At 63.4% G+C, this 115,343-nt stretch carries 100 protein-coding genes and 6 tRNA genes (2 of these 106 cut by a window edge); 64 read left to right on the forward strand and 42 right to left on the reverse strand.

Annotated elements, in window-relative coordinates; translation table 11 throughout:
- The 8 genes from whiA to AEQU_RS04980 form a co-directional block, all read left to right on the forward strand.
- Nucleotides 1-245, forward strand: partial view of a DNA-binding protein WhiA gene (gene whiA, locus AEQU_RS04945; protein ID WP_022739832.1) — the 3' end only. 694 nt of this gene lie to the left of the window's left edge; 245 of the gene's 939 nt are visible here — the last part of the coding sequence; the start codon falls outside the window, past its left edge; it ends in the stop codon at nucleotides 243-245.
- Nucleotides 246-510: 265 nt separating this feature from the next.
- Complete coding sequence (gene gap / locus AEQU_RS04950) at nucleotides 511-1,521, forward strand: type I glyceraldehyde-3-phosphate dehydrogenase (RefSeq protein WP_022739833.1); 1,011 nt, start codon at nucleotides 511-513, stop codon at nucleotides 1,519-1,521.
- Nucleotides 1,522-1,751: 230 nt separating this feature from the next.
- On the forward strand, nucleotides 1,752-2,939 hold the full coding sequence (locus AEQU_RS04955; protein ID WP_022739834.1) for a phosphoglycerate kinase: 1,188 nt from the start codon (nucleotides 1,752-1,754) through the stop codon (nucleotides 2,937-2,939).
- Nucleotides 2,940-2,951: 12 nt separating this feature from the next.
- Nucleotides 2,952-3,722 (forward strand): triose-phosphate isomerase, encoded by a 771-nt coding sequence (gene tpiA / locus AEQU_RS04960; RefSeq protein WP_022739835.1) that lies wholly within the window; start codon nucleotides 2,952-2,954, stop codon nucleotides 3,720-3,722.
- Complete coding sequence (gene gpmI, locus AEQU_RS04965; RefSeq protein ID WP_022739836.1) at nucleotides 3,723-5,303, forward strand: 2,3-bisphosphoglycerate-independent phosphoglycerate mutase; 1,581 nt, start codon at nucleotides 3,723-3,725, stop codon at nucleotides 5,301-5,303.
- Between the two features lie 106 nt (nucleotides 5,304-5,409).
- On the forward strand, nucleotides 5,410-5,664 hold the full coding sequence (gene secG / locus AEQU_RS04970) for a preprotein translocase subunit SecG (RefSeq protein WP_022739837.1): 255 nt from the start codon (nucleotides 5,410-5,412) through the stop codon (nucleotides 5,662-5,664).
- Between the two features lie 63 nt (nucleotides 5,665-5,727).
- Nucleotides 5,728-5,816, forward strand: a tRNA-Leu gene (locus AEQU_RS04975).
- Between the two features lie 214 nt (nucleotides 5,817-6,030).
- A complete protein-coding gene (locus AEQU_RS04980; protein WP_022739838.1) occupies nucleotides 6,031-6,930 on the forward strand; it encodes a cation diffusion facilitator family transporter in 900 nt (299 codons plus the stop codon).
- Nucleotides 6,931-7,004: 74 nt separating this feature from the next.
- On the opposite strand, the gene AEQU_RS04985 is transcribed toward AEQU_RS04980, so the two are convergent.
- Entirely contained in the window at nucleotides 7,005-7,925 is a 921-nt protein-coding gene (locus AEQU_RS04985) for a hypothetical protein (protein ID WP_022739839.1), read from the reverse strand.
- A gap of 283 nt (nucleotides 7,926-8,208) precedes the next feature.
- Here AEQU_RS04985 and AEQU_RS04990 point away from each other — a divergent pair, with 283 nt between their 5' ends.
- From AEQU_RS04990 to AEQU_RS05015, 6 genes are all read left to right on the forward strand, one after another.
- A complete protein-coding gene (locus AEQU_RS04990; protein ID WP_022739840.1) occupies nucleotides 8,209-9,117 on the forward strand; it encodes a TerC family protein in 909 nt (302 codons plus the stop codon).
- A gap of 112 nt (nucleotides 9,118-9,229) precedes the next feature.
- Nucleotides 9,230-9,305: transfer RNA gene (locus tag AEQU_RS04995), tRNA-Gly, on the forward strand.
- Nucleotides 9,306-9,370: 65 nt separating this feature from the next.
- Nucleotides 9,371-9,444: transfer RNA gene (locus AEQU_RS05000), tRNA-Cys, on the forward strand.
- A gap of 15 nt (nucleotides 9,445-9,459) precedes the next feature.
- A tRNA-Gly gene (locus AEQU_RS05005) sits at nucleotides 9,460-9,535 on the forward strand.
- 208 nt (nucleotides 9,536-9,743) lie between these two features.
- Nucleotides 9,744-10,208: a hypothetical protein gene (locus tag AEQU_RS05010; protein ID WP_022739841.1), complete on the forward strand. Its 465-nt coding sequence runs from the start codon at nucleotides 9,744-9,746 to the stop codon at nucleotides 10,206-10,208.
- A 78-nt stretch (nucleotides 10,209-10,286) separates the two neighbouring features.
- Nucleotides 10,287-10,361: transfer RNA gene (locus AEQU_RS05015), tRNA-Val, on the forward strand.
- A gap of 98 nt (nucleotides 10,362-10,459) precedes the next feature.
- On the opposite strand, the gene AEQU_RS05020 is transcribed toward AEQU_RS05015, so the two are convergent.
- Nucleotides 10,460-11,662, reverse strand: a complete 1,203-nt coding sequence (locus AEQU_RS05020; protein ID WP_158318399.1) for a site-specific integrase — start codon at nucleotides 11,660-11,662, stop codon at nucleotides 10,460-10,462.
- A gap of 28 nt (nucleotides 11,663-11,690) precedes the next feature.
- Here AEQU_RS05020 and AEQU_RS05025 point away from each other — a divergent pair, with 28 nt between their 5' ends.
- Nucleotides 11,691-12,575: an LAPAL motif-containing putative phage structural protein gene (locus tag AEQU_RS05025; protein ID WP_022739843.1), complete on the forward strand. Its 885-nt coding sequence runs from the start codon at nucleotides 11,691-11,693 to the stop codon at nucleotides 12,573-12,575.
- A 244-nt stretch (nucleotides 12,576-12,819) separates the two neighbouring features.
- Here AEQU_RS05025 and AEQU_RS11850 read toward each other — a convergent pair whose 3' ends face one another.
- From AEQU_RS11850 to AEQU_RS05040, 3 genes are all read right to left on the reverse strand, one after another.
- Nucleotides 12,820-13,707: a DUF3800 domain-containing protein gene (locus AEQU_RS11850; protein ID WP_022739844.1), complete on the reverse strand. Its 888-nt coding sequence runs from the start codon at nucleotides 13,705-13,707 to the stop codon at nucleotides 12,820-12,822.
- Between the two features lie 131 nt (nucleotides 13,708-13,838).
- Nucleotides 13,839-14,711, reverse strand: a complete 873-nt coding sequence (locus tag AEQU_RS05035; RefSeq protein WP_084280472.1) for a DUF2806 domain-containing protein — start codon at nucleotides 14,709-14,711, stop codon at nucleotides 13,839-13,841.
- Nucleotides 14,712-15,383: a S24 family peptidase gene (locus AEQU_RS05040; protein WP_041714484.1), complete on the reverse strand. Its 672-nt coding sequence runs from the start codon at nucleotides 15,381-15,383 to the stop codon at nucleotides 14,712-14,714.
- Nucleotides 15,384-16,128: 745 nt separating this feature from the next.
- Between AEQU_RS05040 and AEQU_RS12285 the strand changes: the two genes are divergently transcribed.
- The 3 genes from AEQU_RS12285 (at nucleotide 16,129) to AEQU_RS05055 (ending at nucleotide 20,176) form a co-directional block, all read left to right on the forward strand.
- The gene (locus tag AEQU_RS12285; RefSeq protein ID WP_051353394.1) at nucleotides 16,129-18,054 is read left to right on the forward strand and encodes a hypothetical protein; all 1,926 of its coding nucleotides are present in this window, start codon (nucleotides 16,129-16,131) and stop codon (nucleotides 18,052-18,054) included.
- Nucleotides 18,047-18,433: a hypothetical protein gene (locus AEQU_RS05050; RefSeq protein WP_022739848.1), complete on the forward strand. Its 387-nt coding sequence runs from the start codon at nucleotides 18,047-18,049 to the stop codon at nucleotides 18,431-18,433. The genes AEQU_RS12285 and AEQU_RS05050 overlap by 8 nt, the downstream gene beginning before the upstream one ends.
- Before the next feature lie 258 nt (nucleotides 18,434-18,691).
- Nucleotides 18,692-20,176 (forward strand): basic amino acid/polyamine antiporter, encoded by a 1,485-nt coding sequence (locus AEQU_RS05055; protein WP_041714487.1) that lies wholly within the window; start codon nucleotides 18,692-18,694, stop codon nucleotides 20,174-20,176.
- 146 nt (nucleotides 20,177-20,322) lie between these two features.
- Here AEQU_RS05055 and AEQU_RS05060 read toward each other — a convergent pair whose 3' ends face one another.
- Nucleotides 20,323-21,261, reverse strand: coding sequence for a diacylglycerol/lipid kinase family protein (locus tag AEQU_RS05060; protein ID WP_022739850.1), 939 nt, complete (start codon nucleotides 21,259-21,261; stop codon nucleotides 20,323-20,325).
- 66 nt (nucleotides 21,262-21,327) lie between these two features.
- Between AEQU_RS05060 and rnd the strand changes: the two genes are divergently transcribed.
- The 5 genes from rnd to AEQU_RS05085 all read left to right on the forward strand — a co-directional run bounded on the left by rnd (nucleotide 21,328) and on the right by AEQU_RS05085 (nucleotide 26,503).
- The gene (rnd, locus tag AEQU_RS05065) at nucleotides 21,328-22,476 is read left to right on the forward strand and encodes a ribonuclease D (protein ID WP_022739851.1); all 1,149 of its coding nucleotides are present in this window, start codon (nucleotides 21,328-21,330) and stop codon (nucleotides 22,474-22,476) included.
- A gap of 105 nt (nucleotides 22,477-22,581) precedes the next feature.
- A complete protein-coding gene (locus AEQU_RS05070; RefSeq protein WP_022739852.1) occupies nucleotides 22,582-23,247 on the forward strand; it encodes a zinc metallopeptidase in 666 nt (221 codons plus the stop codon).
- Nucleotides 23,248-23,259: 12 nt separating this feature from the next.
- Nucleotides 23,260-24,711 carry an exodeoxyribonuclease VII large subunit gene (gene xseA, locus AEQU_RS05075; RefSeq protein WP_022739853.1) on the forward strand — a complete coding sequence of 484 codons (1,452 nt, stop codon included), beginning with the start codon at nucleotides 23,260-23,262 and terminating at the stop codon, nucleotides 24,709-24,711.
- A gap of 50 nt (nucleotides 24,712-24,761) precedes the next feature.
- Nucleotides 24,762-25,028 carry an exodeoxyribonuclease VII small subunit gene (gene xseB, locus AEQU_RS05080; RefSeq protein ID WP_022739854.1) on the forward strand — a complete coding sequence of 89 codons (267 nt, stop codon included), beginning with the start codon at nucleotides 24,762-24,764 and terminating at the stop codon, nucleotides 25,026-25,028.
- Nucleotides 25,029-25,279: 251 nt separating this feature from the next.
- Nucleotides 25,280-26,503: an acetate/propionate family kinase gene (locus AEQU_RS05085; RefSeq protein ID WP_022739855.1), complete on the forward strand. Its 1,224-nt coding sequence runs from the start codon at nucleotides 25,280-25,282 to the stop codon at nucleotides 26,501-26,503.
- Nucleotides 26,504-26,745: 242 nt separating this feature from the next.
- On the opposite strand, the gene AEQU_RS05090 is transcribed toward AEQU_RS05085, so the two are convergent.
- Nucleotides 26,746-28,704 (reverse strand): FAD-binding protein, encoded by a 1,959-nt coding sequence (locus AEQU_RS05090; RefSeq protein ID WP_022739856.1) that lies wholly within the window; start codon nucleotides 28,702-28,704, stop codon nucleotides 26,746-26,748.
- Nucleotides 28,705-28,999: 295 nt separating this feature from the next.
- On the opposite strand from AEQU_RS05090, the gene AEQU_RS05095 reads away from it, so the two are divergent.
- A complete protein-coding gene (locus AEQU_RS05095) occupies nucleotides 29,000-30,454 on the forward strand; it encodes a response regulator transcription factor (RefSeq protein ID WP_022739857.1) in 1,455 nt (484 codons plus the stop codon).
- Between the two features lie 215 nt (nucleotides 30,455-30,669).
- Here AEQU_RS05095 and pta read toward each other — a convergent pair whose 3' ends face one another.
- The gene (gene pta / locus AEQU_RS05100; RefSeq protein WP_022739858.1) at nucleotides 30,670-31,662 is read right to left on the reverse strand and encodes a phosphate acetyltransferase; all 993 of its coding nucleotides are present in this window, start codon (nucleotides 31,660-31,662) and stop codon (nucleotides 30,670-30,672) included.
- A 209-nt stretch (nucleotides 31,663-31,871) separates the two neighbouring features.
- On the opposite strand from pta, the gene glf reads away from it, so the two are divergent.
- Both glf and AEQU_RS05110 read left to right on the forward strand, forming a co-directional pair.
- Nucleotides 31,872-33,101: a UDP-galactopyranose mutase gene (gene glf / locus AEQU_RS05105; protein WP_022739859.1), complete on the forward strand. Its 1,230-nt coding sequence runs from the start codon at nucleotides 31,872-31,874 to the stop codon at nucleotides 33,099-33,101.
- A 55-nt stretch (nucleotides 33,102-33,156) separates the two neighbouring features.
- Nucleotides 33,157-34,176: a glycosyltransferase family 2 protein gene (locus AEQU_RS05110; RefSeq protein WP_022739860.1), complete on the forward strand. Its 1,020-nt coding sequence runs from the start codon at nucleotides 33,157-33,159 to the stop codon at nucleotides 34,174-34,176.
- On the opposite strand, the gene AEQU_RS05115 is transcribed toward AEQU_RS05110, so the two are convergent.
- From AEQU_RS05115 to AEQU_RS05125, 3 genes are all read right to left on the reverse strand, one after another.
- Nucleotides 34,173-35,000, reverse strand: a complete 828-nt coding sequence (locus AEQU_RS05115) for a type III pantothenate kinase (RefSeq protein WP_022739861.1) — start codon at nucleotides 34,998-35,000, stop codon at nucleotides 34,173-34,175. The two genes, AEQU_RS05110 and AEQU_RS05115, sit on opposite strands and share 4 nt — an antisense overlap.
- A gap of 275 nt (nucleotides 35,001-35,275) precedes the next feature.
- Complete coding sequence (dinB, locus tag AEQU_RS05120; protein ID WP_022739862.1) at nucleotides 35,276-36,574, reverse strand: DNA polymerase IV; 1,299 nt, start codon at nucleotides 36,572-36,574, stop codon at nucleotides 35,276-35,278.
- Nucleotides 36,564-37,436, reverse strand: coding sequence for a DegV family protein (locus AEQU_RS05125; RefSeq protein ID WP_022739863.1), 873 nt, complete (start codon nucleotides 37,434-37,436; stop codon nucleotides 36,564-36,566). Before AEQU_RS05125 ends, dinB begins: the two co-directional genes overlap by 11 nt.
- Nucleotides 37,437-37,681: 245 nt before the next feature.
- Between AEQU_RS05125 and ileS the strand changes: the two genes are divergently transcribed.
- The 6 genes from ileS to AEQU_RS05155 all read left to right on the forward strand — a co-directional run bounded on the left by ileS (nucleotide 37,682) and on the right by AEQU_RS05155 (nucleotide 46,052).
- Nucleotides 37,682-40,528, forward strand: a complete 2,847-nt coding sequence (ileS, locus tag AEQU_RS05130; protein ID WP_041714489.1) for an isoleucine--tRNA ligase — start codon at nucleotides 37,682-37,684, stop codon at nucleotides 40,526-40,528.
- Nucleotides 40,529-41,104, forward strand: coding sequence for a signal peptidase II (lspA, locus tag AEQU_RS05135; protein ID WP_022739865.1), 576 nt, complete (start codon nucleotides 40,529-40,531; stop codon nucleotides 41,102-41,104).
- Between the two features lie 48 nt (nucleotides 41,105-41,152).
- Nucleotides 41,153-42,211, forward strand: a complete 1,059-nt coding sequence (locus AEQU_RS05140) for an RluA family pseudouridine synthase (RefSeq protein WP_041715106.1) — start codon at nucleotides 41,153-41,155, stop codon at nucleotides 42,209-42,211.
- Nucleotides 42,204-43,388, forward strand: a complete 1,185-nt coding sequence (gene hemH, locus AEQU_RS05145; RefSeq protein WP_022739867.1) for a ferrochelatase — start codon at nucleotides 42,204-42,206, stop codon at nucleotides 43,386-43,388. Before AEQU_RS05140 ends, hemH begins: the two co-directional genes overlap by 8 nt.
- A gap of 32 nt (nucleotides 43,389-43,420) precedes the next feature.
- A complete protein-coding gene (locus AEQU_RS05150; RefSeq protein WP_022739868.1) occupies nucleotides 43,421-44,344 on the forward strand; it encodes a winged helix DNA-binding protein in 924 nt (307 codons plus the stop codon).
- Nucleotides 44,345-44,495: 151 nt separating this feature from the next.
- Nucleotides 44,496-46,052, forward strand: coding sequence for an FAD-dependent oxidoreductase (locus tag AEQU_RS05155; protein WP_022739869.1), 1,557 nt, complete (start codon nucleotides 44,496-44,498; stop codon nucleotides 46,050-46,052).
- A 274-nt stretch (nucleotides 46,053-46,326) separates the two neighbouring features.
- Here AEQU_RS05155 and AEQU_RS05160 read toward each other — a convergent pair whose 3' ends face one another.
- Complete coding sequence (locus AEQU_RS05160; RefSeq protein WP_022739870.1) at nucleotides 46,327-47,217, reverse strand: LysR family transcriptional regulator; 891 nt, start codon at nucleotides 47,215-47,217, stop codon at nucleotides 46,327-46,329.
- A 285-nt stretch (nucleotides 47,218-47,502) separates the two neighbouring features.
- Between AEQU_RS05160 and AEQU_RS05165 the strand changes: the two genes are divergently transcribed.
- Nucleotides 47,503-49,077: an FAD-dependent oxidoreductase gene (locus AEQU_RS05165; protein WP_022739871.1), complete on the forward strand. Its 1,575-nt coding sequence runs from the start codon at nucleotides 47,503-47,505 to the stop codon at nucleotides 49,075-49,077.
- A gap of 549 nt (nucleotides 49,078-49,626) precedes the next feature.
- Here the strand turns inward: AEQU_RS05165 and AEQU_RS05170 are convergent.
- Nucleotides 49,627-51,303, reverse strand: a complete 1,677-nt coding sequence (locus AEQU_RS05170) for an FAD-dependent oxidoreductase (RefSeq protein WP_022739872.1) — start codon at nucleotides 51,301-51,303, stop codon at nucleotides 49,627-49,629.
- Nucleotides 51,304-51,645: 342 nt separating this feature from the next.
- On the opposite strand from AEQU_RS05170, the gene AEQU_RS05175 reads away from it, so the two are divergent.
- Both AEQU_RS05175 and AEQU_RS05180 read left to right on the forward strand, forming a co-directional pair.
- Complete coding sequence (locus AEQU_RS05175; RefSeq protein WP_022739873.1) at nucleotides 51,646-53,058, forward strand: helix-turn-helix transcriptional regulator; 1,413 nt, start codon at nucleotides 51,646-51,648, stop codon at nucleotides 53,056-53,058.
- Nucleotides 53,059-53,238: 180 nt separating this feature from the next.
- Nucleotides 53,239-54,564, forward strand: coding sequence for a coproporphyrinogen III oxidase family protein (locus AEQU_RS05180; RefSeq protein ID WP_022739874.1), 1,326 nt, complete (start codon nucleotides 53,239-53,241; stop codon nucleotides 54,562-54,564).
- A 121-nt stretch (nucleotides 54,565-54,685) separates the two neighbouring features.
- Here the strand turns inward: AEQU_RS05180 and AEQU_RS05185 are convergent, their stop codons facing one another.
- Nucleotides 54,686-56,479 (reverse strand): FAD-dependent oxidoreductase, encoded by a 1,794-nt coding sequence (locus AEQU_RS05185; protein ID WP_022739875.1) that lies wholly within the window; start codon nucleotides 56,477-56,479, stop codon nucleotides 54,686-54,688.
- A 290-nt stretch (nucleotides 56,480-56,769) separates the two neighbouring features.
- Here AEQU_RS05185 and AEQU_RS05190 point away from each other — a divergent pair, with 290 nt between their 5' ends.
- The gene (locus AEQU_RS05190) at nucleotides 56,770-58,257 is read left to right on the forward strand and encodes a helix-turn-helix transcriptional regulator (RefSeq protein WP_022739876.1); all 1,488 of its coding nucleotides are present in this window, start codon (nucleotides 56,770-56,772) and stop codon (nucleotides 58,255-58,257) included.
- A 95-nt stretch (nucleotides 58,258-58,352) separates the two neighbouring features.
- On the opposite strand, the gene AEQU_RS05195 is transcribed toward AEQU_RS05190, so the two are convergent.
- Nucleotides 58,353-58,429, reverse strand: a tRNA-Pro gene (locus tag AEQU_RS05195).
- 261 nt (nucleotides 58,430-58,690) lie between these two features.
- Here AEQU_RS05195 and AEQU_RS05200 point away from each other — a divergent pair.
- The 19 genes from AEQU_RS05200 (at nucleotide 58,691) to gluQRS (ending at nucleotide 78,300) form a co-directional block, all read left to right on the forward strand.
- Nucleotides 58,691-59,131, forward strand: coding sequence for a hypothetical protein (locus tag AEQU_RS05200; protein ID WP_022739877.1), 441 nt, complete (start codon nucleotides 58,691-58,693; stop codon nucleotides 59,129-59,131).
- Between the two features lie 161 nt (nucleotides 59,132-59,292).
- Nucleotides 59,293-60,639: a branched-chain amino acid transport system II carrier protein gene (gene brnQ / locus AEQU_RS05205; protein ID WP_084280478.1), complete on the forward strand. Its 1,347-nt coding sequence runs from the start codon at nucleotides 59,293-59,295 to the stop codon at nucleotides 60,637-60,639.
- Nucleotides 60,640-60,834: 195 nt separating this feature from the next.
- On the forward strand, nucleotides 60,835-62,769 hold the full coding sequence (locus AEQU_RS05210) for an NADH-quinone oxidoreductase subunit 5 family protein (RefSeq protein ID WP_022739879.1): 1,935 nt from the start codon (nucleotides 60,835-60,837) through the stop codon (nucleotides 62,767-62,769).
- 15 nt (nucleotides 62,770-62,784) lie between these two features.
- Complete coding sequence (locus AEQU_RS05215; RefSeq protein WP_022739880.1) at nucleotides 62,785-63,654, forward strand: complex I subunit 1 family protein; 870 nt, start codon at nucleotides 62,785-62,787, stop codon at nucleotides 63,652-63,654.
- A gap of 12 nt (nucleotides 63,655-63,666) precedes the next feature.
- Nucleotides 63,667-64,110, forward strand: a complete 444-nt coding sequence (locus tag AEQU_RS05220) for an NADH-quinone oxidoreductase subunit B family protein (protein WP_022739881.1) — start codon at nucleotides 63,667-63,669, stop codon at nucleotides 64,108-64,110.
- A gap of 3 nt (nucleotides 64,111-64,113) precedes the next feature.
- Nucleotides 64,114-64,803, forward strand: a complete 690-nt coding sequence (locus AEQU_RS05225) for an NADH-quinone oxidoreductase subunit C (protein ID WP_022739882.1) — start codon at nucleotides 64,114-64,116, stop codon at nucleotides 64,801-64,803.
- 1 nt (nucleotide 64,804) lies between these two features.
- A complete protein-coding gene (locus AEQU_RS05230) occupies nucleotides 64,805-65,893 on the forward strand; it encodes a hydrogenase large subunit (protein ID WP_022739883.1) in 1,089 nt (362 codons plus the stop codon).
- Between the two features lie 6 nt (nucleotides 65,894-65,899).
- Nucleotides 65,900-66,265, forward strand: coding sequence for a 4Fe-4S binding protein (locus tag AEQU_RS05235; RefSeq protein WP_022739884.1), 366 nt, complete (start codon nucleotides 65,900-65,902; stop codon nucleotides 66,263-66,265).
- A 132-nt stretch (nucleotides 66,266-66,397) separates the two neighbouring features.
- Nucleotides 66,398-67,084: a CDP-alcohol phosphatidyltransferase family protein gene (locus AEQU_RS05240; RefSeq protein WP_022739885.1), complete on the forward strand. Its 687-nt coding sequence runs from the start codon at nucleotides 66,398-66,400 to the stop codon at nucleotides 67,082-67,084.
- Nucleotides 67,085-67,532: 448 nt separating this feature from the next.
- Nucleotides 67,533-69,425, forward strand: a complete 1,893-nt coding sequence (locus AEQU_RS05245) for a VanW family protein (protein ID WP_158318400.1) — start codon at nucleotides 67,533-67,535, stop codon at nucleotides 69,423-69,425.
- Nucleotides 69,403-70,710 carry a phenylacetate--CoA ligase family protein gene (locus AEQU_RS05250; protein ID WP_022739887.1) on the forward strand — a complete coding sequence of 436 codons (1,308 nt, stop codon included), beginning with the start codon at nucleotides 69,403-69,405 and terminating at the stop codon, nucleotides 70,708-70,710. The genes AEQU_RS05245 and AEQU_RS05250 overlap by 23 nt, the downstream gene beginning before the upstream one ends.
- Nucleotides 70,710-71,141, forward strand: a complete 432-nt coding sequence (locus AEQU_RS05255; RefSeq protein WP_022739888.1) for a hypothetical protein — start codon at nucleotides 70,710-70,712, stop codon at nucleotides 71,139-71,141. The genes AEQU_RS05250 and AEQU_RS05255 overlap by 1 nt, the downstream gene beginning before the upstream one ends.
- Complete coding sequence (locus AEQU_RS05260) at nucleotides 71,128-72,642, forward strand: D-alanyl-D-alanine carboxypeptidase family protein (RefSeq protein WP_022739889.1); 1,515 nt, start codon at nucleotides 71,128-71,130, stop codon at nucleotides 72,640-72,642. The genes AEQU_RS05255 and AEQU_RS05260 overlap by 14 nt, the downstream gene beginning before the upstream one ends.
- Nucleotides 72,643-72,653: 11 nt before the next feature.
- A complete protein-coding gene (locus tag AEQU_RS05265; RefSeq protein ID WP_022739890.1) occupies nucleotides 72,654-73,097 on the forward strand; it encodes an FHA domain-containing protein in 444 nt (147 codons plus the stop codon).
- A 45-nt stretch (nucleotides 73,098-73,142) separates the two neighbouring features.
- Nucleotides 73,143-74,867: a thiamine pyrophosphate-dependent enzyme gene (locus tag AEQU_RS05270; protein ID WP_022739891.1), complete on the forward strand. Its 1,725-nt coding sequence runs from the start codon at nucleotides 73,143-73,145 to the stop codon at nucleotides 74,865-74,867.
- A gap of 10 nt (nucleotides 74,868-74,877) precedes the next feature.
- Nucleotides 74,878-75,471, forward strand: coding sequence for an indolepyruvate oxidoreductase subunit beta (locus tag AEQU_RS05275; protein WP_022739892.1), 594 nt, complete (start codon nucleotides 74,878-74,880; stop codon nucleotides 75,469-75,471).
- A 1-nt stretch (nucleotide 75,472) separates the two neighbouring features.
- Nucleotides 75,473-75,916 (forward strand): hypothetical protein, encoded by a 444-nt coding sequence (locus AEQU_RS05280; protein WP_022739893.1) that lies wholly within the window; start codon nucleotides 75,473-75,475, stop codon nucleotides 75,914-75,916.
- A 6-nt stretch (nucleotides 75,917-75,922) separates the two neighbouring features.
- The gene (locus tag AEQU_RS05285; RefSeq protein ID WP_022739894.1) at nucleotides 75,923-77,308 is read left to right on the forward strand and encodes a phenylacetate--CoA ligase family protein; all 1,386 of its coding nucleotides are present in this window, start codon (nucleotides 75,923-75,925) and stop codon (nucleotides 77,306-77,308) included.
- Between the two features lie 38 nt (nucleotides 77,309-77,346).
- Nucleotides 77,347-78,300: a tRNA glutamyl-Q(34) synthetase GluQRS gene (gene gluQRS, locus AEQU_RS05290; RefSeq protein ID WP_022739895.1), complete on the forward strand. Its 954-nt coding sequence runs from the start codon at nucleotides 77,347-77,349 to the stop codon at nucleotides 78,298-78,300.
- Here gluQRS and AEQU_RS05295 read toward each other — a convergent pair.
- Both AEQU_RS05295 and AEQU_RS05300 read right to left on the reverse strand, forming a co-directional pair.
- Nucleotides 78,297-79,226, reverse strand: coding sequence for a prenyltransferase (locus AEQU_RS05295; RefSeq protein ID WP_022739896.1), 930 nt, complete (start codon nucleotides 79,224-79,226; stop codon nucleotides 78,297-78,299). The two genes, gluQRS and AEQU_RS05295, sit on opposite strands and share 4 nt — an antisense overlap.
- A 108-nt stretch (nucleotides 79,227-79,334) precedes the next feature.
- Nucleotides 79,335-79,886: a hypothetical protein gene (locus AEQU_RS05300; protein ID WP_022739897.1), complete on the reverse strand. Its 552-nt coding sequence runs from the start codon at nucleotides 79,884-79,886 to the stop codon at nucleotides 79,335-79,337.
- A gap of 126 nt (nucleotides 79,887-80,012) precedes the next feature.
- Between AEQU_RS05300 and AEQU_RS05305 the strand changes: the two genes are divergently transcribed.
- From AEQU_RS05305 to AEQU_RS05340, 8 genes are all read left to right on the forward strand, one after another.
- On the forward strand, nucleotides 80,013-80,255 hold the full coding sequence (locus tag AEQU_RS05305; protein ID WP_022739898.1) for a hypothetical protein: 243 nt from the start codon (nucleotides 80,013-80,015) through the stop codon (nucleotides 80,253-80,255).
- Between the two features lie 40 nt (nucleotides 80,256-80,295).
- On the forward strand, nucleotides 80,296-80,607 hold the full coding sequence (locus tag AEQU_RS05310) for a hypothetical protein (RefSeq protein WP_022739899.1): 312 nt from the start codon (nucleotides 80,296-80,298) through the stop codon (nucleotides 80,605-80,607).
- Between the two features lie 196 nt (nucleotides 80,608-80,803).
- The gene (locus tag AEQU_RS05315; RefSeq protein ID WP_022739901.1) at nucleotides 80,804-81,184 is read left to right on the forward strand and encodes a hypothetical protein; all 381 of its coding nucleotides are present in this window, start codon (nucleotides 80,804-80,806) and stop codon (nucleotides 81,182-81,184) included.
- Nucleotides 81,185-81,394: a hypothetical protein gene (locus tag AEQU_RS05320; RefSeq protein WP_022739902.1), complete on the forward strand. Its 210-nt coding sequence runs from the start codon at nucleotides 81,185-81,187 to the stop codon at nucleotides 81,392-81,394.
- 193 nt (nucleotides 81,395-81,587) lie between these two features.
- Complete coding sequence (locus AEQU_RS12610) at nucleotides 81,588-81,746, forward strand: hypothetical protein (protein WP_022739903.1); 159 nt, start codon at nucleotides 81,588-81,590, stop codon at nucleotides 81,744-81,746.
- Between the two features lie 161 nt (nucleotides 81,747-81,907).
- A complete protein-coding gene (locus AEQU_RS12470) occupies nucleotides 81,908-83,731 on the forward strand; it encodes a hypothetical protein (RefSeq protein ID WP_022739904.1) in 1,824 nt (607 codons plus the stop codon).
- 268 nt (nucleotides 83,732-83,999) lie between these two features.
- Nucleotides 84,000-84,629 carry a zonular occludens toxin domain-containing protein gene (locus AEQU_RS05335; protein WP_022739905.1) on the forward strand — a complete coding sequence of 210 codons (630 nt, stop codon included), beginning with the start codon at nucleotides 84,000-84,002 and terminating at the stop codon, nucleotides 84,627-84,629.
- A 97-nt stretch (nucleotides 84,630-84,726) separates the two neighbouring features.
- The gene (locus AEQU_RS05340) at nucleotides 84,727-85,290 is read left to right on the forward strand and encodes a Rep family protein (protein ID WP_022739906.1); all 564 of its coding nucleotides are present in this window, start codon (nucleotides 84,727-84,729) and stop codon (nucleotides 85,288-85,290) included.
- Nucleotides 85,291-85,459: 169 nt separating this feature from the next.
- On the opposite strand, the gene AEQU_RS11860 is transcribed toward AEQU_RS05340, so the two are convergent.
- From AEQU_RS11860 to nrdR, 3 genes are read right to left on the reverse strand one after another with little or no spacing between them, the layout of a single operon-like run.
- Nucleotides 85,460-85,969: a hypothetical protein gene (locus AEQU_RS11860; protein ID WP_051353397.1), complete on the reverse strand. Its 510-nt coding sequence runs from the start codon at nucleotides 85,967-85,969 to the stop codon at nucleotides 85,460-85,462.
- Between the two features lie 14 nt (nucleotides 85,970-85,983).
- A complete protein-coding gene (gene dut, locus AEQU_RS05350) occupies nucleotides 85,984-86,418 on the reverse strand; it encodes a dUTP diphosphatase (RefSeq protein WP_022739908.1) in 435 nt (144 codons plus the stop codon).
- A 3-nt stretch (nucleotides 86,419-86,421) separates the two neighbouring features.
- Nucleotides 86,422-86,868 (reverse strand): transcriptional regulator NrdR, encoded by a 447-nt coding sequence (nrdR, locus tag AEQU_RS05355; RefSeq protein WP_022739909.1) that lies wholly within the window; start codon nucleotides 86,866-86,868, stop codon nucleotides 86,422-86,424.
- A 295-nt stretch (nucleotides 86,869-87,163) separates the two neighbouring features.
- On the opposite strand from nrdR, the gene lexA reads away from it, so the two are divergent.
- A complete protein-coding gene (gene lexA, locus AEQU_RS05360; protein ID WP_022739910.1) occupies nucleotides 87,164-87,802 on the forward strand; it encodes a transcriptional repressor LexA in 639 nt (212 codons plus the stop codon).
- A gap of 120 nt (nucleotides 87,803-87,922) precedes the next feature.
- Here the strand turns inward: lexA and hflX are convergent, their stop codons facing one another.
- From hflX to era, 22 genes are all read right to left on the reverse strand, one after another.
- On the reverse strand, nucleotides 87,923-89,245 hold the full coding sequence (gene hflX, locus AEQU_RS05365; RefSeq protein ID WP_022739911.1) for a GTPase HflX: 1,323 nt from the start codon (nucleotides 89,243-89,245) through the stop codon (nucleotides 87,923-87,925).
- A 156-nt stretch (nucleotides 89,246-89,401) separates the two neighbouring features.
- Nucleotides 89,402-90,325: a diaminopimelate epimerase gene (gene dapF / locus AEQU_RS05370; protein WP_022739912.1), complete on the reverse strand. Its 924-nt coding sequence runs from the start codon at nucleotides 90,323-90,325 to the stop codon at nucleotides 89,402-89,404.
- 66 nt (nucleotides 90,326-90,391) lie between these two features.
- Nucleotides 90,392-91,342, reverse strand: a complete 951-nt coding sequence (miaA, locus tag AEQU_RS05375; RefSeq protein ID WP_022739913.1) for a tRNA (adenosine(37)-N6)-dimethylallyltransferase MiaA — start codon at nucleotides 91,340-91,342, stop codon at nucleotides 90,392-90,394.
- Complete coding sequence (gene miaB / locus AEQU_RS05380; protein WP_022739914.1) at nucleotides 91,335-92,693, reverse strand: tRNA (N6-isopentenyl adenosine(37)-C2)-methylthiotransferase MiaB; 1,359 nt, start codon at nucleotides 92,691-92,693, stop codon at nucleotides 91,335-91,337. The genes miaA and miaB overlap by 8 nt, the downstream gene beginning before the upstream one ends.
- An 11-nt stretch (nucleotides 92,694-92,704) precedes the next feature.
- The gene (locus tag AEQU_RS05385) at nucleotides 92,705-93,037 is read right to left on the reverse strand and encodes a stage V sporulation protein S (protein WP_022739915.1); all 333 of its coding nucleotides are present in this window, start codon (nucleotides 93,035-93,037) and stop codon (nucleotides 92,705-92,707) included.
- Between the two features lie 125 nt (nucleotides 93,038-93,162).
- A complete protein-coding gene (locus tag AEQU_RS05390; protein WP_022739916.1) occupies nucleotides 93,163-94,248 on the reverse strand; it encodes an ATP-binding protein in 1,086 nt (361 codons plus the stop codon).
- Between the two features lie 3 nt (nucleotides 94,249-94,251).
- A complete protein-coding gene (gene rny / locus AEQU_RS05395) occupies nucleotides 94,252-95,823 on the reverse strand; it encodes a ribonuclease Y (RefSeq protein WP_022739917.1) in 1,572 nt (523 codons plus the stop codon).
- Nucleotides 95,824-96,028: 205 nt separating this feature from the next.
- Nucleotides 96,029-96,736 (reverse strand): regulatory protein RecX, encoded by a 708-nt coding sequence (locus tag AEQU_RS05400; RefSeq protein WP_022739918.1) that lies wholly within the window; start codon nucleotides 96,734-96,736, stop codon nucleotides 96,029-96,031.
- Nucleotides 96,737-96,742: 6 nt separating this feature from the next.
- On the reverse strand, nucleotides 96,743-97,798 hold the full coding sequence (gene recA / locus AEQU_RS05405) for a recombinase RecA (RefSeq protein ID WP_022739919.1): 1,056 nt from the start codon (nucleotides 97,796-97,798) through the stop codon (nucleotides 96,743-96,745).
- A gap of 240 nt (nucleotides 97,799-98,038) precedes the next feature.
- Nucleotides 98,039-99,217: a CDP-diacylglycerol--glycerol-3-phosphate 3-phosphatidyltransferase gene (pgsA, locus tag AEQU_RS05410; protein ID WP_022739920.1), complete on the reverse strand. Its 1,179-nt coding sequence runs from the start codon at nucleotides 99,215-99,217 to the stop codon at nucleotides 98,039-98,041.
- Nucleotides 99,218-99,220: 3 nt separating this feature from the next.
- The gene (rimO, locus tag AEQU_RS05415; protein WP_022739921.1) at nucleotides 99,221-100,534 is read right to left on the reverse strand and encodes a 30S ribosomal protein S12 methylthiotransferase RimO; all 1,314 of its coding nucleotides are present in this window, start codon (nucleotides 100,532-100,534) and stop codon (nucleotides 99,221-99,223) included.
- Nucleotides 100,535-100,544: 10 nt separating this feature from the next.
- Nucleotides 100,545-101,042 carry a YajQ family cyclic di-GMP-binding protein gene (locus AEQU_RS05420; protein ID WP_022739922.1) on the reverse strand — a complete coding sequence of 166 codons (498 nt, stop codon included), beginning with the start codon at nucleotides 101,040-101,042 and terminating at the stop codon, nucleotides 100,545-100,547.
- Nucleotides 101,043-101,070: 28 nt separating this feature from the next.
- On the reverse strand, nucleotides 101,071-102,234 hold the full coding sequence (locus AEQU_RS05425; RefSeq protein ID WP_022739923.1) for a helix-turn-helix domain-containing protein: 1,164 nt from the start codon (nucleotides 102,232-102,234) through the stop codon (nucleotides 101,071-101,073).
- A gap of 53 nt (nucleotides 102,235-102,287) precedes the next feature.
- On the reverse strand, nucleotides 102,288-104,864 hold the full coding sequence (locus AEQU_RS05430) for an FtsK/SpoIIIE family DNA translocase (protein ID WP_022739924.1): 2,577 nt from the start codon (nucleotides 104,862-104,864) through the stop codon (nucleotides 102,288-102,290).
- Nucleotides 104,865-104,871: 7 nt separating this feature from the next.
- Nucleotides 104,872-106,749 carry a ribonuclease J gene (locus tag AEQU_RS05435; RefSeq protein ID WP_022739925.1) on the reverse strand — a complete coding sequence of 626 codons (1,878 nt, stop codon included), beginning with the start codon at nucleotides 106,747-106,749 and terminating at the stop codon, nucleotides 104,872-104,874.
- Nucleotides 106,750-106,836: 87 nt separating this feature from the next.
- Nucleotides 106,837-107,739 (reverse strand): 4-hydroxy-tetrahydrodipicolinate synthase, encoded by a 903-nt coding sequence (gene dapA, locus AEQU_RS05440; protein WP_022739926.1) that lies wholly within the window; start codon nucleotides 107,737-107,739, stop codon nucleotides 106,837-106,839.
- A 278-nt stretch (nucleotides 107,740-108,017) separates the two neighbouring features.
- Complete coding sequence (gene dapB, locus AEQU_RS05445) at nucleotides 108,018-108,785, reverse strand: 4-hydroxy-tetrahydrodipicolinate reductase (RefSeq protein WP_022739927.1); 768 nt, start codon at nucleotides 108,783-108,785, stop codon at nucleotides 108,018-108,020.
- A 391-nt stretch (nucleotides 108,786-109,176) separates the two neighbouring features.
- The gene (locus tag AEQU_RS05450; RefSeq protein WP_022739928.1) at nucleotides 109,177-111,396 is read right to left on the reverse strand and encodes a polyribonucleotide nucleotidyltransferase; all 2,220 of its coding nucleotides are present in this window, start codon (nucleotides 111,394-111,396) and stop codon (nucleotides 109,177-109,179) included.
- Between the two features lie 160 nt (nucleotides 111,397-111,556).
- Complete coding sequence (rpsO, locus tag AEQU_RS05455; RefSeq protein ID WP_022739929.1) at nucleotides 111,557-111,844, reverse strand: 30S ribosomal protein S15; 288 nt, start codon at nucleotides 111,842-111,844, stop codon at nucleotides 111,557-111,559.
- Between the two features lie 240 nt (nucleotides 111,845-112,084).
- The gene (gene recO / locus AEQU_RS05460) at nucleotides 112,085-112,852 is read right to left on the reverse strand and encodes a DNA repair protein RecO (protein WP_022739930.1); all 768 of its coding nucleotides are present in this window, start codon (nucleotides 112,850-112,852) and stop codon (nucleotides 112,085-112,087) included.
- 15 nt (nucleotides 112,853-112,867) lie between these two features.
- Nucleotides 112,868-115,147: a PASTA domain-containing protein gene (locus AEQU_RS11865; RefSeq protein ID WP_144079469.1), complete on the reverse strand. Its 2,280-nt coding sequence runs from the start codon at nucleotides 115,145-115,147 to the stop codon at nucleotides 112,868-112,870.
- 122 nt (nucleotides 115,148-115,269) lie between these two features.
- On the reverse strand, nucleotides 115,270-115,343 hold the 3' portion of the coding sequence (gene era, locus AEQU_RS05470) for a GTPase Era (protein ID WP_041715127.1). 847 nt of this gene lie beyond the right edge of the window; 74 of the gene's 921 nt are visible here — the last part of the coding sequence; the start codon falls outside the window, past its right edge; the stop codon is at nucleotides 115,270-115,272.

A 115,343-nucleotide genomic window follows, 5' to 3' on the forward strand; every position in this document is an offset into this window, starting at 1 on the left:
ACCAGCAGAAGGCCTCGAACGCCGCCGTTGAGCAGATCTACGCCATCAGGCGCGTGGTGGAGCATTACGGCATGGAAGACCTGCCCCCGGCCCTGCAGGACTTCATCCGCCTGCGCGTCACCTATCCCGAGGCATCGCTGAAGGAGCTCGGTGAGCGGGCGACGCCGCCCCTCTCCAAGAGCGCTGTCTACCACCGCGTCCGCCGTCTCGAGTCGATGGCCGCCGAGCTGGACGCGGGGGAGTAGAGCCGCCAACCCCATCGAGGTGGTAAACGGCTTCTCTAACTTCTCCCTTGTGCCGTATTTCCTCCAGTAAGTTGTGCCCGAGTCAATTTACTGGAGGAAATAGGCGGCAAGTTGTTGCGCTCGCTTTTGTGCAGGCGGGACGGTTTTCGGGGCCGTCGGCTTTATCGTGGTGGGAATCGCTTAGCTTCGTAGTAAACTTGTGAGAGGCCTAACAGCTGATACGTGCCCATCGGGCTTCGCGAGTATCTTGTGAAAGGAGATACGCATGACAACCAAGGTAGGCATCAACGGATTCGGTCGCATCGGACGCCTCGTCTTCCGCGCCATGGCCGACGATCCCGAGGTCGAGGTGATCGCCGTCAACGATCTGGGCGACAAAGCCACCGCTGCTCACCTGCTGAAGTACGACTCCATCCACGGCATCCGCAATTTCGATATCGAAGTGACGGATGACGGCTTGGTGGTGGATGGCAAGCACGTGACCATGCTTTCCGACCGCGATCCGGCGAACCTGCCCTGGGGCGAGCTGGGTGTGGATGTGGTCGTAGAGGCCACCGGCATCTTCAAGACCGGCGAGCTGGCGCAGAAGCACCTGGATGCCGGCGCGAAGAAGGTCGTCATCACCTGCCCGGCCAAGGACGAGGACATCACCATCGTCATGGGCGTCAACGACGACCAGTACGACCCCGAGGTGCACAACATCATCTCGAACGCCTCCTGCACCACCAACTGCCTGGCTCCCTTCGCCAAGGTGCTGCTGGAGAACTTCGGCATCAAGCGCGGCTACATGAACACCATTCACTCCTACACCAACGACCAGAAGATCCTCGATCTTCCCCATAAGGATCTGCGCCGCGCCCGCGCTGCCGCCGTGTCCATGATCCCCACCACCACCGGTGCCGCCCGCGCCGTGTCCCTCGTGCTCCCCGAGCTCAAGGGCCGTCTCGACGGCTTCGCCACCCGCGTTCCCACCCCCGACGGCTCCATGGTCGACCTTACGGTGGAGCTGGAGAAGTCGGTGACCGCCGAGGAGATCAACGCCGCCATGAAGGCCGCGGCCGAGGGCCCCTTGAAGGGCATCCTGGAGTACACCGAGGATCCCATCGTGTCCATCGACATCGTGGGCAACGACCACTCCTCCATCTTCGACTCGCAGCTGACCATGGTGCTCGGCGGCGAGGGCAACTTCGTGAAGTGCGTCTCCTGGTACGACAACGAGTGGGGCTATTCCAACCGCGTGAAGGATCTTGTTAAAATTCTTCTTCCGGAGGAATAAGAATTTTAATCAAGATCGCCGACGCTGCGGTTCCGACAGGCACCTGGCCTTGCCCCTTGTTTGGGGTACGGCGCGGCACGAAGGCCGCTTGGCCCCAAGGCGGGGCAATTCCAGGCACCTGTCGAAACCTCGCTGACTTCCTTGGGCGAACCAGTGAGGCAAAATAATTAGTATTTTGAGAATCCCGGTTCCCTTAATGAGCCGGGTTTTCTCTTTGGGAAAGGAATGACATGGCTGATATCAAGACCATTGACGATGAGAATTTCGTGGGCAAGAAGGTGCTCGTGCGCGTCGACTTCAACGCGCCGGTGGATGCCGATGGCAACGTGACCGACGACACGCGCATCCGCGCGGCGCTGCCCACCATCAACAAGCTCATCGGCGACGGCGCCCGGGTGATCCTCACGAGCCATCGCGGGCGCCCGGCGGGGGAGGGCTTCGAGGAGTCCTTCAGCCTGGATCCCATCGCGCGCAGGCTTCAGGAACTGCTCGGCCGCGACATCGTGCTCTCGCGCGAGCTTGTCGGACCTGCGGCTCAGGAAGCCGTCGACGCGCTGGAAGACGGTGACGTGCTGCTGCTGGAGAACATCCGCTTCGACAAGCGCGAGAAGAAGAACGACCCCGAGTTCGTCCGTGCCTTGGCAGACCTCGCCGATGCCTACGTGAACGACGCCTTCGGCACGGCTCATCGCGCCCATGCCTCCACAGCCGGTGTTGCGGCTTATCTGCCCTCCTATGCCGGCTACCTCATGGAGCGCGAGGTGGCCACGCTCACGGGCATGCTCGACGAGCCGCGCCGCCCCTTCGTCGCCATTCTCGGCGGCTCGAAGGTCTCCGACAAGATCAAGGTCATCGACGCGCTGCTGGAGAAGGCCGACACCCTCATCATCGGCGGCGGCATGTGCTTCACGTTCCTGGCGGCCCAGGGCAAATCCGTGGGTACCTCGCTCATGGAGGCCGATTGGGTCGAGCGCGCCGGCGACATGATGAAGAAGGCCGCCGACCGCGGCGTGTCGCTGCTGCTTCCCGTGGACGTCGTGTGCGCCGATGCCTTCGCGAACGACGCCAACCTCGCCACCGTCTCGGTGGACGAGATTCCCGACGACATGATGGGCCTCGATATCGGCCCGGAGACGGCCGAGCTGTACGCCGAGGCCATCGGCATGGCCAAGAGCGTCTTCTGGAACGGCCCCATGGGCGTCTTCGAGATGCCCTCCTTCGAGGCCGGCACCCGGGCGGTGGCCGAGGCCGTGGCCGCCAACGAGGAGGCTGACACCATCATCGGCGGCGGCGACTCGGTGGCCGCGGTGAACCAGTTCGACCTGGCTGACAAGATGACCTTCATCTCCACGGGCGGCGGTGCCTCCATGGAGCTCGTCCAGGGCGAGGCGCTCCCCGGCGTCGAGGCCCTTCGCTAGAAAGGAAGCAATATGCCCCGCAAGAACCTCATTGCCGGCAACTGGAAGATGAACAACACCATCCCCGAGGCCGTGGTGCTCGCTCAGGAGATCTCCAACCGCATGGAGCGCGACTGGCTCGAGCTGGTGGACGTGGCCGTCTGCCCGCCGTTTGTGGATCTCAAGCCTGTGAAGAGCGTCTTCGAGTTCGACCGCGTGGATATCGCCGTGGGCGCCCAGAACGTCTACTGGGAGCCCAAGGGCGCGTTTACCGGCGAGATTTCCATCGCCATGATCAAGAACATCGGCTGCGCCTTCTGCATCGTCGGCCATTCCGAGCGCCGCAATCTGTTCGGCGAGACCAACGAGGAAGTGAATTTGAAGGCCCGCGCGCTCATCGAGGCCGACATCACCCCCATCATCTGCGTGGGCGAGTCGCTGTCCGTGCGCGACGGGGGCACCTACCTCGATTTCGTCACGGCCCAGGTGCGCGCGGCCTATGCCGGCATGGACGCGGCCGACGCCGCCCGTACCGTTGTGGCCTACGAGCCGGTGTGGGCCATCGGCACGGGTCGCACGGCCACGCCCGAGCAGGCCGAGGAGGTCTGCGCCGCCATCCGCGCCACCGTGTCGGACATGTTCGGCGCTGAGGTGGCCGAGAACCTGCGCGTGCTCTACGGCGGCTCGATGAACGAGGGGAACGCGGCGCTGCTCCTCGCCGAGCCCGACATCGATGGCGGCCTTATCGGCGGTGCGGCGCTCAAGGCCGATTCGTTTATCCAGATCGTGAAGGAAGCCTGCTAAATGGAACGACCTGTTGTGGCGCCGGCCCGCGAAGAGCTGCGCCTTCCCGCCTGTCTCATCATCATGGACGGCTTCGGCCTGGCCGAGCCGGGCCCCGGCAACGCCATCTCGCTGGCCGCAACACCGGTGCTCGACCGCCTGTTCGCCGAGGCGCCCACCACGCGCCTGGCGGCCTCCGGCGAGGCCGTGGGCCTGCCCGAGGGGCAGATGGGCAACTCGGAGGTAGGGCATTTGAACATCGGTGCGGGGCGCGTGGTGTTCCAGGAGCTCACGCGCATCAACCGCGCCTGCCGCGACGGATCGATCGCCGTAAATCCGGAGATCGTCGCGGCCTTCGAGACGGCCAAGAAGCAGGGAGCCGCGCTGCATCTCATGGGATTGCTCTCCGACGGCGGCGTGCACTCCTCCAACGAGCACCTCTACGCGCTCGTGGACGCCGCCGTGGCGGCCGGGGTGCCGCGCATCATGGTGCACTGCTTCATGGACGGCCGCGACGTGCCGCCCGCCAGTGGGGCCGGTTATATGGCCGAGCTTGTAGATCATCTGGAGCGGGCTGCGTCGAAGGCCCCGGCTGGCGCGCCCTGCGAGATTTCCATCGCCTCCGTGGAGGGCCGCTACTACGCCATGGATCGCGATAATCGCTGGGAACGCGTGGAGCGAGCCTACGATGCCGTCGTCTGCGCCGAGCCCTTCCGCGACCTGGCTGCCGTGGCTGCCATGGAGGCCTCCTACGGAAGCGAGGTGACCGACGAGTTCGTCGAGCCGGTGGCCCTGGATGCCCGCGGTATGCGCGACGGGGATGCCGTCATCTTCTTCAACTTCCGCCCCGACCGCGCCCGCGAGATCACCCGCGCCATCACCGATCCGGCCTTCGCCGGCTTTGAACGCAAGAAGTGGCCGAGCGTGCATTTCGTGTGCCTCACGGAGTACGACCCGGACATTCCGGCGGCTGTGGCATTCCCCAAGGAGTTCCCGGAAAACGTGCTGGCCGATGTGCTGGCTGACGCGGGGCTTACCCAGTACCACATCGCCGAGACGGAGAAGTACGCCCATGTCACCTTCTTCTTGAATGGCGGTCGCGAGGCCGAGAAGGCGGGGGAGAGCCGATGCCTCATCGCGAGCCCCAAGGTGGCCACCTACGATCTGCAGCCGGAGATGAGCGAGCCCGAAGTGGCCGACACCCTGGCAGCGGCCATTGACGCCGATGAGGCCGATGTGTACATCGTGAACTTTGCCAATTGCGACATGGTGGGGCATACCGGCGTCGTGGACGCGGCCCGCGCGGCTGTAGAGGCGGTGGATGCCGGCGTGGGGCGCGTGCTCGCCGCCATCGAGCGCAAGGGCGGCGTGGCGCTGGTCACGGCCGACCACGGCAACGCCGACAAGATGATCGCCGAGGACGGCGGCGCGTTTACCGCGCACACCACCAACCCGGTGCCGCTCGTGCTCGTGGACGCGAGCGGGTCGGACCTCGCCCTTTCCGGCGCAGAAGGGTGCCTGGCCGACATCGCGCCCACGCTGCTGGCGATGATCGGCCTGCCGCAGCCGTCCGAGATGACCGGCGAGAGCCTTCTGGCTTGAAATCGTTTCGATGCCGCCGCGTGACCCTTGAAGGCGCCGGCGGCATCGGCTATACTAGTCAACTTGCGTACGCAAAACACTGGAAACGTAAAGGAAGCGTGACACGTTGAATCCCCTGGTAATCGTCTTCTTGGTTCTGCTGGTTCTGTCCGGCGTCGGCCTTATCATCTTCATTCTCATGCATTCGGGCAAGGGCACGGGCATCTCGGACATGATCGCGAGCTCCATGTATTCTACCCAGACGGGCACGAGCATCATCGAGAAGAACCTCGACCGCATCACCATCGGCTGCGCTATCGTGTTCCTGCTCTCGCTCGTGGTTCTCATGATCATTTACCCCCACGGAACCATTACCCAGTAATTGGAAATTTCTTCTTGCATCGCGCGGGAGTTCTGTTAGAATAATCGTCGCTGCAAAAAGCATGTCGGAGTGGTGGAACGGCAGACACGCTAGCTTGAGGTGCTAGTGCCCATATACCGGGTGTGCGGGTTCAAATCCCGCCTCCGACACCATCGAAATTAAAAGAGCCCGTAAGGGCTCTTTTCATTTCGCCGATGCTGCGGTTCCGACAGGCACCTGGCCTTGCCCCTTGTTTGGGGCGCGGCGTTGGCCTAAGCCAACTTGGCCCCAAGGCGGGGCAATTCCAGGCACCTGTCGCAACCTCGCTGACTTCCTCGGGCGCTTTCGGAACTCTTCTCCGGTTCTGAAAAGTAAGGAGTGATTTGCATGACGACAGACAGCAAGACAGCTCATGGGCGGCAGGTGGAGAGGGTTCTTTGGATCGTTCTCGTCTTGAACCTGGTGGTGGCCGCCTCCAAGTACTTCTACGGTCTGGCGTCGGGGTCGGCCTCCATGCAGGCCGATGGCATCCACTCGGTATTCGACTCGCTGGGCAACGTCATCGGGCTTGTCGGCATCAGCTTGGCGGCGCGTCCTGCCGACGCGGGGCACCCTTACGGCCATTCCAAGTTCGAGACCTACGGTTCGCTCGCCATCGGCGTGCTGCTCCTCTTCGCAGCCTTCGAAGTAGGCTCCTCGGCTGTGGAGAAGCTGGTCGCCGGCACCTACACGGCTCAGGTGACGCCCGTGTCCTTCATCGTCATGGTGGGAACCCTCGTGGTGAACCTGTTCGTGACCTTGTACGAGCGCCGTGCGGGCAAGCGGCTCAAGAGCGAGATCCTCGCGGCTGATGCGGCTCACACGCTCTCCGACGCTTTCGTCTCCATCGGCGTCATCGTCGGCCTCGGCTTCGTCGTGGCCGGGTTCCCCATGGCCGATCCCATCATGGCGCTGCTCGTGACCGTGGCCATCCTCGCCTCGGCAGTGGGCGTGTTCCGCACGGGGCTGCGCACCCTTTCCGACCACGCGCGCATTCCCGCCGCCGACATCGCCCGCGTGGCGGAGAAGGTGAATGGCGTGCGGTCGATCCATGCCGTGCGCACCCGGGGCACCGAGGCCGAGGTCTACTGCGATCTGCACGTGCTCGTCGATCCGCAGATGACGGTGCTTGCCGCCCATGACCTGGGAGACGAGGTGGAAGGTGTCGTGGCCGCGGCCTTCCCTCAAATCAAGGAAGTGCTCGTGCATATCGAGCCGGATACGGCCGCCGAGCGCGCCGAGGGCTAGCGCAAAAAAGCCGCCGTCCGATTTCGCGGGCGGCGGCTTTCGGTAATCTGCGGGGACAGCCGGGGACGGCTTTCCTAAGCTTGGGCGGTGAACCGGATGCCGACGTAGAAGGCGGTATTCGGCAGGCCCGAGATGTCGTAGACCTCGTCCAGCTCGATGACCGACACGCGCCAGTTGTAGGTGCCGTTGTCCGTGGACACGACGCCGGCCTGGTAGGTGTTGCCCGAGTCGTCCACGCCGCTGTCGGTGACCTCGGCATTTTCCAGCCCCTCCACCTGCATGGCCCCCTGGACGGCCTTCTCGATGGTGCCCGAGGCGAAATCAGCGTAGCGCAGGCGCATGTCGTCGCCCGCCTTGCGCGAGACGGTGAGCGTCCAGGCTCCCTTCAAAAGCTTCACGGCGTCGCCGGCCGACAGCTTGTCGATGCCCTGAACGTACATGAGCCCCGCTTCTTCCAGGGAGACGTCGGCGGGCAGCTTGATGACCTCGAAGCCGCCGTCGGGGTCGGTGCCCACGGGGGTGCGCTCGTACAAAGTGTAGCCGGCATCGGTAAGCGCGGTCATGATCTCCTCGTCGGAAAGCGGCATGAGCGAAGAGAGCAAAGGGAAGTCGTAGGAAACCTCGCGGGCCAAGTTGTCCTGCAGCGTCTGCTGCTGGCGGATGGGCTCGTTCATGATCTGGTCGAAGTAGCGCCCCAAGAAAAGGCAGCCGACAACGGCGGCCACGACCATGGCGGCCAGCATGATGGCCTTCACGCGCGGCGGCATCTCCAAGGGACGTGAGAGCTCGGCGCCGTCGTAGTAGCGAACGTCTCCGATCTGCACGGTGCTCTTCGGCTCGCGGGCCAGCGGATGGAAGCCTGCACGGCGGGCGGGAGGCATCTCGGCTTCGCCCGATCGGGCGTGGCTGGCCTTGCGGCGGCGCGCCTCCTCGGCGGGGCTTGTAGCGGCTTCGGTTGAATCTACGGAATCGCGCAGGTTCTCGTCTTGGGTCATGAATGGCGCTCCTGTACGTTACGGTGTTGCTGCCGATTATACCATTGCTTCCCCGTTGGCTCTCTGCTAGGATAAACGGACTCCATGGGGGAGTAGCTGGCGCCAACGGGCGCGGCTCGTCAACATCGTGGCCACGGTTGCGCACATGGGCGGCAACGGCGGACCTGGCGAGCCTCAATTAGCGAGACTCATGGTGCAGGATTGACCGCAGAGGTCCGTTCTGCACCATGAGTCTTTTTTTGTGGGCCGGATGGGCCGGCCCGCGCGGACCGAGGAGGAAGACGTGGATCTTTCGATTTTTGCGACCCCGGAGGCATGGATCAGCCTCCTCACGCTCATTTTCCTGGAGATAGTTTTGGGCGTGGACAACCTGGTGTTCATCTCCATCACCACCAACCGCCTTCCACCGGAGAAGCAGCATATCGGCCGCAAGCTGGGCCTGGCCGGCGCGCTGGTTATGCGTATCCTCTTCTTGTGCTTCGCCTCCTATCTGGTGCACATGACCGCATCGCTGTTCACCGTGAACCTCGGCGCCTACAGCCACGGCTTCTCGGTGCGCGACATCGTCATGCTCGTCGGCGGCGGCTACCTTATCTACAAGGGCATCAGCGAGCTTATCGACGTGCTCGCCCTCACCGAGATCAAGGCCGAGACCTCCGAGGAGCACAAGGCGCGCCATCTCATCGGGCTGCCCCAGGCCGTCGGCACCATCATGGTGATGGATCTCGTGTTCTCCATCGATTCGGTCATCACGGCCGTGGGCCTGGCCGAGCACCTCATCGTCATGATTCTGGCCGTCATGATCGCCGTGTTCATCATGATGATCTTCATCGATCCCATCTCCAATTTCATCAACAGTCATCCGGAGATGAAGATCTTGGCACTGGTGTTCATCTGCGCCATCGGCGTTCTGCTCGTCCTTGATTCCGCCGGCATCCACACCTCCATCGAGGTGCTCGACATGCACATGGAGAAGCTCATGGTGTACTTCGCCATGATCTTCGCGGTCGTCTTGGAGTTCATTCAAATGGCCTTCAATTCGCGGCTGAACGCGTGGAAGAAGCAGCTGGCCGACGAGGCCATCGAGGAGGCGGTGCGCGAGGCCGAGGGCGGCGAGGCGCCGGCGAAGGTGGGGGAGCAGGCCCGTGCCCGCGTGGACGCGGCCATCGAGAACGCCGAGCGGCTCAACTAGCGGCGCGGCTGCGGAAGGATGCCCCGGGCGCCCGTTTGCGGACGAGTCTTGAATTTCTTGAAATTAGGGCTTGCATCGTCTGGCTGCTTCCCTTATAGTATCTCCTCGCGATGCGGACATGGCTCAGCTGGTAGAGCATCACCTTGCCAAGGTGAGGGTCGCGGGTTCGAATCCCGTTGTCCGCTCCATTGTCATCAGAAGGCCGGTCAGGCTCTTGTTTGACCGGCCTTTGCAATGACAGCCGCCAGGGAATGGCGACGTGGCCAAGTGGTAAGGCAGAGGCCTGCAAAGCCTTCACCCCCAGTTCGAATCTGGGCGTCGCCTCCAACCTGGAACTTATATGCGGACATGGCTCAGCTGGTAGAGCATCACCTTGCCAAGGTGAGGGTCGCGGGTTCGAATCCCGTTGTCCGCTCCATGATTTCACGAATCGAGAGCCTGCGGGCTCTCGATTTTTTGCTGGAAGAGCCCTCTTTGCGTCGTGCTCGGTGCGGAAAGCTGCAGCGTTCGGTTTCCCGGCGAGCTGAGATGACTTTGCCTCGCTCGTTGATCGCGTGCACAAAATGAACGCCACCCTATGGTAGTATGGCAGCACGAAAAGATTCGGCCGTGAGAGGCGGTTGCCCATGGAGACGAGCAAAGTAAAATGCCGCGAGTGCAAGGCCCGCGCCACCCAGTACGAGGGGGCGTTGCCGACTCGGGGCGTTGCGAAGGTCCTCGTGGCAGGGTTCGCCATCTACATCCTCGGCCTGTGGGTGCTCGTGGCTCTGGCGGGTTTCACGATCGGCGATGCCGCCGAGGTGGGCATGATGGACATGCTCATCGTGCTGGCCGTCGTCGTCACCCTTGCCACGGCCGGGGTGGTGTGGTGGATGTTCCGCCCGAAGGCCGGCAAGGTCGTTATCTGCGAGAAGTGCGGCGCCCGCTATGCGGTGGTGCAGCCTCCCAAGTACACCAACGGTTGGAACTACGACAAGATTGCCCCGGCATCGGGCCGCGAGCTTCCCGAAGGGGAGCCGGTGATCGATGAGGGAAGCCAGGCTCCTGCCCCCGCATCCGCGCCATCTGCCGCCGATTCCAAGGAATCCTGAAAAACCCTTTGACAGGGAGCGGCGATCTGTTAAACTACTAACTCGCTGCTGAACGAAAGCGAGGCGACAACCCGGAATGCGCGATTAGCTCAGGGGGAGAGCACCACCTTGACACGGTGGGGGTCACAAGTTCAAATCTTGTATCGCGCACCATGAAATACCAGGTCAGAGGCTTGAAAGCTTCTGACCTTTTTCTTTTCACGAGTCCAAATGGAAGCAAAATGGACTCAGAATCCGCCCCCGTGACTTCATTACCAGTCCATCGCCTCCACCGCCTCGTGCTTCTGGGCCATGTCCACATGGGTGTAAATGTCCATGGTCGTGGAGTACTTCGCGTGGCCCGCGAGCACTTGGAGAACCTTCGGATCGGTCTTCTTGCGGGCCATGGCCGTGAGGTAGCTGTGCCTCATGTCGTGCAGCGTCATGCCCTGGCACCCGTAGCCGTCCCGGTGGCGCTCCCACCACCGGGTGACCGAGTGGGGCCGCATCCTCTCGCCCAGCTCGTTGCACATGAGCGGCGTGTCGTCGCCGAGGACGGGCCACGGTCGGCCCGTCTCCTCCCGCGTCTCCGCGAACATCTCCTCTATGGCGGCCATGCGCTCCCTCAAGTCCGCCTTGAGGCTCGCGGGCATAGGGAGCGCCCTCTTGGATGCGGCGGTCTTCGTGTCCTTCTGCCGCCCCAGGCTGTCGGTGCCGTGCGCCACGTGTATCTCGCCGGCCTCGAAGTCTATGTCCCGCACGTCGAGCCCCACGATCTCGCCGCGCCTCATGCCCGACCTGACCGCCGCCCTAAGGGCGAACTCCATGGGCTTCCTCGGATCGAGGGAATCGACGAGCGCCCTGATGCCGTCCACGGGGAGGGGAGTGCGCTCCTCCGTGTCTATGGCCGGCGGCTCTGCGTACTCGCACGGGTTGAAGTCCGCGTCGCCCTCCTTCACCGCGTCCTTGAACATCCTGTGGAGCGTCACGGAGATATCGCGCACGTAGGTTCCTGACAACGGTCTGCCAGAAGGGCTCTCGCCGTTTCTGAGGGCCTTGTGCATCGCATCCAGGTGCCCAGGCCGTATTTCCTCTATCCGGGCCTTAGAGAGGTGCATATTGGCGCACACGATGTGGCACCTGTTCTTCTGCAACGTGTCGTAGGCGACCTTCGCAGCCCGCTCGGACAGCCACGCCTCCGCGTAGGCGGGGAAGAGCATCCCCCTCTCGCGCCTCACCTCGCCGCGCTCGATGGCGGCCACGAACTCGTCCTTGGCGTCCTGAGCCTCGGAGTAGGTTCCATGGAACACCCTCGTCTTGACATAGCCCTCGTCGCCCTCGAACTCGCCCTCGATCTCCGCGCGAAGCTGCCACTTGCGGCACTTGGCGCGCGGCTTGCCCCGCTCCATCTTGTACACGGAGCCTTTGCCGCGAACCTTCACCTTGGCCATGGTACAATCACCTCTCCCTTCCATTACCGACAAGACCGACGAAGGAGGCGGCATGGACGCAGCCCAGCAAATCGTCACCGTGAAGTTCGACGGGCAGGCTCACCAGGTCGATGTTCACACATTCACGAACGTCGTGCTCGACTACTCCTCCGTCCTCCAGATGACCGCAAAGGAGATCGGCGTCGGCTCGCCCGTGAACGTGGCCATTGCCGCGACTGGCGAGGGAAGCCTCGACGTGATGCTCTCCGTGGCGGCCGAGCAGGCCGGCGGCATCCTCGCTCTCCTCAACGACAACCAGGGCGCCGTAGAGGCCGTCGGAGCGGTTGTGACAGCGTCGATCGGTCTCTATAAGTTCAAACAGAGTCTCGCTGGCAAACAGAAGGCCGAGAAGAAGTCGGAGACGCCAGAGACCGTCACGGTAAATGCGGACGGAGAGGACATCACCGTTGCAAAGAACGTTTACAACGTCTATATGAACTGCCCGAATGCAACAGATGCGATAGACAACACGTTCTCCACCCTCGACGAGAACCCAGCCGTTTCCGGGCTCCAGATGTCCACCAACGGCGATGTGTCGTTCAGAGCAGAGCGGGACGAGTTCTCCGCCATTGCGAGTTCCCCTAACTACGAAGGGGATACCACCAGGCACATCGAGGCACGAGACTGGTTGACGGTGGTCAAGCCGTTCCTCGCAAAATCCAAGACGAGGAAATGGGAGTTCATCTACCAGGGCAGCAAGATAACCGCCTGCGTGACCGATGATGGCTTTCTCGATTCCATAGAGGCCGTCCCGTTCAAAGTTGGCATGAAGATGCTCGTCGATCTCGACATAGTCCAAGAATACAGCGTGCCTTACGATACGTGGCTCAACAAGAAGTACACCGTGGTACGAGTTATCGACGAGGAGTACCCGACCAGGGACGAGCCTCTGTTCTGATGCCCCTGGGGGCACTTCTATCCGTAGCATGGTACAATTCACCTTGCCTTCCTATTCGTAGGATGGTATTTCTTCTGCGAGCCCCGCCAGTCCGCCAAGATCAAAGCGGGGCTCCCTTCTCTGAGGGCGTATTGCCCAAAACAAATCCCTGTGTTAAACTGCCAACCAGAAAGGTACCTACCGGTGAGAAGAAGCCCATGGGGCAAACTTCCTGAAAGGGATAGCCGGGATGGTCCAGGAGCCGTCAGTCACCTGGCGGCTCCTGCTTTTTCATGGGCGCCCAGAACTCCAGGCCCGATCTGATCGCCTTCAGCGACAGGACGTGCCCGTTATCGCCCTGCTCCCGGCTCCGCTGGATGGCCCAGCAGTAGTAGTCGGCAATTTGCAGGTTGTAGCTGCTCATAGACCTGTGGTGAGCGATGGTGAACCTTCCCGGAGCGTGCCTTTTCAGCACGGCCTTCAGCCTTTGCGTGTACTCCTTCTTCTTGATGTCGCTCGGCAGCTTGTCCGTCACGGCTATTATCTTCGACGCCGAGTCAAGCTCGAAATCCCGATTGATGGACTTGAACAGCGTGTCGAACAGGTTGCAGTAGATGTCCCCTGGCGTGCTGAACTCCGGGTCGCCGACGCTCTTCTCCACCGCCGCGTAGTACACGGCAAAGAACTGCTCGTAGAGCCTGATATGCTCGAAAACCTCGGCCCTTATGAACTTCCGGTCGTTGCAGGCATGGAAGTACTCCACGTCGTCGCCGCGCTCAAGCATGTCCCTCTTCAGCTCGGAAAGATCGTCGGCGCACCGGAACGGGCGTTGAGTCATGGCGCACGTGAGAATGAAGAACTTCGAGCCCTTCTCGCCGAGATCGAAGTCGCCGGCCTCGTCGAAGAACAGATAGAGGGGCTTGTTCCCAAACTTTGCCCTTGGGCCGAAGGACGCTCTCTTGCTCACAAAAGGGCCGCTGATCTTTATCTTCGCACCAGATTTGATGGCTCCTCTGACGGCGCACTCCCATATCTCCTTCTCGGAAGGCGGATAGGCCTCGTGGAGCAACTGGTGGGTCTCAGAAAAAACAATGGCCGAGGGATTTCCACTTGCATCGCTGCTAGAAGTGCCCTCGGCTCTGTCGTTACCCATCTTATCACCTCCAAATTTTTTTCAAATAAGGTTTAAAGAACATTTTCAAAAAAGGTTTCAACTGAAGTTCGCGCTGTCGCTACTCCATTTCTCGCGAAGGCTGATACCAGACGACGGCGCCCGTCAGCTCGCTAGTCGATTTCCTCGACGCATACTCCCGTCGATTCGAGCCATTGGATCACGGCGTCCCTGAAGCCGGGATAAGAGCCGGGTGCGCACAGCGCCGCGAGCTCGCGGCCGTACCTGGTGAGATCGGGGGTCACGACAGCAACTTGACGCTCCCTCCTGTCGAGCCGGTACGCCACGCCGTCTATCTTCGCGACAAGAATTCCCCGCTGATCGAAAGGAAGTGATCCGTATACATACACACCTTTGCTGTGGATCTTCGTCAGCCCGAGGGCGTCCAGCGACTCGGCCTCGTCCCTTGAGAGGGAGAACTCTTCCAGGCCCTTGCACTCTATCATCGGAAGAAGCTTCTTGCCGCCGTCCGGATCGACAGCCTCGATGCTGCACCCGCACAGCTTCTGGAAGGCACGGGCCTCCGACCGGGACATGTCGCCGAGTATGCTCATGGTCTTTTTCGATACCGATCCTGGCCTATCCAACTCGCCGGCGAGAACAGAGGCCCACGTGCGCTGGGCCTCTTCGTCAACCGCGCGCTCCGCGTGTCGTCGGAATGCCTCCACCCAAGCTGGATCCACCTCGTCGGCCCTCGAAACATCCGGTTCGAGCTCAGCGGCGAAGCTGACGACATTGGAAAGACGCTCGCATCCGACTCGCTCCTTGGCGATGGCGGAGCACAGCGCGTCGATGCTCTCTTGCGACATCTCCTTTTCAGCTCCGATGTTCTTGACGATCTCCATATCGCGCAGCGTCCTTTTTACGGAACGCGATTTGGCTCTGTCAACGCTGCCAAGGGGCACGCCCGGAAAAAGCCTCCCTATAGCGTCCATCGTGTTTGGGACGATGTTTCCGACTGCCGTTATTGCTCCTTCGAATGTCATCTATCCCATCTCCCTCGGGGCCTGGTACCAAGTGATCACGCCCGGAATCTCCAGGCTGTGCTCGCTGTCCCGCCTTATGATGATGTCCTCGTGGTCGGGGTTGTGGCTCTCCGGCGAGAGGATCATGGTGTTGGCCGTCATGCGCAGCCGGCGCACGATGTAGTCGCAGCCGTCAACCGACGCCATCACGATGGAGTTGTCGCGCGGCTGCTTCTTCCGCGATACAACCAGGTCGCTGCCGACGGAGAACACCTTGTCCATGCAATCGCTCTCGCTGGACACCACGAAGCAGTCGGGATCCTCGTCCACGAGAGACTGTGGGATGCTCACTATGGTGGTCTCGTCGTACACATCCGGCTGGGCGAGAACCCCCGCGTGCACCTTCCCCAGGCGCGGCGCTAGGCCCATGACCATGCCTACGGCGGGACGGGCGTTAGATATTCCTGGAAAGCCTCCATGCTCTTTTGCCGCTAGGCCGTAATTCTCGGAGAGAATATCGTCCTCGCTCAGATTGAAGTAATCGCATATGTTGCGCACGGCATCTTTGCGGGGGGTGGATCCCTTGCGCCAGCCAGTAACCGCTCCGGGTGTCACGTCTGCTATTCGTGCCAGATGGTCTTGATTAATGTTGAATTTGACCAGTAATGCATCAATGTTTTCAGGGACACCCATATCGCCTCTTTCAATGAAACTCAATTCCTATGAGCACTTTACCACCAATTAAAAAAATCTCAATTGTTTTTTAGCTTTACTAAAGTCTGTGATAAACCGTGCTGACGAAAGGAAGCAAAGGATGCGACTTTATAGTTTAACGCTCGCAACAGTTCGTGATACTCCAGGCATGAAGCTCGAAAAATCAAAGATACCTCAGGCGTGAAGGCTATTGCCACGTATGTTTCTTGTGAGGGCAAGCTGAGAGTTTTCTAGTTGTTGGAGATTGAAGAATCTACAATGCCATCGCTGAGCATGCGCGCATGCTGCTACGCAATACCGTGCATGAATTTAACCAATATGATTTAGAAAGATATAGCTCCGCCGGAAGGTGAATAAATGGGTCAGCAGGAAGTCAAAGATGGCGAGACCTTGCGCGAGGTGGTTGAGGTGGTATCGAAGGGATCAATATGCGGCCGACCGCAAATCCAGTTAAGTCGTTAGGTTGCAGGAACGTAATGTTTTGAAGCTGTGGTGGACGTACTACGCGCCGATTGCTGACCGCATGGTCAGACCTTGTATCGCTTGCCGTGAGTCTATAGGTGGGTGATCCTGTTTTTTCGCTTTTGTCTCAGGTAGCTGGAAGGCAATGCTCCTATAATGGCTAGCAACGAATGACATTCCTGATCAGAGACTAGGGTTGCCATATGAACCAACTGGAGAAAGTGAAGGCGACATGGCAATTCACTGAGGCATACAACAACTTATGACTACTTTCGTAGAAATACAGCAGGAGTTTGGGAGATGCTGTTGGGCTAACGATGGCATGTCCTGCATATTTGTTCGAACTCTAAATGATGACACAAGAAAGACGATTGCTAAACGGCTCAACCAATATGCGGTACAGCTTGATTGGAGTAGGGTTATCGGTCTCGTCGACGTGTCGAAGAGGCACGATGCGACTGCGGGCATTCTAGTGTGCGACAAAAAAGCTTATTTCTACGGCGGTCGCAAGAAGCCTCAGAAGGTTTGGTACGACGAGGTTAGCAGAATTGCGCTATTGAGAACTGAAGAGGGTTCCGATTACGGGATAAAGTTCGAGCTCGATAGTAACGTCGACTATTCGTGGAAATGCGATGCCGTAGACTGCGAGGCCGTCGCAAAGCTCATCAAAAGCATCAAGAGGATCAGCCGTGCCGCTGCGGAGGAATACAACCGAGTCAATCTGGAGTACGAGAACGAAGCAGCTGGAATAGAAGTAGGTGGCCTGACCGTCGGGAGCAGGGGCATCGTCAATAAGGTATACGACGAGGATAGATTCCATGTTCGGCAAGGCCACGGATTCGCCGCGGAAAGAGCGAACAATTTAGAGGATCGGCTGCATGGCAAGAAAGCTACCATCGAGGGTGACAACAACGTCAAAAATGGCCCCGATAGGGCGATCCGCCAACCGGATGGGCCAAAGGTTCTCATCCAATCGAAGTACTGTGCGACCGGAAGGAGGAGCATAAACGGTTGCTTCGAGAATGGCGGTAGCGGCGAGTTCCGCTACTTCGACAGCAACGGCAAGCCCATGGTCATCGAGGTGGCTTCAGATACCATTGAAGATGCGCGCAAGGCGATGGCCGGTAAAATCAAAAACGGGCAGCTCAAAGGAGTCACGGATCCTGAGAAGGCCAAGGAGATAGTGCAGCCGGGGCACTTCACCTACCAGCAGGCGAAAAACATCGCCAAAGCCGGGAACCTGAACTCCATCATCTATGACGTGAAGTCCGGGGCCGTCATCTCCCTCTCGGCCTTCGGGGTGAGCGCCTCTATAACCTTGGCCATTAGCATATGGAATAGCGAGGAGCCGACCGCTGCATTGAAGAACGCTGCATTCAGCGGCATCAAGATAGGCGGTACGACGTTGGTCACGACCGTCCTGGCGAGTCAGATTGCCAAGTCCAGCATCAATGGTGCGATGACGCCCAGCTTTCAGGCATTAGCGAAGGTGCTGAGCCCCAAGGCCTACGCGGCACTGGCGAACGCTTTCAGGAGCGGCGCCACGCTTACGGGAGGGGCTGCGATCAACAGCGCCGCCAAGTTGCTGAAGGGCAATGCCATCACAGCTGTGGTAACAACTGCGGTACTGACATCGTTCGACGTCAAGGATATAGTGCTCGGCAGGATCTCCGGGGCACAGTTGGCGGTCAACTTTGCCAGGACGACCACGACGGTTGCTGGGGGCACAGCGGGATGGCTCGGCGGCTCGGCCGTAGGCACGATGGTGCTGCCCGGCGTCGGCACGGTCGTGGGCGGCCTTGTGGGCTCTCTGGCTGCGGGCGGCGGCCTCGGCGTGCTGATTGATAAGGCGACCGGTAAATTCTTCGACTCCGATACTGACAAGATGCTTCGATTGGTGCAGGCAGCCTTCCGGGACATCAGCGAAGAGTATCTCCTGAGCCAAGACGAGGCTGAGAAGATATCGGACAAGCTCGTGACCAGGATCAATGAAAAGGCATTGAAGAAGATGCATGCGAGCAAGGACAGGTACTGGCATGCGAGAGGCATTATCGAGCCACTCGCGGAAGATCAAGTTAAAAGGCGTCCGCGTATTGCGGCGCCCAGTGAGGACTTGATGGAGGAGAGCATCGATTCCGTGGTCATGGACATCGCTTTGGAGCTGGAGGGTAATGGTTCAGATGAATGACGAGAAAGAGCTTGTGCAAAAGCTAAAAGACGCCTTGAGGCGCTACGGGGCGGATTACGGGTTCGTCGTTACTGACAAATCCGTGAGAAAGCTGGTTGACGACAGCATCTATGAGATGTTCGATTTGAAGGGCTGCTCGCCGAAGAAGCTTGTCGAAGCATTCATGGAAGTCGGCAAGGTCATCGAGCAATCGGATGATGGAACGGAATACGTGGCAGCAGTTTGTGCTGGTATAGCCCATATGAACATCGCGCTCGTTGTGGCAAAAACGCGCAAAGACAAAGTCGAGTTTGTGGCCACTGCAAATGAAGGACTAATTAAGCAAAATACTGCAAATCACGCGATTGATCGAGTCGAGAAACGCCTTTTTATCAGTTAGTCCTTACGAGGCGTGAGTTGCGGCTATTTCTGGTTGGCGAACGCTTTCGGTGCCCGCTTTGATGAGCATTGGTGCGTCTGGGCTTGGTTTTCGGGGGCTATGAATTGAGGTTTTCGCAGATGGTGGGATAGTGCGCTCTGTTTTCGTAACGCAGCCCTTACGTGGAAAAGTTGTGGAAGCGAAATAACCTCACCTGGGGTATCATTGTTCTCAATGTTCCCCTACCGAGGAGTTGGTCTTTCCATGAGCACAGAATCAATGACCACGACAGGGGCCGCCGTGCCCCAGGCCGCAGCGGACGGGGTGACCAACCCCAAGGGCATCGGCTTGTTTCGAATGGTCACCACGGTCATCACGCTCATCGTCGGCGCGGGCGTGTTCTCGCTGTCGGGCGATGCAGCGGCCGGCGGCGCGAGCGGCTGGGCGATACTGACCGCCTGGGGCATTTCCGCCATCGGCGTGTTCTGCCTCGTCATGACGTTCTTCGCGCTTTCCCGGGTTAAGCCCGACCTCAAGGGCGGCATCTACACCTACGCCGCCACGGGATTCGGCGACTTCCTCGGCTTCAACAGTGCCTGGGGCTACTGGATCTCGGCCCTTCTGTGCACGGTCAGCTTCTCGGCGCTTCTGTTCGGCGCGCTGTCGTACTTCTTCCCGATCTTCGGCAACGGCACGAACCTCTACGCCGTCATCGGCGCCTCCTGCATCATCTGGTTCTACGCCTTCCTCGTGAGCCGCGGCATCAGCGAGGTGACTCTCATCAACGCGGTCATCACCATCTCGAAGTTCGTGCCCCTGCTCATCGGCATCATCGCCATCATCTTCATCGGCGCCTTCAAGCCCGACATCTTCATCGCGAACCTCACCACCGGAGCCGACCCGTCGCTCGCCTTCGTCGACCAGGTGCAGACGGCCATGATGGTGACCATCTGGGTGTTCATCGGCATCGAGGGCGCGGTGGCCATCTCCGGCCGCGCCAAGAAGGCGAAGGACGTGGGCAAGGCCACCATCATCGCGTTCATCTGCGTGCTGACGCTGTACCTGACGGTGTCCATCCTCTCCATGGGCGTCATGCCGCTCTCCGAGCTGGCCAACCTCGAGAATCCGGCTCTGGCCTACGTGATGCAGGCCGCCGTGGGCGATTGGGGCGCCGTGCTCATCAACTTCGCCGTGTCGCTCTCGCTCATCGGCGCCATGCTCGGCTATACGGTGCTCGCCAGCGAGTCCCCCTTCGAGGCCGCCGAGGAGGGCGTGTTCATCAAGGCCTTCGCCAAGACAAACAAGAAGGGCGCGCCGGTGGTGACGCTGGTGGTCACGAACATCATCATCGAGCTGTTCCTCATCACCTGGCTGTTCACCGATTCCACCTACCAGTTCTTCTACACGCTGTCCGCCGGCATGATTCTTCTGCCGTACCTGCTGTCCGCCGCCTATTTCGCGAAAGTGGCCTTCAAAGAGCCCGAGGCCTTCAAGGGACACCTCAGCGGGCCGATTCTCTGGTGGCGTATCCTTGGCTGCGTGGGCGTCGTCTACAGCTTGTTCCTTTCGTGGGCCGCAGGCGTGCTCGGTGTCATCCTCATGTGCCTTTTGTACGTGCCCGGTATCATCATGTACATTTGGGGCAAGAAGGAGCGCGGCGAGAAGTACTTCCAGAGCACCCTGGACAAGGTGGTGCTCGTCGTTATCATCGCGGCAGCCTGCCTGTCTATCTACCTGTTGGTGACGACGCCCGGCCTCGTGTAGCGACGCTTCGGTCGAAACGAGAAAGCGACCCCGGCAATCGCGCCGGGGCCGCTTTTTTCACGGAAGGGGAGGGTGGTGGATCCGTGGAAGGGAAGGAGCGAGCCAGGGATCCTTGGGCGAGCGCGCTGGCCTCGTTGTGCGCGTCCCTAGTCGAGATTAAGCGGCGAAGCGCTCTCCTCGCCGAAGAGCTTCAGGCACTCCTCGCTCACGACGAAGCGCGCCGCCTCGGGCAGCATGCGCACGGTGAAGGGCGTGGTCGTCCCCGTCACCTCGCCGTCGTATTGCACATCCAGCGGCGGGTCGGCGACGACGGTGCATTCCCGGCAGCGGAAGACCTCCATCACATCGGGGCGCGCGGGGAACTCGCCGGCGCGGTCGAGCATGCAGCTTAAGATCGCCGGGATGAGGCCCACTGCGTCGTGGGTGTTCATGACCACGATGTCGAACATGCCGTCGCGCGGCAGGTTCTCGTGGACGAGCGAGATGTCGAACTGCAGCTTCGAGAAGTTGATGGCGAGCACTCCCACGCCCTGGGTCTCGACGGTCTTCCCGTCGATGGTGAGCGTGATGCGGGAGAACTGCGGCGCGAAGTTGGCGAAGGCCGCCGTGAAGTAGGCCATGGGGCCCAGAAGGCGCTTGGAGGGCTCCGCGCCCTCCATGATGGCGGCGTCGTAGCCGGCTCCGGCGATCATGGAGAATCCGAAGCGCTCGCCATTGGAGAGCTCGATCTCCCCGATGTCGAAATCCATGAGGCGCTGCTCGCGCATGAGATGGGCGAGCGCGTGGGGCTCGGCCGGCGAGGCGAGGTTCATGGCGAGCAGATTCGCGGTGCCAGCGGGGAAGGGGAGCAGCGGGATGCCCGTCTCGGCCAAAAGGTAGGCCACCGAGGCCACCGTGCCGTCGCCGCCAGCGGCTACCACGGCGTCGAAATTCTCGGCGTCGCGCAGAAAATCGGCGAGGTCGGTGTTACCGTCGGTGCAGCGCACGCAAATCTCGTCGCCGTCGGACGCAAAGGCGCGCATGAAGTCGTAAATGGCCCCGTCGCGGAAGCCGGAGGCCAGGTTGTTCACGATGAGGAGTTTCACATAATTCCTTTCCCTTGCTATTATAGGATGGTACTACAACCTCATCTCTTACAGACAAGGACCGTCGTGGAATACATTGCAAGCCAAGAAAACCTGGAGGCCTTCGTGCGCAGAGCGGCCTCGTCGTCGGTCTTGGCCATTGATACGGAGTTTCTGCGCGAGAAGACCTACTACGCGAACCTCTGCCTCATTCAGCTGGCCACGGATGCGGAAGTGGCCGTCGTGGATCCCTTCGCCATCGAGGACATGAAGGTGCTCGCCCCGCTGCTCACCGACTCTTCCATCGTGAAGCTCTTCCACGCCGGAGGCCAGGATTTGGAGATCCTCTATCGCGAGCTGGGCGTTTTGCCCGCGCCCCTGTTCGATACCCAGGTGGCGGCCACCCTTTTGGGCCACACCCAGCAGATCGGCTACGGGCCTTTGGTGCACAGCCTGTGCGGCGTGAACTTGAAGAAGAGCGACTCGTTCACCGACTGGTCGCGCCGACCCCTTTCCACCTCCCAGCTGGAATACGCCGCCGACGACGTGATCTATCTGCCGAAGATGTACCGCATCATGGTGGAGAAGTTGGAGGCGAAGGGGCGTCTGCACTGGCTCGACAACGACTTCGCCGCCATGAGCGACCCGGCCCATTACGAGAGCGACCCCTTCGAGCGCTACAAGCGGCTCAAGCGCGTGGGCCAGCTTACGCGCCGGCAGCTCTCGGCGGCGCGGGAGGTGGCGTGCTGGCGCGAGGTGACGGCTCAGGAGCGCGATATGCCGCGCAAGTGGGTGCTCACCGACGAGCAGATCGTTGAGGCCTGCCGTCGCGAGTCCCGCACCATCGACGATTTGTTCCTGATCCGCGGCGTGCGCGAGAAGCTGAACACTCGGGACGCCCGGGCCGTGGCCACCGTGCTCGTCCGGGGTCTCGATGCCGCGCCCGATACGTGGCCCGAGCTGGACAAGTCGCCGAAGAGCGAGCGCAACGTCGATGCCGAGCTCGATCTCATGGAGGCGCTCGTGCGGCTGCGCGCCAAGGAGAACGACATCGCCATGCAGACGCTGGCCTCCCGGACGGAGCTCGCCCGCGTCGCCCGGGGCTACACCGCCGACGTCGATGTGCTGCGCGGCTGGCGCCGCGCCATGGTGGGGGACGAGCTGCTGGAGCTTCTCGCCGGCCGGCTCGCCCTGTCCCTCGGCCCCGAAGGACTCGTGGTGACGCCGCGTTCCTGAGGCGGTTACGTATCTTTCACGCTTTCGGCGCCTCCCGGGCGACCGGGGCGCTCCCATGCCTATAATTGACTGCCAAAAATGCAAGGCATACGCAAGGAGAACCCTATGATTTCCAGCAGTTACCTCATGCTCATCGTCGCGACGCTCGTCATCGGCATGGGCGCCCAGTGGTACGTGAACCACAAACTGAAGACCTACTCCCATGTGGCGAACTCCACGGGGCTGACCGGCGCCGAGGCGGCGCGCCAGATGCTTTCCTACTACGGCATCTCGAATGTGCAGGTCTTCCGCGGCGGTCCGGGCCAGGACTACTTCGACCCGCGCAGCAACTCGGTGACGCTCTCGCCCGAGGCCTTCGACGGGCGCACCATCACCGCCACGGCCACGGCCTGCCACGAGGTGGGCCATGCCTGCCAGTACGCCCAGGACTACACGCCCATGAAGATCCGCGGGGCCATCGTGCCGGCGGTGAACCTGGCCTCGAACGCCTGGATCTTTCTGCTCATGGCTGGCATCGTCCTGAACATCGCCGGTCTTACCACCGCGGCCATCATCATGTACGCGGTGGTGGTGCTCTTCCAGCTGGTGACCCTGCCCGTCGAGTTCAACGCCTCCCAGCGCGCCATGGCCTACATGGGCCAGATCGGCCTGCCCGCCCAGGAGCGCAAGGGCGCCTTCGACGTTCTGCGCGCCTGCGCCTTCACCTATCTGGCCGCCGCCCTCACCTCCATTCTGCAGCTTCTGTGGCTGCTCGGCCAGCGCCAGGAGTAAACGGAGCCTGCTGTGGCGGTGGAAGAGCGCGAGACGACAACGGAAGAGGAGGCCGGCGCGGCCCTGTCGGTGTCGGCGGCCATGGGCCTGGCCAAGAATGCCCTGGAAGAGGTCGTGGTGCGCCTGGTAGGCGAGGTCTCCGAAGTGAACGACAAGCCCGGCTACAAGGCCGTGTACTTCACCGTGAAGGACGAGAAGGCCTCGCTTCCGTGCATGATGTGGATGAACCGCTACCAGGCCTCGGGCGTGGCGCTTTCCGTCGGCGCCCTGGTGGAGCTCACCGGGCGCTTCTCGCTGTACGCGGCCAAGGGGCGCATGAACTTCGACGTGTTCTCGGTGTCGTTGGCCGGCGAGGGGCAGCTGCGGCTGCAGGTGGCCAACTTGGCGCGGGAGCTCGAGGCCATGGGACTGATGGATCCGGCCCGCAAGCGTCCTTTGCCCGCCTATCCCGAGACCATAGGGCTCGTCACCTCGCCGCGCGGCGCCGCCGTCCACGACGTGCTGCGAACCCTGCGACGGCGGTATCCCTTGGCCCGCATTCTGTTCGCCGGCGTTCCCGTGGAGGGCCCCGGGGCGGCCGACGGGCTCGTGGACGGTCTGGCCAAGGTGGTCTTTGCCGGCGCTGAGGTGGTGCTCCTCGTGCGCGGCGGCGGATCCTTCGAGGATCTCATGCCCTTCAACGACCGTCGGCTGGCGCGCACCATTGCCGCCTGTCCCGTGCCCGTGGTGACGGGCATCGGGCATGAGCCGGACACCTCCATCGCCGATATGGTGGCCGACGTGCGGGCCTCGACGCCCACGGCGGCCGCTGAGGCCGTGGCGCCGGCTCAGGGCGAGATCGCCGCCCGCATCCAGGGGCTCGGCGCCGCCATGGGCCATGCCGAGAGCCGTCGTTTGGACGCGCTGTCGATCAAGATGGAACGGGTGGCTTCCCTGCCGCTGTTCCGCGAGCCGACGCGCCTGTTCGACGGCGAGGCGCTGGCCTTGGACGACCTGTCCGACCGCCTCGGCCGCGCGCTGCCGGAGGCGCTGCGCGAGGATCGCCACAGACTGGGGCTTATCGGCGAGGCGCTGGGCCGCATGCTGCCCGGGCTGCTCTCGGCGCCCAGAGGAGCGGTGGGCGCCGCTGCAGGGCGCCTCGGCTACCTCGGCGAGCACTTCGGCGAGCGCTCCCGGCAGCAGCTCGATGGGGCGCGGGGGCGCCTGATGCGCGCCGGCGCGGCGATGACCGACCCCTATCGCGCGTCGGTGGCCGTGAGCGCGGCGCGCCTGCACGATCTGTCGCCTCTGGCCATCATCGGCCGCGGTTACGCCATGGCCAAGGGGGAGGACGGCCGAGTGGTGAGCTCGGTGGACGGCGTCGCGGCGGGGGAGCGCCTCGTGGTGACCCTCTCCGACGGTGAGCTGGACTGCACGGTGGACGATATCCGCCGCATCCACAGCGCCGTCGAGGCTTGGGACTGATGATACGCGCAGCGACGAGTGATACACGCAACGATGAGAAAGGAAGCGCCATGAGCGATGCCGCGAACCTTGACGAGAAGAAGCCGGTGGAAGAGCTGACCTTCCGCGAGGCCTTGAGCGAGCTGGAGTCCATCGTCTCCGTGCTGGAGAGCAATACGCTGGAACTGGAGGAGTCCCTCGCCGCCTACGAGCGCGGCGTGGTGCTCTTGGGCTCGCTGCAGAAGCGCTTGGGCGCCGCCGAGCAGCAGGTGGAGGTGCTCATGGGCGAGCTGGTGGCCGCCCCCGACGACGAGACCCAGGACACGACCCTCTCCTAGGGCGGTGACGGCGCGACAGATTCCGTAGGGGCAGACCTTGGTCTGCCCACTCGACCGGAATGATGTCTTCAGTTGGAAGGGGGGGATCAAGGTCGCCCTCTACGGGGAGCCGCCTCCGCAATTCAACGGAAAAAATGACGGGGTGTCAATCGGTGAGCGGCGCTCCGCTTGCCGATAAGGACGCGAGCAGGTGCGACGCGCCCTGCGTGCACTCCTAAAATAGGGGAAACTATTGATTAGGAGGTAAGTCATTGAACGTCCTCGTCCTCAACGCCGGTTCTTCCTCTCTGAAGTATCAGCTCATCAATGTTGAAACCCATGAAGTGCTCGCCAAGGGCATCTGCGAGCGTGTCGGTTCCGCCGAGGCCTTCCACAAGCACGGCATCGACGAGAATGAGGTGGTCATCGACACCCCCATGCCCGATCACAACGCCGCCATGGCCCTCGTGCTGGAGGCGCTGACGAGCGGCCCCACCAAGGCCATCGACTCTTTGGACGACATCGACGCCGTGGGGCACCGCGTGGTGCAGGGCGGCAAGTACTTCGATCGCTCCGTGCTCATCGATGACGATGTCGTCGCCAAGATCGACGAGCTGGCGGAGCTCGCGCCTCTGCACAACAAGGCCGCGCTCATGGGCATCGAGGCCTGCCGCGAGCAGATGCCCGGCAAGCCCATGGTGGCCGTCTTCGACACCTCGTTCTTCCAGACCATTCCGCCGAAGGCCTACATGTACCCGTTGCCCTACGAGCTGTACGAGAAGCACGCCATCCGCAAGTACGGCGCCCACGGCACCTCGCATCGCTACATTGCCGAGCGCGCGGCCGCCTTCATGGACGAGCCCTTGGAGGACCTGAAGCTCATCACCTGCCATCTGGGCAACGGCTGCTCCATCTCCGCCATCGACCACGGCGTGGCCGTTGACACCTCCATGGGTCTCACGCCTCTTGATGGCCTTATGATGGGCACCCGCTGCGGCGCCATCGACCCGGCCATCGTCCCCTTCATCATGGAGAAGGAGAACCTCACGGCGGCCGAGGTGAACGACCTCATGAACAAGAAGAGCGGGCTTTTGGGCATCTCTGGCATCTCCAACGACCTGCGCAGCGTGCGCCAGGCCTCCGAGGAGGGCGACGAGCGCGCCCAGCTCGCCTACGACATGTACTCGAACTCCGCGAAGAAATACATCGGCCAGTACATCGCCGTCATGGGCGGCGTCGATGCCATCGTGCTCACGGCCGGCGTGGGCGAGAACTGCGACAAGATGCGCCGCATGATCTTCGCGGGTCTGCAGCCGCTCGGCATCAAGATCGACCTGGAGAAGAACCGCAAGGGCCTGCGCGGCGAGCGCGAGATCTCCACGGACGACTCCGAGGTGCGCATCGTTATCATTCCCACCGACGAGGAGTACATGATCGCCCGCGACACCTATCAGCTGGTGAAGGAGGGCACGCTCGAGATCACCGAGCTTGCGTAGGCGCTTTCGGCTCCGAAAAACTAGCCCCGGATTGACGGTTGTTCTGTAAAGATCGTCAATCCGGGGCTTCTTTTTCTTCGGATTAGGCTGTTTCGGGAAAATGCTAGCCACAAATCGACGGTCCTAACGGAACAATCGTCGATTCGCGGCTGGAAAAAACGAGATCGAGGCCCAGAGCGGGCCACGATCTCGTGGGGAGGGATTGCGGGGCGCTCGGGTGCGCCCCTATCGCATCAGGCGAGCTACTTCACCTGGGCGAGGGCGTTGTTCACGGCGTCTTTCAGAGCCGTGGAGGAGACGGTGGCGCCGGCTACGGCATCCACCTCGGTGGACTGGGCCTCGATGATCCGGGCCGGCAGGGCGTCGAGCGCCAAGCTGCCCACACCAGCGGTCTCCTGCTGCTGCACGATGTCGATGGCAGCGATCTTGCCGCCCTCCACCTTCACCTTCACCGCCAGCTCGTTGCCCATGCACAGGGTCGAGGTGCCGAGGTACTCGTTCTCGCCGAGCTTCGCGGACGCGGTCGGGTCAGGATCGACCTCGTGGCTGCCGCTGCCCTGGGTGTAGACGATCTCGGAGGCCACGCCCATGGGGAGCACCGGCAGCGGATCCTTCTCGGCCGCCGCGCCCACGCCGGCCAGCTGACCGAAAATGAGGCACTCGGCCATGTTGCCGCCGCCGTTGTACTGGTACGGGGTCATGCCGCCGAACTCGCCGGCGGAGTAGAGGTGCGGAATGGGCTCGCCGTCGGTGCCCACGACCTCGGCACGGGCGTTGCGGCGGGCGCCGCCCTGGGTGTTCAGGAAGGCCTGGATCATCTCGATGGCGTAGAAGGGGCCATCGCCGAAGGCGCGCATGGTCTCGGCGGCGCGGAAGAAGGCTGGGTCATAGCCATCGTTGGCCATCTTGTTGAAATCGGTCACGGTCTGCTCGAGCTTGCCGGCCGGAATGCCGAGGGCGCTCTCGAGTTCGGCGATGGTGGCGGCGGAGACGACCTGATCCTCGAACCCGGCCGGGATGCCGTGGTACTCGGCGATGGCCTCGTTCTGGGCGGCGTCCCACACCATGTAGGTGTTGCGCGGGCGCTTCACATTTACCCAGTCGCCGTTGCTCGGCACATGGCCGTGGCGGTTGTACACGTCCTCGCGCAGGTAGCGCTCGCCGCCGTTGCCCACGACGATGACGCTGCCGGAAAGGTTGCGCAGGTCGTTGAACGTCTTGGCGTGCTGATCCTCGTTCACCACGAAGGAGATGCCGCCGAGCGCGAAGCAATTGCCCTCGTAGGCCTCCATGTGCCACAGATCGGCGCCGACGCCCATGGCCATCTTCACGCCGTCGCCGGTATTGAACAGGGTGCCGGCCGGGGTGCTCTTGGTGAGGCCCAGGAAGTCCTCGACCATCTGCTTGTTGTTCTCGAAGCCGCCCATGGTCATGACGACGCCGTTCTTGGCGCGGATGTTCACCGTGTCGCCGGCCTTGTCGATCTCCACGCCGATGACGGCGCGGCTGACCGGATCCTGGAAGAGCTTCGTGGCCGGGGACATGTACCACACGTCGATGTTGTCGCTCATGGACATGACCTTGTTGCGGTAGGTCTTCCACAGCGCGGAGTTGCACACGTTGTCGCTCACGGTCAGCACGTGCAGCGCCTCGCCGCCCTCGAGCTCGGGGTACTCGGGGATGAACATGGCGATCATCGGCTGGGCGGAGGAGTCCTCCTTCCAATCGAGGAAGTTCTCCTCGGGGACGCCGAAGAAGTCGCGCAGCATGGTCTTCGTCTGGGTCAGGCCCTCGGCGTACACGTCCATGAGCTCGTCATCGACGGCGAAATCGCCGGCCATGGCCTTGTTGTAGGCGAGCATGGCCTCCTTGTCGTCGGAGTTCAGGATGATCTGGCCGCAGAAGCGCGTGTTGCCGCCCTCCATGCCCTGAGGGGCCTTATCGATGAGCAGCACCTTCGCGCCGGCGTCGGCGGCGTAGCAGGCGGACACGGCACCGGCGCCGCCGAAGCCGATGACGACGACGTCGTACTCGCCGTCCCAGGCGATGGTGTCGGCGAAGGTGGTTCCTCCGTTGCCCGTGTTGGCCATGGCCTTATCGGCCGGGGTCTGCGGCGCGCAGCCGGCAAGGCCGAGGCCGGCGACGGCGGCCATGCCGACACCAGCGCTGGTGATGAACTGTCGGCGGGTATATTTTCCCATTTTCCACTCCCTTGTGGTCGGTATCTTCGCGCCGGGTTGATGTCTGGCGAAGACGTCGCGTGACGTACTCGCTCCGGCGCTCCGGGGATCGCGGTGTCCCCGATCACGCTGGTCACTTTAGCGGCAGCATTGAGGTTAGCGTGAGAGATAACCTGTAGGTTAGCGATGGCGGAACTTGCTAACCTATCCCGCTAACCCACCTTTCTGGAAATGAGGAGAGACTGCCAATTTGCCGCTGGCGCTTATCTGCCTTTTGTGGTTTCATGGGTGGTAGCGAAAAGGGGAGGGGCAATCGATGAAACATCTGAGAGACACGATCGCGGGGCTGCGCCTCGGGTTCGAGGAGCATTTCAGAAGCGCTGGATCCATAAGTCTGTTCGTAGGTCTGGCCTGCAACTTGGCCTTCGTGGGCCAGGTGTACTTCTGGCCGGCCATGTGGCACACCTCGGCGTTCATGTTCTCCTATACCGATGCTTCCTATGTCGCCGAGGTCCTCTGCGCGCTGATGCTTGGGCGGAGGCTGCGGCAGAGCGGGCGCCTTGCCGTGGGCAGCCGATGGCTTTGGACTTTGGCCCTCCTCGTGCAGGCGAGCTTGGTGCTGTACTGCGTGCTGTTCGGGGCGGGCATCCACGTGCCCGAGCCCGTCAACTGGGTTTGCGGCGCTATCTTCGGCGTCTATCTGCCCGTGGCCATGACCTCGTGGTTCGCCGTGCACATCGATCGCCGCTCCTTTTCGGTGATTTGGAATATCGTGCTGGCGGGCGTGTTCGCCTCCTTCGTCATCTGGGTGTTCTCGGGCCTGGAGGCGGTAAAGCTGTGCGTGTGCATGGGGGTGCTCATGTTCCTGGGGACGTTCGTGCTCTCTCGCAAGCTGCGCACGGAGCAGGCCAAGGAGAGAGACGACGCGGCTGCGCCCGCGGCGGCCCCGGCGGATGCCTTCCGCTACCCGGCCTCGGCGACGTTTCTGTTCAGCTTCTCCTTCATCACGGCCATCGCCTTTGCCGGTATCGGGGGCGACAGCGCCTCCTATGCTTCGGGGGATTTCTTCGCCCCGATGCTGCTTATCTGCGCTGTGGTGCTCTTGGCAAATGCGGCGGTCCTCCCGCTGACGACCATCGCCGTGCCCGCTATCATCGTGGCCGTCATAGCCGCCTCCTATCTTCACCTCGAGCCTGCGCTTTCGTTCGATCTGGCAGCGCTTGGCATGTTCCTTTTCCTCGCCTATGCCGTCGTGCTCCTGTGCGCCAGCGCGCAGGGGAGTCGGCGGCGCATTCTTGCGGCCTTCACGAGCCTCATGGTGGCGTTTGCCGCCGGATGTCTCGTCGGCCGCCTGTGCATGGCGCTCTGCTTCGCATTCGCCGAGCAATTCGCGTCGAACATTATGGTTCTGCTGTCAATTCTGGCTGCCAACGCCGCCATGATCATCCTCGTGAGACGGGGTGTCACGCCGACTCGTTCGGCGGAGCTTTTCGAGGGCGAGCAGGCGACGGGAGATCTCGATGCGGCCCGTCGCGCCAAAGTGGATCGCGTGGCTGCCGTCTGCGGTTTGGGCGAGCGCGAGAAGGAGGTGCTCACGCTGCTCTTAGAGGGGTGCTCGGCCAGCGAGGTGGCCTCTGCCATGGTCGTGGCCAACGGCACGGCGAAGTCGCACATCCGCCACGTCTACAAGAAGCTCGGCGTCCACAGCCGCGACGAGCTCTTCGAGAAACTCGGCATCGAGAGAGAAGAGAAAAGCAAGCAATCAGTGTAGCAATCTGAAGCGAGCAGGGCCCGGGCAGGGCAGGGATCCTGCCCGCAGCCTCAAAAATGCAGGGCCCGAGGTGGGCGAGGGGGTGCCGCGCGCAGTTCATTGAAGTGCATAAGGTAATGTCGCGACCTTTGGCGAGTCTTGCACTTCAATGCTGTTTGAGCACGGCACCCCCTCGCCCACCTCGGGCCCGGAGGGATAGAGAAGCAAAAAAGACGTTATTTCCCCTGCGCCTGCACGGCGGTGATGGCCACCACGCCCACGATGTCGTCAGCCGAGCACCCTCGGGACAAGTCGTTCACCGGAGCGGCGATGCCCTGCAGGATGGGGCCGAGCGCCTCGGCCTTCGCCAGGCGCTGCACCAGCTTGTAGCCGATGTTGCCCGCATCGATATCCGGGAACACGAGCACGTTGGCGCGGCCCGCGACAGGGGAGGCCGGCGCCTTCGCCGCGCCGATCTCGGGGACGATGGCGGCGTCCAGCTGCAGCTCTCCGTCCACGGCGAGCTCGGGCGCGAGCTCCTTCACCTTGGCCGTCGCGCGCACCACCTTGTCGGAGTCGTCGTTTTTGGCCGAGCCGTAGGAGGAGTGCGACAGCATGGCGATGACCGGCTCGGCATCGGCGAACAGCGACCGCCACGCCGCCTCGGCGTTGATGGCGATCTGGGCCAGGCGATCGGCGTCGGGCTGCACTTCCAGGCCGCAGTCGGAGAAGAGGAAGGTGCCGTGGTGGCCCAAGTCGCAGTCGGGCACGTTCATGACGAAGAACGAGCTCACCATCTGCGCGCCGGGAGCGGTCTTCAGGATCTGCAGGGCCGGGCGCAGCACGTCGCCGGTGGAGTGGCAGGCGCCCGAGACGAGGCCGTCCGCTTCGCCCATCTTCACCATCATCATGCCGAAGTACAGCTCGTTGTCCATAAGCTCGAGGGCTTGCTCGAGCGTCATGCCCTTCGCCGCGCGCAGCTCGGCCAGCTTCTCGGCATAGGGCTCGCGCAGCTCGGAGGTGCGGAAGTCGACGATGCGGGCGCCCTCCAAGTTGCAGCCGGCAGCGGCGATGTCGTCGGCGTCGCCCAAGACGATGAGGTCGGCGATGCCCTCGGCGAGAATCGCCTCGGCGGCCTTGAGGGTGCGGATGTCGTTGCCCTCGGGAAGCACGATGGTCTTCTTGTCGGCCTTCGCGCGGGCGATCATGGAATCGAGGAACTGGCTCACGGGAACGTCCTTTCTCACGGGTATCCTGCCCTCATGATAGAGCACGGGCCGCCGCCCCGCACGGCGCGACCGCGCGGCAGGTTCATTTATTCGGTTTGTATGGGGTTTGGAGGCCATCGGATGCGGGCTGGGTACAATATCCTCCGAACGACGCCGCCCGAGCGCCGGCGCCCCATTCGCATCAACGAGTACGAGGGAGAGAACCCGTTATGGCCGTTAATTACGCCGATTTCCGCGATATCGCCATCGAAGACTACGACGCCGTCGTTGTCGGCTCCGGTTTTGCCGGGGCTGTCAGTGCCCGGCAGCTTGCCGAAGAGGGCGGTCTTCGCGTGCTCGTCATCGAGAAGCGCGCGCACATCGCCGGCAACATGTACGACGAGTACGACGAGGCCGGGGTGCTCGTGCACCGCTACGGGCCGCACATCTTCCATACCAACGATCAGCGCGCCTACGACTATCTTGCCCGCTTCACCGAGTGGTCGAGCTACCAGCACCGGGTGCTCGCCGATTGGTACGGCACCTACATGCCCGTGCCCTTCAACAAGAACTCTATGGAAATCGCCTTCGGCGACGAGAAGGCAGCCCGGCTCATCGAGAAGCTCGTCGACACCTTCGGCGACGAGCGCAAGGTCACCATCAACGAGCTGCGCGCCCAGGAGGATCCGGAGCTTCAGGAGGTGGCGGACTTCGTCTACCAGAACGTATTCCTCTACTACACCCAGAAGCAATGGGGCCTCACTCCCGAGGAAGTGGATCCCTCGGTGACCGCGCGCGTGCCCGTGTTCATCTCCCGGGACAACCGCTACTTCCAGGACGCCTTCCAGGGGATGCCGGTCGATGGCTACACGCGCCTGTTCGAGAACCTGCTCGGCCACGAGAAGATCACCGTCTGCCTGAGCACCGAGGCGGAGAGTGTGTTCGATCTCGTCTTCGCCGGCCGCGAGGAGGATGCCCCCCTGGAGGCCATCCACATCAAGGGCGTGCCGTTCGCAGGCCCCATCGTCTACACCGGTCCGCTTGACGAGCTGTTCCTGGGGCGCTTCGGCCGTTTGCCCTACCGCTCCCTCGATTTCGTCTACGAGACCTTCGACGAGACCTATCACCTGCCCTGCGGCACCGTGAACTACACGGTGACCGAGGACTACACTCGCGTCACGGAGTTCAAGTGGCTCACGGAGCAGACCGGCGACAAGACCACCATCATGCGCGAGTACTCCCGGGCCTACGAGGATCCGGCGACGCAGATTCCCTACTACGCCATCATCAACGACGACAACGACGCGCTCTATGCGCGCTACCGCCGCCTGACCGACGCGCTGCCGAACTTCCATCCGCTGGGTCGTTTGGCCGAGTACCGCTATTTCAACATGGACAAGGTGGTCGCCGACGCGCTGGCCGCGTCCGAGAAGATCCTGACGGAGACGGCCGACGCCTAGGCCGCCGCGCGAGGCAGCACGCCCGCGCACCGAGACCCCGACGAAGGAGGCGCTTTTGAAGACCATCACGTTCGCTGTGCCCTGCTACAACTCGGCAGCCTACATGGATCACTGCGTGGAGACGCTGCTCGCCTGCGGCGAGGACATCGAGATCCTGCTCGTGGACGACGGCTCGACCAAGGACGACACGGCGGCCATCTGCGACCGCTGGCAGAACGAGCACCCCGACATCGTCCGCGCCATCCATCAGCCCAACAAGGGCCACGGCGGCGCGGTGAACACGGGGCTCGCCCATGCGACGGGCTTCTACTTCAAAGTGGTCGACTCCGACGACTGGCTCGATCCGGCGGCCATGTTCCCGCTCATGGTGTACCTGCGCAGCCAGCTGGACGCGCCGGTGCCCTGCGACATGGTGGTGGCCAACTACGTCTACGACAAGGTGGACGAAGGCGAGCAGAAGGTCATGGGCTACGGCAACGTGCTGCCGGAGGGCTATGAGTTCGGCTGGGACGAGGTGGGCACCTTCCTGCCGAGCCAGTACCTGCTCATGCACTCGGTGTACTATCGCACCGAGATGCTGCGCAAGATGAAGCTGACCCTGCCCGAACACACCTTCTACGTGGACAACATCTTCGTCTACGAGCCTTTGGTCTACGTGCGCACCATGCGCTACTTCAACGTGGACGCCTACCATTACTTCATCGGCCGCGAGGACCAGTCGGTCAACGAGAAGGTCATGATGGGTCGCATGGACCAGCAGCTGCGCGTCACGCGGCAGATGATCGACAACGTGGATCCGCAGGCTGTGCGCAATCGTCATCTGCGCCACTATCTGCGAAACTATATTTCCATGATGATGTGCATCTGCTCGGTGTTTCTGCGCATGCGCGGGGGAGAGGCCGACGAGCGGGATCTGAAGGATATCTGGGCCTACCTGAAGGAGCAGAACCCGTCGCTCTACCGCCGGGTGCGCTCGAACGCGCTGAATCTGGCCACGAACCTGCCCACCGAGGCCGGTGAGAAGATCGGACTCAAGGGCTATCAGATCGCCCAGAAGATTTTCAAATTCAACTAACGTCGCGTATTGGCCGCGTAAAGCTCCAGAAGGCCGCGGAGGGCGAGGGTTTGGTCGACGGTGACGGCGTGGGTCATGAGGGCGGCTATGGCTTCGGCGTGCTGGCCCACGAGAACGACCGGCGTGGTATAGCCGCAATCGGCCCAGATCATGTCGATGAGTCCGTCGATGCGGGCCACCTCTCCCATGACGATGCCCGCCTGCATGGCCTCGGCCGTGGTGCGGCCGAGCAGCGATTTGGGGGCCCTAAGTTCCACGGCGGCCAGCTGGGCGGCTCCGCGGGCCAGCGCCTGGGCGCCGAGCTTCATGCCCGGGGCGATGATACCGCCGCGGAAGGCGCCCGCCTCGTCCAAAAGTTCGAAGGTGGTGGAGGTGCCCAGGTCGATGACGAGGGCCGGCGCGCCGTAGGTGCTCTTGGCGCCCACCATCTCGGCGACGCGGTCGGCGCCCACGGCCGTGGGATCGGAGAAGTTCATCTTCAGCCCCGTCTTAAGACCTGGGCCTACGGTGAGCGGGCGCGCGTCCGTGAGGCGCCGCGCCGCATCGGACCACACGCCGGTGAGGGCAGGGATGACCGAGGCGATGATGGCCCCGTCGGCCAAAGGAGCGCTCTCGGGCAGGTCGATGGCGTCGGGCGCGTCCTTTTCGATGGGCGCGAGATTGCGGGCGAGGGCGTCGAAGAAGCCGAGAACGCAGGCCACGGCGCCGTCGGCTGTCTCGGCGGAATCTGTGGGAACGGCCCACTGGGAGACGAGTCGTCCATCAACTGCCAGCCCGATCCGCGTCCGCGTGTTCCGTATGTCGATCGCCAAAACCAGCGCCATAATCGCTCCTCTTTTCACTTGTTCCGCTCGTGTACTTTCCGCCAGTGATGTCTCGCGTGGCCCTGTTTTAGCGGAAATTTTTCGTTTTGGGGATGAGTGAATGCCACTTCGACCCCGAAATGGTAATCCACCCATGGCCATTTCGGGCCTCAAATGGCATTTCGTGCCATTACGGGCTTCAACTGGCATCCCGGGGTGCCAAAACGGGCTCGAAGTGGCATTTGCTCGTGAGTTTTCGAAAAACTCGAGAACATGATGGGCCCGCTGGTAGGGAGCTACTTGTAGTCCTCGACGTTTTTCGAGGAGGAGCCGGTGGTGTTGCCGGATTGGCGCAGCTCGAAGCCGAAGCGCACGGTGCCGTCGCCGAAGCGCTCCTGCAAAGCGTCGGTGGCGGCCAAAAGGCTGCGGCGCTTCTCCTCGTCGCGGATGAGCGCCTCGCTTTCAACCGCGTCTGCGTTGTCATCGCCCCCAAGGACGGCAGCGTCGAAAAGCGCTTCCTGCACCGGGGCGCCGTCCTCCTCGAAATGGGTCACGGCCACACCGAGCAGGCGCACCTTCATGCCCGGAGCCCACAGCTCCTCCGCCAGGCGGTGCACCACCGGGGCGAACGCGATGTCATCGTCGGTGGGGGCGGCCAGCGAGCACTGGGCCGAGCGGGTCGTGCGGTTGTCGTAGCGCATCTTCACCGCTACCGTGCGGCCCTTGAGGCCCTTGCGGCGCAGGCGACGCCCCACCTTCGCCGAAATGGTGGAAAGCGCCGCCATAATGTCCTCGCGCGTCTCCAGATCATGGGCGTAGGTCACCTCGTTGGAGACCGACTTCACTTCGTCGTCCTCAGCCACCTCGGATCGGTCGCGCCCTAAGGCCCGATCGCGCATCATCTCGCCGTTCTTCCCGAAGATCTTCCGCAGAAGGGCGCCGTCGGCCCGGCCCATGGCTCCCAAGGTGCGCACACCGTGGGAAAGGAGCGTCCTCTCGGCGGCTGCCCCCACGCCGGAGAGCGTGCGCACGGGCAGCTTTTCCAGGAAGGCCGCCTCCGTGCCGGGGAAAACCACGGTAAGGCCCCGGGGCTTGTCGCGGTCCGAGGCGATTTTCGCCACGGACTTGGAGGTGCCCACGCCGATGGAGCAGGTGACGCCGAGGGCGGCCACGCGCTCCTGGATGCGCTGGGCCACGAGAACCGGGTGCTCGGTGTTCACGGCAGTGGGGGTGACGTCCATAAAGGCCTCGTCGATGGAGACCTGTTGCACGTGGGGCGTCTCGTCTCGCAGGATGGCCATGATGGCGGCGGACACCTCGCGGTAGCGGTGGAAATGGCCATGCGTCCAAATGGCTTCGGGACACAGCGCTCGTGCTAGCGACGAGGCCATGGCGCTGCGCACTCCGAAGGCGCGGGCCTCGTAGGAGCAGGTGGAGACGACCCCGTGGGCGTCCGCATCGCCGCCGACGATGACGGGCTTGCCCCGCCAGGCCGGGTGGTCAAGCTGCTCGACGGAGGCGAAGAAGGCGTCCAGATCCACCAACAGGATGGCCGGGCCCTCCCACGGCGGCAGGTAAGCGTCGCTATCGTTCACTGGCCAGGAAGAACAGGGCCATGGTGCCGGGGCCGGAATGGGCGCCGATGACCGGATCCACGTAGTTGATGAGGATGTCGGTGACGCCGAAGCGCTCCCTCACGAGGTCGGCCACGTACTCGGCGTCCTCGATGCAGTCGCCGTGGCTGATGAACACGGTCTGATCCGCCACGGGAGAGGTGGCCGTCTGCTCCATATGATCGACCAGCGCCTTCAGCGACTTCTTGCGCCCGCGCACCTTCTCTAGCGGAATGAGGTGGCCCTCGTCGTCCACGTGCATGACCGGCTTGATGTTCAGAAGGGTGCCGGCCCAGGCGCTCGTGCGGGAGACGCGGCCGCCGCGGAACAGGAACATGAGGTCGTCCACGGTGAACCAGTGGGCCAGATGCAGCTTGTTGGCCTCCAGCCAGTCGCGAACCTCGGTGATGGACGCACCCTCCTCGCGCATCTTGGCGGCGTACCAGACGAGCAGCCCTTCGCCCATGGAGGCGGCCAGGGTGTCCACCGCGAGCACCGTGCGGTCCGGGTAGGCGTCGGCAAGCTCGGCCAGCAGAAGGTCAATGGCCTGGTAGGTGCCGGAAAGCCCGCTGGAGAACCCGATGTAGAGCACATCCTGGCCCGAGGCAAGAAGCCCCTCCAGCAGCTCGCGGGAGTCCTTCAGATTCGGCAGTGACGTCGTGATGACCTTGCCCTCGCGCATCATGGTGTAGAACTGCTTAAGATCGGTCTTCTGTCCCTTGAGGTAACTGTGATGCTCCTCGCCATCCACCATGAACGTGAGCGGAAGGATATGCAGGTCGAACTGGTCGATAACCTCCTCAGTGAGATTGGAGGAGGAATCGGTGACGATGGCGAAGGCCATGGAGGGCTCCTTATCGGGTAGGGGGCTGCATTTTGCGGCACGCTGCTGCGCATCCGATATTCTAACGCAAATCGGGCCCATTGCACCTGCTGCGGCTAATGAAGCCTTTCCTGAGAAAAAGTTGTAACCATTGCCCGCGTCGCGCCCCCTTGCCGTATACTTTGCAAGATACGCTCACAGGCGCCGCCGTCGCACTTCGACGGCCGTGATATAGAGGAACCCGAGACGTGGAAGAGGGACGAACTGTGTCGAACAGCTACAAGGACACCATGAACCTGCCCGAGACCGATTTCCCCATGCGGGGGAACCTGCCGGCCCGCGAGCCCGAGCGGCTCGCCCAGTGGCAGGAAATGGACATCTACCGCCGTGTGCTGGAGAAGAACGCCGACGGCAAGCCCTTCGTGCTGCACGACGGCCCTCCTTATGCCAACGGCCCCATTCACATCGGTCACGCCTTCAACAAGATCCTCAAGGACTTCGTCGTTAAAAGCCACGCCCAGCGCGGGTACTTCACCCCCTACATCCCCGGTTGGGACTGCCACGGACAGCCCATCGAGCATATGGTGGAAGTGACGCTCGGGCCCGAGAAGATGGCCGAGATCTCCCAGGTAGAGCTGCGCCAGCGCTGCCGCGAGTGGGCGGAGAAGTACGTCGATATCCAGAGGAACGGCTTCAAGCGGCTTGGCGTGAACGCCGACTGGGAGCATCCCTACCTCACGTTCATTCCGAACTATGAGGCCGGCAACGTGGAGATCTTCAAGGATCTGTACCTGAAGGGCTCGGTCTACCGCGGCCGCAAGCCCATCCATTGGTGCACCCACTGCCACACGGCGCTCGCCGAGGCGGAGATCGAGTACGGCGACGAGGTGTCGCCCTCCATTTACGTGAAGTTCAAGCTGGATGCGATGCCCGGCGTGTTCGAGGCCTCCGGAGCCGAAGGCGCCGCCTATCTGCTCATCTGGACGACGACCCCCTGGACGCTTCCTGCGAACACGGCGGTGTCGCTGGCGCCTGACGCCGACTACGTCATGGTCACCGTCGGCGGCGACAACCTCATCATGGCCAAGGAGCTCGTGGAAACGGTGGCCGAGGTGGCCGGCTGGGAAGACTACGACTTCGTCCGCGGTGCCGACGGCGAGCCGGTGACGCTGACGGGCAAGCAGCTGTTCGGCCTCACCTACACCGCCCCCGTGCGCCGCGACATCAAGGGCACGGTCATCTACGGCGATCATGTCACCTTGGATACGGGCACCGGCGCCGTGCACACGGCCCCCGGCCACGGCCAGGACGACTACCTCGTCGCGCTCGAGTTCGACATTCCCATGCTCATGCCCGTGGACGACAACGGCGTGTTCACCGGCGAGGCGGGGCAGTTTGCCGGCCTTTCCACCGACGAGGCCAATCCCGTCATCATCGACTGGCTGCGCGAGCAGGGCACACTCGTGGCCGAGAAGAAGATCAACCACTCCTACCCGCACTGCTGGCGCTGCCGCGAGCCGGTCATCTTCCGCGCCACGGACCAGTGGTTCGTCTCCATGGACAAGAACGCCCTGCGCGAGGACGCCCTGCGCGCCATCAACTCGGAGGTGGAGTGGATTCCCGCCTGGGCCAAGAACCGCATCGGCGCCATGGTGGCCGACCGTCCCGACTGGTGCATCTCCCGCCAGCGAAGCTGGGGCGTGCCCATTCCCGTGTTCAAGTGCGCCAAGTGCGGCAACACGGTGGCCACGGCCGAGACCTTCGACGCGGTGATCGAGCTGTTCAACACCAAGGGCGCCGACGCCTGGTTCACCGAGGCGCCAAGCGATTATCTGCCGCGCGGCACCAAGTGCGAGGTGTGCGGGGGTACCGAGCTCATCCCCGAGAAGGACATCCTGGACGTGTGGTGGGAGTCCGGCGTCTCGCACACGAGCGTCTGCCGCCACCGTGCCGAAGCTGATGGGCTCACCTTCCCGGCCGACATGTACCTGGAGGGCTCCGACCAGCACCGCGGCTGGTTCCAGTCGTCGCTGCTCACCTCCATCGGCGCCTACGGCGTGCCGCCGTACAGGTCGGTCATGCACTGCGGGTTCACCGTGGACGAAGAGGGTCGCAAGATGTCGAAGTCGCTCGGCAACGGCATCGATCCGGAGGAGATGTGCAGCAAGTTCGGCGCCGATGTGCTGCGCCTCTGGGTGTCCTCCTGCGATTACTCCCAGGACGTGTCCATCTCCGAGAACATCCTGAAGCAGGTCTCCGACGCCTACCGTCGCTTCCGCAATACCTTCCGCTTCCTGCTCGGCAACCTGAACGACTTCACGCCGGACGACTTCGTGGGGGACTGGGACGCGCTGGAGCCGCTCGACCAGTGGGCGATGGTGCGCCTCTCGCAGCTGCTCGCCGACGTGGAGGCCGCTTACGAGTCCTACCGCTTCAACAGTGTCTACCGGGCCCTGTACGATTATGTGAACGACATCTCCGCCGTGTACATGGACGTCACCAAGGATCGCCTGTACGCTGAGGCGCCGGCCTCGCCGCGACGCCGGGCCGTGCAGACCGTGCTCATGAACATCCTGGAGGTGCTCGTGCGCGTCATGGCGCCCATCCTGTCGTTCACTACCGACGAGGTGTGGGAGTGCTACCCGCCGGCCTTCAGGGACATAGAGGGCCGCGAGGCCTCGGTGCAGCTGGCTGGCTGGCCCACCGCGCGCGACTTCGTGCCCGCCCTTCCCGCCGACGCCGGCGCGCAAGTGGCGACCATGGAGGAGATGATGGCCGTCCGCGAGGTGGTCACCAAGGCGCTGGAAGAGGCCCGAAACGAGAAGATCATCGGCAAGAGCCAGGAGGCATCGCTTATCGTGACGGCGCCGGCGGCCCTAGTGGCCACGGCCGGCTCCTTCGACCCGTCGGTCTTCGAGGAGCTGTTCATAGTGGCCTCGGTGCAGTTTGTGGAAGGCGACGGCGACGAGATCACGGCGGCGGTCGCGGTGGCCGAGGGCGAGAAGTGCCCGCGCTGCTGGAACATCTGCGAGCTCGGTGGCAACCCGCGTCATCCGGACGTGTGCGAGCGCTGCGGGGATGCGCTGGACGCCATCGAGGGCGGGACCGAGTAAGTGGCCGCTCCCGAGACGTTAACCATCGAGAAAGAGCCAGGGGAGGCCTCTGCCGTGGAGGAGAGGCTTCCCAGCCGGCGCAAGCGCAACGCCGCCATCTTCGTTCCTCTTGCCGCTCTGTGGCTTGTCCTCGACATCGCCACGAAAGCTTACTTCAACAGCTTCTCCGTGGGCCAGGTGGTGGCCGATCCCTTTCTTGGTCTGGTGCAGTTCCGCCTGGTGCACAACACCGGTGCCGCCTGGGGTATGTTCGATGAATCGACCTTCGCCCTCGGAGTGATGTCGGTGCTCGTCTGCGTCGCGCTCACGGTGTATTTGTTCACGGCCGGCAAGCGCGCCGGCGTTATGGAGACGGTGGGGATCGCGCTGATTGTGGCCGGCGGCTTGGGCAACGCGCTCGACCGCTTCACGTTGGGCTACGTGGTCGATTTCATCGACACGGTGTTTATCAGCTTCCCTACGTTCAACGTTGCCGACATCGGGGTTACCTGCGGGTTCGTGCTGTTCTTCGCGGGGATGCTTTGGTCCATGAGGAAGGATGCGCCCGCGAAGGAGGTCGCATCGGAGGAGAAGTAACCTGTTCGGGGGATGACCCTCTGGCAGGACGTCGATAGAATGGATGCCATGTCACGCTCGCTTTGCCATATCGTCGCCACCGAGGACGCTGGATGCCGCCTGGATGCCCTGTGCGCCGCCCGGGGGCTCTACGCTTCCCGCTCGGCCGCCGCGCGCGCCATCGAGGAAGGCCGCGTCTTCGTGAACGGCGCCACGGTTTCTAAAAAGCATGCCGTGGCGGCGGGGGACACCATCGTCTACGAGGTGGACGACGAGCCGGAGTCCGTGGTGGTCTACGGCGAGCCCATCGACTTGGATGTGCGCTTCGAAGACGAGGACATGCTCGTGCTCTCGAAGCAGATCGGGCTCGTCTGCCACCCCTCCGTCGATCATGCCCACGGCACGCTGGTCAATGCGCTTATCTGGCACTGCGGCGAGGACAACCTCTGCAACGTGCAGGGCGAGGAGGCCGACCGGCTCGGCATCGTGCACCGGCTCGACCGCGACACCTCGGGCCTCATGCTGGCGGCCAAGACCGATGAGGCCGGGCGCGAGCTCATGGCGCAAATTCAGGATCGCGCCGTCGACCGCCACTACATCGCGCTCGTTCACGGCATCATGGCCCACGACACCGGCATGATCGACGCGCCCATCGCGCGCTCCGCCGACGAGCGGTGCCGCATGGCCGTGCGCGACGTGCCGAGCGCCCGGGAGGCCATCACGACGTTTCGCGTGCTCGAGCGCTTCGAGGCAGGCCCCAAGGACGACGGCTACAGCCTCATCGAGTGCAAGCTTTTCACGGGCCGCACCCACCAGATCCGCGTGCACATGCAGTACACGCGCCATCCAATCGTGGGCGATCCGGTGTACAACGCCCACGGCCCCCGCGACGCCCGGGCCCAGCTGGGGCTGCGCCGCCAGTTCCTACACTCCTACAGCATCGCCTTCGAGCACCCGACGACCGGCGAGCCCATGGCCTTCGCCGACAATCTGCCGCGCGACCTGCAGGAAGCGCTCGATTCGCTGGCCGCGCGCTCGCTGGGCAAGACCGAGGCGGGGCGCGAGGTGGCCGAGCTCATGGCAACGTCGCCCGTCCCTTCCGTGGAAGGAGAGGTACCCGATGAGTAGGAAGCAGGCCGCCGCCCCGCGCAAGGTGGGCATCATCATTGCGAACACGGGAACGCCCGAGGCTCCCACGAGAAAGGCCGTGAAGAAGTACCTCTCGCAGTTCCTCATGGATCCGCGCATCTGCCCCATGCCGCGCCCGGTGTGGTGGACGCTGCTGCATACGACCATCCTGCGCAAGCGCTCGCGCGCCTCGGCGGTAAAATACGAGAGTATCTGGACAGCCGAAGGCTCGCCGCTCATCGCGACCACCGAGTCGCTCGAGCGCGGTCTGAACGAGTACTACGCTAGGGCGGGGCTGCCCGTGGTGGTGCGCACGGGCATGAGCTACGGCAAGCCCGGCATCAAGCATGCGGTAAAAGAGCTCAAGGAGGCAGGTTGCACGGAGCTTGTGGTGCTGCCCATGTACCCGCAGTCGGCCTTCTCCACCACCGGTTCGGTGAGCGACGCTGCGAAGAAGGCCGTGCGCCGGGCGCGCTTCAAGGGCCGCGTGCGGTTTATCGACGGCTACGGCGAGGACTCCGTCTACGTGCGCGCCATCGCCGCGTCCATCCGCAATGCGGGCTTCTCTGAAGAGGCCGGCGACCGTCTTTTGTTCTCGTTCCACTCCATCCCGTTGAAGGATATCGAGGCGGGGGATACCTACGAGCTGCAGACCGGGGCCACGAGTTTGGCCATAGCCGGAGAGTTAGGGCTTGACCGCCGGAGCTGGACCATCAGCTACCAGAGCCGCTTCGATAAGGGGCGCACGTGGCTTTCGCCCTTCACGCGCCCCACGCTCGTACGCTTGGCCCAGGCTGCCGAGCCGGGCAGCCGCCTGTACGTGGTGTGCCCGAATTTCGCGGTGGACTGCCTGGAGACGCTCTACGACGTGCCGCAGGAGCTGGAGCCCATCTACCGCGCGGCGCTCGCTGGCGAGCTGGTGGATGCCGACGAGGAGCCCGGCGCCTTGGAGAACACCGGCAAGCGGGCGGCTCACTGCGACGCGCACTTGGAAGCCCACCGCGACATCGCGAAGACCGTGCGCATGAAGCGCGCGGCGGAGGATTTTCGCCGCGGCGACCACCGCCAGCTTGAGGCCGACGAGCCTTTCGTGTACGTTCCCTGCCTGAACAAATCCCGGGCGCACCTCAAGGTGCTCACTCATATCCTCGCTCCCTACGTGGGAGATGAGGCTTGAGCGCTTTGTAAGTCATAGCAGGAGGGCAAAGCGTGGATGATTACAGCGCGGGCGAAACCATAGGCTTCTCCGCTCAGCTTGCCGCAATTTATACGGAGCTATCGAGGTACAGCAGTCTGTTCTGCCGGGCTCGTTTCGGTCTGTCGGTGACAGAATACGAGCTGCTCTTATGTCTGTGGGAGGCCGAGACGCCCCTTGGCTTCAATCAGCTCTCCGACTTCCTCATGCTGAAAACGAGCACACTTTGGCATATGGTCCCCCCGTTGATCGACCGGTCTCTTCTCGCGGCGGAAAGCAGCGATGAGGACAGGAGGCGGGCGAGACTCTCCCTTACCGAGAAGGGTCGCTTGCTGGCTGAGGAATGCTGCCGCGACCTCTTCGCCTTCTCGAAGGGGGTGGCGCAGGAGTCGTTGCCCGATGTCGAGTACAATCACTATCTCAGCACGGGCATAGGCGGCAACCTCGACATCCTGCGTGGGCATGAGACTGATGTCGAGTTGAGGCGCGTGCCGAAAGACGGTCAGGGCATTGAGTTCACTCTCTTCACGAGAGCCATATTGGAGCGGTGGCGGGCCTGCGTCAAAAAAGAGTGTGGCTTGGCGTTCAACGAGTTCCGCGTGCTCCATGTGCTTTCCGGGGTTCCCAGTTTGCGCATACAGGATATATCAGACAGGCTCCTGTCGCCGCGCAGCCATGTGTCGCTGAGCAAGCGGCGGCTTTGCGAGGCGCACCTGGCAAAAGAGATGCCCAATCCCTTCGACAGTCGCTCGGTGCTGGTCGGCCTTACGGCCAAAGGCCAGCGAACGCTCGATCGGGCCTTGCCCGCTTTGGATGCCATTACGATTCCCGCGCACAACCCTGGCACAGATGAGGCGGTGATGATTCTGAGGGCATGGCACTCGCGGATGTACTACAACCTCAAGCGCAATCACGCTACATTACTTGAGTCGTTTTAACAAAAACCGTCATTCTTAAAACCAAAAAATGTTTTTGAACAGCCATAACTATTGAGCAAATGAGTGTCTATATTGACATTGTTTTTCGTTTTCCTCCTTCCTAGAATGCAACGAGTCAACAGAAGTTGGCGCATCTCGAAAGGAGCGGGAAATGGAGAAGGTAACGAGAAGGGCTTTTATTGGCGGTATGGGAGCCATCCTTGCCACGGGCGCCGTGGCGATGAGCGGCTGCGCGCCGAAGGACGATGGGAAGCAAGCCGAGCTTTCCGCCACGGGAAGCGACCAGTCGGAAGCGCCGGTGCCGGACGAGACGCTCGAATTTGACATTGCCGTTGTAGGCGCTGGCTGCTCAGGCCTTGCCGCTTGTGTTCAGGCAGCCGAATCGGGCGCATCGGTTATCTGCATCGAGGCGAAGAGCATCGCCGGCGGCGCAGCGGGCGGCGTCGAGGGCCTGTTCGCCGTGAATTCCCAGATTCAGAAAGATCAAAACATCACAGTGTCCATGGGCGAGATGATTCGTACCGAGCTTGAGCAGAACCAGTACCGCAACAGCGGCTTGGTGCTCCGAGATTTGGTGAAGGCATCGGGTGAGGATATCGACTGGCTTGTGTCCAAGGGCGTGCGCTTCGGCAAGGTCGACAACTATGTGGGCTTCCAACCGATTTTCCACTGGTTCGAGACCGGCACGGGCGCCGAGAGCTATATCGTGCCCATGAACGAGACGGCCGTCGGCGAAGGGGTGGAGTTCCTCTTCGACACCCATGCCGACGAGCTCATCTGCGATGAGGGCGGCTCTGTTGTCGGTCTGTTCGCGACGAAGGCCGACGGAACCGTTGTCCAGGTCAATACGCGCGCGGTTATCTTGGCCACGGGCGGCTACGCCGAGCGTCTCGATTTGCTCGCCGAGTTCGGGTACACCGAGGAGAACTGCATCCCCACGACCATGGGCTGCGACGGCTCGGGCCATGATATGGCCATCGCCGTTGGAGGCGCCAGCAATACTTCGAATATGGGCATGCTCGGCGGCACGACGGTCCCCGATCTGCCCGCGTTCTTCGAGGGCGGCTATTTCTGCTCGGTCATGAACTCCCTGGCCAACATTCCCTGGGTGCTGTGGGTGAACGAGCGGGGAGAGCGCTTCGTCAACGAGGACTTGTCCCTGGCGAACCATATGATTACGGCCAACCCCATCCGCATGTGCAAGCAGGCATTCATCCTCATGGACGAAGCCATGATGAACGACTATGTTGCCGGCGACGCTCAGGGACTCAAGGAGCTGGAGGACGGCCAGGCCAAGGGAATCATCTTCAAGGCGTCGAACTGGAAAGACCTTGCCTCGTCGATTGGAGCCGATGCCGAGATTCTCAGCGAGACGCTTGAGAGCTACAACGGTTGCTGCGAGGCCGGCGACGACTCCGATTTCGGCAAAGCCTCGGAGTTCATGCGCCCGCTCTCGATGGAGGGCACGGTGTATGCCGTAGAGATCAAGAGCAGCCTGGGAAAGACCATGGGGTCTTTGAAGACCGACCGCAACTTCAATGTGGTCGACGAGCAGGCAGAACCCATCGCCGGCCTCTATGCTGTTGGCGTCGAAGGCGCGATGATCTGGGCGAACGTCTATACGATGAACATCTCTGGATCGTGCGGCGCCCACAATATCTACTCGGGTCGCACGGCCGTTCTGCACGCGGTGGAGACGCGGCTGTAATCGCGCTCGGCAAGGTACCCTCCCTCTGAGAGGCGCTCTGCGGAGCGCCTCTTTTTACGGGCGCATGCCGCCGGCATCGTAACTGACAGCGTACATGTTGGTGATGGGCGGGTCGTTCACGTCGAGAATCTGCGATTTGGCGTTCATTCTTAGGCTGTCGACAGTGGTGAAGAAGCGCCCACCGCCAGCGCTCCGACGACGAGGCCTTCATCTACGTCCCCTGCCTGAACCGCAGCAAGGCCCACCTGAAGGTCCTCACCGCCGTGCTCGCCCCTTACGTGGGCGATACGGAATAAGGGGCAGCGATTGCCCTCGCGACTTCCAAGGCCAACGGGCTTAGGTCGGGACGCAGGACGAGCACGGAACTCATTTCGAAGGGGACATTGACGAGCGGACGGCGGCACACCTCGTCGTTCACGAGGTCGGCGGCGTACTCGGCTTGGATGATAAAACAGTGATGTCGGGCTGATACCTGGGCCAGCATGAGGTTTCGGTCATGGAGGATAGGTTCACTTAGGATGCCATGGCTGCGAAAGACGGCCTCGTAGAGACGGCCCTTGTAGGGGCTTGTCTGCACCACGGTCTTGCCACGCAAATCTTGCGTGAAATCAACGGTTTGCTTTTGCGCTAGGGGATCATCGCGGCTCAGCAGCACCTCGATCGCCCCCTTGCCGAGGTCGACGCAGGGGATGCCGAGATGATCGGGCGGCCGGATGGTGACCGCGCACTCCATATTGCCAGCGGCTATGGCCTCCCAGAACACGTCGTGATCCCCGTCGACAATTTCGATGCGAAGTTCGCCGTTGCGCTCGAAACGGGAGAGGAGCCGGCGCTTCTGCTCGTAGCCCACGAACATGCTGAGAAGCCCCACGCGCACGAGTTCGGGTTCGCCCTCGATGACGCGGAGCGCGGTCATGCAGTTCTCCCAGGCACGATCCTCCTCTCGCAAATGGCGAAGCAGGATGCGGCCGGCGCTGGTAAGGGTCACGCCTCGTTTCCCGCGGACGAACAGTGAGGTTCCCAGGGATTTCTCAAGCTCGCGCATGCTGCGCGAGAGCCCCTGCCTCGAAAGAAAGAGACGCTGGGCGGCGCGCGTGATATTACCGTCCGAGCAGAGGGTGTAGAAGTAGCGTCGCTGCTCGTCGCTCAACCGAAACATGGTCATGGTCCTCCTCCCTTAGGCCATGGCGTGCAGCGCGGCTTTGGGCGCTGCGTTCCGAAGGGGCCACTATAGGCCCTGGAAGCGCGCCTTGCAAGCCCCCTCACCGACGATGCGAGTTATCTGTGGTGCTCAAGAAGGGTTTCACGAATTTGATCAGGGGTTACGCTATGCGCAACGCTTCTGTTTGCGGATGGACGGCTGGGATTGTTTCTTTTCAACGGATCGGGTCGGACTCTATAGTCGTGCCAACGACGGGCGGAGGGCCCGTTTCGAGAGAGAGGAAATATCATGTCCAATATGACCCGCAGACAGATGTTGAAGGGCTTCGCACTTGGTTCCATCGTGGCTGCCTCTAGCGGTCTGGCCACGGGGTGCGCGCCGTCTTCCCCATTGAGCGACGCCGGAAACGCCAATGGCACAGAAAAGGTTTATCAATTTGCCAAGCGCACAAGTGAGGTATCCGATCGAATTCCTGTCGAGACTGATGTGCTCGTCATCGGCGGCGGGGGAGCAGGGGTGTGCGCGGCTCTGGCCGCCGCTGAAGAGGGAGCGCGTGTGGCCATCTGCGAGAAAACGTCGATGTTTGGAGGAGCGACCGCCCTCTCAAGCGGCAAGATCCCGGCCGTAGGCACCGCGCAGCAGAAGGAAAAGGAAGACAGCGACAGCATCGGCGCCTGCGCCATGGACATCATGCGGCCGAGCAATTACAGCGTGCGGCCCGACTTGGTGTATACGGCTGTGGAGCACTCTCGCGACATCGTGGAATGGACTGAAGGCTTCGGTGCTGTCTGGACGGTGGATGATGCGCTGTACTTCGGTCAGACGGCCTATCGTATGCACACTACCGACGGCGAGGGAGAAGGTCTCATGGACGCGCTGATCGCGAGCCTTGAGGCCGAGGCTGCCATTGAGCCCATGCTCTCCTGCGAGATAATGGGCCTCATTCTTGAGGACGAGGCCGACGTCGTTGTCGGGGCCTGGGGCAAAAAGGGCTCAGAGGACATCGCAATCTTCGCCGGCAACACCGTCCTCGCCACGAGCGGCTTCGCCAACAACCCTGACATGCTCGAGCGCTACTGCCCGGAGGCGACGGGGGCGGTCAAGGTGGTGGCGCCGGGAGCGACGGGCGAGGGCATCCTGTGGGGCGAGGAGCTCGGCGCCAGCCTGCAGAACATGGGGGCTTACCAGGGCCACGCTTTTCACGGAGTCGACAACGACAAGACACTGGAACAGGGTGTCGCCAACAACGGCGGCATCATCGTCAATCGTGATGGCAATCGCTTCATGAACGAGTACGGCGGCTACTCCGAAATGTCGCCCCACGTGCTCGCCCAGCCAGACGGCATCGGCTACCTTGTGTTCACCGACGTCCAGCGCGAGCTGAGCCGAAAGTACCCCGAATGGGAGGAGGCGGGCATCGTCGCTGTCGCCCCATCCGCCGGCGAGCTGGCCGATCTCATCGGCATTAGCCGCGATAAATTCGAGCGCACGGTGACCGATTACCAGAAGGCCTTGGAGGTCGGCATGGACAAGTTCAACCGCGCCCATCTCCCCGCCACCTTCGAAGGACCCTATTATGCCGTGAAGCTTACCGGGGAGATTCGCCACACCCAAGGTGGCGTGGCCACGGACGTCGCCGGCCACGTCCTTCGCGAAGACGGCACGCTTATCGACGGGCTCTACGCGGCTGGAGGCTGCACCGAGGGTTTTTCCTCGCGAGGAGGTGCAGCCTATATGAGCGGCAACGGGCTCATCCAGGCTCTCGTGTTCGGCAAGATCGCTGGTATTGCGGCGGCCACCGAACAGCGAGGTGAGGCGCAGGTGGCTGTCTGGGAAAAGACTGGGATCGACGACTATTTATAGCGTTGGCCAGTGCCCTCTGTGACTCTATCGTGTGGGCGCTCCTCCTTGCTGCTATGTTGCCTTAGGAGGGAGGAGGAGCTGGCCGGTAGTGGTGCCCTCGTTTGGAAAATGTGCTTTTTTGGACTGAATTCTGCATGAGCCCGAGTCTTGCGTTCAGAAAAGCACATTTTCCAGATCGGCGTTTCCAGAAAAGCACATATTCCAGATTGAAGTGGATGGTTCTCGGCTCGCATTTTAATGTCGAGAGATTTCATAGGACGTTGACCTGGTGTTTTCTTGGAATACTCTTCAAGCTATCCCAGCAAAGGTCGAGAGTGACTTGGAAAATGTGCTTTTTTGAAAGGCCGCGTAGCTTCCCCGGAGCAGAGCTTCCAGAAAAGCACATTTTCCAAATGTAATACACTGTCGCTCACCCAGAATGCTGCATGGCAGGGCCGCTTGGGCAGAAACAAAGAGAAAGGCTCTCCGAAGAGAGCCTTTCTAGCTGGAATGCCGCAGCCGCAGGGAGGGGGAGGCCGCAGCGGAGTAAGCGGTTTCGCGCGCGGGCGCTTAGGCCTCGGCGAGTTCGTGGCCGAGCAGGTAACCGAAGGTGATGCAGCGGCCGTGGGAGTTGCCGGCGACGTTGATGGGGTAGTCCACCGCGGTGATGTCGCCCATGATGTTGCCGAGCACGTAGAGGCCCTCGATGACCTCGCCGTTCTCATCCAGGCACTGGAAGTCATTGTTGCACTTCAGGCCACCGCAGACGGCGAGCAGCGCCGGACCGACCTTCAGGGCGTAGAAGGGGCCCTGCTTCACGGGCGTGAGGAATACGGGCTTCTTGTAGTAGTCGGTGTCCTCGCCCGCCTCGCACATGCCGTTGTAGCGGTCCACCGTGGCCGTGAGCGTCGCGGCGTCGCAGCCGATCTTGTCGGCGAGCTCCTCGATGGTGTCGGCCTCATAGGCCATGCCCTGCTCGATGTACAGCGGAATCTGGGTCTTGAAGTACTCGGGGGCCAGCTCAAGATCGCTGCCGTAGGGACGGAAGGAGTCCCAGAACATGCCGCCGCCGTAGGGCAGGCCGTTCACGAGGTCCGTCGGCCAGTTGGCGTCGAAGACCGACCAGGCCTCGCCGTTGGGCTGCTTGTTGATGGCCAGCGACTTGCCCTGTACCCAGGTGTCCTCGCACATGAAGCGCTCGCCGTTGTCGTTCACGAACAGGAAGGGCCCGTGGAACCAGCAGAAGGCCTGGGGATGCATCATCGTGGGGAAGGGGAGATCCTGCAGCTGCGCGCCGACCCACATGCCCATCTTGTGGCCGTCGCCGGTGTTCACGCCGGCCGGGGTGTACTGGCTGCGGGGCTGGCCGTACTCGGCGCAGATGGGGGCGTAGGCTTCGCACATCTCCGGGCTGCCGCCGATGTCGCCGGTGGCGAGCACGACGCCCTTGGCAGCGTTGTACTGTACGTAGCCCTCGGAGGTCTCGCAGATGCAGCCGCACACCTTGCCGGAGTCGTCCTTCACGAGTTGCACGGCGGGGGAATCGAACACGAACTCGGCGCCGTCTTTCACGGCGTCCAGGTAGCACAGCTCGGCGCCGGCGAAGCCGGTGGAGGTGAGGCCGGCCTCTTCGGGGATCATGAACATATGGTATCCCGGCTGCTCCGCGTAGACGTCGTCGTGGCTGTAGAACGCGCCCACCATGGCGGAGCCACCCAGGGCCTCGCACTTGTCGATGAGCCAGTTGGAGGCCTCCTCGGAGTTGTTGAAGAACTTCACGATAAGATCCTCGTTGGTGCGGCTGGCGCACTGGGCGATCCAGTGCTGCTTCGCGTTCACCTTGTCCACGACGATGTTCTGGGCCTCCATGTAGCGCGAGTTGATGGCGCCGAAGCCGCCGCCGCGCCCATTGAAGCTACCCGTTTTCTCGACGACGGTCACCTTGCCGCCCTTCTCGGCCGCAGCGGCCGCGCAGGCGCAGCCGGAAAGCCCGGCGCCGATGACGAGGATGTCGGTGTCCACCGTGGAGGCGATGTCCGTGATGGGCTCGGGCGCGATCTCCCACTCGTAGGTCGCGGTGCCCGTAGCGGGCATGGTGGTGTCGCCGGTGGTTGCGGGCGCGGCGGCATCGCTCTGGGGCGCCGGGGAGCAGCCGGCCAGTCCGGCCACGGCGGCTCCTGCGGCGGCGGTGGCGCCCAGGCCGAAGAAGGCGCGGCGCGACAAACCCTTGGCATTGATTTCGGTCATAGGATCTCCCTTTCTTCTCAGCGCGAAGCCCTCCGCCTCGCGTCTGTCCTTAGGGGAACACCGATCGGAAACGGTTGCGTCTTCCCGTCTCGGCATTGCCCTCCCGCCCTATAGACTGACAAAATGTCAGGTGCCATTCATCTGCCGAAGGGGCTCATTTTCCCCGTTCAGGCAAAAATGAGCCGAAGTGGCCCATAGCCATTTTTGAGTACTTTGGTAGTTTTGGAAGAGAAGGAAACAGCTCGGCCCGCGAGAAGGCCGACTGTGCGCTATGCTGCAGGGCGCGGTTGCGGCCGCGGCTTTCGCGGAAGGTCTTGGGAGGGGCGCTCGATGAGGGAAGCGATGACGGATCGCGTCGCCGATTGGCGGCTTTTGGGGCTCGGCTTCTGGCAAGCGTGGCAGATCGTGGCTATGTGCACGGATATCGTGGCACCCACCTCGGGCAAACTCTTCGACCAAGGGAACGCCCTGTTGATCCTGCTCGTGCTTATGACGGCGGCCTATTTGGCCGTCGTTGTGGCCTCGCGCCGCTATGCCCCCTTCGCGGGACGCGATTCTTCCTACGTGCTCGCGGCGGCGCTTATGGCGGCCGGTACGCTCGCCATGCCTGTTGCCCTGTATTTTCTGGAGGGAATCGTCGGCATTGGTGTGTTCGTGATGGCTGCAGCGTCGGCCTCCCTCGGCAACGCCCTTCTCCTTATTATGTGGGGCGAGCTGTGGAGCGCGTTGGCCACTGGTCGCGTTGGCCGCCATCTCTACGCCTCCTACACGTTTGCGTTCGTGCTGTTTTTCCTGATCTACTTCATGCCCCAACCCGTAGCCGTGATGGCCACGACGTTGCTGCCGATCATCTCGACGGCGGTGCTCTACGCCTGTCGCCACGAGCCGCGTCGCGAGCCGTCGGTGGTGCCTCTTGATGTGCATACCATACCGGTGGCGCGCCTGCTCGTCTGCCTCTTCATCATCAGCGTTATCTGGGGTCTTACCCAGGGCATCGTGGGAACCTTCGCCGAGGGCGACGAGTTCCATATGGCGAAATCGCTTCTTTTGGCCGGCGGCGGCATCGGCGCCATCACGCTTTCCATGGCCGTGACCTCGTCCCCCTCCGAGGCCCTCACCCTGTACAAGCCCGTCATCCCCGCCATGGTGGCGGGGATCGTCCTTCTGCTCTTGCAGCCCGCGGTCTATCCCTTCCTGGGGTCGGGGCTCATCATCATGGGCGTCTACTGCCTTGATATGCTCCTCATGCTCGTCTCCACGGACATCGCCTTCAGGGGGCGCATCCCCGTGGCCCTCTCCTTCGGCGTGGCGATTTTGACGACCCGCGCCGGCACGCTCGTCGGTTCGGTGGTAGCGGACGGATTTCTGTTCGCACCGTTCTGGACGGCCCAGCTGCGTACCGATATCTGCCTGGTCGCGGTGCTTTTGCTTGCCATCATCGGCATGCTGTTCTTCACCATGGCCGACGTGCAGCGGCTCTACGTGACGCCCCGGGCCCAGCGCACCGACGAGTCCCTCGAGCAGAAGTGCGCGGCCGTGGCTGCCATGGGACATCTCACCAACCGGGAGTCCGAGGTGCTCGTGCTGCTGGCCCGGGGACGTTCCGTTCCCTACATCTGCGACGAGCTTTCCATCGCCCAGGGCACCGTGAAGCACCATGTGAGCAATATCTATCGCAAGCTGGGCGTTTACGATCGCCAGGGGCTGCTGGACGCCATCGAGCAGGGCGGCGTAGGAAGATCGGCGCTCGCGTGAACGTCCCACACCCTCTCTCGGGAATGCGTGCGACGCGGGAAGTGGGTGGCTGCAGTTCTAGCTTCGCGCGGCGGCAGGGCGAGTTTGTGCGTTCCGCATACCCTTAGGGCAAAGGTCGGTTATTGTCCCAAAGGGAGTGCTAAAATCCTCCTTACGCTTGAATAGACCCAGGAGGTATCGATGCTCTCGGAGCGCATGCTCACTACCGTCGTCCGCGCCATGACCGACAAGACCCTGACCTTGCATCCCGTGCCCGAGGGCGCGCTTCCCGACCCGGTGCCCGGCCGCCCCTACACGCTTTACGTGCACGTTCCCTTCTGCGAGCGGCTGTGCCCCTATTGCTCCTTCAACCGCTTCCCCTATCGCGAGCAGCGGGCCCGCGACTATTTCCAGGCCCTGTGCCAGGAGATGCGGATGCTGGCCGCGCAGGGCTACGACTTCGAGAGCGTGTACGTCGGCGGCGGCACGCCGACGGTGGACATCGACGAGCTGTGCGAGACCATCGATCTGGCCCGCGACCTCTTCCATGTGAAGGAGGTGAACTCGGAGACGAATCCGAACCACCTCATCCCGGAGTACCTTGACAAGCTGCACGGCCGCATCCAGCGCCTCTCCGTGGGCGTGCAGTCCTTCGACGACGGGCTTCTGCGCCAGATGGACCGCTACGAGAAGTACGGAAGCGGGGAGGAGATCTTCGAGCGCATCGGCGAGGCGGCTCCCTATTTCGAATCGCTCAACGTGGACATGATCTTCAACTTCCCCACGCAGACCGAGGACATCCTCCTCTCCGACTGTGAGAAGATCGCGCTGTGCGGCTGCCATCAGACGACGTTCTCGCCTTTGTACCAGTCCCACGCCACCACGCGCAAAATGGAGCAGGTGCTGGGGAGGATGGACTACGACAAGGAACGGCGCTTCTATCATATCTTGGACGAGATCCTCGCGGGGGGTGATGCGCCCTTCTTCGAGCGCCGTACTTTGTGGACCTTCAACCGGCTCGACGAGAACCTTAAGCGCAAGCAGCATTTGGAAGTGGACGAGTACGCCGTGTCTTACGAGGAGTGCGTGGGCATCGGAAGCGGCTCCATTACGCACTTGGGCGACAATTTGTTCGTGAACACGTTCAATTTGGAAGAATACGGCGAGTTGGTGCGCGCCGGCGTCACGCCACTACTCGGCAAGACCGACCTGCCCCGACGCGACCTCATGCGCTACAAGTTCCTCCTGCAGCTGTACAGCCTGCGCTTCGACAAGCACGAGTTCGAGCGCGACTTCGGCGTGTCGGTGGAGCGCGGGCTGCCCGTGGAGATGGCCTTCATGCGCGCCAACGGGGCGTTTGCCACCGACGACGCTGACGAGCTGACGCTCACGCCGGCGGGCCGCTACCTCACGGTGGTGCTGTACCGTCAGTATCTCGCCGGCCTGAACAACCTGCGCGAACAGGCCCGCGCCAAGCTCCCCGGCGACGAGCGCGACCTCCTGTTCGGCGACGGCACCGAGAAATAGCGCAGCGCACCGAAGACGTCTTCGACCGTTCGAGCAGACCGCTTCCAAAGGCAACGGTTCCGCAAAGCAAGAGAAGGCTCCCGTCATGGGAGCCTTCTCGTTGGGAGGGGAGGCAGTTGGGCTAGGCCTGGGTCGTTGCCTCGATGTCGGCGCCGGCGGCGTTCATGCCGGCCAAGCGACCGAAGGTGAGGGCGGTGCCCAGGGAGATGCCGGCCACGGTCACGGGGTACTCCACGAGGTAGCGGCCGCCCTGGACGTTGCCGGTGGCGTAAAGGCCCTCGATGGGGGCGCCCTCGGCGTTCAGGGGCTGCAGCTTCTTGTTCACCTCAAGGCCGCCCATGAGCACGAGCATGCCCGCGCTGCCGAACGGATAGGCGTAGAAGGGCGGTTCGCTGACGGGGAACAGGCGGCGCGGGTCCTTGCCGAAGTCGGCATCGTGGCCGGCGGCGCACATCTCGTTGTAGCGCTCGATAGAGGCCTTCACCGCGTCGACGGGAAGGTTGCACTTCTCGGCCAGCTCGTCCAGCGTGTTCGCCACGACGAGGCCCTCGGTGCCCTCGACCATCTCCTGGGTGGTGTAGCCCAAGCCGAAGCCTGCGAGCACAGTGCCGTAGTTCGCGACCTCCTCGGCGGGGATGAAGTGGTTCACATAACCGTGGCCGTCGGGCATCTTGTCGATCTCGGTGGGCCACTTGCTATCGAAGATCTGCCAGGAGCGCAGGTCGTTCGCGCCGCTTGCCGGGTTCGGGCCGGCGGGCACGCGGGAGAGTTGGTCGGCGATGTTCTGACCCGGGATGTCCTCGTTCATGAAGCGCTCGCCGTTGATGTTGAGCTGCAGGTAGCCGTCGACGCCGAGGGGGCCGCCCATGTGGTGGGTCATCGGCGCGTGAGGCCCGAGCTCCATGTGCGCGCCGGCCCAAAGCCCCATGAGGTGCCCGTCGCCGGTGTTGCCGACATTGCCGGCGGCGTCCATGGTGGTGTAGAAGCTCATGAACTCGTTGGCCCAAGGCACGAAGTAGTCGCGCATGTCCTGGTTGTTGCCCCAGTCGCCGGTGGCGAGCACCACGGCTTTGGCGTTGATCTGCGTGTAGGCGCCATCGGCGTCGTGCACGTAGGCGCCCGTCACGCGGCCGGCGTCGTCCACGATTAGCTGCTCGCCCCAGGTGCCGTAGATCATCTGCGCGCCCATGGACTCGGCGGCGGCCACGGCGGCCTCCAGCGTCCACTGCATGTTGGGGTTGGTGGTGATAGTGCCGTGGAAGTAGGGGTAGTACTCGGTCTTGTAGTCGTAGCCCTCAAGCGGCGGGAAGCACTTCGGACGGATGTAGCAGGGCTTGTCGGTCTCCTGATTGGCGGCGGTGCTCTTCAGCACCTCGAAGTCGGCGCCCTCGACGAACCAGTCGAAGTCCTCGCCGGAGTGATCGTACCAGTAGCCGAGGAAGTCGGGCGTGGGGCGGTAGCACATGTCCTTCATGAGCTGGTTGACGATGACGTCCTTGCCGGCCCACTCGATGCCGAGATCCTTCTGGATCTTCGAGCCGATGACGCCGAAGTCGCCGGCCATGGAGACGGCGGCTAGCTCCGGGGACTTCTCGACGGCGATGACCTTGGCACCCTGCTCGGCCGCAGCCTTGGCGGCAGCGCAGCCGGACAGGCCCAGTCCGATGACGAGCACGTCGGCCTCGAGGGTCTCGGCCACCTCGGCGGGAACCTCGGGCGCGACCATGAAGTTGGGCACGAACTCGCCCGGGGCGGTGCTGGCCGCAGGGGTCGGCGCATCGGTGCCGGTCGCAGCCATAGGCTCGCTCTCGGCGGGGGCGGCCGGCGCGCAGCCGGCGAGGCCGGCGGCTCCCGCGGCCACGGCGGCGGTGGCGCCCAGACCGAGGAACTGACGGCGGCTGAATTTCTTCTCCATGGTATCCCTCCCTTGGGAACGGATGGCGATCGCATCTTCTCGCGTCGCCTTTGACGAGGGCGACTTTACGGTCATTGGGCGGGGAAATCTTCACCAGATCGGTGGTGAAATCTCGGGATGCGGTCTTGCCGCCGCTTCACCTGAATCGGGTGAAGCCTGAGTTTTCCCAGGTGAAACGTGGCGACTGCTTGCGACTTCTGAAAAAAGAGATATCTGCGGCTTTTCGACTGCCCCGGCAATTTCCGTGAAAGCCGGGCGCACTTACCCTATACTGGGGTGGGGAGGGATCTATGGATCACGTAAGAAACATACTGAGCAGTTTGAAGGGCCGAGGCGCCGTCTTTTTCGGCGGCTATGCCCTCTACCTCGTATTCAGTTTCATGGCCTTTCATTCCGCCACGCTCACGTCCGTCTCTTTGGCAATCGGTCATGACGGCAACGTCGTTTTCTCGGCCAGCGCCATGGCGGCGCGCATCGGGGTCTGCGCTCTGTGCGTTGGCGTGGTCTGGCGCCTCGGAACGAAGGGGCGCCTGGCCGCTCCGCGGCCGTTCGAATGGACACTTCTCGTCGCCGCCATTGCGTTTTTGCTGGGCGGTATGCTCGTGCTCGCCATGGTCGCGAGCCTCGCCGATGCCGTAGAGGCTTCCAAGATCACGGTGTGGCTGGGAGTGTCCGGGGCTTTGCTGGGATGCGGCGATGTGCTCGTGACGTTCCTCTGGGCGCGGTTCTCCGCCACGCTCGATCTGCGTCAAGTGTATTTGTACGTGACGCTGTGCAACGGTGCGAGCCTCGTGCTCTACTTTGTCGCCACGCTGCTTCCCGGTCCTGTCGTGCTTCCCTTGGCCGCGGCGCTCTTCCTCGCATCGGCCCTCGCTGCGCAGCGCTCCCTTGTCCTGCGGGGCGAGGAGGACGGCGGGTGGACGCTCGATCCCACTGTGGCGAGGGCGCTCTTCCGCGATCTGTGGCATCCGATCCTTGGCACGACGATCCTCTGCTTCATGGGCGGCCTCATGCTGCAGATTTCCGGCTTGCAGGACATATCCCTGGGAACGTTCCAGCAGACATCGCTCTGGGCGAGTGCGGCGGCCATCGCCTGTCTGCTCGTGCCGGCGCTCGTCGTGCGCAAGCTGCCCAACCTCACCCGTGTCTACTCGGTGGCGCTTCCCGTTTCGGCCGCAGGCTTTCTGCTGCTGCCGCTCATTTGGAACGCGGCGGGAGGCATCGTGAACGCCTTCGTTCAGGTGGGCGCGATGGTGGCGGGGATTATCCTGTGGTGCATGCTCGCCGATGCCGCCCATCGCACGCGCACCTCTCCGATCCTCTTGTTCTCCGTGGCCTTTCTAGCGACCAGCGCCGCCCAGCTTGCCGGAACGCTGGTGGGGTGGGTCAACGCCGAGACGCTGCGCCAGGGCGACCTTGCGCTGACGGCCATTGCCCTCGTGTCGGTGTACCTGCTGCTTCTGGCCGCCATCGTCCTGTTCCGCAATCGTTCGGGTGCACCAGGTGCCGCGATGGCGGAAGAGGGTGCGGACTTGCCTGTCACGCCAGAGGAGGCTCTCTGTCAACGGTGTGCCGTGCTGGCCGAGCGTTACGGCTTCACGCCGCGGGAGAGCGATATCTTTCTTCTGCTCGCCCAGGGCTACACGATGCCCGCTATAAGCGAGCGTCTGTTCGTTTCCGAGAACACCGTGAAGTCCCACGTGAAGCGCATCTACCAAAAGCTCGGCATTCATACCCGCAGCGAGCTAATCGACCTGGTGAACCAGGCGGGGGATTAGGGCTTCGAAGACTTCTGCTCCCCATTTTGCTCCATAGTCCCGATACGCTTCCAAAGAAACAAAAAAGCCGGACATGATGTCCGGCTTTCGAATTCTGGTCGGGTTGACAGGATTTGAACCTGCGGCCCCTTGACCCCCAGTCAAGTGCGCTACCAAACTGCGCCACAACCCGTTGGTACTTTTGAGCTTCCGCTCAAGCAGCTTTGCTATGATAACCCGACCGTTGCATCATTGCAAGAGATTTTTTCCGAACGGTCTTTGGCTGGTTGGAAGAGCTCTGATGTTTCCCGTCCCTAACTACCTTTCGCAATTATATCGGAGGTCAATAATGCAATAGAAATACTCGATGATCTCAGCGTGTTCGAAATGGTAGGCTATTTGCAAACTGGTTTTGATGCTGCCGTTTGAGCTACGGCGCAACGAGGAGGTCACCATGGAAGTTATCGTCGCGTCGGAGCCGATGGACTACGAGATTCGCGGGATGTACCGGTTCGCCACGCTGCGGGAGGGGTCGGGACTGGCCGAGGCCGTGCGCGACCAGTGGCCCGAGAACCCGCGGCTGCTCATGATCGCCGCAGAGCCGGAGAACGACACGTACACCGAGAACCTCGCCATGGATCTGGCCACGGCGCTGGTGAAGGCCGATCTGCCGGTGGGGGAGCTGCGCGTGCTCCAGCGCGAGACGGCCGACGTCGCGGCCCAGCTCATCGCCGGCGCCGACGTCCTCGTGCTGGCCGACGGCGAGGGGGAGGACGCCGACGATAAGCGCGCGGCCTTCTTCGGCGAGCTGGACATGCCGGCGTTGCTTGAGGACGCCAAGGACGGCGCCCTCGTTATCGCGCTCAGCGAGACGGCCCGAGACGCCATCCGATAGCCCTGCTGCTGCGCGATCTCGGATCGGCGCGGCTTTTCGTTGCCTCGGCTCACGGTTGCCCAGAGGCGCGTTCCGGGAAAAATCCAGGCACTTTCCATCGTCCGTGACGATTTCGTGCCGCTTCGGCATTGGGCGGGTAACTGCGCTGCCGATGCGTCATCATGACCCCTCCATTCATCGACAATAGATGCGAAAACGTCTGTGTCGACGACGAGAGAGGGGAGGTGCCCGTGAACAAAGACGCGCTTGTCGTCGGCTTGGCGCTGTTCGCCATGTTCTTCGGCGCCGGCAATCTCATCTTCCCGCCGTACCTCGGCATGGAGTCGGGCGAGCTGTGGCCGCTCGGCCTAGCGTGCTTCGTGTTCTTCGACGTGGTGGTCTCCTGCGTGGGCGTGTTCGCCATCAACAACGCGGGCGGCTCCATCCTCTCCATCCAAAACGCCCTGGGCAAGAAGGCCGGTCTGGCGCTGAACACCGCCGCCATCCTGTGCGTGGGCATGCTCATCGCCCCGCCGCGCTGCGCCGCCACCACCTTCGAGATGGCCATCGCGCCCTGGTTCGGCGATGCCATCGGGCTCTTGCCGTTTTCCGTTGCGTTCTTCGCTGTGGTGCTCTTGCTGACGCTTAAGCCCACGCGCATCATCGATGTGGTGGGCAAGGTGCTCACGCCGCTTCTGGTGGCCGGCATCGTGGTCATGGTCATCGTCGGCATCGTGAATCCGCTGGGCCCGGTGGGCGCTCCCGAGACGGACACCGTCGTTGCCGACGGGGTGCTCGCGGGCTACCAGACCATGGACATCCTCGCGGTCGTCGGGTTCTCCATCCTCGTGCAGGAGTCGGTGCGGGCCGCCGGCTACGGCGAGAAGCGCGACCAGATGCGCGTCACGGCCCGGGCGAGTCTCGTGGCCTGCGTGCTGCTCGCCGTCATATACGGTGGCCTTACTTACTTGGGTGCCACCTCCGCCAGCGTCGTGCCGCACACGGTCAGCCAGGCCGAGCTCATCACCATGATCGTGTGGAAGCTCATGGGGGAGGCCGGTGTGGCAGTGCTGGGCATTGTCGTGGGCCTGGCCTGCCTTACCACGGCCATCGGGCTGTGCGGCGCTACGGCCGACTACGTCGAGCGCATCACCATGCGGCGGGTGAGTTACCGGACAGCCCTCGTCGTCGTCGTCGTGGCGGCGCTGCTCATCTGCAATCTCGGCCTTACGAACATCATCGCTCTGGCGAGCCCGATCCTGTCTGTGGTCTGCCCGCCGTTCATGACGACGGTGGTGCTCTTGCTGTTCCGCAAGCACCTGCGCGGCACCTGGGTGTTCAAGGGCGCGGCTTTGGGTGCGGTGGCCGCAAGTCTCGTGCTTACCGTGCACGATCTCACCGGTGCCTTCGCGTTCGTCGAGGCCGCTCCGCTGTACGCCTACGGTTTCGCGTGGCTCTTGCCGTCGCTGATCGGCGGCGTGGCCGGCGCCCTTCTGGGCCGACGGTTCGATTCAGCCGCGAGCGGATGAGGCTTAGCGGAAATTGATCAACTGCACAATTACGATGACCCTTTTACCGAGTATTGCTCATGAGTCGGGGGATGGGGGCGCGATTACCTGCGCCTCCTTTGCTATGGTAGGGAACAGGATCCGAGGGATCTCGCCTAATCGCAGAAAATTATGAGGCTGCGGAGAGGCCGGTATATTAGGTTAGGAGGATCCTGAATGGAGTTCAGTTTCGGACTGATCGGCTTCCTCATCGTGTTCCCCCTCATTGTGGCCGCCGCGCTCTTATTCGTGCGGCAGGAGGGGCCGCGCCGCGTCATCGTCTGCGTGTCGGGCGTTGTCATCGCGCTGGCGTCGGTCGTGCTCGTGGTCATGAATCTGGGGGCGAGCTGCACGCTCTTCGCGTTCGAGAGCATGGCCATCGACTTCATCTGCACGGGCATCTCCGTGGCCATCGCGGCGGTCATCGTGTGGTTCGCCGTGCGCTACAAGAACCTGTGGGCCGCCGTGCTCGCGGGCGTGCAGGTAGTCGGTACGCTCATCCTGGAGTTCATGTTCTCCCACGGCATCGAGGTGCCCTACGGCCTGTACTTCGACTCGCTCTCGCTGCTGATGACCTTCATCATCGGCGTGGTGGGAAGCGGCATCTGCATCTACGCCTTGGGCTACATGGAGGATTTCCAGGCCCACGAGCCGGAAGGGGCGCCTGATCGTCGCCCGATGTTCTTCGCGCTGATGTTCGTGTTCCTCTCCGCCATGTACGTCATCGTGTTCTCGAACAACATGGAGTGGATGTTCACCGGCTGGGAAGTGACGACCCTCTGCTCCTTCCTCCTCATCGGCTACACCCGCACCGAGGAGGCCATCGCCAACGCCTTCCGCCAGATCATCATGAACCTGGCCGGCGGCCTCGGGTTCCTCGTGGCGCTGTGGTGCTGCGCCCTTACCGTGGGCACCTTCTCGTTCTACGAGTTCCTCGTCATCGGCCAGAACAATCCGGCCCTGACCACCTTGGCCGTCACCGCGCTGGCCTTCGCGGGCATTACCAAGGCGGCGCAGATGCCGTTCCAGACCTGGCTTCTGGGCGCTATGGTGGCCCCGACGCCCACTTCGGCGCTTTTGCACTCCTCCACCATGGTGAAGGCCGGCGTCTTTCTGCTGGTGAAGCTGGCGCCCGTGTTCCACGTGTCGCCGGCACCGGCGGTCATGGTCATGCTCGTGGGCGGTATCACCTTCGCGCTGTGCTCGTTCATGGCCATCTCGCAGTCCAACGCTAAGCGCGTGCTGGCCTATTCCACCATTGCCAACTTGGGCCTCATCACGGCCTGCGCCGGCGTGGGCACCGCCGAGGCGGTATGGGCCGCGTGCTTCCTCATCCTGTTCCATGCCATCGCGAAGTCGCTTCTGTTCCTGTGCGTCGGCACCGCCGAGCACCATATCGGCAGCCGCGACATCGAGTCCATGGATCTTCTGTTCGACCGCATGCCGCGCCTGGCCCGCTTCATGATGCTCGGCATCATGTGCATGTTCATCGCGCCCTTCGGCATGCTGCTCGCCAAGTGGGCCACGCTCGTGTCTTTCGTGGACACCCGCCAGGTCGCCCTCATCATCATCTTGGCCTTCGGCAGCGCCGCCACGTTCATGTTCTGGGCCAAATGGCTCGGCAAGCTCTCCGGCATCGCCGGCGAGCCGGAGAACGTGGAGGTCACGGTGAAGCCGACGGAATGGGCGGCGCTGCTCCTTATGGCCTGCCTGCTCGTGCTGGCCTGCGTGTTCCTGCCGCTCATCTCCTCGACGCTCGTCGAGCCCTACGTGGCCAGCGTCTACGGCATGCTCGGCCAGGATATCGCCACGGACAACCTGTGGCTCGCCTCCATCTGCACCGTTATCGTAGTGGCCGTGCTGTTCGCCGGCCTCGGATCGAAGCAGAAGTCGCGTCGGGCGAACGTCTATCTGGCCGGTATCAGCCGCGACAACGACTCCCGCGCCTTCCAGAACTCGCTGTCGGGCACCACTGAGGCCACGACGCGCAACTGGTACATGGAATCCGTGTTCGGCGAGGCGCGCATCGCCCCGGTCGGCGTGGCGTTCAACACGCTCATCATGGTCGCCGCGTTCGTGATCGCCATCGTCGCGGGCCCGATGGGCTTTTAGGAAGGGCGTGATCTCATGACTTTGCTTACGACACTCATCGGCACCCTCCTGTTCGCCGTGGCGGGCCCCGTCGTCGGGTGCCTCCTGGCCGGTTTGGACCGCATCATCTCGGCTCGCATGCAGGGCCGCGTGGGGCCGCCGCTTCTGCAGCCCTACTACGACGTGCGCAAGCTCTTCGAGAAGGAGCGCGTCTCCGTGAATTCTGTCGAGGGCGTCTACGTGGCCTGCGCGCTGCTGTTCGCGCTCATCGCCGGCGGCATCTTCTACTCCGGCGGCAACCTGCTTCTGTGCGTGTTCGTCATCACGCTGTCGAGCCTGTTCTTCATCATGGCCGCCTATTCCACGCGCAGCCCCTACGCCGAGATCGGCGCGGCCCGCGAGACGCTGCAGGTGATGAGCTACGAGCCCATGGTGCTGCTCATGGCCGTGGCCTTCTTCCAGGCCTCGGGCTCCTTCGACGTGGCCGAGGTGCTCCAGCTCGACCACCCGATCATCTGCACCATCTGGCTCGTGTTCCTGGGCGTGCTCTTCATCCTCACCATCAAGCTGCGCAAGTCGCCCTTCGACCTGTCCATGTCGCATCACGCCCATCAGGAGATCGTGCGCGGCATGACCACCGAGATGAGCGGATCTGTGCTCGGCATGGTGGAGATCATGCACTGGTGCGAGAACGTGCTGTTCCTCGGCTGGATCGGCATGTTCTTCCTGTGGGCGAACCCCGTCTCCATTCTGGTCGCCATCGTCATCGTGCTTCTGGTGTACTTCCTGGAGATCTGGATCGACAACAACTTCGCGCGCGTGAAGTGGCAGTTCATGTTCAAGTCGGCGTGGCTCGTGGCCCTTGTCGCCGGCGGTGTGAACGTCGCGTTCCTCGCGTTTCTGTAAGGAGGTAGGCACATGGCATTCGCATCGAAATCGCCCTGGGTCATCCACTACGACGGCTCCAGCTGCAACGGCTGCGACATCGAGGTCCTGGCCACGCTGTGCCCCGGCTTCGACGGCGAGCGGTTCGGCGTGGTGAACACGGGCAATCCCAAGCACGCCGACATCTTCCTCGTTACCGGCAGCGTGAACGAGCAGAACATCGGCGTCGTCCGCGAGATCTACGACCAGATGCTCGAGCCCAAGGTAGTCGTGGCCTGCGGCATCTGCGCCTGCACTGGCGGGGTCTTCCACGACTGCTACAACGTCATCGGCGGCGTGGACAAGGCCATCCCCGTCGATGTGTACGCCCCGGGTTGCGCCGTGCGCCCGGAGCAGATCATCGACGCCGTGGTGGCCGGCGTGGCGAAGCTCGACGAGAAGTCGGCGGCCCTGGCCGCTGCCAAGAAGGGAGCGTGAGAAATGACGACCTTTGAGCAGACCTTCGAGGAGCTGCCGCTGGCCGGCGTGCACGACTTGGCGGCCGCGCGCCATGCCGAGGGCTGGCGCTACGTGCAGATCCTCGCGGTGAACACCGAGGAGGGCATCGATCTCGTCTACTCCTACATGAAGGACGGGCATCTCGCCAACTTCAACGTGAGCGGCGTGAAGAAGACCGACGTGGTGCCCTCCATCACTGATCTGTACCTGGAGGCCTTCGTCTGCGAGAACGAGATCCACGACCTGTTCGACGTGGCCATCAGCGACATCGCCATCGACTTCGGCGGCATGTTCTACCAGCTGGCGGAGAAGGCCCCCATGACCGTCGTGAGCCCCGAGCAGTTGGCGGCGCGCGAGAAGGCGAAGAAGATCGCCGCGGCCAAGGCCGCCAAGGAGGCGAAGGAGGCCGCACCGACCGAGGCGCCGGCCGGCCCCACCGAGGAGGAGATCCAGGCCAAGATCGCCGGGCTCGACCCGGAGAAGGCCGCGAAAGTGAGGGCGGCCATGGAGGCCAAGGCCAAGAAGGCCGCGGCTGCCGCCCCGGCGCCGGCTGGCCCCACGGAAGAGGAGATCGAGGCCAAGATAGCGGGCCTGGATCCGGAGAAGGCCGCGAAGGTGCGCGCCGCCATGGAAGCCAAGGCCCGAAAGGCCGCAGAAGGGAAGGGAGAATAGCATGAGCAAGGCAACTGTCATTCCCTTCGGGCCCCAGCACCCGGTGCTCCCGGAGCCTCTGCACCTCGATCTGGTGGTGCAGGACGAGACCGTCGTGGACGTGCTTCCGCAGATCGGGTTCGTGCACCGCGGCCTGGAGAAGCTCGTGGAGACCCGCGACTACAACCAGTTCATCTACATCGCCGAGCGCATCTGCGGCATCTGCGCCATGGGGCACTCCCTCGGCTACGCCGAGACCGTCGAGTCCCTCATGGGCGTGGAGGTGCCCAAGCGCGCCGAGTATCTGCGCGTCATCTGGCACGAGCTGTCCCGTATCCACTCGCACCTATTGTGGCTGGGCCTTGCCGCCGACGCCTTCGGCTTCGAGTCGATGTTCATGCACTGCTGGCGTTTGCGCGAGCGCGTGCTCGACCTGTTCGAGAAGACCACCGGGGGACGGGTCATCCTGTCCGTCGTGAAGGTGGGCGGCGTCGTGCGCGACATCGACGCGAACCAGATGGCCGAGATCGTCTCGGTGCTCGACGGTATCAAGGACGAGTACACGCAGATCATGAACACGCTGCTCACCGATACGTCGGTGAAAAACCGCACCGTGGGCGTGGGCCACATCACCACCGAGGATGCGGCGGCGCTTTCCATGGTGGGTCCTTTCGCCCGCGCTTCCAACCTGCCCTACGACGTGCGCTCCTTCGGGCGCGGCGCCTACGGCGATCTGGCGGACTTCGCACCCATCACGGCCACCGAGGGCGACTGCTACGCCCGCGTGAAGGTGCGCTGTTTGGAGGTGCTGCAGTCCATCGAGATCATCAAGGAGCTCGGCGCGAAGATCCCTGCCGGCGACATCGAGGTGGCGGTGAAGGGCGCGCCGGCCGACGGCGCCCAGGCATCCAACGTGCTGGAGCAGCCCCGCGGCGAGTGCTACTACTACGCGCGCGGCAATGGGTCGAAGAACCTGGAGCGCATGCGCATGCGCACGCCCACCTCGCAGAACCTCGCCGGCATGACCGTGGCCCTGAAAGGGTGCGACTTGGCCGACGTCAATATGATCATCCTGACCATCGACCCCTGCATCAGCTGCACGGAAAGGTAGGCGAGCATGGGAAGCTTCAAACTGGGCGGCATGACCTTCGGCTCTCTGTTCAAGAAGCCCGAGACCGTGCTGTACCCCTTCGAGCAGAAACCGGCCCCGGCGGGGCTCAAGGGCCATATCGAAAACGACGCGAGCGCGTGCATCCTGTGCGGCATCTGCGCCAAGAGCTGCCCGGCCGACGCCATCGCGGTGGAGAAGAAGGAGCGCACCTGGGCCATCGATCCGTTCCGTTGCGTGCAGTGCGGCACCTGCGTGCGCGTCTGCCCCAAGCACTGCCTGACCATGGATCCCGCCTACACGCCCATCGCCACGGCAAAATCCTGCCGCGTGGTGCACGTCCCCGACCCCAAGGCGGCGGTGACGGAATCGTAAGCTTAACCGCTCGTTAAGTTTCGTGGTGAGTCTGAGAAGGGCTTGCCGCTCTGCTAAAATATGCCGTTATCGGCACGTGCGCCGGACCCTCGACGAGGGTCCGGTTTTTGTAGGGAAGGAGCAGGACGCCTCATGGCCGAAGGGCAGCGAGATGGGGAAGGGATCCCCGAGCAGGTGACAAGCGAGATCTTCACGGCGGCCAACGTCGTCTCCTTCGTGCGCCTGTGCCTCGTGCCTGTGTACCTGTGGCTTCTGCTGTCCGGCTTCAACTTGGCTGCCACGCTTGTCTTTGCCGCTGCTGCCGCCAGCGACTTCATCGACGGACAGCTGGCCCGGCGCACCCACACGGTATCGAAGCTGGGGCAGATCCTCGATCCGGCGGTGGATCGCATCCTCATGATCACCGGCGTCCTCGGCGTGTTCCTCGTCGGCCGCATTCCCCTGTGGGTCATCGTCGTCGTGGTGCTGCGCGACGCCTACCTGCTCATCGGTGGCGCGTGGCTCTTGTCGCGCTACCGCATCCGCGTGCCCGTCATCTATCCGGGGAAGTTCGCCACGACGTTTCTGTTCATCGGCTTTGCCGGGCTTCTCTTGAACGCGCCGCTCATCCCCGGTTTGGGCTGGTGCGACATCTCCTGGTTGCCCGGGTTCAACGGCGAGGCCGTCTCCTGGGGCATCTGGTTCATCTACGTGGGGCTCATCCTGTCTCTTGGCGTCACTATCTACTACACCGTGGCGGCGGCGCGCGCCTTGGCCGCCGAGCTGAGACGCCGCAAGGAGGCCGCTTCGGAAAGTTCGAGCGCCCATGGCGACGCGTAGGCCCTCCGACGAGCGTCCGAGCAGCGAGGAGCGCCGTGCGCGGGCGAGGGCCGAGCGGCGCATCGTCATGCCGTCGAACCGCGTTTCGCATCCGAAGAGCACCGTTCGATCGTCTTCTTCCGCAACAGCGCAGTCTTCCTCTGCTCGTCCCTCCTCATCCGCATCTCGTCCGTCGGCGCGGGCCGCAACAAGACCGAAGAGCTCTTCGAAGGCGGTAACCCCGCGCAACGGTGGCGCGGCCGCCGGCGCCACGGCGAAGCGCGGTGGCGGCGCGATGACAGCGCGCCGTGCCGCATCTCCGTCGAATCGTTCTCGCGCCACGGTTTCGCAGGCCAAGGCTCCGCGCAACCCCGGCGCCCCGCGAGGCGCGAGTGCGGGCTGTTCCGGAATTTCGAACCGTCCTGCCGCCAAGCGCCGTTCCCTGGGCCCCCGCATTGCCTTGGTGGCCGTGCTGGCACTCCTTGCGCTTGTCGGCGGCGCCTGGGCCATCGACGGCGCGGTCAACGGCTCCCGCATCTACGACGGCGTGTCGGTGGGCGCGGTGGACGTCTCCGGCATGACCGAGGAGGAGGCCCGTCGCGCCGTGAGCTCCTTCTACGAGCCCCGCGTTGCCGATGGCCGGGCGCTTATCTTCGCCAGCGAGGAGGCCCGCGACACCCTTGACGTGGAAAGCGAGCTTGCCGAGCAGGACGCCCAGGCCGAGCAGCTCTCTTTAGAGGAGGCCCGGGCCAACAAGCAGGTGTGGGTCGCCGAGAGCGGCACGCTGGGCGCGAGGCTTCCCGTAAACGAGGTGGTCTCCCGTGCCTTCGCTGTGGGCCGAGAAGGCGGTCTTGCGGAGCGTATGGAGGTGGCGCGCAACGGCGTTTCCGTCGACGTCGCCCTTTCCTTCGACGAGGAGGCCTTGGAGGCGCTGTGCTCCTCCATCGATGAATCTGCTGGCGAGCCGCGCCTCGATTACGGCATCGCCATCGATCAGGGCGCGGTATCGGTCACCGAGGGCCACGGCGGCAAGGCCGTCGACCGCGCCTCGGTGGCCCGTCAGCTCTCCGAGGGATTTCTCGGCGAGGCGTCCGGCAAGGTCGTCATCGTGGCGACGCCCGATGAGGCGGACGTGCGCATCGGCGCCGATGAGGCCACCCAGGTCGCCGACGAGGTTCAGGCGGCCCTCGATCGGGGCTGCACCTTCTCCTTCGAGCAGACCGAGTGGCCGCTGGGGGCGGCGGATCTGGGCGCGTGGGTGCGCACCCGGGTGGAAGAGCGCGGGGAGGGTTTCGCCCTGGTTCCCTACCTCGACGAGACCGAGGCGGCCTCGGGGCTGCTCGGGCTCATTCGCGACGCGGGCTACACCTCGGCGGCCACGGTGTCGTTCGACGTCGACGGCGGCGAGGTATGGGTCAGCGCCCGCGAGGGCTCGCGCTATCCCCATACCGCCGATGCGGCGGCGCAGGCCCAAAGCGCCCTGTTCGGCAGTGAGGCGGCCGGCTCCGATGCGCCTTCCATCGCCATCCAGTGGGGCGAGGCTCCGTCCCGGACCACCTTCGACGAAGCGCTCGAGATGGGCCTTATCGCCCCGATCTCCTCGTTCACGACCGAGTACAACGACAGCCCCTCCACGGCCAATCGGCGCCACAACATACACACGGCGGCCGACTTGCTGAACAACTCCATCGCCCGGGCCGACGGAGGGGAGTGGTCGTTCAACGACACGGTGGGCGAGGCGAACGAGGAGGCAGGGTTCCAGGCGGCCCATGCCATCATCAACGGCGAGTACGACGACGCCATCGGCGGCGGCATCTGCCAGGTGGCCACCACGGTGTTCAACGCGGTCTATGAGGCGGGCTATCCCGTGACCGAGCGGCGCAACCACTCGCTCTACATCTCTAGCTATCCCACGGGCCGCGATGCCGCCATCGCGTACCCCGACCTCGACCTTACATGGGTCAATGACGGCACTTCGGATGTTTTGATGCGCTCGCGCTACACCGATTCCAGCCTAACCGTTACACTGTACGGTATCGATCCCGGCTACGTGGTCTCCACGCAGACCGGCGATTGGGAGACCGGAGAGCCCTTCAAGAAGCGCACCAAAGTCGACGAGAGCGAGCCTGAGGGCACGCGCTACGTCAAGACCGCCGGAGCCGACGGGCGCAGCGTGACCGTGCATCGCACCGTCCGCGACCGTGCGGGCAACGTGCTTCATGAAGAGGATTTCACCTCCAACTACGCCCCCATCGACGAGGTGACCGTCGTGGGGCCGAACACGCCGACACGCGAGAGAGAAGATACCGATAAAGAAGCTACGGACAAGGAGGAAGCCAGTGTTCTTTCAACCGGAGATTGAGACGATGCCCCGCGAGGAGCTGCGCGAACTGCAGCTTGAGCGCATGCGGGAGTCGCTGCGCAACGCCTACGAGAACGTGCCGCTGTACCGCGAGCGCTTCGACGCGGCGGGCGTGACCCCCGACGACCTCACGAGCCTCGAGGACATCGCCAAGTTCCCCTTCGTCGTGAAACAGGACATGCGCGACAACTACCCCTTCGGCATGTTCGCCCGCGAGAACGCCGACGTGGCCCGTATCCACGCCTCATCCGGCACCACGGGCCAGGCGACGGTGGTGGGGCATACCGCCAACGACCTCGCGAACTGGGGCGACTGCTTCGCCCGCGGCATCGCCATGGTGGGCGGCGACGAGAACTCCACCATCCAGGTGTCCTACGGCTACGGCCTGTTCACGGGAGGCTTGGGAGCTCATGCCGGCGGCGAGGCCATGGGCTGCACCGTCATCCCCACCTCGTCGGGCAACACCAAGCGCCAGGTGCAGATGCTCAAGGACTGCAAGACCGACATTCTGGCCTGCACTCCCTCCTACGCCCTGCTCATCGCCGATACGGCCATCGAGATGGGCTATGACCCGGCCACCGAGTTCCAAATCTCCGGCGGCATCTTCGGCGCCGAGCCCTGCTCGGAGAACATGCGCCAGGAGATCGCCGACAAGCTGGGCATCCAGTACTGCGATGTGTACGGCCTCTCCGAGATCATGGGCCCGGGCGTGGCCATGGAATGCGCCGAGCGCGGCGGCCTGCACATCGCCGAGGACCAGTTCTACTGCGAGATCATCGACCCCGAGACGCTGGAAGTCCTTCCTGACGGCGAAGTGGGCGAGCTCGTCATCACGACGCTGACCCGCGAGTGCTCGCCGATGATCCGCTACCGCACCCGCGACGTCACCACCATTAACGCCGAGCCGTGCGCATGCGGGCGCACCCATCGCAAGATCGGGCGCCTTCTGGGCCGCACCGACGACATGCTCATCATCCGCGGCGTGAACGTGTTCCCGTCCCAGATCGAGCAGGTCATCACCGAGTTCCCGGAGATCGCCACCCAGTACCAGATCATCCTCACCATGAACGGCCCGCTCGACCACGTGGAGCTGCAGGTGGAAACTGAGCCCGACTTCCCGATCGACGAGGTGCGCCGTCTGGAGGATCTGCGCAACCGCCTGGCCGCGGCCCTCAAGAGCAACTTGCAGGTGGCCGTCGACATCAAGTTCGTGGAGCCCAAGACCATCGCGCGCTCCGAGGGCAAGGCCAAGCGCGTCATCGACCTGAGAGGGGAGAACCAGTAATGATTTCGCAGCTCACCGTTTTTCTCGCCAACGAGAAGGGGCGGCTCGCCGCGGCCTGCCGCACGTTGGCCGACGCCGACATCAACATGAAGGCCCTGTTCATCGCCGACACCGCCGATTTCGGCATCGTCCGCATCTTCTGTGACACACCGAAACGCGCGGTGGAGGTGCTGGGGCAGGCGGGCTTCCGCGCCTCGCTCACGCCGGTCATCGCCGTGTCCGTCGAGGATGCTCCCGGCACTTTGGCCGATCTTCTCGGATTCTGCCAAGGGGCCTCGATGAACATCGAGTACGGCTACTGCTTCTGCACCGCTGACGGCAAGGCCGTCGACGTGCTGAAGATCGAGGGCGACGGTGCCGAGGCGGTTCTCGCCGAGGCGGGCTTCGCCGTTCTGGCTCCGGAAGAGGTTTACTGCGTTGACCCTGCTTAGCCCCATCGAAAACGGCAGTGCGCACCAAAGCGGCGTCCGTCTGTCAAGGCGGGCGCTCGGCTTCGCTTTGGCTCTGCTGCTGGCGCTGCCTTTGGGCGCGCCGGCCCGGGCCTTTGCCGACGTCCGCGGCACCGACGAGATCCTGGGCGCCTCCGTCGAGGCGCGCGGGCTGCCGGCGGTGGCCTGTCCGAACGTCACGGCGTCCTTCGCGCTGGTCATGGACGACGAGGGCACGGTGCTCTTCTCGCGGGGCGCCCTCGAGCGGTCGCACATCGCCTCCATCACCAAGATCATGACCGCCATCGTCGCGCTGGACTCCGGCGTGCCCCTGGACAGCACGGTGACGGTGAGCCAGGAGGCCGCCTCGGTGGGCGAGTCGTCGGCGAGCCTGTGGGCGGGCGACACGCTCACCCTTGAGGCGGCGCTCGCGGGGCTCATGATCCCCTCGGGCAACGACGCCGCCATCGCCATCGCCGAGACTTTGGGCGAGGGGATGAAGACCGACGATTCGCAGACCGCCAACGAGGCCTTCGTGGCGGCCATGAACGCCAAGGCCGCCGAGCTCGGGATGACCGAGACGCTGTTTTCCAACCCCCATGGGCTCGACATCGGCGCCTACGACAACGAAATGTACAGCTGCGCCCGCGATGTCGCCCTCATGAGCGCCTACGCCATGGGAAACGAGACGTTCCGCTCCATCGTGTCGAAGGAGTCCGCCCAGATCACCGTCACGCGCGCCGACGGCAAGCCCCAGGTCATCGACCTTCAATCCACCGATCGTCTGCTCGGCACCTACGAGGGCGCCTGCGGCATCAAGACCGGCTACACCGAGGCGGCGGGCAACTCCTTCGCCGGCGCGTGCGATCGCGGCGACGGCCTTCTGTACGCCATCGTGCTGGGCTCGCCCTCCGAGGACGCGCGCTTCCAGGACACCGAGACGCTGTTCAACTGGGTCTACGACAACCGCGTGAGCTATGCGCTGGCCCACAGCCCCGAGACCGTGGCCTCCGCAGCTGACGGCGGTGCCGAGGTGCCGCTCATCGCCCGTGTGTCCCACAGCGCGTGGCCGGACCGCACGGTGGCGGCCACCTTCGCCGATCCCTCGGCCGCCGTCGAGGTGTTCGCGCCCGAGGGCAATGTGAGCCAGGAGATCGTCGCCGAGGAGCTGACCGGTTCGGTGGCCGCGGGGGATGTCGTGGGCGTCGCCAACTTCTACCAGGGCAACGAACTTGTCGCCTCCCAGGACCTCATCGCCTGCGAGGATTCGCCGGCCCCCGGTTTTCTCGAGGGCATCGGCATCTGGTGGAACCGGCTGTGGGGCAACGACGCCCCGGCGCCGACCGAGGTCGTCAACGAGACGCCCCTCATCTACAGCAAGTCATCCTCTCGCGAGGATCATCAGTCCGTTGCGGCCATCGCCGCAGGCGTCTCAGACGACGCTCCCGCTGACGGTGCCCCAAGCGGCGCGGGCGCGGGTGCCGCAGACGCCGCCAACGAGTAAGGAGGTGGGCCATGAGCGAGCGCTGCCCCGTTTGTTCCCACGAGATTTTACCGAACGACACCGTGTGTCCCACCTGCGGATTCAAGCTGCTCGGCGCCACGCAGGCCATGCAGCCGCTCGTCATGAGCGAGACGCCGGCCACAACCGTTGAGGAGAGCGCCCCGGCCCGTGCGACGCTCAACGTCGTGCGGGGTCCGCAAGTGGGCATCAGCTTCGTGCTCACAGGCGAGCCCGTCACCATCGGCCGCAGTCCCCAGTGCACGATCTTCCTGAACGACATGACCGTCTCGCGCATGCACGCCACCATCGAGCAGGAGAACGGCTGCTACGTCATCCGCGACGCCAACTCGTTCAACGGTGTGTGGGTGAACAACGATTCCGTGGAGGCCCGTGCGCTGCGTCCGGGCGACTTCATTCAGATCGGCACCTTCTGCATGCAGTACGAGGAGAATTAGGGCCGCGCACGCGACGGCGGGCGCCGAAGGGAGAGGAAGAGACATATGGAGCTGATGAGCGGCAACGAGGCCATCGCCCAGGGAGCCTGGGAGGCGGGCTGCACCATCGGCGTGGCCTACCCGGGCACGCCGTCGACGGAGACGCTGGAGGCCTTCGCCAAGAAGGAGGGCGTCTACGCCGAGTGGTGCGTGAACGAGAAGGTGGCCGTGGAAGTGGGCATCGGGGCCTCGGCCGCCGGCGCACGGGTGCTCGCCACCATGAAGCATGTGGGCGTGAACGTGGCGGCCGATCCGCTGTTCACGGCCGCCTACACCGGCGTGGGCGGCGGCATGGTCATCTTGGCCGCCGACGACCCGGGCATGTACTCCTCCCAGAACGAGCAGGACTCGCACTACTACGCTCAGGCCGCCGCCATCCCGTGCCTCGATCCGGCCGACTCCGCCGAGGCTTTGCGCTTCACCCGCGAGGCCTACGATATCTCCGAGCGCTTCGACGTGCCGGTGATCATCCGCTCCAGCGTGCGCATCTCCCACACGAAGACGCCCGTCGAGGCGGGGGAGCGCGCCGAGGCGCCGGCGAGGTCCTATGAGAAGAATCCGGCGAAGTGGGTCATGATGCCCGCTTTCGCCAAGCCTCGCCGCCTCGTGCAGCTGGATCGCATCGATAAGCTGCGCCAGTGGGTGGAAACCTGCCCCTACAACGAGGTGAGGGGAGGGAAGGGCGCCATCGGCATCGTCTGCGCCGGCGCGGCCTACCAGCACGTGGCCGAGGCGCTCCCGGACGCGCGCATCTTCAAACTCGGGGTCACCTGGCCCCTTCCCGCGGCCGCGCTGCGCGATTTCGCCGACTCCGTCGAAGCCGTGTACGTCGTGGAGGAGGGCTCGGAGTACCTCAAAGACGCCGTGCGGGCCTGCGGGGTGCCGGTGAGCGAGACGCCGTGCCCCCTGCCGCGGGCCGGCGAGCTGTCGCCGGGGCTCGTGCGCGCGGCCTTCGGCCTTGAGCAGCCGCCCCATGCGCCGGCTGCGACCGATCTGCCGGGACGCCCCCCGGCGCTGTGCCCGGGATGCCCGCACCGCCTCGTGTTCAAGGAGCTCTCGAGGATGCGGGCCATCGTGACCGGCGACATCGGCTGCTATACCTTGGGCGCCCTGCCGCCGCTTTCGGCCATGGACACCACGGTGGACATGGGGGCCTCGGTCTCCATGGCCCACGGCTTCGAGCTGGCGCTGGCCGGCACGGAGCATCGTCCCATCGTCGCCGTCATCGGGGACTCCACGTTCGCCCATTCGGGCCTAAGCTCGCTCATCTCCACGGTGTACAACCGCGGCGCCGGCACGGTGTGCGTGCTCGACAACCGCACCACCGCCATGACGGGGCGCCAGGGCAACCCCTTCAACGGCGTGACCCTGCAGAACCGGCCCAGCCGCGAGTTGAACATCGCGGCCGTGGTGGCGGCCCTCGGCGTCGAGGATGTGCGCGTGGTCGATCCCAACGATGCCGCCGCCGTGCGACGGGCCCTCAAGGAGGCCACGGGCAGCGACGACATCTCGGTCATCGTGTTCCGCTCGCCTTGCGTGCTGCTCGAGCGCCACGTAGAGCCGTCGCTGTTCGTGAGCGACTCCTGCACGGCCTGCGGCGCCTGCGTCACGTTGGGCTGTCCGGCCCTCGGCCGCGACGAGACGGGCCATGCGCTCATCGATCCCGCGCTGTGCATCGGCTGCGGCCACTGCACCCAGTACTGCCGCTTCGACGCCATCGTCAAGGAATAGGAGGCCGTTCATGGAAAATGCCACTAAGACCGTGCTCTTGTGCGGTGTGGGCGGCCAGGGAACCATCCTCGCCGCCGATTTGCTCGCTTTCAGCTGCATGAAGGCGGGGCTGCAGGTGAAGGTGTCGGAGATCCACGGCATGGCCCAGCGCGGCGGCGCCGTCACCACGGTGGTGCGCGTGGGCGAGGACGTGAAATCCATGGTATCGGACGCGGGATGCGCCGATGTCGTCGTCGCCTTCGAAACCACCGAGGCCCTCCGCAATCTGCCCCAGCTCAAGGAGGGCGGCTCGCTCATCGTCAACGATGTGGCCATGCGGCCCCTGCCGGTGCTCACCGGCGCCGCCTCGATGCCCGAGAACGCCCGGGAGCGCCTGCGCGAGGCCGGGGCGCTGCTCATCGACGCCGATGCCATTGCGCGGGCGGCCGGCAACGCCAAATGCGCCAATGTGGTGCTCGTGGGGGCCTTGGCGGCCCGGCTCGACATTCCCGTCGAGGTGTGGGAGGAGACCGTGGCCGAGCGCGTGCCGCAGAAGACCGTCGAGGCGAACCTCGCCGCCCTGCGCGCGGGCCGAGCCGTCATCGAGAACGAGGAGGGAAAATAGCATGACCGTTTCCCAGATCAGCGTATTCGCCAACAGCCGCCCGGGGCACATGAACCGGGTGCTCGACCTCTTCGAGGGCGCCGACGTCTCCGTGCGCGGCTTCTCCGCCGCCGACACGGGGGAGTACGGCATCCTCCGCTTCATCGTCGATAAGCCCGAGGCGGCCATGGAGGCGCTTAAGGGCGCCGGCTGCGCCTGCGTTGTTTCGCCGGTCATCTGCCTGAAGCTCGTCGACGAGCCCGGCGAGCTCTCGCGGGTCATGGGTGTGCTCGCCAAATGCAGCATCAACGTGGTCTACAGCTATTCCATGATCTCCACCTACATTGTGCTCTCCACAAGCGAGCCGGAGCGCGCCCAGGCGCTTCTGGCCGACGAGCCGGTGGAGCTCATTTCCCAAGAGGACATCGCGCGCATCGTCGCCGAGCGCGCCGCGAAGGAGGCGTAAGGGCGCATGAGCGAGGCAATGGATCCCATCGACGTGACAAAGAAGGGTGCGGCGCTGGGCGCCGCCGAGGCGGGACGGTTCGACGCCCTGCCCATTTACAAGCCGGAAATCGAGTGCGCCTCCCGCGAGGAGATTCGCGCCCTGCAGCTGGAGAAGCTGAAGGAGACCGTGGCCTACGCCTACGAGCGCGTGCCCTACTACCGCCAGAAGCTGGACGAGATGGGCGTGGCGCCGAGCGACATCCAGACGCTCGAGGACGTGCGCAAGCTCCCCTTCACCGACAAGGCCGTGCTGCGCGAGACCTTCCCCTTCGGCCTGTTCGCGGTGCCGCTGGACGACATCCGCGAGCTGCACTCCTCGTCGGGCACCACCGGAAAGCCCGTGGTGGTGGGCTACACCGACGACGACATGGACATGTGGAGCGAGTGCATCGCCCGCCTCGTGCAGATGGCCGGCGTCGTGCCCGGGGACATCGCCCAGATGGCCTTCGGCTACGGCATGTTCACCGGCGGTTTCGGCCTGCACTACGGGCTGCAGCGCCTGGGCTGCGCCATGATCCCCGCGGGCTCGGGCAACACCGAGCGCCATATCCAGATGATCGAGGACTACGGCACCACCGTGCTCGTGGCCACGCCCTCCTACGCCATGCACATCTGCGAGGTGGGGGAGAAGATGGGCTACGATTGGGAGAGGTCCCCCCTCCGCGTGGGCCTTTTCGGCGGCGAGCCCTGCCCGCCGGGCCTGAAAGCCGAGATCGAGCGGCGCATGCACATCGTCTGCACCGACAACTACGGCCTCACCGAGGTCATGGGGCCGGGGGTGTCCGGCGAGTGTCTGGCCGAGCGCTACCAGCAGCACATCGCCGAGGATCACTTCCTGTGGGAGGTGATCGATCCGGAAACCGGCGAGCCGGTGGGCGAGGGCGAGATGGGGGAGCTCGTGCTCACGCCCCTTTGCAAGCAGGGCATTCCCGTGCTGCGCTACCGCACCCACGATCTGACCGCCGTGCACACCGAGCCCTGCGCCTGCGGCCGCACGCTGGCCCGTATGGACAAGGTGCGCTCCCGCTCCGACGACATGCTCATCATCCGCGGCACCAACGTGTTCCCCTCGCAGATCGAGGACGTGCTCACGGGCATCGAGGAGGTCACGCCCCATTACCATATCATCGTGGAGACCCGCGGCGGCATGGACGCGCTCATCGTGGAGACCGAGCTGCGCCCCGAGGCCTTCCGCGACTCCTTCGAGGCCATGGACGCCCTGCGCGCCCGTATCGCCGAGAAGCTCAAGGGCACGCTGCTCGTGGCGCCGGAGGTGCGCCTGGTCGAGCCCGGCGGCATCGAGCGTGCCATCGGCAAGGCCAAGCACGTCGACGACCGGCGCGAGAAGTAGCCCGGTTTTAAGACTGCGTCGGAAAGGTTTCATTGGCTATGACGGAAAGCGGCGCGACAGAGGCGGCACCCGTCGTCGGCCGCTTCGCGCCGTCGCCGACCGGGCGCATGCACGCGGGCAACATCTACGCCGCGCTCATCGCATGGCTCGTGGCGAAGTCCCAGGGCGGCCGCATGGTGCTGCGCATCGAGGATCTCGACCGCGAGCGCTCGAAGGCCGCCTACATCGATCAGATCCAGCGTGATTTCGAGGCCCTGGGCCTCTTCTGGGACGAGGGGCCGTACTTCCAGCATGATCGCGACGAAGCCTATGCCGAGGCATTCGCGCGCCTTGAGACCCAGGGGCTTTTGTACCCGTGCTTCTGCACGCGGGCCGACCTTCACGCCGCCTCGGCGCCCCACCGGGGCGAGAAGCTCGTCTATGCCGGCACCTGCCGCCATCTGTCGGCCGCGGAGGTGGAGGCGCGCCGGGCAGCGGGGCGCACGCCGGGCTGGAGAGTTGCCGTGGACGGCCGCACGATCGCCTTCGAAGACCTCGTTCAGGGAACCTACTCGCAAAAGCTCGACCGCGACTGCGGCGACTTCCTCATACGCCGCTCCGACGGTGCGTTCGCCTACCAGCTGGCAGTGGTGGTGGACGATGCCGCCCAGGGCGTCAATTCAGTCGTGCGCGGCGTTGATCTGCTTTGCTCCACGCCGCAGCAGCGCTACCTCCAGGATCTTCTCGGGCTGTCGCACCCCGCCTATGCGCACGTTCCGCTGCTCGTGGCCGAGCAGAATCGGCGCCTCTCGAAACGCGATCGGGATGCGGCCTTAGACGAGCTGCTGGCCCGGTTCGGAAGTCCGCGAGCCGTCATCGGACATATCGCGGCGGTGGCGGGACTTGTTCCCGAAGAGGCGCCGGCGACGCCGGAAGAGCTGCTGAAGGACTTCTCGCTGGAGCGTTTTCGCGATGGACTGCCCGATCTCGTGCAGATTCCCTGGCGCTCCTAAAGCAGGAGGGCGGCGGCGTAGAATGCGCCCAGAGCCACGTTCACGCTGCAGATCTGGCCCATGGCGCCGATGCGCGTGGGCGCAGCGAGCGGATTTTTCCACAGGCCCATCATGAGGGGGTAGCAGCCGAGCGCCAAGAAGGGGAGCACGACGATGCCCCGGGGGAACCAAATGCCGATGATGGCGAGGCTGGCGAGAACCCAAACGACCATGAGGGCGTGGTAGAGGGTGCGCGCCTTTTCTCGGCCCAGCAGCACCGGCAGCGTGCGGCGGGATGCCTCGATGTCCTTCTCGATGTCGCAGGTGTTGTTCGTCATCATGATGAGGCCCACGCCGATGATCGTGGGCGTGGCCCAAAGGAGCGCCATGAACGTGAACGTGCCCGAGAGCACCTGGTAGCATGCCAGCGGAATAAGACCGCCCATAACGATGCCGCTCACCGCCTCGCCGACGGGAAGGTAGGAGAGAGGCGTCTTGCCTCCGGAGTACATCACGACGATGACGGCTCCGATAAGCGCGATGACGAGGGGAACGGGACCTGTCTTCCAAACAACGTACAGGCCGAGCAGGAAGGCCACGGCCAGAAAGCCGATGGCCAGCCCGAGGGCCGAGCGCGGATTGACGTCGTTGTAGACGAGCACCGAGTCGGAGGCCTCCACGTTGTCCTCGGCCGTATCGGTTCCCTTGATGAAGTCGAAGTAGTCGTTGAAGGTGTTCACGGACGCCTGCATGAGGATGCAGATGAGGAGCAGAAGCCACGCCATGCCCACGTCCAGCGACCCGGTGTTGGCCAAGGCGCAGGCGGTGGTCACGAGCACGGGCATGATGGCCGCCGGCCAGGTATGGGGCGCGGCCAACTGAAGAGCGAGGCGAGGGGAGAGGGGAGTCGTCGCTCCCCCGCTGTTCGGTTTCGTATGGGAACCCATGTTCGATTTCTCTTTTCGTCGTGAGAAGCGTTATCGATTACCTGGCATTATAGAAGAAGGGCGCCCCAATGGAGCGCCCTTCAAGGGGTTTGCGCGTTGACGGCGCGTTTAGTTGGTCATCAGCGCGGCCGCGATGTCGCCCGAGGTGGACGAGGCCGGCTCCCAGGTGCCGTCGACCTTGGTATAGGTGATGGTGATGGGCTGAGTGGCCGCCAGCTCGACGCCGTCGAGGGAGCCGATGACGATCTCGCCGATCTTCTGGTTGATCTCATCGTTGGAGAGAGCGGCAAGAGCATCGGGATCGGCGGTGACCTCGTCCACGGCCGTCTGCAGCGCCTGCAGGTAGCCGGTATAGCTCTTGCAGGTAAGGGTGATCTGGGCCGTGGCGCTGTCGCCGTCGACATTGATCGAGTCGATCGTGTAATCGAAGCCGCTCAGGTAGGACTTCATGAACTCGACGCCGTCGATGCCGTAGACCGAAAGCTGGCTCATGTCGATGGACTCGGAGAACTCGTTGACGAACGCGTCGTCGATGTTCTTAATGCTGTCCAGTTCGGACGAGAGCGAAGCGCGGATGGCGTCTTCATCGCTCGCGCCGCTCGAGCAACCGGCCAATCCGACCATTCCAATGGAAAGCGCCAAAAGAGCAGCGAGGGTCACTATAAAACCCTGTATAGTTGATCGTGATTTCAATTTTACATAATCCATATTATCAGCCTTTCATAATGTCGGTGTTACGGAGCGCAGAGGGCGCTTCCGAGTATTTTACCCGAAAGGATGGTAGTTATGATCACGACTATGAACGGCTTTTTTCTTGACGAGAAATCGGGTTCCTTTGTCGACAACGGGCGCAAGATTGAATTCCACAACGCGCGCTTCTACGACATCGATTCGCAGAAGCTTGTAAAGGTCACTATTCCCGAGGGTCATAACGCCCTTCCTGAGCCGCAGGTTAACTGCGTTATCTTCATGATCGTTAACGCTGGCGAGAAGTACTGCAAGCTTGTTTATGATCGCTACGAACTCTAGCTTCCAATCTGGTTTATATAACTCATCTTAGGAGTTTTCCATGAAACCTAACAAGCATCTTATTTTTCCCCTGGACAACGTCGAGGACGTGGCCCAGGTAATGGACTTGCCCTATGGCGATCTTTTCCGTGTCGGCATCAACCGCTGGAACGGCAACGTTGTAATGGCCTATCAAGACCATCCCGAGGCCCGTTTCTATATTCGTCTCATCGTCGCCCAGCTTTCCTCTTATGTCGATATGTTCGATGCCGATAATTACGGCGAGCCGCGCCACGGTCTTATTTGCAGAGATGATTTCTCTGATCTCGATTGCGAGCCTGTTTACCTCTCCGCTATCGAGGATGTGGCCTAGATGATCGATTGTCGCTCATACAAGGAACGTGGCTCTGGCTGGGTCGCAGAGGTTCGCACGTACTTTTCTGGCGAGACTGAAGTTTCTATCTGTGACTCGTCTATGCAGAAGTTCGGTTCTCGCTGCTTCCTCGATTTCGGTTCCGCTTGCAACTTCGTTATCTGTGATATGCCTGGTGATTGGGAGGTGGCGAATCGTGAATGAGGACGCCGCCGCTTCCCTGGCGCTCGATGCTGCGCAGACTCTTAAGGGCATTGGCGAGGACGTGGCCGCTTTGAAGGCCCAGAACTCGGACGTTCTCGCTTCCATCGAGTCTTTGCGCCTTGTCAATGTCGAGGGCTTCCAGCAGATCATCGCCCGCGATGCCTATTTGGCCGTTCCCGCCGATGTTCCCGACGATTCGGCTGACTGGGTTACCGAGGTTCGTTCCGAGGTCGAGGTTCCCTCTTCCTTCTTCTCCGATCTGATGAGCTTCCAGTACTTCCAGACGGTTCTTCTCGTTTTTGTCCTGGTCTCTCTTCTGCTTAATTTCGGTGCTTTGCTCTGGTTGTCCTTTTCCGATAAATGGAGGGTTTAAATGGATATTCTGCTCAATGTCCTTCTCGTTCTTTCCCTGCTCGGCGTTTTCGCTTACGGCTTCGTCCTCTATGAGGTTCTGCGCATCGTGACCGCCTGGGCTGCTGATCGATGGCGCGACGATTGGGGCAAGCGCCCCTTGCTCTTGAAGCTGTCGCCTAAGGTGCTGACCGCCGTTCTGGTTCTGTGCTTCCTCGCGGTCGTGCTCTGATGGATATCCTCGAGACGTACCAAGTTGACGGCTGGCTTGATTTCGTCGTTTCGCTCTTCGCAGTCGTTCCCGTTGGCTTCCTGCTCGCGTTGTTCCTGGGGTTCGCGAGCTTCGGAGTATTCGGCGCTCTCCGTCTGCTGCGCCGTCTTATCCATAGGTAACTATCAACTGTTAGGAGAAAGGAATGGAGACTATGGAGACCATTACCACCGCCATGACTACCGCTATCACCTCCCTTGGTACTTCCCTTCAGGGTGCCATCGGCTCTAACCTCCCTGCTATCTTGCAGGTTGCTGCCATCTTTATTGTGGTGCCCGCTGTCTGGGGCTTCGTGCGCCGCTTCACGCACTAGCGGCCCGTTCTGCGGCATTTGGGGAGGGCTATTGCTCTCCCCTTTTATCGGGCGCAGTCATCGATTGGTGCTTTTCCAATCGATGACTGCGCCCGATAGCAAAGTAAATGGGGGTTCGGGGGTGCCTGTACCCCCGGTTTTCTTTTTAAAGGAGGTGCGTTATGATTAGTCCTGCGGTTAAGGTTCTTTCTGTCGCTCTCTCTATATCGCTTGTCGCTAGCTGCTTTCCTTCGTGTTATACTTTTGCCTATGCCGATGATTTGACCGACGGGGGCGCGAATTATGAACTGTTTCGAGAAAATCAGCCGAAACGCGCAGGAGATGGACAGGCTGACCAAGGGCCAGACTTCCAGGGATTATTACGGTATGAAGCAGCCGAAAAGGCGTCATCTGGCTCGGAATATCTTTTTACTGTTGGTTCTGGTCGCTCTTTTCCTTCTCTTTATGTTCTGGTCGAAGCTTCATATAGTCTGGCTGATTCACTGATTCGGTTTTTCTCCTCTAGGGCTTATGCTGATGATTCTTCAGATTCTTTCAGTTCTTCTGATGAACATGGTTATTTTGATCGCGTTCTTACTTCTCTGGAGGATATAACTTATCTTCTTGGTGAAATTGCTGATTATTTTAGGCAAGCTGGCTCTGGTATTTCCCCATTAGCTGATATTAATAGCGTTTATGATCAGCTTGTTAGCTTTAAATCTAGCGTTGGCTCTATGTTGGGTATGTCCTCTGGTTCCGCTTCTGCTTCGAACAGGTGGAACTTTTCTTTAAATGGCTATAGTTGGAATACGGGCTCCTATACCCTTCCTTGGCTTGTTTCCATGATGTGGATTACTGTTAATAATAGTTCCTCTAGTTTGGCGTCGATTAAGGCTAATTCTTCCTATCTTTCCTCTCTTTATTCTCTTTCTCAAAAGCAGTGGGGCTATGGCTACGGCGGCACTGCTGTTATTGAGTCCAATTCTCCTGCTTCATGGCTTCAGAACGTTTCTAACTCTGTGCAGACTCGCAAGACTTTTTTTGGTGAATCGTCTGCTACTGTCAAGACTCTGGCCGAGATTCTCTATCTTATTGATAACAAGTCTGGTCAGACCGTCTCCCGTTTAAACTCCGTCATTGCCGACAACAAGGCTCACAGTGCTCTTGTTTCCACTGGCATCAGCGATGTTTTTGGCCGTTTGCAGACTCGCAAGACGTTTTTCGGTGAGTCGGAGCCTACTATTAAGAGCGTTGCGGAGATACTCTATCTTTCAGACAATCGTCTTGCGCAGATTGTCGCTCGGATTGAGGACGTGCGTTCTTATACTGGCCAGACTAATACATTGCTTTCTAAGGGCCTTGATGATGTTCTTGGCAGCTTGCAGACACGCAAGATTTTTTCGGGTGATTCGGAGGTGACCGTTAAGAGCGTCGCCGAGATTCTCTATCTTTCTGACAATCGTCTTGCGCAGATCGTTGCTCGTATCGAGGATGTGCGTTCTTATTCTAGTCAGACTAATACACTGCTTTCTAAGGGCTTTGATGATGTGCTTTCTAGTCTTGCCGATTTCAATTTTAGTGCTGATATTCCTTCTGTTGATTTGTCTGAGACCAATAAGTTTTTAGGTCGTCTTACTGGCGATGTTGCCAGCATTCGTGACAAGTTCGTCCTGCAGGATTCGCTTAGCGATCTCTTAGATCTTCTCGTGGGTGATCTGCAGGTTCCCCAGACCCACGCGGCTATCTCCCGCATTCAGGACGTTATGTCTACTCGTTTCCCCTTCTGCATTCCTTCCGTTGTCAATGTCGTTCTTTTCGGCTCTCTCCTTGCCGACCCTGCGCCGCCTGTCTGGACGTTTGATATCGCGGGCTCTCCTCTCGTGGTTGATTTCGCTGATTATGGCGCTTTCGCCGAGGTTTCATCTTGGACGGTTCGGCTTCTCTTCACTGCCGCCCTTCTGCTTAATACCCGTCGCTTCGTTTATGGTCTCGGGGGTGGCTACTGATGGCCAGTTTTATCTTCGATCTTATCGTTGGCGGGCTTCTCTCCCTCGCTACGTTCATACTCGGTCTGTTTCCTAGTGTGAACGCGCAAGATTTTGCTTTCGATGTCCCAGACGGCGTTAGGGAAGCTCTCGCGGCCCTTAACTGGTTCGTGCCCATTTCTGATCTCATGTTCATTTTCGGGTCCTGGTTCCTGCTCGTTCTCGTCTGCAATGCGGTTACGGTCTTTGCTAGGCTCACCGATTCCGCACAGAGTGAAAGGCCTTCGAAATGATCTATCTTTACAGCGGTACCCCTGGTTCTGGCAAGTCGCTTCATGTGGCCCGCGACATTCGCGATACCTTGCAGGTTAAGAAGCGTCCCGTTATCTGCAATTTCGATGTGAACTCGAAGCTTAGGAACTACAAGGTTTTGTTCCGCTACGTTCCTAACTGCGATCTCACGCCCGATTTGCTTTACGATGCTTCCAGGGCCTATTTCGGCGATAGGCCAGTTCGCGAGGATGCCATTTTGCTTGTGATCGATGAGGCCCAGCTTGTTTTCAACTCCCGCACCTGGCAGCAGGCTGCGGATGGCGTTACCCGCCTTGACTGGATTGAGTTTTTCTCGCAGCATCGCCACTATGGTTACAAGATTGTCCTTGTGAGCCAGTATGACCGCATGCTAGACCGTCAAATCAGGTCGCTTATCGAGATCGAGGTTAACCATCGTAAGATGGCGAACCTCGGTCTTAAGGGCATGCTTCTTTCTCTGCCCTTTGCATGCAAGCTTTTTATCGCAGTCTCCTATTACTACGGTATGCGCGAGCGCGTGGGTTGCTCCTTCCTTCTCCCTCGCCGCTCCTATTTCAGAGTCTATGACAGTTACAACCGTTTTCGACAGGTGCCCGAGACGGCATGAGCGGCGGGGTTCGGGGCCCTGCCGCCGTGCCGTCTCGCGCCCCCCTACTTGATATAGGGGGCGTGTTCCGTGTTCCAAGTCGCAAGAAAGGTGTTTTATGGCCGTTTTAAATCCTAAGAAATCTCGCTGTTGGTGGTTCGTGCAGTTGGTCGAGTATCTTCCCGATAATTGGCGCGATCAGTTGCACGATCTCATGTTGCCAGGCTGCTTCATCGTGCATGATCGCGATACCCGCATCGATGATGATGGTAACGAGGTGCCGAAGAAGCCGCATATTCATTGCATGATTGAGTTCGGTAGCCCCGTTGTCGCCAAGTCGGCGCTTGAATCCATCCCCTCCGATTTCGGCGTTACTTTTGTTAAACCCGTCCCTAACAAAGTCGGTGCCTATCGTTACCTGCTCCATTACGACCAGCCCGACAAGGCGCGTTACGAGCAGGACGAGATAACCCATATGGCGGGTTTTAGGGTCAATATCTCCGATGTGTACAATATCGACTTCTGCGACGTTTATGAGCTTATCAACGAGATGAAGATTTCGAACTTTGCTATGCTCATGTCGTTTCTGGTAGAATTCAGGCCAGAGTATGTTAATTACGTCTCTTCCCATGTGAATTTGGTCAAGACGTACATAACGGAACTTAATCGTTGCTGCTTTTGAGATAAGCAGGGATTATTTTACTAAATTCCTGTTATCAGACTTTTCACCGATATATTAGGCCGCTTACCTTTTATTTTGGGAGTTTTGATAACTCCATATTATCAGCCTTTCTTGTCAATCTTTTCAGAAGCCCTCCAACTTGGAACATTTTACCCTATATGGAGGGCGCTTAGCCCCAAGCATTGCCACTGCCGCCGGATGGTTGCGCGGTGATGGTGGCGCCCTCGCCGAGGATCGAGGTGAAGTCTCCCGTTTGCATGGCCTCCATGAGCACGGGCATCATGAGCGCGATGCCGACGATGTTGACGATGAGCGCAATGGCGCTGATGGCGAGACCCCAGATAAGCGTTTGACGTACCGTGGTGGCATAGACCTTCTGGCGACCGTCCACATCGTCTATCACGTGCTTGATCTTAACGAAGCCGACAATGGCGCAGACAAGGCCCACCGTGCTCAGCATCACGCCGCCGATGATGAAGGAGACCGGACCTGCAATGGCCGCTACCGTCGAGAGCGTGCGGGCGGATTTCAAGTCGGCGTCGATGAGCACCTGTCTCTGATCCTGCGAAGGCTCCGTCGACGGCTCGGGTCGCTGGGGATTTCCGGGAGTCGCCTCCGGAGCTCCCAGCTGCTGGGGTTCGGGCGTTTCTTCGGGTTTCGAATCGCGATGATCGGTCATAAAGGACACTCTTTCTAGGAAAGGCCGCTGCTTCCGAAGCCCTGCGCGCCGCGCGAGCTCTCGGGAAGCTCATAAGTGTTATGTAAAGTAATAGAGGGGGTAGCGATGATCACGAGCTGGGCGATGCGCTCGCCCTTCTCGTAGTTGAACGTCTCCGTTGGATCGAGGTTGATGAGCGGAACCTTGATTTCACCTCGGTAGCCGCTGTCTATGAGGCCAGGGGCGTTCACGATGGAGATGCCCTGTCGTGCCGCCAGGCCGCTTCGGGGAATGATGAGCCCCGCATAGCCCTCGGGAATGGCCAAGGCGATACCGCAGGGCACGAGCGCTCGCTCGAAGGGCAAAAGCGTGCCGCCCTCGGCAGCGCGCAAATCGAGGCCCGCATCGCCTGGACGGGCGTAGGCGGGCGCTTCCAGGGTCTCGTCGAGCTGCTTGAAAAGAACCTCCATGGATCAGCCCAGCTCTTTCAGGGCCTCGGAGAACTCCTCCACGTTCTGGAAATCCTTATAGACGCTGGCGAAGCGGATGTAGGCGACGTCGTCCAAGGTGGCCAGACGGGCCAGCACCAAATCGCCCAAATCGCGCGATTTGATCTCGTTGCGCTGGCTCGATCGCAGCTCAGATTCGATGCTCGTGATGAGCCCGTCGATCTTCTCGGGCGTGATGGGGCGTTTCGCGCAGGCGATGAGCAATCCTCGCATGAGCTTCTCGCGGTTGAAGACTTCCGACGAGCCGTCAGCCTTGATGACGAGAATGGGATTTTCGGCGAGCCGCTCGTAGGTGGTGAATCGCGTGCCGCACTGCAGGCATTCGCGACGGCGCCGGATAGAGGCGCCGTCGTCGGCCGATCGCGAGTCGACGACTTTCGATTCCTGATAGCCACAGGAAGGACAGCGCATAGGTTCTCCTTCTCACTTTGATAAGTTGATTGCTTATCATACCCTATCAGACCTAATGCGCTCCCCTCTTCAAAACATTGCTACCTTCGCGACACTCGCCCCCGACGCTCTAGGCGAAGAAGATGAGAAATGACGCGATGGTGCTGAGCGTGAAGGCTATGGAAAATTCGATGCGTGCCATTTTTTACTCCTGACCTCTTGCGTAGAACCTTTGTTCGCAGTTATAATAGAGCGAACAAAGGTTCACGTCAAGAGATTTTTCAAACAAATGTACGCTTTTGTGAAAGGATGCGCTATGACCCAGAAAGTGACCAAGCGGCAACAGGCGGTTCTCGACTGCATCGAAGCGTGCATTCGCGAGAAGGGCTACGGCCCTACCGTGCGCGAGGTGTGCCAGAGTTTGGGACTCTCCTCCCCTTCCACCGTCCATGTCCATTTGAAGGCGCTTGAAGACAAGGGCTTCATCAAGCGCGACCCCCTTAAATCCCGCTCCATCGCGCTTACCTATCCCATTGAGGAGGTTCCCTCCCCTGTCACGGCCTTCGCGGCCGCCTACAGCAAGCTCGTCAATGTGCCCTTGGTGGGCAACGTGGCCGCCGGCTCCCCTATTCTCGCCGAGGAGAACATCACCGATACCATCACGCTGCCCACGGACATCGTCGGCGATGCCCCCTCCTTCATGCTCTCGGTGCGCGGCGAGTCCATGATCGAGGCCGGCATTAACGATGGCGACTACGTGGTTGTGAAAGAGCAGCCGGTGGCCAACAACGGCGATATCGTCGTGGCCATCATCGACGACGGCGCCACCGTCAAGCGCTTCTTCCGCGAGGCCGACCATATCCGCCTGCAGCCGGAGAACTCGACGATGGATCCCATCATCACGACGGACTGCTCTATCGCCGGCAAGGTGGTGGCCGTGTTCCGGCGCCTGTAGCGCTTTCGCCTCACGAACAGATCGCGAACTCCCCTTTCGGCAAATTGAGAGCGCCCCTGCCCAGATCGCTTTGCGTATCACGGGCAGGGGCGCTCTTCCGTTCTGGACGCGCTCGCTTTCTCAGGCATCGCCTTCAGGGACGAGATAGGAGGAGAACGTGCTGACGAAGGCAGGGGCAACGAGCAGCTGCAGGCGCGTCCCCGCCTCCCCGTGGCTCTCGGAGATGATATGGCAGCGCTCGTGGGCCAGCGACACCAAGTCGCCCCGCTGATAGGGAATAAGCACGTCCAACTTGGTATCGGCGGCCGAGGCGGCCTGGGCAATGGCGCCCACGAGCCCCTCTATGCCCTCGCCGGTGCGAGCGGACACGAACTGGGCGCTCGGATAGCGCCTTTTAAGGCCGGCCAGCGTCTCGGCGTCCAGCAGATCGCATTTGTTGAAGGCAGCGATCGTGGGAATGCTCTGGGCCCCTATCTGGTCGAGCACCTCGCACACGGCCTCGATCTGCCCCTCGAACTCCGGCGAGGAGGCGTCGATCACGTGCAGGACAAGGTCGGCTCCGGTGATTTCGTCGAGCGTCGACTTGAAGGCCTCGACCAGCGTGGTGGGCAGCTTTTGGATGAAGCCGACGGTGTCGGTGACAGTGACCTCGCGGCCCTCGGGCAGCTCGAACTTGCGGGTGGTGGAGTCCAGCGTGGCGAAGAGCTTGTCGTAGCTGAGCACATCGGCCCCGGTGAGCCGGTTGATGAGCGAGCTTTTCCCGGCGTTGGTGTAACCGGCCAGCGCCACTTTGAACATGCCGCTGCCGTACCGGCTCTCCCGCTGCAGCGAGCGCACGTCGGACAGGCGCTCAAGCTCGCGGCGAATGCTCGTGATGCGCTTGCGCACCATGCGGCGGTCCACCTCAAGCTGGCTTTCGCCCTCGCCGAAGCGGGATCCCACACCGCCTCCCATGCGGTTCGAGGCGAGGTGGGCCCACATGCCGCGCAGGCGCGGGTACAGGTACTGGTTTTGGGCGAGGCGCACCTGCAGGCGCCCCTCCTTGGAGGTGGCGTGCAGAGCGAAGATGTCCAGAATGAGGGCCGTGCGGTCGATAACCTTCACGGACTTGTCCATGACCTTCTCCAGATTGGCCTGCTGGGAAGGTGTCAGCTCGTCGTCGAAGATGACGAGGTCGGCCTCGCGCGACCGTGCCAGCTCGGCGATCTCGTCGGCCTTGCCCGTGCCGACAAAGGTGCGCGGGTTGGGCGCGTCCAAGCGCTGGGTCGTCGTGGCTACCACATCGGCTCCGGCCGTATCGGCCAGACGTTCCAGCTCGGCCAGGGAAGATTCCAAGGGCCACGGCAGCCCCGGGCGCTCGACGCCCACGAGAACGGCGCGCTCTCGACGCTCCTCGGCCTTGGTGGCCGGGCCCTTTTGGATGACGGATTCGTATTCGGTCATAGCATGCTCCTTTGCTTCAAGTAACGACGGGACCCCATGAGGGGAAGGCGGTGCAAGTGGTCGTTACAGGCGCATGAGCATCACTCCTTAATCGTGGCGCGGCGTTGCGCCGGGGAAACGGGGGCTATCATAGCACAACAGCAGCATCGGAAAAGCTCACGGCAGCACAATGGTTCCCGAGAAGCTCTCCGTTGCCGGCCCCGTCATGGATATCGTGCCATCCTCGTTCCAGCAGATGTGCAGTAGACCGCCGCTCAACATAAGATCGTTCTCCCTGCCGGCCCGGCCAGTGAGGCAGGCAGCCGTGTTGGTGGCGCAGGCGCCGGTGCCGCAGGCCAAGGTCTCTCCGCAGCCCCTCTCCCACACGCGCATGGCGATGCCCTCATCGGTGACGGAGGCGAACTCGACGTTGGTTTTCTCGGGAAATGCGGGATGCGTCTCGAAGAAGGGGCCGGGAAGATCGATGCGCAGGGTCGAGAGGGATTTCTCCGCACCTGCGGGGAACAGCTCGTCGGGCAAGGCCGCCCAATCGTCCACGAGGCAGACGGCGTGGGGGTTTCCCATGGAGACGCAGGCGAATTCGAAGGCTCCCCACGGCGAATCGAGGCGCAGATGCCCCACATAGGGCGTACCGTCGGCCATGCGGGAGTCCGGCGCGGCGTCGACGGGCACGAGCGCGGGATCCAAGATGGGCGCGCCCATGTTCACGGTCGCCTCGGTCATCTTTCCCCCCGCATCCACGGAAAAGGCGATGGGGCGCGGACCGGCCAGGGTGTCGGCCAGAAGATGTCCCGAGGCAACGTCCGCCAGCTCGCGATCGACGAGGTACTTGGCGAAGCAGCGTACGCCGTTGCCGCACATTTGGGCCAAGGTGCCGTCGGCGTTGATGTAGTGCATGTAGCCGTCTCCCTCTTCCGAGGTTGCCGGCCGCACGAGGATGACGCCGTCGGCGCCGATGCCGAAGTGGCGGTCACACAGATACGACACCTGGGCATCGGTCAGACTGAGAGCGCGGTCTCGATCGTCAATGAAGACGAAATCGTTGCCGAGACCGTGCAATTTGGCGAAGGACAACTCCATGGGACGCTCCTTTGAGGCGGCGATTGAGGGGGCGGAAGCTCTCCTCGACGACCCGGAAGGGTCGCTTCAACCATGGTAGGCGTCCAATGTTTCCAACTGGGAAAGAATCTCGGCGGCCACGGCTTCGGCATCGCCGGCATCGGCGTTCACCCAGCGGATGCGCCTGTCGCGACGGAACCACGTGCGTTGGCGCTTGCCGTAGCGGCGCGTGGCCGTCTTGATGGCCTTCACGGCCTCCTCCAGCGTGGTGTTCCCATCCAGCGCCTCGACGATCTCCTTGTATCCGATGGCCTGGGGCGCCGTGACGCCGTCGCGGAATCCGGCGGTCAGCAGGCCCCGCACCTCGTCGACGAGTCCTGCGGCCACCATGGCATCGACCCGGGCGTCGATGCGCTCGTTCAGGATGGCCGGCTCCATGGCCAGCCCGAATTGCACGGCTGGAACGAAGGGCGCCACGGTGGCGAGCCGCTGTTTCTGCTCGGCGTAGCTGGCGCCCTCCTCCAAAAGCTCGAAGGCGCGCACGACGCGCCGCACGTTGTTGGGGTGGATGACGGCGGCGCTTGCGGGATCGCGCGCTTCCAGCGCCTCCCACAGGGCCTGGTTGCCGTGTTCCTCCGCGTAGGCGGTCCAGCGTTCGCGGACGGGGTTTTCCACCTGGTCGCCCTTGGGGAAGACGAAGTCGTCGATGGCCGCCTGCACGTACTGGCCGGTGCCGCCGCAGAGCACCGCTCTCTTGCCGCGGGCGTCTATATCGCGAAAGCAGCGCCGGGCGAACGCCTGGAACAGGGCCGCCGAGTAGGGCTCGCCGGGATCAACGAGATCGAAGCCGTGATGGGGCACGCGGCGCTCAGATGCGGGAAGCTTGCCCGTGCCGATGTCCATGCCTCGGTAGATCTGCATGGAATCGGCGCTCACCACTTCCCCGCCGAGGCGCTCGCCGACAATTTGGGCTGCGTCGGTCTTGCCCGAGGCCGTGGGCCCCACGATGGCGATGACAGGTGCGGAAAGCTCAAGCATGGGCGATCGTGCCCGAGAGATACCAGGTGCGGGCTTCCTCGATGGTCACGGGCACGATGCGCCCCACCAAAGACGCCGCCTCCGTGCCGGAGGGCACCGGAGCGTGAACGGTCTGGTTCTTCGGGCTCTTGCCGGCCAGGATGGAATCGTCGCGCTTGGACGTGCCCTCGACCAGCACGGGCACCGTGGCGCCGAGCTCCGCCTGGTTCGCCTCGAAGGCCTTGCGCTGGACGAGATCCACGAGCCGATCGAAGCGCTCCTGGATGACCTCGCGGGGCGTGTCGTCGTCCATCTCCGCAGCAGGCGTCCCCTCGCGCTTGGAGTAAATAAACGTGAACACCTGGCTGTAGCCGACTTCCTCCACGAGGCGATAGGTGTCCATGAAGTCCTCTTCGGTCTCGCCGGGGAATCCCACGATGATGTCCGTGGACAGGGCGATGTCGGGACGGGCGCGGCGAAGCTTCTCGATAAGGCCGAGGTAGTGCTCGCGGGTGTAGCGGCGGTTCATGGCCGAGAGGATGCGGTTCGAGCCCGACTGCACGGGAAGGTGCAGCGCCGGCATGAGCGAGGGCAGCGTGGCGAACAGCCCGATGACCTCGTCGGTGAGATCCTTCGGATGGCTCGTCGCGAAGCGGAGCCGCTCGATGCCCGCGGCATCCACGGCCCGAAGGACATCCGCGAACCGCGGCTCGCCGTAAAGGTCGCGCCCGTAGGAGTTCACGTTCTGCCCCAGCAGCGTGATCTCCTTGACGCCCGCTTCCACATAGGAGCGCGCCTCGGCGGCGATGTCGTCCAAGGGCCGCGACTTCTCGCGCCCGCGGACGTAGGGCACGATGCAGTAGGAGCAGAAATTGTTGCATCCCACGGTGATGGGCAGCCATGCCGCCCAGTCGTGCTCGCGCACCGTGGGCAGGGCGGAGGAGAACTCCGCTCCCCCCTCGATCACCTCGGCGGCGCGGCCGTGCTGCTCGATGGCGCGTCGGAGAAGCCCCGGCAGAGAGCCCAGATTGTGAGTGCCGAAAACCACATCGAGATGGGGAAGCGCCGCAAGCAGCTTGTCGCCGTCGCGCTGGCCGATGCAGCCGCCTACGGCGATGTAGCGCTTGTCGAGGGGCGTGCCGTCGCGCAAGGGGATGTTCTTCATGGAGGCGACCTGCCCGTAGAGCCTCGTGTCGGCAGCCTCGCGGACGCAGCACGTCATGAACACGACGATGTCCGCCTCCTCGATGGTTTCGACGGGCAGCGAGCCCAGGCCCTCCAGCATGCCGGCGACCCGCTCGGAATCGTGCTTGTTCATCTGGCAGCCGAAGGTGTGGATGCAGAAACGAGTTCCCTCGAAGACGTTGCTCATAGCAAAACCCTCTAATGGACCGCGGCCGCATCGACGATGGGGGCGATCGCGGCGGCGCCCCGCGGCTCGACGGCGAAGCGGATGGCCGTGCGGTACTCGCCGTCGATGACGATGTCCGCGAAGGAGGGGATGCAGCAGATCTCGATGCCCACCGGCGAGAGGAACCCGCGGGAGATGGCCACGGCTTTCACAGCCTGGTTCACCGCACCGGCCCCCACGGCTTGAATCTCCACCGACGCACCGTCTTTGATCATGCCGGCGATGGCGCCGGCAACGGAGGCGGGAGACGATTTGGAGGATACTTTGAGGCACCCGATGGAGGGCTTGGTTTCAGTGGTAGACACAGCTGGTCCTTGTCGTTTGTGGTGCGGTTCTTCTCTGGATGTGGTTCGTTTAGCGGGCGCCCGTGGCGCCTTCAGCCCGAATATTCTACCTGTTGCACCCGAGTGGCGCAACCGCGCGCGCTTCCTTAGAGCGTCGTGCGGATGGGAACGGTGATGCGGATGGCTTCCTGGCCCACGATGACCTCCGCCTCGCCCACCGCTTCCAGATAATATGCTTCCGCCACGGGCTCCATGAGACGGCCGATGCCGCGCTTCAGCGCATCGATGTCCTCGGGAGCCAGACGCAGGGACCGGGCGTTCTTGGAATTTCGCCGTCGCTCGGATGGGCGATGGGTCTGCCGCGGGAACGATTCGGCGGCCAAACGCTCGGTCAAGGGGTCGAGTGCAACGATGGCCCCGTCGAGAATGCGTCGGGCCGAGCGTTCGGAGAGCGGCAGGCCCAGGGCCTCGCAGCGGTCCGCGAGATCATCGGGGCCGGCGGCCAGGGCGAGGCGCTTGACGAGGGGGATCTCCGCGCCGTCGCCCCCGAAGGCGCGCACGGCCGGGGAGAGCGAGGCGAGGCCCAGTTGGTACAGCGTCGCCGCCACCTCCACTGGGGTGCCGAGGTACACGGAAAGATCGCCGCGGTGCTCCAAGGCGAATTCCGCGGCCGTGCGCACGATGTTCTTGGGGCCGCGCATCGCCCACGAACCGGAAGGCTCCTGCTCGAAGCGGGGAAACGTCGACTGATCCGCCTTCTCGGCGAGGCTTTCGGTGTCGGTGGCGACCGTAAGGCTCGTGCCGAGCCCCGGCTCCGATTGCAGCACTCGGGCCTCTTCGGCGTTCACGGAGATGGAGTAAAGGGCCATGCCGCGTCCGTGCATGCCCCACTTGTCCATATGCGCGCTATCGAGCTTCGAGGTGACGCGCGGTTCAAAGATGCGCTCGTGCTGGGCAGCGGGAATGCCCTGGCCGTCGTCGAGGACGGTGAGCAGGCGCGCGTTGCCGGTCTTCTGGGTGGCGAGGAAGATGCGGCTGGCGCCGGCGTCGCGGGCGTTGCGCAGAAGCTCGATGACCACGTCCTCGCTCGAGCGGATGTCCTGGGCGGCCTGGCGCCGTTCGGCCTCGGAGGACCGGAGACGGACGAAGCCGTCTCCGAGGTCGTCCTCGACCCGGAGACGGCTCTCGCCGCACACATCGTCTATGAAATCGCTGAGGGTATCGCCTTCCATGGCCTACTTGGCGTAGTCGACCGCACGGCTCTCGCGGATGACGACGACTTTCACCTGGCCCGGATACTGCATCTCGTTCTCGATCTGCTGGGCGATGTCGTGGGCCAAAACGACGGATTCGGCCTCGTCCACCACTTCCGGCTCTACCATGACGCGAACCTCGCGGCCTGCCTGGATGGCGTAGGTGCGCTCGACGCCCTTGTGGGAGTTCGCGATCTCCTCCAGCTTCTCGAGGCGCTTCACGTAGGCGTCCAGCGTCTCCTTGCGGGCACCGGGACGGGCGGCGGAGACGGCGTCGGCGGCCTGAATGAGCACGTCGACGACGGAGTTGGCCTCCACATCGTTGTGATGGGCCTCGATGGCGTGGACGATCTCGGGCCGCTCGCCGAAGCGGCGGGCCAGATCGGCGCCGATGACGGCGTGGCTGCCCTCGACCTCGTGGTCGACGGCCTTACCGAGGTCGTGCAAAAGGCCGGCTCGCTTGACGGGGATGGGGTCGAGCCCGAGCTCGGAAGCCATGACCGAGGCCAGATAGGCCACTTCGAGCGAATGGTTCAGCACGTTCTGGCCGAACGAGGTGCGATAGCGCAAACGTCCCAGGGTGTTGACGAGCTCCGGGTGGAGATCGTGGATGCCCGCATCGAACGTGGCCTGCTCGCCGGCCTCGTGCACCCGCTGGTTCACCAGCTTGACGGCCTTATCGTACATCTCCTCGATGCGCGCGGGGTGGATGCGCCCGTCGGCGATGAGGTTCTCCATGGTGACGCGGCCGATCTCGCGGCGCACCGGGTCGAAGCAGGAGATGGTGACGCACTCCGGCGTATCGTCGATGATGAGGTTCGTGCCGGTCAGCTGCTCGAAAGAGCGGATGTTGCGGCCCTCGCGGCCGATGATGCGGCCCTTCAGATCGTCGGAGGGGATATGGATGGTGGACACCGTGCTCTCGGCGGAGTGGTCGGCGGCCACGCGCTGGATGGCAAGGCTCAAGATCTCGCGGGCCTTCTTGTCCGCCTCGGCCTTGGTGCGCGTCTCGGCATCGCGGATGATGACGGCCGATTCACGGGTGACCTCGTCGTGGATGGTCTCCAGCAGCTCCTCTTTGGCCTCCTGGGGGCTCATGCCCGCAGCGCGCTCGAGGGCCTGGTTGATCTCGACCTGGGCCTCCTCGCGATGGCGCTCGATGGCGTTCTCGGCCTCTTCGACATCGCGCTCGCGGCGCTCGACTTGTCCCTGCAAAGACGAGAGCTGGTGCTCGCGGGCATCTAGGGACTCGACGCGGCGATCGAGGGATTCCTCGCGCTGGGCGATGCGGTTCTCGGCGGAGCGCACCTCGCGCATGCGCTCCTTGTTCTCCTTCTCCATCTCCTGCTTGTAGCGAAGGGCCTCGTCCTTGGCTTCCACGGCGGCTTCACGTCGGAGCGTCTCGGCTTGCTTCTTGGCATCCTCGACCAGGCTTGCGGCCTCGCGGGCAGCGTTCTTGGATGAGGAGCTGGCAATGAGTCGGTTGACGATGAAACCGAGGACCAGGCCGATGACGATAGCGACGATCAAAAGCACGATCGTGATGGGATCCATGGCTGTTTCCTCCTTTCATCTGGGCTTTCATACCCATTTCATGTCATAAAAAATGCCCGTGGCCGGGCATGAGCATAACTGCGCGAAGATACGAGGAATATGAAATTCTCTATCTTGAATGCCCGGGAGGGCACGTATGCTCTAAAGCCACGGCTCACAGTATAGCGTAAGGCCGCGGCTTTAGACAGACTCTCGTGGGTTTGTGTCATGAATGGCCCATCGAACCGCACATCAGGTTGCGCTCTTGCTCCTCGGACCACGTGCGAGAGGCGGTAGCGGCGACGTCGGTGGAAAATCCTTGGGATACGAGGCGGCGGAAGGCGGCCTCTCGGGCGCGCTTGGCTTTAGGCGGCCGACGCCGCAGGGCGGCCAGGGCGCGGCCCACTTCGAAGTCCCTCCCCTTCCGCTCGTGCTCGACCCAGGAATCGAGGGTGGCTGGGTCGATGCCGAGCTCCTCGATCTCCCGTTCGGCATCGCGAAGCCCCCGGCCGGCCGCAAGCTTCATGCGGACGAGGGCGTCGGCGTAGCGTCGATCGTCCACCGCCCGTACGCGCACGGCGCGCTGAAGGGCCTCCTCCACCACTGCCGCAGGAAAGTCGTCCTTCAGCAGGCGCTCGCGCAGGTAGGCCGTGGAGCGCTCGCGAACCGCGGCCCATCGGAGGATCTTCTGGTACGCGTCTCGAGCCGTCTTTCCCTCCTCGTTGCTCAGAGCGCTCTCCCGCTCCTCTCCACGAGAGGATCGGGAGAGATCCTGCGCGCAAGACGCCCCTGTATCCCTGCCGCAGACGGCGTCGTCCTCGGCAGGGCACGGCCAGGCGACGATTTGCGCGCACGGTTCCTCTGAGGGAGGAGCGGCTTCCAGGGCAGCGATATCCGCCCTGAGCGCTGCGAGTATGTCGGCCTTGGACGCCACAATGCGTTACTTCTTCTTGCCGCTCTTGGGCGCCGGCGTGAACGACTCGTTTTCGGCCGGGCGCTCGATGACGGGGATCTCGTAGGCCTCGCGGACCTTGTTCTCGAGTTCCTCACGCAGATCGGGGTTCTCCTTGAGCGTCTGCTTGGCCGCCTCGCGGCCCTGGCCCAGGCGCTCCTCGCCGTAGGTGTACCAGGCGCCGGACTTCTTGGCCACGCCGCATTCCACGGCCATATCGACGATGCAGCCTTCCCGAGAGATGCCCTCGCCGTACATGAGATCGAACTCCGCTTGGCGGAAAGGAGGAGCCACCTTGTTCTTGACCACCTTCGCCCTCACGCGATTGCCGACCACATCGCCGTTCTGCTTGATAGAGTCGATGCGGCGAATGTCGATGCGAACCGAGGAGAAAAACTTCAGGGCGCGTCCGCCGGTGGTCGTCTCCGGGTTGCCGAACATGACGCCGATCTTCTCGCGCAGCTGGTTGATGAAGATGCAGGTGGTGTTCGATTTCGACAGCGACCCGGCCAGCTTGCGCAGGGCCTGTGACATGAGCCGAGCCTGAAGGCCCACGGTGGTATCCCCCATCTCGCCCTCGATTTCGGCACGGGGAACGAGCGCCGCCACAGAGTCGACGATGACGCAGTCGATAGCGCCCGAGCGCACGAGCATATCGCAGATTTCCAGCGCCTGCTCGCCGGTGTCGGGCTGGGAGATGAGCACCTCGTCGATATCGACCCCGATGCGCGCGGCGTAAACGGGATCGAGGGCGTGCTCGGCATCGATGAAGGCAACGATACCGCCCAGCGCCTGAGCCTCCGCGAGAATCTGCAAGGCGAGAGTTGTCTTGCCGCTTGACTCGGGACCGTAGATTTCGATGATGCGGCCGCGGGGCACGCCTCCGATGCCGAGCGCGGCATCGAGCGGCAGGGCGCCCGTGGGGATGACCCCGATGTTGAGATCGGCGCCTCCCTCGCCGAGGGTCATGATAGAGCCCTTGCCGAACTTGGACTCGATTTGATCGGTGGTGAGTTTGAGCATCTTTTCTTTATCTTCGTTCATGACCTCTCCTTGTCTTGGCCAGGCGAACAAATGGCCTGTTTTCATCATTATACGAACAAACGTATGCACGTCAAGAGGTGATTCTCAAAAACCAGTTTCCTCTGTGCGCGAAAACAGCATAACGGTACGCGACCGCAGCAATGACGCGGGAATGTCTCATTTGAGTCCTCGCGCCGATCGTACCGCTGTCGCACTCTCGTCGCAGAGTGCCCGTGCGCCCTCGCCAAAACCGCGGCGCTGTCAGAAGCTCGCGAGCGCCTCTTCCATCGTGCGCAGGGCGATCAGCACCGTTTGCAGGCGCACGGCCTCGCGGCCGCCTTCGAAATGATGGCATGCCGCATGGGTCTTTTTGGCGGTGGCGCAGCCGATCCACACCGTGCCCACCGGCTTGCCGGGCTCGGCGCCCGTCGGTCCGGCGATGCCCGTGACCGCCACCGAGACGTCGCTGCCCAGCTCGCGCAGGGCGCCACGGGCCATCTGCAGGGCCACCAGCTCGTCGACGGCCCCCTGTCGCGCGAGCACGTCCTCGGAAACGCCGAGTACCTCGGCCTTCACCTCGTTCACGTAGCTCACGATGCCGCCGCGCACCGAGGCCGACGACCCGGGCACGGAAGTGAGCATGGCCGCGACGAGGCCGCCGGTGAGGCTTTCGGCCGTGGCCACCGTGGCCCCTGCGGCCGTCGCCTTCTCGACGACGATGCGCGCCTGCTCGTCGATGGCCTTCTGCAGCGCCGCGATCTCGGTGGGTGCCGCAGAAGGGGCGGCCGCCTTTGCGGTTTTGGCCCCCGCGCTCCCCTTCAACAGATGGCGCGCCTTTACGAGATAGTCGAGCATGGACATGACCGTCAGGATGAGCGCGATGACCATGACGGTCCAGGACAGCACGAACATGGGGTTGGTGAAGGCGCCGGCCGCCGTGGTGAACGTGAGCGAGTCCTTGAGAAGGAACAGCACGATGGCGATGATCTGGAACACCGTCTTGGCCTTGCCGTACCAGCTGGCGGCGATGACCGTGCCCTTGCTGGCCGCCACCATGCGGATGCCAGAGACGATGAACTCGCGGGCAAGGATGATGAGCACGGGCCAGCCGGGCAGCACGGCCAGCTCCACCAGGGCGATGAGCGCTGCCGTGACGAGGATCTTATCGGCCAGGGGATCCATGAACTTCCCGAAGTCGGTCACTTCCCCGCGGCTGCGGGCGAGATATCCGTCGATCCAATCGGTGCAGGAGATGAGAATGAAGATGCCAGCGGCGATGACGCACTTCGCCTCCATGGTGATGCCCGGCAGGCCCACCCATTCGGGCCAGGGGCTCAGGATCGCCAGCACGAAGACCGGCACCAGGCAGATGCGGATGAGCGTGACGATGTTCGCCGGCGTCCAGAGCTTGTCCGGAGCCGTGGGCTGGATGGTGGTCATGGCCTACTCGCCTTCCATTTCGTAAAGCAGGGTATCCGCGATGGTGCAGGAAACGAACGCGCCGATCTCGCCGCGGGACACGTAGGTGACGCCGTCCACCTCGGGCGCCTGGCATTGGGCGCGACCGAAGCGCTGGCCGTCCTCCTCGGTTCCCTCGACGAGCACGATCGCCCCCTTCCCGATGCGCTCGGCGATGCGGGGCCCGCAGGCGGCATCAGCGGCGTCGCGCAGCACCTGGGCCCGCTCGGCCTTCTCGTCCTCGTCGATCTGGTTCGGCAGGTCGAAGGCGGCGGTGCCCTCCTCGCGGGAGTAGGGGAAGACGCCGACGTAATGGAACAGCCCCTCGGAGACGAAATCGAGGAGCTCCTCGAACTGCTCGTCGGTCTCGCCGGGAAATCCCGCGATGAGCGTTGTGCGCAAGGTGATGTCGGGCACCGCCGCCTCGATGCGCTCGATGAGGGCGCGAAACGCCGCGGCATCCCCTCGGCGGTTCATGGCGCGGAGGATCGGCTCGCTCACGTGCTGCAGGGGAATGTCCAGATAAGAGCAAACGTTCTCGCGGGCCGCCATAACGGAGAGCAGCTCGTCGGTTGCGCCCTCGGGCTGCAGGTACATGACGCGGAACCACGTGTCGGGGTGCGCCTCGGCCAGCGTGTCGACGAGCCATGCGAGGTCGCGGCCGTCGGGAAGGTCGGCGCCCCAGCGTCCGGTGTCCTGGGCGATGAGCACGATCTCCCGGGCGCCGGAGGCGATCTCGCGCTCGACGTCCTCGGCGATCTGCTCGTACGGGAAGCTGTGGTAGCGCCCGCGAATGGAGGGGATGGTGCAGTAGGAGCAGAAGCGGTCGCAGCCGTCGGATATCTTCACGTAGGCGAACGTCCGGCCCTCCCCTTTCGCCGGCTCGCCCCCGACGGCCGCCACGGGCAGGGAGATCCCCAGAGCGCGTGCCACCACTTCCGCGATATCGTCCTCGCGACTGCAGGGCACAAAGGCCGACGCCTCCGTCAGCTCCGCGGCCAGGTCGTCCCCGTAGCGGGCCGGCATGCAGCCGGCGACGATGAGGGCGGCTGAGCCCTCATCCACTTTGGGCAGGGAGGCGGCCTCGAAGATGGCATCGATGCTCTCCTCGGTGGCCGCCTGGATGAACGAGCAGGTATTCACGATGATGGCGTCGGCGCTGGACGCCTCTTCGGTCACGGAGAAGCCGGCTTCGCGCAAGCGCCGCGCCATGGCGGCCGAGTCCACCTCGTTCTTCGCGCACCCCATCGTGATAAGGCAGACGGAGGGCGCCGCGCTGTCGCGCGTCGTATCGATCACGTCCGTAGTCCTAGCGATAGTTGACGTACTGCAGCGGCTGCCCGTAGTCCTGGCCGCGCAAGAAGGCGATGACCTCCTGCAACGTGTCACGAGAAGGAGAGCTCACGCGCAGCTTGTCGCCCTCGATGGTCACCTTGCACTTGAGCTTCTGGGCCTTGATGTCCTTGTTGATCTTGCCCGCGGTCTCCTTGTCGATGCCGTTGACCACCGTGGCGCACCGGCGCACCCCGCCGCCGGAGGAAGGCGTGGAATCCCCCCACTTCACGGCGGTAAGATCGATGCCGCGCTTGATGAGCTTGCTGCCGATGACGTCGATGACCTGGGAGGCCACGAACTCGGCCGGCGCGGTCACCGTCAGGGTGCCGGCGCTTTTGTCCAGGGAGATCTCGGCGCCCGAATCCTTCAGATCGTAGCGCTGGGAAAGCTCTTTCTTGGCTTGCTGGAAGGCGTTGTCCACCTCCTGCATATCCACCGTGGAGACGATGTCGAAGCTGGATTCTTTAGCCATGGGTTGATTGCCTTTCTCGATGGGCCCGCTAGGCCGCGCTGTCGGAGGAGTCCTCGCTGGAGTCGGACGAGTCGCCATTTCCGGAGGTGTCGGAGGAACGGTCGCTGGTGCTGGAGTCGTCGCTCGAGGAATCCGAGCTGGAGGAGGAGCCGGAATCCGAGTCGCCGGAGCTATCCGAGGATGCGCCGGCCACGCCGTTGGCGCGCTTCCAATCGTTGAGCACGTCCTCGAAGTTGACGGTGTAGGTGTAGACGCCGCGGCCGTTCTGATCCTCGGCCTTCACCTCCTCGCCGTCGAGGGTGAGCTTGACGGCGGTGATGTCCTCGTCATCACCGGAAAGCACGAATTTCAGCGTTCCGGTCACATCGAAATCGGCCGTCTTGGGCCCGGTGACATCGCCCGCCTCCACGGTCTTGCCGTCCTGGACGACCTCGATGTAGACGCTTGACCCCTCGGGCACGTTGTAGCTGAACTTGGCGCTCGTCGGCGCCACGGGCTGCTGGGTGGGCGCCGTTGCGTCGCCTGCGCCCTCGTTTGCGGCACCGGTATCGGTGCCGGCGGGGTTCTGCATGCCGGAGATGGGCACCGTGGGCACATCGCTCTCCGGCGCCGCACGGTTTCCGAAGGCCAGGACGATCACGAGGACGAGCAGGCCCACGATGATGGCGCCCACGATGATGAGCGGCAAATACGAGCCGATGTTCGCCGCGATGCCCGGGGCCTGGCGCCCTTGGACGAGGTTGGTGTACTGGGGCTGCGGAGCCGCCCTGCCCGGGCGGGCCGAGGAACCGCCCAAGCCGGAACGGCCGGAGCGCGGGGAGCCCGCGTAATCGTCTCGGTAGGAGCCCCGAGAGGATCCCCGGTCGCGGCTGGAGGGCAGCGCGACCGTGCGTCCGGTATCGCGGGGGCGCTCGCGACGGTTGCTCGCCGGACGGCGGCCCGTCTCGAACTGGTAGACCTCTTCCCGGTAGGCGCGGGTGACCTCCGTGGGGTTCAGCCCCACCAGGCGCGCGTAGGCGCCCACCATGTTCGACGTGTAGCCGCGCGGGGGCATGCGGGCGAAATCGCCCTCCTCGATGGCGCGCAGGATATCCGGGCGGATGCGCAGTTTGCGGGCGGCCGTGGACAAATCGAGCCCTTTGCGCTCGCGGGCATGGGCAAGCGCCTCGCCGAATGATGTCTGTCTCGCCACGATGGTCTCCTCTGTGTTTTCCGTTGGCCGTTGCGGTGCGGTTCCGTTCCGGCCTATTCGTCAGCGGCCTCGAAGGCCTTCAGTGTTTCCAGTTCCATTTGGTCGACGAGCACCTCGCGCGGGCGGCTTCCGTTGGCCGGGCCCACGATGCCCTTTTCTTCCAGCTGATCCATTATACGTCCAGCTCGCGCGTATCCGACCTTCAAGCGACGCTGAAGGTTGCTCGTGGAGCCCAAATCGCTTGAAACCACCACATCGGCGGCCTCCCACAGAAGCGGATCGTCGGCCTCGGAGCCCCCCTCCCCCGAAGGCGAGGAGTCGCCCAAGGTCACGACGTTGGTCTTCAGGATCTCGGAGTGGTACTCCGGCTCGCCCTGGCTCTTAAGGTGCGCCACCACGGCGGCGATCTCGTCGTCGGGGATGTAGGGGCCCTGGATGCGGATGGGCTTGGGGTACTCCGGCTTGGCCAAGAGCATGTCCCCCATGCCGATGAGGTTCTCGGCGCCCGTGGAGTCGAGGATGACGCGGGAGTCGATGCCCGAGGCCACCGTAAGCCCGATGCGGCAGGTGATGTTCGCCTTGATGAGGCCCGTGACTACGTTGGTGGAGGGGCGCTGGGTGGCGATGATGAGGTGGATGCCGGCGGCGCGGGCGAGCTGGGCGATGCGGCTGATGGAGAACTCGACCTCCTTGCCCACGTTCATCATGAGGTCGGCCAGCTCGTCGATGACGATGACGATGTAGGGAATGGGCTCGCCGTAGGGGTTCTCCGGCGGCTCCTCCCCCCTCTTCTCCGCGGCCTCGTCGGCGGCCTGGGCCGCCCGGGCCTTCTCGTTGAAGGTGATGATGTTGCGCACGCCGCACTTCGAGAACATCTTCAGGCGCCGCTCCATCTCGGCCACAGCCCAGGAAAGGGCGCTGGAGGCCTCGCGGCACTCGGTGACCACGGGGACGTACAAGTGTGGGATGCCCTCGTAGGGGGCGAACTCTACACGCTTGGGGTCCACCATGATGAAGCGCACCTCAGCCGGGGTCGCTCGCATGAGGATGGACATGATCATCGAGTTGACCTCGACCGACTTGCCCGAGCCGGTGGTGCCGGCGATGAGCACATGGGGCATCTTCGCCAGGTCGTGGACGATGGCGTGGCCCTCCACGTCCTCGCCGATGGCCACCTGCAGCGGCCCGGGGCCCGCAGCGGCGAGCACGTCGGGGAGATACACCATCTGGCGGTTGCGGTTGGGCACCTCGATGCCGACGTAGTTGGTGCCGGGGATGGGGGCGAAGATGCGTACACCGGGAGCGGCGAGCGCCAGCGCAATGTCGTCGGTGAGGTTGGTGACCTTGCTCACTCGCACGCCGGAGGGCAGGTCCACCTTGAACAGCGTCACCGTGGGGCCCTCCACCCAGCCGACCACGCTCGCCATGACGCCGAAGTCCTCCAGGGTTCCCTGCAGTTCGGCAGCCACTTCCCGCAGCTCCTCCTCGGTAGAGCCGCGGCGGGCGCCGCCGGTGGCGAGGAGATTCATGGGAGGCAGCTGGAAGCCGTCCTTGGAGATCGGTTGGGCCGGAGCCTCCTTCTTTTTCTTGGGGGCGGCCTTCCGACTCACGGACTTCGTCTTCGCAGCCTGGCGCTCGGCGACCTCGGCCTCCTGGCGGCGCCGCCCGAGCTTGCGGGTCATGGGAGCGGCCGGCTCCATGGCGGAAATGTCCTCCACCTCGGCCACCTCGCGCGGATCAGGGGCCTGGATGGGCACGAGGCCACCCGTCTTCTGGGCGCCCAGCTGCCGCGTGACGGCCGCATCGGACACAGCGTCGGCCGCAGCCCCGCGGGAGCGCCGCCGCGGTTGCTCGCCCAAGGAGATGCGGGCCGTGGGCGCCCCATGGGCTGCCGGGGGCAGATCGGCGGACTCGGCCATGGTCGTCAGCGGCGGCTTGCCCCTTCCCCGCCTCATAGATCCGAAGGCATCGGGAATGAGGGAGGCGGCACTATCGCCGTCCAAGTCGTAGCGGGCGCGCACCTTCTCCAGAAATGCGGAGATGGAAAATCCGATGACGATGACGCCGACGATGGCCACCCCGATGAGCAGGATGGCGGAGATGGCCGGGCCGAAGAGCGTGAGCCCCACCCAGGCGAGCGCCGCCCCCACATAGCCGCCATGGGTCACGAGCGCGATGCGGTCGAACAGGGCGGCAGGTCCTGTGCCGGTCGTCGGCGTGAACAGGGCGATGATGCCGAGCAGCGCCACGAGGATGAGTGAGAGGCCCAGCGTGACGCGCAGCGACATGCGCTCCGACTGCATGCGGTACAGAACGGCGCCGCCAATGGCGACGAGGAAGAAGGGCATGATGTAGCAGCCCACGCCGAAGACGACGTGGAGCGACTCCGAGAGGAAGTCGGTCACGATGGCCCCGGCCGGAGCCGCGGCCGCGATGAACAGCACAATGCCCAAAATGATGAAGCCGACGCCCACGATGTCGCGGCGCGTGCGGTCGTCCAAGATGCGGGGTTCGGCCTCCACGGCGCGGCTGCGGGCCGCGGCGGATTTGCGCGTGCCGCTCTTCGACAGGTTCCCCGAGGCCTTCTGGGCGCTCGCTTTCTCTTTGTTGGTGCTCGTATTGCGCGCCACGGTGCCTCTAGACCTCCAGCAGGTTCACGACGACCATGGGACGCTGCTTGGTGCGCTCCCAGAGAAGCGAGAGCAGCGCGTCGCGGGCGGCCTTGCGCAGTTCTTTCACGCCTCCGTCCTTGGAAAGGCACTTGCGCAGAGCGTTGGCCACGGTGTTCTCGGCCTCGTGGGCCAGATAGTAGTCGTCGCCGCCGGTAATGCCGTGCATGGACACCTGCACCTGGCCGACGAGCTTGCGATCCTTCATGTTCACGGCCGCGGCCACCGAGGCGAAGCCCTGGTTGCCGAGCGTGTTGCGCTCGTCCAGCACGTCCTGGGAGGTGTCGCCCACCGAAAGGCCGTCCACATAGACGATGCCCGAGGGCACGCCCTCGCCACGCTCGACGCCCCGGGCGGAAAGCTCCAGGGAGTCGCCGTTCTCAAGCACGTAGATGTTGTCCGGGTCGACGCCGGTGGCCTCGGCCAGCTTCGCGTGGGCCCGCAGGTGCGTGGCCTCGCCGTGAACCGGCATGAAGTTCTTCGGCTTCACGATGGAGAGCATGATCTTCAGCTCCTCGGCCCCGGCATGACCCGACACGTGCACTCGCGCCCGGCTCTTGTCGTACACGTCGGCGCCGATCTTGGCCAGCTGGTTGATGACCCGGGTGACGGCCTTCTCGTTGCCGGGAACCGGCGTGGCCGAGATGATGACCGTATCGCCCTCCTCGATCTCGATGGTCTTGTGCTCGCCGTTGGCGATGCGGGCCAGAGCCGACAGCGGCTCGCCCTGGCTGCCGGTGCACATGATGACCACCTGCTCGGGCGGAATGCCCTTCAGGTCGTAGGCGTCGATGAGGTTGTCATCGGAGATGTTCAGGTAGCCGAGCCGCCGCGCGATGTCGGTGTTCTGGATCATGGAGCGGCCCGTGACCACCACCTTGCGGCCGTTCTTCACCGCCGCATCGCAGATCTGCTGCATGCGGTGGATGTGGCTCGCGAAGCTGGCGATGATGACGCGTCCCTTGGCCTGAGAGATGATCTGCTCCAAGGTCTTCCCCACCTCGGCCTCGGACGGGGTGAAGTTCGGATTCGTGGCATTGGTGGAGTCGCTCATCATGAGATCGACCCCCGTCTCCGAGAAGCGGGCCAGGGCGCCGAAATCGGTGGTGATGCCGTCGATGGGGGTCTGGTCCAGCTTGAAGTCGCCGGTGTGCAAAACGTTGCCGGCCGGGCTCTGGATGAACAGGCCCACCGCGCCGGGGATGGAGTGGTTCACGGCGAAGAAGTCCACTGTGAAGCAGCCGAGCTTGACCTCGTCGCCGGGCTTGATCTCGATGAGCTTGGCGTTCTTCACCCGGTGCTCGGCGAACTTGCCCTCGATGAGGCCGAGCGTGAGCTTTGTGGCGTAGATGTTCACCGTGCGGTCGAGATCCTTCAGAAGGTAGGGCAGCGTGCCCGTGTGGTCCTCGTGGCCGTGGGTGATGACGATGCCGCGCAGCTTGTCGGCGTTCTCCAGCACATAGGTGTAGTCGGGCAGGATGAGGTCGATGCCCGGATGGTCGTCGTCGGGAAACATCAGGCCCGCGTCGTCCAAGATCATGTCGCCGTTGCACTCGAAGGCGGTCATGTTCTTGCCGATGGCGTCAAGACCGCCGAGCGGGATGATCTTGAGCTTCGCGTTCGGGTCCTTGCCCGCCTTCGAGCCGCGCCGCGGCTTTCGGCTGCCGGAGGGGACCTCCTTGGCCGCCGCCGTCTCGCCGCGCGAGAGCTGCGGGCGCTTGCGCTCCAGGTTCACCCGCTTGAAGGAGGTGTTGTTCTTGCGGCGATCGTTGTTGCGCCGGTTGGCGTTCTTGCTGCTGTCACCCTCCGCGCGGCCGTTCTGCTTCTCTTGGTTTTCTTTGGTCATTCAGTGCCTCTTTCTTAAGGTAGTAACGCGCAAAAACGCCGACCCGAGGGCATCGGGCCGGCGTCGCATCTTCAATAGTGGACGATTCTAGTCAAGAACACCGACCTCGCGCATGATGGAGGCCAGGCGCGCCGACTGCTCCGGCGTGGCGTCCACGAGCGGCAGGCGCACGCCGCCGACGGGGAAGCCGACAAGGCTCAAGGCCTCTTTCACGAGGATGGGGTTCGAGGTCTCGAACAGGCCCTTCATGAGCGGCATCAGGGCCTCGTTGGCCTCACGAGCCGCATCCCACTCGCCCTTGGCGGCCAGATCGACGATGGCCTTCATGCGATCGGGCGCGACGTTGCCGATGGTGGAGATGACGCCCACGCCGCCCAGCTCCATGATGTCGAGGGTGGACGAGTCGTCGCCGGAGTACACGTCGAAACCGGCCGGAGCGTTGTCGATGATGTACTTGATCTGCTCGAAGTTGCCCGAGGCCTCCTTGATGGCCACGACGTTGTCGCAGTTGTGGGCCAAGCGCAGGGTGGTGTCGCCCTCCATGTTGATAGAGCAGCGCCCGGGGATGTTGTACAGGATGATGGGCATGTCCGTGGAATCCGCGATGGTCTTGAAGTGGCGGTACAGACCCTCCTGCGGGGGCTTGTTGTAGTAGGGCACGACGCACATGAAGCCGTCGACGCCCTGCTTGGCGGCATCCTGGGCGAAGTACACCGTGTCGGCCGTGCAGTTGTCTCCGACGTTCGCGATGACCGGGATGCGGCCGTTCACGGCACGCACCACGGCGCGGAACAGCTCGAGCTTCTGGGGGTAGAACACCGTGGGGCTCTCGCCGGTGGTCCCGTTGACGATAAGGGCGTCGGCACCGCCGCGCACGAGTCGGTCGGCCAGCTCCTGAGCCCGGTCGAGATCGAGTTCGAGGTCGGCGTTGAACGGGGTGACCATGGCCGGAATCATGCGGCCGAAGCGAGGATCGCGCTTGAACTCCATGGAAGTATCTCCTTAAACAAACTCGGGGGCGTGGCTGCCCTAGCACAGCTCTATTATGCCATGGTTGGCTCGACGGGGAAACGCGAGCGCCCGTAAGTCCGTCAAACGCACAACCTGCGCGGATAAGGTGCTGCCCTAAGCAGGCACTGCCCTTGCGTCTGTTCCGTAGGGGCAGACCTTGGTCTGCCCTGGCGAGCGGAACGATCATGCGAGACAAACAGGGGCGACCAAGGCCGCCCCCTACGGATGGTGTCTGCGAACGAATGGGGGCTGAGCGGCTAATTCATAAAACTCTCGAGGCCGACGATGAGGCCGTCGCGCTCCCCTACGCTGCGGATGCCGAGGAGGACGCCGGGCATGTAGGAGGTGCGGTCCCATGAGTCGTGGCGGATGGTGAGGGTCTGGCCCAGCGAGCCGAAGATGACCTCCTGGCTGGCCACAAAGCCCATGGAGCGCACCGAGTGGACGGGCACGCCTTCTACGAGCGCACCGCGAGCACCCTCGGCGCCGGCGATCTCGGTCTCGCGACCGGGGGCCTCGCTCACGCGGGGCGCGCGAGCCTCCGCGATGATCTCGGCGGTGCGCACGGCGGTGCCGGAGGGCGCGTCCTTCTTTTTGCAGTGGTGGTACTCGATGACCTCGGCCTCGGGGAAATAGGGCGCGGCGGCCTTCGCGAACTCCATCATGAGAACCGCGCCGGTGGTGAAGTTCGGCGCGTAGAACAAACACGTCCCCGGCGCCGCCGAGGCGGCCAGCCCCTCCAGCGTCTCGTTGGAAAGCCCCGTCGTTCCCACCACGCAGTCGACCCCCCGCGGCAGCGCCACCGAGAGATTGCCCGCCACCACGTTCGGCTGCGTGAAGTCGACGAGCACATCGACGTCCGTCGCATCCAGCGCCTCTGCCAGCGTGCCGAACACCGGGAAGGGCGCCTCCTTGGCATGGGGATCGATGCCGCAGACCACCGTCATGTCATCCGCAGCCGTTACCGCATCAACCACCGCCGAGCCCATGCGCCCCGCATATCCCGCCACCGCAACCTTAATCATAGGAAACCTCCCAAAGTCTTTTTATTCAACGAGTGAAGCGTACGCTATTGTAAAGCAACAATGTGAGAGCGAAGAGGAGATAGGGGGCGCCTTGACCGAGCGAGTTCCGCAGACGGTATCGAAGGCGCGATGATGCAGGGAGCAATGCAGCTAGCGCGCCTTCGATACCGGCGAGGACTGTCTGAGCGAATCAAGGTGCCCCCTGGCTCCTCTCCGGGAGAGTCGCGGCGTGAACTTCTGCCTAAGCAATCCGAACCATCTAGGCATCCCCGGTTTCTCTTTCGCTGGGGCGTTAGGGCAGACCAAGGTCTGCCCCTACAGGACGGTGCCGGCGTAGCGGATTCCGCTCGCAACAAGAAAGGGCCGCGATTGCGACCCTTTCCATAAAGTGCTAGTTGCTGCTGCCGCTCTCGTGGCGACGACGCGGCGTGCGGCCGGCGCGGCCGGGACGGTTGTCCTCCCGACGCTCGCGGCGCTCGTGACGCTCGCCCTTGTCGCGCGGAGCCGGGGACGCGGAAGCCGGCGCGTCCGGCTTGTCCAGGCGGTCCAGCGAGATCTTGCCCGTCTTCGGGTCGATCTCGAGCACTTCCACCTTCACGATGTCGCCCAGGCTCAGCACGTCCTCCACCTTGCCGACGCGGCCGTTGGCCACGCGCGAGATGTGCAGCAGGCCGTCCTTGCCGGGCGTGAGCTTCACGAAGGCGCCGAAGTCCTTGATGCCGACGACCTCGCCCTCGAAGACCTCGCCCACCTCGGGCTCCTTCACAATGCCGAGGATCATGTCCTTGGCCGCCTGCATGGCGGTGCCGGAGACGGCGCCCACGTGGATGGTGCCGTCCTCCTGGATGTCGATGGAGGCGCCGGTCTCCTCCTGGATGCCGCGAACCACCTTGCCGCCGGAACCGATGACGTCGCGGATCTTGTCCACGGGGATCTTGATGGTCTCGATGCGCGGCGCGGTCTCCTTCATCTCGGCGCGCGGGCCGTCGATGGTCTCAAGCATGGCGGCCAGGATGAAGGCGCGGCCCTCGTGGGCCTGCTTCAGGGCGCGGGCCAAAATCTCGACGGACAGGCCCTTCGCCTTGTTGTCCATCTGCAGGGCGGTGATACCGTTGGGCGTGCCGCAGACCTTGAAGTCCATGTCGCCGAGGAAGTCCTCGATGCCCTGGATGTCGGAGAGGATGACCACGTCGTCGCCCTCCTTGATGAGGCCCATGGCCACACCGGAGACGGGCGCGGAGATCGGCACGCCGGCGTCCATCAGGGCCAGGCAGCTTCCGCACGTGGAGGCCATGGAGGAGGAGCCGTTGGACTCGAGCACCTCGGAGACCACGCGGATGGCGTAGGGGAAGGTGTCGGTGTCGGGCAGCACGGGCACCAGTGCGCGCTCGGCCAGGGCGCCATGGCCCACCTCGCGGCGCTTCGGCGCCCCCATGCGGCCGGTCTCGCCGGTGCAGTAGGGCGGGAAGTTGTACTGGTGCATGTAGCGCTTGCCCTCTTCGGGCCAGATGGTGTCGAGGCGCTGCCACTCGTTGAGCATTCCCAGGGTGCACACGGACATGACCTGGGTCTGGCCGCGCTGGAACAGGCCCGAGCCGTGGACGCGGGGCAGATACCCCGGCACGATGTACAGCGGGCGGATCTCCTCGGGGGTGCGGCCGTCGACGCGCTCGCCGGTCTCAAGGATCATGGCGCGCATGGCCCGCTTCTCGAGGGCCTTGAGGGCCGCCTTGATGTCGGAGCCCCAGGCAGTGCGCTCCTCCTCGGTGAAGTCGTTCTCGATGATGGAGGACTTGAGCTCTTCCACCTTCTGCATGCGGGCGGCCTTGTCGGCGTCCTTGAGGGCCGCGGACATCTCGTCGAGATGCGCGTCGACGCGCTCGGCCACGGACGGGTCGGCGGCGTGGATGGTGTAGTCCATGGGGGTGGGGTTCACCTTGGCGAGGAAGGCGGCCTGCTTCTCGCAGAAGGCGGCGATGGCCTCCTGGCCGAAGGTCATGGCGGCCAGCATGTCCTCCTCGGAGATCTCGGCAGCGCCGGCCTCGACCATGGAGATGTAGTCGGCGGTGCCGGCGATGGTGAGCTCCAGATCGGAGTTCTCCTGCTCGGAGACCGTGGGGTTCACGATGAACTCGCCGGTCTCGATGTCGCGGCCGATGCGAACGCAGGCAGCAGGGCCGTCGAAGGGCGCGCCGCCCACGAGCAGGGCCGCGGAGGCGCCGGCCACGCAGATGGTGTCGGGCAGGTTCTCGCCGTCGATGACGAACGGGGTGGCCACGATGTGCACCTCGTTCTTGTAGCCGTCCGGGAAGCCCGGGCGGATGGGGCGGTCCACCATGCGGGCCACGAGCGTGCCGTGGTCGGACGGCTTCGCCTCGCGCTTCAGGTAGCCGCCGGGGATGCGGCCCACGGCGTACATCTTCTCGATGTAGTCGACCGTGAGCGGGAAGAAGTCGTAGTCCTTCTCCTGGCTGGAGACGACGGCGGTCACGAGCACGCTCGTGGCACCGCAGGTCACGAGCACAGCGCCGGTGGCCTGCTTGGCCAGCTCGCCGGTCTCGAGGCGGTACTGCTTGCCGTACAACTCGAATTCTTCGACAATTTTCGTCATAACGCTTTTCTTTCTCTTCAACTCCCCCGCCTCATTGCGGAGGACTTCTTCGGGCGCGGCTACTTACATTCGCCGCCCCCGCGACCGTCGGCGCCTCATGCGCTTCCGACCGCTTATAGCAGAAAACGGGGCCCCAGGCGGGGCCCCGTACATGCTCGAGCTAGATGTTGTCGCGGATACCGAGCTTCTTGATGAGCTCGCGGTACTCCTCGATGTTGCGCTCCTTGATGTACTTCAGCATACCGCGGCGCTTACCGATGAGCATCATGAGGCCGCGACGGGTGTGATTGTCCTTCTTGTGCGTCTTCAGGTGCTCGGTGAGGTTGCGGATGCGCTCCGAGAGGATGGCGACCTGAACCTCGGCGGAACCGGAGTCCTGATCGTTCTTGCCGAACTCCTTGATGAGTTCGGCGGTGCGCTCCTTGGAGATGCTGAGCTTGCTGGCCATAACTGGTCCACCTTTCTTTCCCGGGGTCTCCCCCGTCTTCGCCGCGTGCGCGGCCTACCGTTTCCATCCGTCTTGGGTAGCCATGGAAGTGGTCCGTGGGAACCAAAGGCGAATTCCGCCGCCGTTTTGGCAGCCCGCCCAGTATAGGGCACTTGCGGCGCGGCTCGCCCAAGGTTTCCGCGAGCGACACGGTTTCTGCATATTGGGGCTGGGTGAGAGCGGCGAAAAAGCGGTGCGACACTAGAACAGGCCGCACGTGAAGAGGAACTCGAGGGACTTCAGTGAACTGCCGATGTGGGCGCGGACGAGATCCTGCACGAGGTGCAGCACGGCGAAGGTGCCCGTAAGGTCGGCCGGCCCTTCTGCAATGGCGTCGAAGGGGGTTGTGAGGAAGTACTGCGCCCAGCAGAGGGTGCCGGCATCCACGAGCACGGATTCGTCCAGGCCCCGGCAGCTCTCGCAGAGCACTCCGCCGCCTGCAGCCGAGAACGGGATGCGGGCGCCCTCGACGAGCGCCACCGGCTCGCCGCAGCCGACGCAGACCTCAAGGCTCGGTCGCAGGCCCGAGAAGGCGAGGATCTTCAACAGCTCGGCGGCCGAAAGCGCCGCGCGGTGATTGTCGTCGGCGCCGTCCATGGCGTCCAGCACGCGCATCGCCGACTGGAACAGGCGCGGGTTGGCGAGGTCGCGCTGGCTCATGCGGGCGAGCAGCTCCGCTACGGGCGCGGCGGCCGCAGAGGCCTCGAGGTTGCAGCGCAGGGCGTCATGGGCCGCGACGAGCCGCGCCTCCTTCAGAATGTCGAGGCTTCGGCCCGTCGCGCACAGGGCGTCGATGACGCAAAAGGGCTCGGTGCGCGCCGCGAAGCTGCTCTTGGGCCGCCGGGCCCCTTTGGCCACGGCCCGCTTCTGGCTGCCGTTCTCGGAAAGCAGCGTGAGAATGAGGTCGCTCTCCCCCAGCTTCGTACGGCGCAGCACGAGAGCGCGCAGGGAGTAGGTCGGTTGCGCCACGAAGCCGCCCCGCGCCTAGTAGCGGATGGAGGGGCTGGCGTAGGAGACCTCGTTGTCGTCGTTCCACACGATGCCGCCCTCGATGGTGGTGAGCTTCTTGGCGAACACCGTCTCCTGGCCCAGGCCGAAGGGCATCGTGACCACCTCGTACTGGCGCGCCTCCACGGTGTAGAGCACCTCGCCGTCGCCGCGGTAGGTGCAGCTCTTGATGTTCTCCACCTTGAAGCTGCCCTCGTCGTTGGTAAGGTTGGCCCCGGGCAGGATCTCGCGGGTAAGGTCCACCAGCTCGGTGCCGCGGGAGTGGGCGACATACAGTGTGACCTCGGAGCCGGAGTTCAGCTCGCTGCCGGCGGCCGGGTCGGTGGAGACGGCAGTGCCCTCCTCGATGTCCTCGGTGGTGTACCACTCGCTCGTCACCTCGTAACCCTCGGCTTGAAGCGCGGCCTTGGCGTCGGCTTCTGACATGCCCTCCACATCGGGTACGGTGTAGGGAACGGCCACGGTGACGGTGATAGCGTCGCCGGATTTCGCCTCCGTGCCCGCTTCCGGGCTCACGGCCAGCACGGTGCCCGCGGCCTCGTTCGACTTCTCCTCGGTGTAGGTGACCGCCGTGAACCCTTCGGCCTCCAGAGCCTGGCCGGCCTCTTCGCTGGTGGCGCCCACGATGGCCGGCACGATGCGCGGTGCGGCCACGGAGAGTGTCACGGTGCTGCCCTCTTCCGCGCGATGCCCCTGCTCGGGATCGCTCGAGAGCACCGTGCCCTGGGGATCGTCGGACTTCACTTCGACGGCCTGCGGGGCGAACCCCTTGGCTGCCAAGGCGTCGACCGCCTCGGGCTGGGAGAGGCCCACTACCTCGGGGATGGTCTTGCCGCCCCACAGCTCGGCCATATAGGTGCCACCCGCTACGGCCGCCATCACCACGGCCAGGGCAATGCATGCGGCGGCGATGATCGGGCCTTTGGCGCGCGGGGGCCGTGCGGAGGGCCCTGGGAAGGGAGCCTCCCCATCGGCGCCATCGCGAACCGGCGCGGCCTCTTCGGGCGCCGAGAAATCTATGGAAGATTCCAGCTCAGGGGTTTCCTCCTCGATGGTCGAGGGGAAGGCCAGCTCGCCGGTGGCCCGGGGCGCGAGCGCTTCCTCGGTCTCGGCGATCGTGATCGCAGCCTGGTCGGCGACGACAATGGCGGAGGCGGCCTCCATGAGAGCCGTTTCCTCGGCGGCGCAAGCGTCGCCCGACTCATTGGGCGACGCTTGCGCCGCCTCTTGCACCACCGGGGTCTCCGGAGTCGCCCCCGCCTCCTCCTGGGTCTTACGGGAGCGACCGCGGCCCTGACGATTCACCGAGGGCCGCGCCGCATGGGAGCCCATGCGCGCCGGACGCTTGCCCGACCGCTCGAACAGGCTCACTACCTCGTCCCCGCTGGACAGCACCTCGTCGAGATCGTCGTCCTTGGCGGTTGCATCTGCAGCTGCGAAGCCGGCGACGGCGCCAGGAATCGCACCGAAAGCGACACCGGACGCATCGCCAGCCTTGGAGGCCTCGCTCTCAGCAACAGGGGCATCTTCGCCGGGCGTCGTGAATTCAGGCGCTTCTTCCATCTCGGCAGTCTCGGCTGCCACGGCCGCAGCTGCTGTCGCGGCAGCCACCCGCTCTTGCTCAAGCCGCTCGCGTTCTTCCCGCTCGGCAGCCTCGGCAGCGCGCCGGGCCTCGCGGGCCTCCTCCTCGGCTATCCGCCGCTGCTCGCGGACCTCGGCCTCGGCGGCGCGCAAACGCTCCTTCTCCGCAGCCGTTTCGGCGCGCAGGCGCTCCTTCTCGGCCCGCAGGAGCTCCTTGGCCTTGCGGGCCTCCTCCTTCTCCTGCATCTTCGAAAACTTCTTCGCGAGCTTCTTCTGTTGGCGGTCGCGGCGCCGCAGCTCCTTCTCCGTCGGTCCCATGGCGTAGCTGCGGGCGCGTGGCACGTACTCCTCGTTGATGCGCGGGATCTCGGCCGTGTCGCCCGCCTGAGTGGCCGCCGGCGGAACGTAACTTGAGTCGACCAGCCGCTCGAAGCCGGACAGGTCGGGGACATCGGGGCCGTCGGGCACCGGATCGACCAGATCGGCCACCGAGGCCCGCGGCGCCGGTTTGGAAGGTGCCGGGGCGACGTCGGGCACGCGCACGACCGGGGGCACCTCCACCACGGGAGGCACCGACACTTTCGCCGAGGCGGCCACGAACACTTCGCCGCAGTTCTCGCAGAACGCGGCGTCGTCACGATTATCGAATGAGCAGTGAGGGCATTTCATCGACATTCTCCTCATTGATTGCACAGATAAGGAGAATTGTACCCGATTATTCTGAATATAGCCCCCATATCCAGCAACAACAAAGTTACTGGTTCGCCCAAGGAAGTCAGCGAGGGTCCGACAGGTGCCTAGGCCCCTTCCCCGTAGCCGAATCTTCGGATCTGGTTGGCGTCGCGGCGCCAGTTTTTGCGCACCTTCACCG

Source organism: Adlercreutzia equolifaciens DSM 19450, from assembly GCF_000478885.1.
In the GTDB taxonomy this organism is placed as follows: Bacteria; Actinomycetota; Coriobacteriia; order Coriobacteriales; family Eggerthellaceae; genus Adlercreutzia; species Adlercreutzia equolifaciens.

Coding starts and splice junctions, on each gene's coding strand:
- AEQU_RS05055 (WP_041714487.1), top strand. CDS start 18,692: ATGACCACGACAGGGGCCGCCGTGCCCCAGGCCGCAGCGGACGGGGTG.
- AEQU_RS05265 (WP_022739890.1), top strand. CDS start 72,654: ATGAGCGAGCGCTGCCCCGTTTGTTCCCACGAGATTTTACCGAACGAC.
- AEQU_RS04985 (WP_022739839.1), bottom strand. CDS start 7,925: ATGACCCAAGACGAGAACCTGCGCGATTCCGTAGATTCAACCGAAGCC.
- AEQU_RS05175 (WP_022739873.1), top strand. CDS start 51,646: ATGACGGATCGCGTCGCCGATTGGCGGCTTTTGGGGCTCGGCTTCTGG.
- AEQU_RS05035 (WP_084280472.1), bottom strand. CDS start 14,711: ATGACATTCGAAGGAGCAATAACGGCAGTCGGAAACATCGTCCCAAAC.
- AEQU_RS05310 (WP_022739899.1), top strand. CDS start 80,296: ATGAAACCTAACAAGCATCTTATTTTTCCCCTGGACAACGTCGAGGAC.
- AEQU_RS05235 (WP_022739884.1), top strand. CDS start 65,900: ATGGGAAGCTTCAAACTGGGCGGCATGACCTTCGGCTCTCTGTTCAAG.
- recA (WP_022739919.1), bottom strand. CDS start 97,798: ATGAACGAAGATAAAGAAAAGATGCTCAAACTCACCACCGATCAAATC.
- dapB (WP_022739927.1), bottom strand. CDS start 108,785: ATGATTAAGGTTGCGGTGGCGGGATATGCGGGGCGCATGGGCTCGGCG.
- AEQU_RS05025 (WP_022739843.1), top strand. CDS start 11,691: ATGGACGCAGCCCAGCAAATCGTCACCGTGAAGTTCGACGGGCAGGCT.
- AEQU_RS05340 (WP_022739906.1), top strand. CDS start 84,727: ATGGCCGTTTTAAATCCTAAGAAATCTCGCTGTTGGTGGTTCGTGCAG.
- dapF (WP_022739912.1), bottom strand. CDS start 90,325: ATGGAGTTGTCCTTCGCCAAATTGCACGGTCTCGGCAACGATTTCGTC.
- AEQU_RS12285 (WP_051353394.1), top strand. CDS start 16,129: ATGACTACTTTCGTAGAAATACAGCAGGAGTTTGGGAGATGCTGTTGG.
- AEQU_RS05040 (WP_041714484.1), bottom strand. CDS start 15,383: ATGGGTGTCCCTGAAAACATTGATGCATTACTGGTCAAATTCAACATT.
- AEQU_RS05200 (WP_022739877.1), top strand. CDS start 58,691: ATGGAAGTTATCGTCGCGTCGGAGCCGATGGACTACGAGATTCGCGGG.
- AEQU_RS05215 (WP_022739880.1), top strand. CDS start 62,785: ATGACTTTGCTTACGACACTCATCGGCACCCTCCTGTTCGCCGTGGCG.
- AEQU_RS05020 (WP_158318399.1), bottom strand. CDS start 11,662: ATGGAAGGGAGAGGTGATTGTACCATGGCCAAGGTGAAGGTTCGCGGC.
- AEQU_RS05210 (WP_022739879.1), top strand. CDS start 60,835: ATGGAGTTCAGTTTCGGACTGATCGGCTTCCTCATCGTGTTCCCCCTC.
- AEQU_RS05115 (WP_022739861.1), bottom strand. CDS start 35,000: ATGGCGCTGGTTTTGGCGATCGACATACGGAACACGCGGACGCGGATC.
- pgsA (WP_022739920.1), bottom strand. CDS start 99,217: ATGACCACCATCCAGCCCACGGCTCCGGACAAGCTCTGGACGCCGGCG.
- AEQU_RS05280 (WP_022739893.1), top strand. CDS start 75,473: ATGACCGTTTCCCAGATCAGCGTATTCGCCAACAGCCGCCCGGGGCAC.
- AEQU_RS12610 (WP_022739903.1), top strand. CDS start 81,588: ATGGAGACCATTACCACCGCCATGACTACCGCTATCACCTCCCTTGGT.
- dut (WP_022739908.1), bottom strand. CDS start 86,418: ATGGAGGTTCTTTTCAAGCAGCTCGACGAGACCCTGGAAGCGCCCGCC.
- AEQU_RS05185 (WP_022739875.1), bottom strand. CDS start 56,479: ATGGAGAAGAAATTCAGCCGCCGTCAGTTCCTCGGTCTGGGCGCCACC.
- glf (WP_022739859.1), top strand. CDS start 31,872: ATGGCCGTTAATTACGCCGATTTCCGCGATATCGCCATCGAAGACTAC.
- AEQU_RS05050 (WP_022739848.1), top strand. CDS start 18,047: ATGAATGACGAGAAAGAGCTTGTGCAAAAGCTAAAAGACGCCTTGAGG.
- AEQU_RS11850 (WP_022739844.1), bottom strand. CDS start 13,707: ATGGGTAACGACAGAGCCGAGGGCACTTCTAGCAGCGATGCAAGTGGA.
- miaB (WP_022739914.1), bottom strand. CDS start 92,693: ATGAGCAACGTCTTCGAGGGAACTCGTTTCTGCATCCACACCTTCGGC.
- AEQU_RS05220 (WP_022739881.1), top strand. CDS start 63,667: ATGGCATTCGCATCGAAATCGCCCTGGGTCATCCACTACGACGGCTCC.
- miaA (WP_022739913.1), bottom strand. CDS start 91,342: ATGCTTGAGCTTTCCGCACCTGTCATCGCCATCGTGGGGCCCACGGCC.
- AEQU_RS05125 (WP_022739863.1), bottom strand. CDS start 37,436: ATGGCCTTCGCCATCGTCACCGATTCCTCCTCCAATCTCACTGAGGAG.
- AEQU_RS05335 (WP_022739905.1), top strand. CDS start 84,000: ATGATCTATCTTTACAGCGGTACCCCTGGTTCTGGCAAGTCGCTTCAT.
- AEQU_RS05010 (WP_022739841.1), top strand. CDS start 9,744: ATGGAGACGAGCAAAGTAAAATGCCGCGAGTGCAAGGCCCGCGCCACC.
- hflX (WP_022739911.1), bottom strand. CDS start 89,245: ATGACCGAATACGAATCCGTCATCCAAAAGGGCCCGGCCACCAAGGCC.
- AEQU_RS05420 (WP_022739922.1), bottom strand. CDS start 101,042: ATGGCTAAAGAATCCAGCTTCGACATCGTCTCCACGGTGGATATGCAG.
- AEQU_RS05170 (WP_022739872.1), bottom strand. CDS start 51,303: ATGACCGAAATCAATGCCAAGGGTTTGTCGCGCCGCGCCTTCTTCGGC.
- AEQU_RS04955 (WP_022739834.1), top strand. CDS start 1,752: ATGGCTGATATCAAGACCATTGACGATGAGAATTTCGTGGGCAAGAAG.
- AEQU_RS04980 (WP_022739838.1), top strand. CDS start 6,031: ATGACGACAGACAGCAAGACAGCTCATGGGCGGCAGGTGGAGAGGGTT.
- AEQU_RS05320 (WP_022739902.1), top strand. CDS start 81,185: ATGGATATTCTGCTCAATGTCCTTCTCGTTCTTTCCCTGCTCGGCGTT.
- AEQU_RS05165 (WP_022739871.1), top strand. CDS start 47,503: ATGTCCAATATGACCCGCAGACAGATGTTGAAGGGCTTCGCACTTGGT.
- xseB (WP_022739854.1), top strand. CDS start 24,762: ATGAGCGATGCCGCGAACCTTGACGAGAAGAAGCCGGTGGAAGAGCTG.
- AEQU_RS05090 (WP_022739856.1), bottom strand. CDS start 28,704: ATGGGAAAATATACCCGCCGACAGTTCATCACCAGCGCTGGTGTCGGC.
- AEQU_RS05295 (WP_022739896.1), bottom strand. CDS start 79,226: ATGGGTTCCCATACGAAACCGAACAGCGGGGGAGCGACGACTCCCCTC.
- rpsO (WP_022739929.1), bottom strand. CDS start 111,844: ATGGCCAGCAAGCTCAGCATCTCCAAGGAGCGCACCGCCGAACTCATC.
- gpmI (WP_022739836.1), top strand. CDS start 3,723: ATGGAACGACCTGTTGTGGCGCCGGCCCGCGAAGAGCTGCGCCTTCCC.
- AEQU_RS05095 (WP_022739857.1), top strand. CDS start 29,000: ATGAAACATCTGAGAGACACGATCGCGGGGCTGCGCCTCGGGTTCGAG.
- AEQU_RS05180 (WP_022739874.1), top strand. CDS start 53,239: ATGCTCTCGGAGCGCATGCTCACTACCGTCGTCCGCGCCATGACCGAC.
- AEQU_RS05255 (WP_022739888.1), top strand. CDS start 70,710: ATGATTTCGCAGCTCACCGTTTTTCTCGCCAACGAGAAGGGGCGGCTC.
- AEQU_RS05270 (WP_022739891.1), top strand. CDS start 73,143: ATGGAGCTGATGAGCGGCAACGAGGCCATCGCCCAGGGAGCCTGGGAG.
- gap (WP_022739833.1), top strand. CDS start 511: ATGACAACCAAGGTAGGCATCAACGGATTCGGTCGCATCGGACGCCTC.
- AEQU_RS05275 (WP_022739892.1), top strand. CDS start 74,878: ATGGAAAATGCCACTAAGACCGTGCTCTTGTGCGGTGTGGGCGGCCAG.
- gluQRS (WP_022739895.1), top strand. CDS start 77,347: ATGACGGAAAGCGGCGCGACAGAGGCGGCACCCGTCGTCGGCCGCTTC.
- AEQU_RS05230 (WP_022739883.1), top strand. CDS start 64,805: ATGAGCAAGGCAACTGTCATTCCCTTCGGGCCCCAGCACCCGGTGCTC.
- AEQU_RS05160 (WP_022739870.1), bottom strand. CDS start 47,217: ATGACCATGTTTCGGTTGAGCGACGAGCAGCGACGCTACTTCTACACC.
- AEQU_RS12470 (WP_022739904.1), top strand. CDS start 81,908: ATGATTAGTCCTGCGGTTAAGGTTCTTTCTGTCGCTCTCTCTATATCG.
- AEQU_RS05390 (WP_022739916.1), bottom strand. CDS start 94,248: ATGGAAGGCGATACCCTCAGCGATTTCATAGACGATGTGTGCGGCGAG.
- AEQU_RS05190 (WP_022739876.1), top strand. CDS start 56,770: ATGGATCACGTAAGAAACATACTGAGCAGTTTGAAGGGCCGAGGCGCC.
- lexA (WP_022739910.1), top strand. CDS start 87,164: ATGACCCAGAAAGTGACCAAGCGGCAACAGGCGGTTCTCGACTGCATC.
- AEQU_RS05285 (WP_022739894.1), top strand. CDS start 75,923: ATGAGCGAGGCAATGGATCCCATCGACGTGACAAAGAAGGGTGCGGCG.
- AEQU_RS05070 (WP_022739852.1), top strand. CDS start 22,582: ATGATTTCCAGCAGTTACCTCATGCTCATCGTCGCGACGCTCGTCATC.
- nrdR (WP_022739909.1), bottom strand. CDS start 86,868: ATGCGCTGTCCTTCCTGTGGCTATCAGGAATCGAAAGTCGTCGACTCG.
- AEQU_RS05450 (WP_022739928.1), bottom strand. CDS start 111,396: ATGACGAAAATTGTCGAAGAATTCGAGTTGTACGGCAAGCAGTACCGC.
- dapA (WP_022739926.1), bottom strand. CDS start 107,739: ATGGAGTTCAAGCGCGATCCTCGCTTCGGCCGCATGATTCCGGCCATG.
- AEQU_RS05140 (WP_041715106.1), top strand. CDS start 41,153: ATGTCACGCTCGCTTTGCCATATCGTCGCCACCGAGGACGCTGGATGC.
- tpiA (WP_022739835.1), top strand. CDS start 2,952: ATGCCCCGCAAGAACCTCATTGCCGGCAACTGGAAGATGAACAACACC.
- AEQU_RS05305 (WP_022739898.1), top strand. CDS start 80,013: ATGATCACGACTATGAACGGCTTTTTTCTTGACGAGAAATCGGGTTCC.
- brnQ (WP_084280478.1), top strand. CDS start 59,293: ATGACCCCTCCATTCATCGACAATAGATGCGAAAACGTCTGTGTCGAC.
- AEQU_RS11860 (WP_051353397.1), bottom strand. CDS start 85,969: ATGACCGATCATCGCGATTCGAAACCCGAAGAAACGCCCGAACCCCAG.
- AEQU_RS11865 (WP_144079469.1), bottom strand. CDS start 115,147: ATGTCGATGAAATGCCCTCACTGCTCATTCGATAATCGTGACGACGCC.
- AEQU_RS05240 (WP_022739885.1), top strand. CDS start 66,398: ATGGCCGAAGGGCAGCGAGATGGGGAAGGGATCCCCGAGCAGGTGACA.
- AEQU_RS05155 (WP_022739869.1), top strand. CDS start 44,496: ATGGAGAAGGTAACGAGAAGGGCTTTTATTGGCGGTATGGGAGCCATC.
- AEQU_RS05435 (WP_022739925.1), bottom strand. CDS start 106,749: ATGACCAAAGAAAACCAAGAGAAGCAGAACGGCCGCGCGGAGGGTGAC.
- AEQU_RS05225 (WP_022739882.1), top strand. CDS start 64,114: ATGACGACCTTTGAGCAGACCTTCGAGGAGCTGCCGCTGGCCGGCGTG.
- rny (WP_022739917.1), bottom strand. CDS start 95,823: ATGGATCCCATCACGATCGTGCTTTTGATCGTCGCTATCGTCATCGGC.
- hemH (WP_022739867.1), top strand. CDS start 42,204: ATGAGTAGGAAGCAGGCCGCCGCCCCGCGCAAGGTGGGCATCATCATT.